At 38.0% G+C, this 115,343-nt stretch carries 99 protein-coding genes (1 of these 99 cut by a window edge); 70 read left to right on the forward strand and 29 right to left on the reverse strand.

All coding sequences use genetic code 11. From position 1 onward, the window contains the following. The 4 genes from ABMA79_RS08510 to ahpF form a co-directional block, all read left to right on the forward strand. The coding region (locus tag ABMA79_RS08510) for a manganese efflux pump (protein ID WP_393091835.1) at positions 1-269 on the forward strand (269 nt) is incomplete at its 5' end. 57 nt (positions 270-326) lie between these two features. Continuing rightward, a complete protein-coding gene (locus ABMA79_RS08515) occupies positions 327-953 on the forward strand; it encodes a carbonic anhydrase (protein ID WP_392859497.1) in 627 nt (208 codons plus the stop codon). 170 nt (positions 954-1,123) lie between these two features. Then, the gene (ahpC, locus tag ABMA79_RS08520) at positions 1,124-1,690 is read left to right on the forward strand and encodes an alkyl hydroperoxide reductase subunit C (protein ID WP_392859499.1); all 567 of its coding nucleotides are present in this window, start codon (positions 1,124-1,126) and stop codon (positions 1,688-1,690) included. Between the two features lie 73 nt (positions 1,691-1,763). After that, positions 1,764-3,314, forward strand: a complete 1,551-nt coding sequence (gene ahpF / locus ABMA79_RS08525; protein WP_393091838.1) for an alkyl hydroperoxide reductase subunit F — start codon at positions 1,764-1,766, stop codon at positions 3,312-3,314. Between the two features lie 99 nt (positions 3,315-3,413). Here the strand turns inward: ahpF and ABMA79_RS08530 are convergent, their stop codons facing one another. After that, positions 3,414-3,941 (reverse strand): hypothetical protein, encoded by a 528-nt coding sequence (locus tag ABMA79_RS08530; protein WP_392859504.1) that lies wholly within the window; start codon positions 3,939-3,941, stop codon positions 3,414-3,416. 235 nt (positions 3,942-4,176) lie between these two features. Between ABMA79_RS08530 and ABMA79_RS08535 the strand changes: the two genes are divergently transcribed. Beyond that, a complete protein-coding gene (locus tag ABMA79_RS08535) occupies positions 4,177-5,139 on the forward strand; it encodes an alpha/beta hydrolase fold domain-containing protein (RefSeq protein ID WP_392859507.1) in 963 nt (320 codons plus the stop codon). Between the two features lie 8 nt (positions 5,140-5,147). Here the strand turns inward: ABMA79_RS08535 and ABMA79_RS08540 are convergent, their stop codons facing one another. After that, positions 5,148-5,333, reverse strand: a complete 186-nt coding sequence (locus ABMA79_RS08540; protein WP_021268045.1) for a hypothetical protein — start codon at positions 5,331-5,333, stop codon at positions 5,148-5,150. 187 nt (positions 5,334-5,520) lie between these two features. Between ABMA79_RS08540 and ABMA79_RS08545 the strand changes: the two genes are divergently transcribed. Further along, positions 5,521-6,297 (forward strand): ZIP family metal transporter, encoded by a 777-nt coding sequence (locus ABMA79_RS08545; RefSeq protein WP_393091840.1) that lies wholly within the window; start codon positions 5,521-5,523, stop codon positions 6,295-6,297. On the opposite strand, the gene hemN is transcribed toward ABMA79_RS08545, so the two are convergent. Next, positions 6,292-7,626: an oxygen-independent coproporphyrinogen III oxidase gene (gene hemN / locus ABMA79_RS08550; RefSeq protein WP_393091843.1), complete on the reverse strand. Its 1,335-nt coding sequence runs from the start codon at positions 7,624-7,626 to the stop codon at positions 6,292-6,294. The genes ABMA79_RS08545 and hemN overlap by 6 nt on opposite strands. Before the next feature lie 220 nt (positions 7,627-7,846). Here hemN and ABMA79_RS08555 point away from each other — a divergent pair, with 220 nt between their 5' ends. Both ABMA79_RS08555 and ABMA79_RS08560 read left to right on the forward strand, forming a co-directional pair. Further along, positions 7,847-8,272, forward strand: coding sequence for an OsmC family protein (locus ABMA79_RS08555; RefSeq protein WP_392859513.1), 426 nt, complete (start codon positions 7,847-7,849; stop codon positions 8,270-8,272). Between the two features lie 137 nt (positions 8,273-8,409). Further along, positions 8,410-9,456 carry a hypothetical protein gene (locus tag ABMA79_RS08560; protein ID WP_393091846.1) on the forward strand — a complete coding sequence of 349 codons (1,047 nt, stop codon included), beginning with the start codon at positions 8,410-8,412 and terminating at the stop codon, positions 9,454-9,456. A 5-nt stretch (positions 9,457-9,461) separates the two neighbouring features. On the opposite strand, the gene ABMA79_RS08565 is transcribed toward ABMA79_RS08560, so the two are convergent. Together ABMA79_RS08565 and ABMA79_RS08570 are read right to left on the reverse strand one after the other, a co-directional pair. Continuing rightward, positions 9,462-10,193, reverse strand: a complete 732-nt coding sequence (locus ABMA79_RS08565) for a hypothetical protein (protein WP_393091848.1) — start codon at positions 10,191-10,193, stop codon at positions 9,462-9,464. Between the two features lie 191 nt (positions 10,194-10,384). Further along, positions 10,385-11,407: a hypothetical protein gene (locus ABMA79_RS08570; protein WP_393091850.1), complete on the reverse strand. Its 1,023-nt coding sequence runs from the start codon at positions 11,405-11,407 to the stop codon at positions 10,385-10,387. Positions 11,408-11,631: 224 nt separating this feature from the next. Between ABMA79_RS08570 and ABMA79_RS08575 the strand changes: the two genes are divergently transcribed. From ABMA79_RS08575 to ABMA79_RS08590, 4 genes are all read left to right on the forward strand, one after another. Further along, positions 11,632-12,927: a sensor histidine kinase gene (locus tag ABMA79_RS08575; RefSeq protein WP_393091852.1), complete on the forward strand. Its 1,296-nt coding sequence runs from the start codon at positions 11,632-11,634 to the stop codon at positions 12,925-12,927. Positions 12,928-12,967: 40 nt separating this feature from the next. Next, the gene (locus ABMA79_RS08580) at positions 12,968-13,429 is read left to right on the forward strand and encodes a DUF4442 domain-containing protein (RefSeq protein ID WP_392859520.1); all 462 of its coding nucleotides are present in this window, start codon (positions 12,968-12,970) and stop codon (positions 13,427-13,429) included. A gap of 15 nt (positions 13,430-13,444) precedes the next feature. Further along, positions 13,445-14,794 (forward strand): NAD(P)H-binding protein, encoded by a 1,350-nt coding sequence (locus tag ABMA79_RS08585; RefSeq protein WP_392859523.1) that lies wholly within the window; start codon positions 13,445-13,447, stop codon positions 14,792-14,794. 126 nt (positions 14,795-14,920) lie between these two features. Then, positions 14,921-15,415, forward strand: coding sequence for an Hsp20/alpha crystallin family protein (locus tag ABMA79_RS08590; RefSeq protein WP_392859529.1), 495 nt, complete (start codon positions 14,921-14,923; stop codon positions 15,413-15,415). Between the two features lie 13 nt (positions 15,416-15,428). On the opposite strand, the gene ABMA79_RS08595 is transcribed toward ABMA79_RS08590, so the two are convergent. Together ABMA79_RS08595 and ABMA79_RS08600 are read right to left on the reverse strand one after the other, a co-directional pair. Next, a complete protein-coding gene (locus tag ABMA79_RS08595) occupies positions 15,429-16,067 on the reverse strand; it encodes a hypothetical protein (protein WP_392859532.1) in 639 nt (212 codons plus the stop codon). A gap of 33 nt (positions 16,068-16,100) precedes the next feature. Continuing rightward, positions 16,101-16,616, reverse strand: a complete 516-nt coding sequence (locus ABMA79_RS08600; RefSeq protein ID WP_392859534.1) for a LuxR C-terminal-related transcriptional regulator — start codon at positions 16,614-16,616, stop codon at positions 16,101-16,103. Between the two features lie 130 nt (positions 16,617-16,746). On the opposite strand from ABMA79_RS08600, the gene ABMA79_RS08605 reads away from it, so the two are divergent. The 6 genes from ABMA79_RS08605 to ABMA79_RS08630 all read left to right on the forward strand — a co-directional run bounded on the left by ABMA79_RS08605 (position 16,747) and on the right by ABMA79_RS08630 (position 25,489). Beyond that, a complete protein-coding gene (locus tag ABMA79_RS08605; protein ID WP_393091855.1) occupies positions 16,747-17,805 on the forward strand; it encodes a type III polyketide synthase in 1,059 nt (352 codons plus the stop codon). Positions 17,806-17,861: 56 nt separating this feature from the next. Continuing rightward, positions 17,862-19,823: a hypothetical protein gene (locus ABMA79_RS08610; RefSeq protein WP_393091858.1), complete on the forward strand. Its 1,962-nt coding sequence runs from the start codon at positions 17,862-17,864 to the stop codon at positions 19,821-19,823. Next, the gene (locus tag ABMA79_RS08615) at positions 19,820-20,980 is read left to right on the forward strand and encodes an NAD(P)/FAD-dependent oxidoreductase (protein WP_393091860.1); all 1,161 of its coding nucleotides are present in this window, start codon (positions 19,820-19,822) and stop codon (positions 20,978-20,980) included. The genes ABMA79_RS08610 and ABMA79_RS08615 overlap by 4 nt, the downstream gene beginning before the upstream one ends. Positions 20,981-20,987: 7 nt before the next feature. Continuing rightward, positions 20,988-21,557 (forward strand): YceI family protein, encoded by a 570-nt coding sequence (locus ABMA79_RS08620; protein WP_393091863.1) that lies wholly within the window; start codon positions 20,988-20,990, stop codon positions 21,555-21,557. Between the two features lie 86 nt (positions 21,558-21,643). Beyond that, on the forward strand, positions 21,644-23,530 hold the full coding sequence (locus ABMA79_RS08625; RefSeq protein ID WP_392859545.1) for an ATP-binding protein: 1,887 nt from the start codon (positions 21,644-21,646) through the stop codon (positions 23,528-23,530). Positions 23,531-23,569: 39 nt separating this feature from the next. Next, positions 23,570-25,489: an ABC transporter substrate binding protein gene (locus tag ABMA79_RS08630; RefSeq protein WP_393091866.1), complete on the forward strand. Its 1,920-nt coding sequence runs from the start codon at positions 23,570-23,572 to the stop codon at positions 25,487-25,489. A gap of 25 nt (positions 25,490-25,514) precedes the next feature. Here the strand turns inward: ABMA79_RS08630 and ABMA79_RS08635 are convergent, their stop codons facing one another. From ABMA79_RS08635 to ABMA79_RS08645, 3 genes are read right to left on the reverse strand one after another with little or no spacing between them, the layout of a single operon-like run. Continuing rightward, entirely contained in the window at positions 25,515-26,030 is a 516-nt protein-coding gene (locus tag ABMA79_RS08635; protein ID WP_393091869.1) for a hypothetical protein, read from the reverse strand. Continuing rightward, complete coding sequence (locus ABMA79_RS08640; protein WP_392859553.1) at positions 26,030-27,394, reverse strand: di-heme oxidoredictase family protein; 1,365 nt, start codon at positions 27,392-27,394, stop codon at positions 26,030-26,032. Before ABMA79_RS08640 ends, ABMA79_RS08635 begins: the two co-directional genes overlap by 1 nt. Next, positions 27,388-28,476, reverse strand: coding sequence for an imelysin family protein (locus tag ABMA79_RS08645; RefSeq protein WP_393091872.1), 1,089 nt, complete (start codon positions 28,474-28,476; stop codon positions 27,388-27,390). Before ABMA79_RS08645 ends, ABMA79_RS08640 begins: the two co-directional genes overlap by 7 nt. Before the next feature lie 137 nt (positions 28,477-28,613). On the opposite strand from ABMA79_RS08645, the gene ABMA79_RS08650 reads away from it, so the two are divergent. From ABMA79_RS08650 to ABMA79_RS08670, 5 genes are all read left to right on the forward strand, one after another. Continuing rightward, positions 28,614-29,768, forward strand: coding sequence for a hypothetical protein (locus ABMA79_RS08650; protein WP_393091875.1), 1,155 nt, complete (start codon positions 28,614-28,616; stop codon positions 29,766-29,768). Positions 29,769-29,840: 72 nt separating this feature from the next. After that, positions 29,841-30,806 (forward strand): deoxyhypusine synthase family protein, encoded by a 966-nt coding sequence (locus ABMA79_RS08655; RefSeq protein WP_393091878.1) that lies wholly within the window; start codon positions 29,841-29,843, stop codon positions 30,804-30,806. Positions 30,807-30,831: 25 nt separating this feature from the next. Next, positions 30,832-31,188 carry a hypothetical protein gene (locus tag ABMA79_RS08660; protein WP_392859563.1) on the forward strand — a complete coding sequence of 119 codons (357 nt, stop codon included), beginning with the start codon at positions 30,832-30,834 and terminating at the stop codon, positions 31,186-31,188. After that, positions 31,185-31,559 (forward strand): hypothetical protein, encoded by a 375-nt coding sequence (locus ABMA79_RS08665; protein WP_392859566.1) that lies wholly within the window; start codon positions 31,185-31,187, stop codon positions 31,557-31,559. The genes ABMA79_RS08660 and ABMA79_RS08665 overlap by 4 nt, the downstream gene beginning before the upstream one ends. 18 nt (positions 31,560-31,577) lie before the next feature. Continuing rightward, entirely contained in the window at positions 31,578-32,084 is a 507-nt protein-coding gene (locus ABMA79_RS08670) for an SRPBCC family protein (RefSeq protein ID WP_392859569.1), read from the forward strand. Here the strand turns inward: ABMA79_RS08670 and ABMA79_RS08675 are convergent. Then, complete coding sequence (locus ABMA79_RS08675; RefSeq protein ID WP_392859572.1) at positions 32,076-32,813, reverse strand: sulfite exporter TauE/SafE family protein; 738 nt, start codon at positions 32,811-32,813, stop codon at positions 32,076-32,078. The genes ABMA79_RS08670 and ABMA79_RS08675 overlap by 9 nt on opposite strands. Positions 32,814-32,919: 106 nt before the next feature. On the opposite strand from ABMA79_RS08675, the gene ABMA79_RS08680 reads away from it, so the two are divergent. Next, positions 32,920-33,786: an MBL fold metallo-hydrolase gene (locus ABMA79_RS08680; RefSeq protein ID WP_392859574.1), complete on the forward strand. Its 867-nt coding sequence runs from the start codon at positions 32,920-32,922 to the stop codon at positions 33,784-33,786. Positions 33,787-33,804: 18 nt separating this feature from the next. Here ABMA79_RS08680 and ABMA79_RS08685 read toward each other — a convergent pair whose 3' ends face one another. After that, on the reverse strand, positions 33,805-34,863 hold the full coding sequence (locus tag ABMA79_RS08685) for a CNNM domain-containing protein (RefSeq protein WP_393057614.1): 1,059 nt from the start codon (positions 34,861-34,863) through the stop codon (positions 33,805-33,807). A gap of 183 nt (positions 34,864-35,046) precedes the next feature. Here ABMA79_RS08685 and ABMA79_RS08690 point away from each other — a divergent pair, with 183 nt between their 5' ends. Beyond that, on the forward strand, positions 35,047-35,496 hold the full coding sequence (locus ABMA79_RS08690) for a CBS domain-containing protein (RefSeq protein ID WP_392859579.1): 450 nt from the start codon (positions 35,047-35,049) through the stop codon (positions 35,494-35,496). 35 nt (positions 35,497-35,531) lie between these two features. On the opposite strand, the gene ABMA79_RS08695 is transcribed toward ABMA79_RS08690, so the two are convergent. Both ABMA79_RS08695 and ABMA79_RS08700 read right to left on the reverse strand, forming a co-directional pair. Continuing rightward, complete coding sequence (locus ABMA79_RS08695; RefSeq protein WP_392859582.1) at positions 35,532-35,891, reverse strand: hypothetical protein; 360 nt, start codon at positions 35,889-35,891, stop codon at positions 35,532-35,534. Positions 35,892-35,924: 33 nt separating this feature from the next. Further along, complete coding sequence (locus tag ABMA79_RS08700; protein ID WP_392909028.1) at positions 35,925-36,311, reverse strand: hypothetical protein; 387 nt, start codon at positions 36,309-36,311, stop codon at positions 35,925-35,927. A 99-nt stretch (positions 36,312-36,410) separates the two neighbouring features. Here ABMA79_RS08700 and ABMA79_RS08705 point away from each other — a divergent pair, with 99 nt between their 5' ends. Continuing rightward, positions 36,411-37,205 carry a hypothetical protein gene (locus ABMA79_RS08705; protein ID WP_392859587.1) on the forward strand — a complete coding sequence of 265 codons (795 nt, stop codon included), beginning with the start codon at positions 36,411-36,413 and terminating at the stop codon, positions 37,203-37,205. Here the strand turns inward: ABMA79_RS08705 and ABMA79_RS08710 are convergent. The 4 genes from ABMA79_RS08710 to ABMA79_RS08725 form a co-directional block, all read right to left on the reverse strand. Further along, positions 37,202-45,175: a tandem-95 repeat protein gene (locus ABMA79_RS08710; RefSeq protein WP_393091881.1), complete on the reverse strand. Its 7,974-nt coding sequence runs from the start codon at positions 45,173-45,175 to the stop codon at positions 37,202-37,204. The genes ABMA79_RS08705 and ABMA79_RS08710 overlap by 4 nt on opposite strands. 221 nt (positions 45,176-45,396) lie before the next feature. After that, positions 45,397-46,449 carry a hypothetical protein gene (locus ABMA79_RS08715; RefSeq protein WP_393091883.1) on the reverse strand — a complete coding sequence of 351 codons (1,053 nt, stop codon included), beginning with the start codon at positions 46,447-46,449 and terminating at the stop codon, positions 45,397-45,399. Positions 46,450-46,516: 67 nt separating this feature from the next. Continuing rightward, the gene (locus tag ABMA79_RS08720; RefSeq protein ID WP_393091886.1) at positions 46,517-47,809 is read right to left on the reverse strand and encodes a Na+/H+ antiporter NhaC family protein; all 1,293 of its coding nucleotides are present in this window, start codon (positions 47,807-47,809) and stop codon (positions 46,517-46,519) included. A gap of 33 nt (positions 47,810-47,842) precedes the next feature. Further along, positions 47,843-48,283 (reverse strand): CBS domain-containing protein, encoded by a 441-nt coding sequence (locus tag ABMA79_RS08725; protein WP_392909036.1) that lies wholly within the window; start codon positions 48,281-48,283, stop codon positions 47,843-47,845. Positions 48,284-48,473: 190 nt separating this feature from the next. Between ABMA79_RS08725 and ABMA79_RS08730 the strand changes: the two genes are divergently transcribed. The 12 genes from ABMA79_RS08730 (at position 48,474) to ABMA79_RS08785 (ending at position 73,881) form a co-directional block, all read left to right on the forward strand. After that, positions 48,474-50,453: a BCCT family transporter gene (locus ABMA79_RS08730; RefSeq protein WP_392860230.1), complete on the forward strand. Its 1,980-nt coding sequence runs from the start codon at positions 48,474-48,476 to the stop codon at positions 50,451-50,453. 129 nt (positions 50,454-50,582) lie between these two features. After that, positions 50,583-52,055, forward strand: a complete 1,473-nt coding sequence (locus ABMA79_RS08735) for a hypothetical protein (protein ID WP_393091888.1) — start codon at positions 50,583-50,585, stop codon at positions 52,053-52,055. Positions 52,056-52,182: 127 nt separating this feature from the next. Then, entirely contained in the window at positions 52,183-57,969 is a 5,787-nt protein-coding gene (locus tag ABMA79_RS08740) for a tail fiber domain-containing protein (RefSeq protein ID WP_393091891.1), read from the forward strand. Positions 57,970-58,118: 149 nt separating this feature from the next. Then, entirely contained in the window at positions 58,119-64,271 is a 6,153-nt protein-coding gene (locus tag ABMA79_RS08745) for a tail fiber domain-containing protein (RefSeq protein ID WP_393091894.1), read from the forward strand. 146 nt (positions 64,272-64,417) lie between these two features. Continuing rightward, entirely contained in the window at positions 64,418-64,834 is a 417-nt protein-coding gene (locus tag ABMA79_RS08750) for a hypothetical protein (RefSeq protein WP_393091897.1), read from the forward strand. A gap of 170 nt (positions 64,835-65,004) precedes the next feature. Next, on the forward strand, positions 65,005-65,229 hold the full coding sequence (locus ABMA79_RS08755; protein WP_392859607.1) for a heavy-metal-associated domain-containing protein: 225 nt from the start codon (positions 65,005-65,007) through the stop codon (positions 65,227-65,229). Between the two features lie 8 nt (positions 65,230-65,237). Then, positions 65,238-67,436: a heavy metal translocating P-type ATPase gene (locus tag ABMA79_RS08760; RefSeq protein WP_393091899.1), complete on the forward strand. Its 2,199-nt coding sequence runs from the start codon at positions 65,238-65,240 to the stop codon at positions 67,434-67,436. Then, complete coding sequence (locus ABMA79_RS08765; protein WP_021267828.1) at positions 67,433-67,714, forward strand: metal-sensitive transcriptional regulator; 282 nt, start codon at positions 67,433-67,435, stop codon at positions 67,712-67,714. The genes ABMA79_RS08760 and ABMA79_RS08765 overlap by 4 nt, the downstream gene beginning before the upstream one ends. 8 nt (positions 67,715-67,722) lie before the next feature. Beyond that, the gene (locus ABMA79_RS08770; protein WP_393091902.1) at positions 67,723-68,931 is read left to right on the forward strand and encodes a TolC family protein; all 1,209 of its coding nucleotides are present in this window, start codon (positions 67,723-67,725) and stop codon (positions 68,929-68,931) included. Further along, positions 68,924-70,303, forward strand: a complete 1,380-nt coding sequence (locus ABMA79_RS08775) for an efflux RND transporter periplasmic adaptor subunit (protein ID WP_393091905.1) — start codon at positions 68,924-68,926, stop codon at positions 70,301-70,303. Before ABMA79_RS08770 ends, ABMA79_RS08775 begins: the two co-directional genes overlap by 8 nt. Further along, entirely contained in the window at positions 70,296-73,412 is a 3,117-nt protein-coding gene (locus ABMA79_RS08780; protein WP_393091908.1) for an efflux RND transporter permease subunit, read from the forward strand. Before ABMA79_RS08775 ends, ABMA79_RS08780 begins: the two co-directional genes overlap by 8 nt. Then, complete coding sequence (locus ABMA79_RS08785) at positions 73,405-73,881, forward strand: hypothetical protein (RefSeq protein ID WP_392859617.1); 477 nt, start codon at positions 73,405-73,407, stop codon at positions 73,879-73,881. Before ABMA79_RS08780 ends, ABMA79_RS08785 begins: the two co-directional genes overlap by 8 nt. Here the strand turns inward: ABMA79_RS08785 and ABMA79_RS08790 are convergent, their stop codons facing one another. Together ABMA79_RS08790 and ABMA79_RS08795 are read right to left on the reverse strand one after the other, a co-directional pair. Continuing rightward, positions 73,882-74,394 carry a DUF2391 family protein gene (locus ABMA79_RS08790; protein WP_392859620.1) on the reverse strand — a complete coding sequence of 171 codons (513 nt, stop codon included), beginning with the start codon at positions 74,392-74,394 and terminating at the stop codon, positions 73,882-73,884. Positions 74,395-74,473: 79 nt separating this feature from the next. Further along, a complete protein-coding gene (locus ABMA79_RS08795) occupies positions 74,474-75,367 on the reverse strand; it encodes a hypothetical protein (RefSeq protein WP_392859621.1) in 894 nt (297 codons plus the stop codon). Positions 75,368-75,607: 240 nt separating this feature from the next. Here ABMA79_RS08795 and ABMA79_RS08800 point away from each other — a divergent pair, with 240 nt between their 5' ends. From ABMA79_RS08800 to ABMA79_RS08840, 9 genes are all read left to right on the forward strand, one after another. After that, complete coding sequence (locus tag ABMA79_RS08800) at positions 75,608-76,069, forward strand: ankyrin repeat domain-containing protein (protein WP_393091911.1); 462 nt, start codon at positions 75,608-75,610, stop codon at positions 76,067-76,069. A gap of 84 nt (positions 76,070-76,153) precedes the next feature. Then, a complete protein-coding gene (locus ABMA79_RS08805) occupies positions 76,154-76,384 on the forward strand; it encodes a hypothetical protein (RefSeq protein ID WP_392859627.1) in 231 nt (76 codons plus the stop codon). A gap of 175 nt (positions 76,385-76,559) precedes the next feature. Next, positions 76,560-77,078: a hypothetical protein gene (locus ABMA79_RS08810; RefSeq protein WP_392859628.1), complete on the forward strand. Its 519-nt coding sequence runs from the start codon at positions 76,560-76,562 to the stop codon at positions 77,076-77,078. Positions 77,079-77,133: 55 nt separating this feature from the next. Next, positions 77,134-78,417: a PepSY-associated TM helix domain-containing protein gene (locus ABMA79_RS08815; protein WP_393091914.1), complete on the forward strand. Its 1,284-nt coding sequence runs from the start codon at positions 77,134-77,136 to the stop codon at positions 78,415-78,417. Then, positions 78,414-79,604: an MFS transporter gene (locus ABMA79_RS08820; RefSeq protein ID WP_393091916.1), complete on the forward strand. Its 1,191-nt coding sequence runs from the start codon at positions 78,414-78,416 to the stop codon at positions 79,602-79,604. The genes ABMA79_RS08815 and ABMA79_RS08820 overlap by 4 nt, the downstream gene beginning before the upstream one ends. Continuing rightward, the gene (locus tag ABMA79_RS08825; RefSeq protein WP_393091919.1) at positions 79,597-81,804 is read left to right on the forward strand and encodes a GNAT family N-acetyltransferase; all 2,208 of its coding nucleotides are present in this window, start codon (positions 79,597-79,599) and stop codon (positions 81,802-81,804) included. The genes ABMA79_RS08820 and ABMA79_RS08825 overlap by 8 nt, the downstream gene beginning before the upstream one ends. Next, on the forward strand, positions 81,801-83,525 hold the full coding sequence (locus ABMA79_RS08830) for an IucA/IucC family protein (protein WP_393091921.1): 1,725 nt from the start codon (positions 81,801-81,803) through the stop codon (positions 83,523-83,525). Before ABMA79_RS08825 ends, ABMA79_RS08830 begins: the two co-directional genes overlap by 4 nt. A gap of 20 nt (positions 83,526-83,545) precedes the next feature. Beyond that, positions 83,546-84,817 (forward strand): lysine N(6)-hydroxylase/L-ornithine N(5)-oxygenase family protein, encoded by a 1,272-nt coding sequence (locus tag ABMA79_RS08835; RefSeq protein WP_393091923.1) that lies wholly within the window; start codon positions 83,546-83,548, stop codon positions 84,815-84,817. A gap of 10 nt (positions 84,818-84,827) precedes the next feature. After that, positions 84,828-85,763 carry a hypothetical protein gene (locus ABMA79_RS08840; RefSeq protein ID WP_393091925.1) on the forward strand — a complete coding sequence of 312 codons (936 nt, stop codon included), beginning with the start codon at positions 84,828-84,830 and terminating at the stop codon, positions 85,761-85,763. A 37-nt stretch (positions 85,764-85,800) separates the two neighbouring features. Here ABMA79_RS08840 and ABMA79_RS08845 read toward each other — a convergent pair whose 3' ends face one another. Both ABMA79_RS08845 and ABMA79_RS08850 read right to left on the reverse strand, forming a co-directional pair. Then, positions 85,801-86,826 carry a succinylglutamate desuccinylase/aspartoacylase family protein gene (locus ABMA79_RS08845; RefSeq protein ID WP_392859642.1) on the reverse strand — a complete coding sequence of 342 codons (1,026 nt, stop codon included), beginning with the start codon at positions 86,824-86,826 and terminating at the stop codon, positions 85,801-85,803. A 13-nt stretch (positions 86,827-86,839) separates the two neighbouring features. Beyond that, positions 86,840-88,276: a hypothetical protein gene (locus ABMA79_RS08850; protein ID WP_392859645.1), complete on the reverse strand. Its 1,437-nt coding sequence runs from the start codon at positions 88,274-88,276 to the stop codon at positions 86,840-86,842. 244 nt (positions 88,277-88,520) lie between these two features. Between ABMA79_RS08850 and proB the strand changes: the two genes are divergently transcribed. The 13 genes from proB (at position 88,521) to ABMA79_RS08915 (ending at position 100,698) form a co-directional block, all read left to right on the forward strand. Then, on the forward strand, positions 88,521-89,666 hold the full coding sequence (gene proB / locus ABMA79_RS08855; RefSeq protein WP_392859648.1) for a glutamate 5-kinase: 1,146 nt from the start codon (positions 88,521-88,523) through the stop codon (positions 89,664-89,666). Beyond that, positions 89,650-90,888: a glutamate-5-semialdehyde dehydrogenase gene (locus tag ABMA79_RS08860; protein WP_392859650.1), complete on the forward strand. Its 1,239-nt coding sequence runs from the start codon at positions 89,650-89,652 to the stop codon at positions 90,886-90,888. Before proB ends, ABMA79_RS08860 begins: the two co-directional genes overlap by 17 nt. A gap of 22 nt (positions 90,889-90,910) precedes the next feature. After that, entirely contained in the window at positions 90,911-91,714 is an 804-nt protein-coding gene (locus ABMA79_RS08865; RefSeq protein WP_393091928.1) for a pyrroline-5-carboxylate reductase family protein, read from the forward strand. 62 nt (positions 91,715-91,776) lie between these two features. Continuing rightward, positions 91,777-91,971 carry a hypothetical protein gene (locus ABMA79_RS08870; RefSeq protein ID WP_392859656.1) on the forward strand — a complete coding sequence of 65 codons (195 nt, stop codon included), beginning with the start codon at positions 91,777-91,779 and terminating at the stop codon, positions 91,969-91,971. 110 nt (positions 91,972-92,081) lie between these two features. Beyond that, positions 92,082-93,557, forward strand: a complete 1,476-nt coding sequence (locus tag ABMA79_RS08875) for a sodium/proline symporter (protein WP_393091931.1) — start codon at positions 92,082-92,084, stop codon at positions 93,555-93,557. A gap of 4 nt (positions 93,558-93,561) precedes the next feature. Then, positions 93,562-94,416 carry a mechanosensitive ion channel family protein gene (locus ABMA79_RS08880; protein ID WP_393091934.1) on the forward strand — a complete coding sequence of 285 codons (855 nt, stop codon included), beginning with the start codon at positions 93,562-93,564 and terminating at the stop codon, positions 94,414-94,416. 211 nt (positions 94,417-94,627) lie between these two features. Continuing rightward, the gene (locus ABMA79_RS08885; protein WP_393091937.1) at positions 94,628-95,587 is read left to right on the forward strand and encodes a LysR family transcriptional regulator; all 960 of its coding nucleotides are present in this window, start codon (positions 94,628-94,630) and stop codon (positions 95,585-95,587) included. Between the two features lie 66 nt (positions 95,588-95,653). Then, positions 95,654-97,078, forward strand: coding sequence for a LysM peptidoglycan-binding domain-containing protein (locus ABMA79_RS08890; protein WP_393091940.1), 1,425 nt, complete (start codon positions 95,654-95,656; stop codon positions 97,076-97,078). A gap of 62 nt (positions 97,079-97,140) precedes the next feature. Further along, positions 97,141-97,431, forward strand: a complete 291-nt coding sequence (locus ABMA79_RS08895; RefSeq protein WP_393091943.1) for a hypothetical protein — start codon at positions 97,141-97,143, stop codon at positions 97,429-97,431. Between the two features lie 60 nt (positions 97,432-97,491). Further along, on the forward strand, positions 97,492-98,547 hold the full coding sequence (locus tag ABMA79_RS08900; protein ID WP_393091946.1) for a hypothetical protein: 1,056 nt from the start codon (positions 97,492-97,494) through the stop codon (positions 98,545-98,547). A 9-nt stretch (positions 98,548-98,556) separates the two neighbouring features. Next, positions 98,557-99,441: a metal ABC transporter substrate-binding protein gene (locus ABMA79_RS08905; RefSeq protein ID WP_393091949.1), complete on the forward strand. Its 885-nt coding sequence runs from the start codon at positions 98,557-98,559 to the stop codon at positions 99,439-99,441. Further along, entirely contained in the window at positions 99,441-100,247 is an 807-nt protein-coding gene (locus ABMA79_RS08910; protein WP_392859674.1) for a metal ABC transporter permease, read from the forward strand. Before ABMA79_RS08905 ends, ABMA79_RS08910 begins: the two co-directional genes overlap by 1 nt. Before the next feature lie 244 nt (positions 100,248-100,491). After that, positions 100,492-100,698, forward strand: coding sequence for a cold-shock protein (locus ABMA79_RS08915; RefSeq protein ID WP_392859677.1), 207 nt, complete (start codon positions 100,492-100,494; stop codon positions 100,696-100,698). Between the two features lie 17 nt (positions 100,699-100,715). On the opposite strand, the gene ABMA79_RS08920 is transcribed toward ABMA79_RS08915, so the two are convergent. Continuing rightward, a complete protein-coding gene (locus ABMA79_RS08920) occupies positions 100,716-101,120 on the reverse strand; it encodes a hypothetical protein (RefSeq protein ID WP_393091952.1) in 405 nt (134 codons plus the stop codon). 108 nt (positions 101,121-101,228) lie between these two features. Here ABMA79_RS08920 and ABMA79_RS08925 point away from each other — a divergent pair, with 108 nt between their 5' ends. Both ABMA79_RS08925 and ABMA79_RS08930 read left to right on the forward strand, forming a co-directional pair. Then, entirely contained in the window at positions 101,229-101,396 is a 168-nt protein-coding gene (locus ABMA79_RS08925) for a hypothetical protein (protein ID WP_393091953.1), read from the forward strand. Positions 101,397-101,403: 7 nt separating this feature from the next. Then, a complete protein-coding gene (locus tag ABMA79_RS08930) occupies positions 101,404-102,855 on the forward strand; it encodes a disulfide bond formation protein B (protein WP_393091956.1) in 1,452 nt (483 codons plus the stop codon). 3 nt (positions 102,856-102,858) lie between these two features. Here the strand turns inward: ABMA79_RS08930 and ABMA79_RS08935 are convergent, their stop codons facing one another. After that, positions 102,859-103,422 (reverse strand): peroxiredoxin family protein, encoded by a 564-nt coding sequence (locus ABMA79_RS08935; RefSeq protein ID WP_392859688.1) that lies wholly within the window; start codon positions 103,420-103,422, stop codon positions 102,859-102,861. A gap of 62 nt (positions 103,423-103,484) precedes the next feature. Between ABMA79_RS08935 and rlmN the strand changes: the two genes are divergently transcribed. The 8 genes from rlmN to ABMA79_RS08975 all read left to right on the forward strand — a co-directional run bounded on the left by rlmN (position 103,485) and on the right by ABMA79_RS08975 (position 110,369). After that, complete coding sequence (rlmN, locus tag ABMA79_RS08940) at positions 103,485-104,519, forward strand: 23S rRNA (adenine(2503)-C(2))-methyltransferase RlmN (RefSeq protein ID WP_393091959.1); 1,035 nt, start codon at positions 103,485-103,487, stop codon at positions 104,517-104,519. A gap of 95 nt (positions 104,520-104,614) precedes the next feature. After that, positions 104,615-105,547: a glutathione S-transferase family protein gene (locus ABMA79_RS08945; protein ID WP_393091962.1), complete on the forward strand. Its 933-nt coding sequence runs from the start codon at positions 104,615-104,617 to the stop codon at positions 105,545-105,547. A gap of 10 nt (positions 105,548-105,557) precedes the next feature. Then, positions 105,558-106,424, forward strand: coding sequence for a pirin family protein (locus ABMA79_RS08950; RefSeq protein ID WP_393091965.1), 867 nt, complete (start codon positions 105,558-105,560; stop codon positions 106,422-106,424). Next, complete coding sequence (locus ABMA79_RS08955; RefSeq protein WP_392859700.1) at positions 106,424-107,626, forward strand: multidrug effflux MFS transporter; 1,203 nt, start codon at positions 106,424-106,426, stop codon at positions 107,624-107,626. Before ABMA79_RS08950 ends, ABMA79_RS08955 begins: the two co-directional genes overlap by 1 nt. A 36-nt stretch (positions 107,627-107,662) precedes the next feature. Then, entirely contained in the window at positions 107,663-108,436 is a 774-nt protein-coding gene (locus tag ABMA79_RS08960; RefSeq protein WP_393091967.1) for a phosphatase PAP2 family protein, read from the forward strand. Next, positions 108,433-109,359, forward strand: coding sequence for a hypothetical protein (locus tag ABMA79_RS08965; RefSeq protein ID WP_392859705.1), 927 nt, complete (start codon positions 108,433-108,435; stop codon positions 109,357-109,359). The genes ABMA79_RS08960 and ABMA79_RS08965 overlap by 4 nt, the downstream gene beginning before the upstream one ends. Positions 109,360-109,419: 60 nt before the next feature. Then, a complete protein-coding gene (locus ABMA79_RS08970; protein WP_393091970.1) occupies positions 109,420-109,596 on the forward strand; it encodes a hypothetical protein in 177 nt (58 codons plus the stop codon). Next, complete coding sequence (locus ABMA79_RS08975; RefSeq protein ID WP_393057661.1) at positions 109,581-110,369, forward strand: hypothetical protein; 789 nt, start codon at positions 109,581-109,583, stop codon at positions 110,367-110,369. The genes ABMA79_RS08970 and ABMA79_RS08975 overlap by 16 nt, the downstream gene beginning before the upstream one ends. On the opposite strand, the gene ABMA79_RS08980 is transcribed toward ABMA79_RS08975, so the two are convergent. The 5 genes from ABMA79_RS08980 to ABMA79_RS09000 form a co-directional block, all read right to left on the reverse strand. Next, entirely contained in the window at positions 110,347-111,156 is an 810-nt protein-coding gene (locus ABMA79_RS08980; RefSeq protein WP_393091973.1) for a hypothetical protein, read from the reverse strand. The genes ABMA79_RS08975 and ABMA79_RS08980 overlap by 23 nt on opposite strands. A 53-nt stretch (positions 111,157-111,209) precedes the next feature. Beyond that, positions 111,210-112,733: a hypothetical protein gene (locus ABMA79_RS08985; RefSeq protein ID WP_393091976.1), complete on the reverse strand. Its 1,524-nt coding sequence runs from the start codon at positions 112,731-112,733 to the stop codon at positions 111,210-111,212. Positions 112,734-112,880: 147 nt separating this feature from the next. Then, positions 112,881-113,468, reverse strand: a complete 588-nt coding sequence (locus ABMA79_RS08990; protein WP_392859719.1) for a hypothetical protein — start codon at positions 113,466-113,468, stop codon at positions 112,881-112,883. A gap of 11 nt (positions 113,469-113,479) precedes the next feature. Beyond that, complete coding sequence (locus tag ABMA79_RS08995) at positions 113,480-114,064, reverse strand: hypothetical protein (RefSeq protein WP_393091978.1); 585 nt, start codon at positions 114,062-114,064, stop codon at positions 113,480-113,482. Positions 114,065-114,079: 15 nt separating this feature from the next. Further along, positions 114,080-115,343, reverse strand: the 3' portion of a protein-coding gene (locus ABMA79_RS09000; protein WP_393091980.1) for a DUF4105 domain-containing protein. Its footprint extends 224 nt past the window's final position; 1,264 of the gene's 1,488 nt are visible here — the last part of the coding sequence; the start codon falls outside the window, past its right edge — the gene reads right to left on this strand; the stop codon is at positions 114,080-114,082.

Here is a 115,343-nt window from a genome sequence, read left to right on the forward strand (position 1 = left end):
TGCCGAAGCAGTTTCATAGCTTATTAAAAGTGATCCTGGTTTCATTTGCCACAAGCCTTGACGCATTTGCTGTTGGTGTGACAATTGGCGCATCGGGTAAAGTGCTGACTCCATACATTACTTCAATTGGTGTTTGGGCGTTTTGTTCGACAATAGTGGGAATGAGCATTGCTAAACGCGCTTCTGATAAGTTAGGACCAGTTTTTAGCATCATTGCCGCGATTATTTTACAAAGCCTTGCGGTGAAATTCCTACTCGAAGGCCTATAATTGGCAAATTCAATTTATTCACTTATGATTTTGCAAAAAATAACATAGGTGAATTATATGGATATCAAAAAGATTTTTGAAAATAACAAAGAATGGGTTGATTCAAAGCTTAAACAAGACGAAAAATACTTCGACAAATTAGGGGCAGGACAAAACCCTAATTTTCTTTATATCGGATGCTCTGACTCTCGTGTTACGGCCGAAGAAGTAATGGGTGCCGGACCAGGTGAGATCTTCGTTCACAGAAATATCGCCAATATGGTTATCAGTATCGACCTAAATGTCATGAGTGTTCTAAACTACGCAGTTGATCACTTAAAAGTCGATCATATTATCGTTTGTGGGCACTACGGGTGTGGTGGTGTTAAGGCCGCAATGGAAAGCCAAGACCTTGGAATTCTAAACCCATGGCTTAGAAATATTCGCGATGTTTATCGTACTCACAAGACAGAACTTAATGCAATTGAAGACGAAGACAAGCGCTATGAGCGACTAGTTGAGTTAAATGTTCAAGAGCAATGTATTAATGCTATTAAGACAGCTGCCGTACAAAAAGCAAATCGTGAAAGAGGCCTAAAAGTTTACGGCTGGGTTTTTGATGTTCACACTGGAGAACTTAAAGATCTCAAGATTGACTTTGAAAAAACTCTAGAAAATATCATGGAAATCTATCATCTCGACTAAATGAATTAAGTTTTCATTAATTACAGTCATATACAAGCCTATGGTGCCTCGCGGTATCATAGGTGACATCTATCAAGCATTAGATAATAAATATTAGATTAAAATCACCTCTGATGGAAGAATCTTATAAGTAGAATATCACTTATTAAAACTTCTAAAGGAGATGAATAGTGCAAACTTTAATCAACACAAAAGTACAAGACTTCAATGTGCAAGCTTATCACAATGAAGAATTCAAAACAGTTACAGCTAATGATCTAGAAGGTAAATGGTCGATCCTTTTCTTCTACCCAGCAGACTTTACATTCGTATGTCCTACTGAACTAGGTGACATGGCAGATAAGTATGAAGAATTCCAAAAAATGGGTGTAGAGGTTTACTCTGTATCAACAGATACTCACTTCACACATAAAGCTTGGCATGACACTTCAGATACAATCAAGAAAATTAAGTACCCTATGCTTGCAGACCCAACAGGTCAACTAACAAGAGCGTTTGGTGTTCATATTGAAGAAGAAGGTCTTGCTTATAGAGGAACTTTCCTAATCAATCCAGCTGGTGAAATTAAACTTGCTGAAATTCACGACAATGGAATCGGACGTAATGCTGATGAACTTATGAGAAAAGTTCAAGCTGCGCAATTCATTGCTGAGCACCCAGACGAAGTATGTCCAGCTAAGTGGAAGCCAGGTGCTGAAACACTTAAGCCAGGTTTAGACCTTGTAGGAAAAATCTAAGATTTATCCTCAACGATATTTTGGGCCCAGGCTTTATCGCTTGGGCCTGTCCTAGAATTTTATTGGAGTAATTATGTTAGATAGTGGAATCATTGAACAATTAAAGTCTGTCTACGCTCAACTGGAGAGTGAGATTGGGCTTGTTTACAATGAATCAAGTCATGCTAAACAACAGGAGCTTGTTGAGATGCTTGAGAGCATCGCGACTACTTCTCCAAAGATTGTGGCAAAGTCTAGCGGACAAAATTACGATTACCCACATTTTGAAATTCATGTAAATGGCAAGGCGAATGGAATCAAATTTTCTGGTATTCCAGGTGGACATGAATTTACATCACTAATTCTTGCTATCCTAAATAGTGATCTTAAAGGGAAGCTTCCTGATGAGATGATTATTAATCGAATTAAAGCTTTAAAAGGTGAGATAGGCCTTAAAACATATATTTCTCTCTCATGTGAGAATTGCCCTGATATCGTACAAGCACTTAATCTCATGGCCATCTTTAAAGACGACTTCACTCACGAAATGGTTGATGGAGAGTTTGATCAAGATGAAATTGCTAGACTTAAGATTCAGGGAGTCCCAAGTGTGATTGATGGTGATGACTTAGTTCACTCTGGAAAGTCTTCACTTGTTGATTTACTAGAAAAGCTAGAAGCACGCTTTGGAAAAGAAGACACACAGTCTTCTGGCGAAGCAAAAGACTTAGGTCTATACGATGTTATCGTTATTGGAGGAGGTCCTGCTGGTGTCTCATCTGCAATCTACACAGCTCGTAAAGGGCTTAAGACAGCTGTAATCACTGATCGCGTCGGCGGTCAGATGCAAGATACTAAGGGCATCGAAAACTTTATCTCGATTCCATATACAGAAGGCCCACACTTATCTGCGGCCCTTAATGAACATATGTCACAGTATGATATTAAAACACTCGAGCATCGTCGTGTTGAAAATATTGAAAACGGTGATGTTAAGACTCTATTTTTAAATAGTGGGGAAACTGTCCAAACAAAAGCTCTCATTATTGCAACAGGAGCAAAATGGCGTGAGCTTGGTGTTGACGGTGAGAAAGAGTATATCGGTCGTGGTGTTGCTTATTGCCCACACTGTGATGGCCCTTATTATAAAGGTAAAGATATTAGTGTTGTTGGTGGTGGAAACTCTGGTGTTGAAGCGGCCATTGACCTTGCTGGTATCGTAAAGTCAGTGACACTCTTTGAGTTTGCACCCGAACTTAAAGCGGACTCTGTTCTTGTTAAGAAGCTTGAGTCTCTACCAAATGTAACTATCGTTAAAAATGCACGAACAGATAAGGTCGTTGGTGACGGCGAAAAAGTTATCGGTCTTGAGTATGAGGATCGTGCAACTGGTGAGATGACGAAAGTCGACCTAGATGGCGTCTTTGTTCAAATCGGACTTGTGCCAAATAGTGGCTTCCTTGGGGAGCTTGTTGAAAAGAATAAATTTGGCGAGATTATTGTGTCGGATAAATGCCGTACAAGTGAGAAGGGAATTTATGCTGCTGGAGACGTAACAATTGTTCCGTATAAGCAGATTATTATAGCAATGGGAGAAGGGGCCAAAGCAGGCCTAACTGCCTTTGAAGATTTAATGCTTGTGTAAACGCAACAACTCTCTCTGCGTTACATAAATAATCTAGAGAAATCTAGGGGCCCCTCATCTTCTACTCATGCGTGAGGGGCTTTTTAAATTTTAGATTCATTAATCGATTGAAGCACTTACGCTATATCTTCCAAGTAACTCGCCGTCCTTATTAAGTAGAAAGTACTTCGTTGTTAGGTGCATATTATCCCATTCTCCACCAGCAGATTCGTATTGAAAAAGGTAGAGGTTTCCAACCTTGTATGCATTTTTAAAACCTGTTGATGATCCGTACTCACCATCTGGTGAAGTGTAGCGTCCACCCATATAATCCTTTGAGCGAAGTGCCTTTGCCAAAGTGAACTTCATATCAAAGCTTGTGTCATCATGGATATTAATAAGCTCAATATCTCCACCTAAGATCTCAGCAACTTTAAATGTTATCTTTGTTACCTTAAACTCGTAGCACTTGTAGGCATCATCTCCTGCATTAATGTCCTGGTTGTCGTAAATGTCATAGAGGTTACAGTCTTTGAAGAGCTTGTAGTCATTTCTTAGATCATTAAAGTAGCTCTTTAGCTCTGGAGCATTTGCGTTAGCAAAAGCAGGAATTAACATTGATAAAACAATTAGCGATAAAGTTTTCATAGATAAGCTCCTAAGTTACTACTCTACATAGTACAGCGGGTTAAAATTGACAAAACATTGTGTTTTGTAAGTTGTGACACTAGATATAATTTACTTAGTTTAAGGACAATATTTTTGAAATATTAGTGTTTTGTGGAGTTCTGTGAATAGTGTTGCATTGAGTCTTAAAACTGGTTAAAAAGAATTTGGCCATTCTTATCTGTGGCCCAGTTCTAAGAGCTCCGATATTAGCTCTATGGGAAATAAAGCACTAAAAAAAGATCGCTATCCAATTGAGACTGAATTTCGTTACAAAGGTGAAGAAAGCTTTGGCTCATTTGTCTCAAAGGGAAGTCTTAGAATTCTACAACTTAGAAAGATCTTTTCTAAGATTGTTGAAAAGAAGAAAGAAGATCCCATTCCAAATGAAACGAGTATACCTCGTGCTTTCTATCATGAATTTGATATTCACTGTATGCAGATACAAAATCGCAACCTCTTCCAATTTAGGCCAATGGGTAAGGAGTGTGCAAAAACAGTTTTTTATATTCACGGCGGAGCATTTATTTATAATATGAATGTTGGCCAATTCCACTTGCTCACACAGTTGATGCGAAATATAGATATCGAAATTATTGTTCCTGACTATCCCTTGGTTCCTCATGGAAGCGTCTTAGATGCTCTTTCGATGATTAGAGAATCTTTTGAGAAGACAGCGCAAAGAGTTGGTGCTGAAAATATCGTTGTCATGGGAGATGCAGCGGGAGGTTGTCTTGCACTTGCGCTTTGTGAGCAAATGAGAAATGAAAAGTATTCACTTCCTTCTTCAATTATACTCCTTTCACCGTGGCTTGATATCACCATGAGTAACCCTGAGATTGAAGACTTTGATGAGCATGAAATGGTTTTGGATCGAAAGGGGATTAGAGAGTTAGGACAAATATTTGCAGATGATTTACCTGGGGATGATTATCGTATAAGTCCATTAAGAGGAGAGCTTGATGATCTTCCTGAGATTAATATCTTTACAGGTACTCACGATATTTTACATCCGGATGCGAAGGAATTAAAAAATCGTTTGAAAGAAGGTAGTAGGCCTTATCGCTACTTTGAATACCCCAAGATGATGCATGGATTTATAGAGATGCCTCATCTTAGGGAATCTAGATTTGCTATTAATCAGATTATCTTTTTACTAAAGAGTGAATTTGATCGTTGAAGATTTCTCTATGAACCACAACCGATGCAGTCGATAAAGCTTTCAGGTGGTTTTACGCCATCAAGTTTCATTTTAATATTGTGAATTCTGCCACGAATATCCATATCTTCCATCATATTTCCAGTAAGTTGCCCTTCTAGAAGTGTGATTTCTGCAAGTAATTCTTCTTTTTGTTGTGGCGTCAATTGACTCATGTATTCTCCCTATATTGTGTGTTGTGTGACTTAAATTATCTATTAGTTTGGAAAAATATGCAAATTATCAAACCTTTATCATTGATAGCTAATACCTATCAGCTCTTATCCTTAATCGAATTTTATCAAATACAGAAGTGGCGTAGAATCTAATTATTCCCTCTAAAAAAGGGGGAGAGGAGAGTCTATGAGCACTAATTACATGGCCATATCTGGGGTTCTTATTGCGGGCCTAGCTACTGGAATTGGAGCATTACCTATTTATTTGAAAAAGCAATATTCAAAAGAGATGCTTGATATTGCAATGGGCTTTAGTGCTGGGATTATGTTAGTTGCATCATTTGTCTCTCTTATCATTCCTGGGATGCAAGAAGCTAAGAGTTTGTATTCGGCCACGATGGCAATGCCTATATTTCTTTTAAGTTTATTCTTAGGTTATGTGTTTATTATTTTTGTTCATGATCTTATTCCTCATAAACATCTTAATAAGAAAAACGATATGGAGCTTGGTGGTCACGAGCGAAAACTAAGTCGGGTTATGTTAATCACTCTGGCCATTGCGTTACATAATATACCTGAGGGCCTAGCTGTTGGTGTGGGATTCGGTGGTGGAAATCATACTGGTGGGATGGCCCTCGCAATTGCGATAGCATTACAAAATATCCCAGAGGGTTTGGTCGTGGCATTTGGAATTTTAAATGAAGGAGCAACTAGGAATCGTGCTTTTTTAATGGCCTTACTTTCTGGCCTTGTTGAACCAATTGCTGCAGGTATCGGATATTTAGCAACTAGTGTATCTGCACAAAGCCTTCCTCTTGCACTGGGGTTTGCTGCAGGAACAATGTTATTTGTAATTTGCCAAGAGATGCTACCCGAGCTTTTTAGGCAAGGGCATGAGAGAAATGCAACTCTTGGCGTAATTATTGGTGTGATGACAATGCTTGCAATAGATTTTTATCTATAGAGCACGTGATCCACTATTTTGCTTTGCCTTCATCAAATGATGATCAAAAATGCTCGCTATATTTCTCATAAATGGCCTGCCTTCTTCTGTGACAATAATCTTATCACTACTTGTAATAAGGCCATCTTCTTCAAGCTCGCAAATCTTATGACTAATAAGTGAAGCATTCTTTAGGCCCTGCCATGCTTTATTTGAAACACTATTTGTCGCAAAGAAATTTTGTAAAATTTCTTCAACGGCGATATCTTCTTGAGAGTGAATATGACCAGCAGTAATAGCAAGTTTCCTATTGCTGATTGATTCATAATACGCTTTCACATCCTTTTCATTTTGCACAAAGCTCTTAGCAGATGATGAAATTGAAGAACAACCTAGGCCGATAATAATCGGAGAGCTCTTATGAGTGTGCCCCATAAAGTTTCGTCTCAGTTTACCTTCTTGTTTTGCTTGGTAGAGTTGTGAATTTGACTTGGCAAAGTGATCGAGGCCAATTTCTTTATATGAATGCTTTTCAAGTAAACTCTTGCCGTGTTCGTATAATGCTCTTTTTTTCGCTCCTTCTGGTAGAGCTTCTTCAGGAATCAGCTTCTGATTTTTTATTTTAGATGGAAGGTGAGCATAGCTGTAGAAAGCAATTTGTAGTGGTTTAAGTGAGATGACCTTTTCTATTGTTTCTTCAACAGACTCTAGTGTTTGAAAAGGCAGCCCATAGATTAAATCAAAATTGATATCATCTATTCCTATTTCTCGACAGTAGTCCACAAGCTCTTTTACATTATCGAAAGGCTGTACGCGGCCGATTGCTTCTTGAACAGTAGGATCAAAATCTTGAATTCCCATTGAGAGACGACTAAATCCCAATTTCTTATAAAGGTCTAATTGTGACTTTGAACAAGTACGAGGATCAATTTCAATTGAACCTTTAAAATCTTTAGAATCAATTGATTCCTTTAGCTTATCTAATAGTGTTGAAAAGGCCTCTTCGTTTAAAAAATTAGGAGTTCCACCACCAAGGTGAATTGATGAGATCTTAATATCTCCCATTTGCTCCCGGTAGAGTTCCCACTCTCTTAGTAAAAAATCAACATATTCAACACCACGATTTTTATTTTTAGAAATAACTCGGTGACAACCGCAGTAGTAACAAAGCTTTTCACAAAAAGGCACGTGGATATAAAGCTCTACACCTTGTGACTTACTATGGCCTTCTTTAAGGTGCTCAAACCACATCTCTTGTGATGGTGCCCCCGTCCAATAGGGAACAGCTGGAAAGCTAGTGTAGCGAGGTACTGGTACATTATATTTTTGAACAAGACTGTCTTTAATCATCTTTTTATCTCCTAAGGGCAATCTTAGAAGAATTGGAGCAAAAAAAAGATGATGTAGCTTAGGTTTTACTTGAATTGCAAGTTGAATCTGTTTTGTGTTCTTTCAAGCTTTAAAGATTATGGCCTTGTTTTAGTTATTAAACAAAAATAAGGATTTCTTTAAAGCTGCTGGACTACAAAAACCCTTAAGATAGCAAAATAACGAGAACATTGGAGTATATATGAGTATCTACAGTACCAACACCCACGGCGAAAGAAATGATGGAAGAATGAAAATTTCTTCTAAAGGAAAACAGAATTTGGAAGCGACGGCACCTCCCGAGTTTAAAGGGCCAGAAGGAGAGTGGTCTCCAGAAGACCTATTCTCAGCTAGTATTTCAAGTTGCTACCTACTTAGCTTCAAGGCATTGGCCCAAGCAAGAAAAATGGATTGGGAAACACTTGATGTTAAAGCAGATGCTAAGCTAGAAAGAAAGGATGGAAAGCTCACTTTTACAACGGTAGAGATTCAACCAAATCTTGTTGTCCATGGTAAGGAGAACGTTGAGGATTATCTAAAATTATTAGAAGAGACTCAACACAAATGCCTGGTTACAAATTCAATGAATTGTAAATTCACGCTAAATCCTAAAATTAAAGTAGCCTAGTTACACCTCATCTATAAGTGGGGGAATACCCCACTTGTAGAATGTCTAATTTATCGACGGCCTTGTAAAAACCACTGTTTAACCCCAGCGATGAGCTTGGGTATGGTTAAATGCATAAAATTTAACAAGGCCAAAAAATGAAGAAATTATTCGATAAGATTGCACTCTCTTGCTTGCTCGTTTCGAGTGCTTTTGCCAGCGATTTAGCGACTGATCTATCGTCAGAGATAAAAGTCTTAAATGCTGAATACGGGAATATAAAAGACTATCCAATTGTTATCTTCGATAAGAGTGAAGTGATCCCTTTGCTTAAAGGCCATAGTGAAGAAGAGCAAATTAAGCTTTTAAGCGTATATATGCTTCAAAAATTTAATATCGAATTAGAGCGAAATGAGGCGATTAATCTCATTCCATATTTTGGTATCTTAAATGGTTCAGCATCGGCCCTTCCTTTCATGAAAGGAGGATGGAGCAATGAATTTAAATTCTGTGCCGTATTTCCAAATGGAGTAGTGAATGATCTACCAAGCGAAGTAAGAAGGGTTCTCGGCCATAGTGATGAAGTTGATGTGTATGAGAACTTTGACTTTTCACAATTTGAAAAAATATTCTCATTAGAGGAGTTACACTACTATTCTCTCTACCATGAATTGTCGCATTGTCTGGACGATATTTATCTTCCTGAGAATTATCAAGCACCACCTAGTGGTCATGGAGTTCATCAATCAGAATCATTTGCTGAGGTGAATGCCTTATTCCTCATGGCACAAAAGAAAGGATTAAAGCGCATAGGGATCAATAGAGCACTTCTTAGAAAGACTTATAGTAAGTATATGGGGCCTTATCTTGCAAGTGATAAAGTGAGTCCGTTTGCCGGTGAAGTCGTCAAGCAAGGGGGAGGTGTCTACTTTCTTTCACCTGTTCTCATTGCTGCTCAAAGAGAAATTGAGAATTACAACAAGGATGTTTTAAAATACGATCTTAATGAAACCCTTAAGTTATCGGCAACTATTGTTGAACATCATTCGATAAACTCACGAAGCTTTCAAGGTTTTGCAAAATACTTCAAAGATGGAAAAGAAGAAACCCTCAAGTATTATAAAGGACTTGCGGATAGAGATCCTGACCTATTCTTGGCCTCATATTATGATTTAGTATATCTGACTTCGATTCTTGAGAATTGAGGTTATTAAAGGACGTCATCGATTGACCTTTCGTGGCTTTTTATGGCCTCGTAAAGGTCGTACATCTTGCTATTTGTTCCGTAATCGACTTCTTTAAAGTCCTGGATATCTTTAATAAAGTGAGTGATCTTGGAGATACGATCGAGATTCTTTTCACAACGATTTAATGTATCGTTATCATAATTTCTCTTTAATCTACTTAAGCACAATTTTGAAACTGTAAGAGGGTTATTTATCTCATGAGATAAGGTGATAATCATTTTTGAAATGGCATCACGTTTTTGAAATCGTTTAAGCTCCTTAGACTTTTCGCGGTCAACGACATGTTTGTAATAGACCACTAAAGAAAAAAGAAAAATGGGAATCCCTTGGTTAACAATAACTTGGAGTTCTTTATCGAGAATTCCAGAAAAGCTATGCCCCATATATGAGTTATAAATTATGGCGATAGAGTTTAGGAGTATTCCTCCAAAACCGACTCGAAATGAAACGGTATATGAGATCAGGGCAAAGATCACGAGCATCCATGGGACTAGTGAGCCAGCATGAGATTGAAGCTCAAAGGCCCTTAAATTGATAATTATATAGCTTAGGCCAAGGATTAGGACCTTAAACAGAAGTGGGTTATCGTACCTCTTATAAAAGAAGAGGGTGTATGATGCAGTTGGGATAAAGATCAAAAAGGGAAGATTGTATTGGCTCGTAATTCCAACATTATAGGAGAAGACACCAATCATTAGAAAGAAAATAAATATTATCGAAACTAACGTAAAAACGATTAAGCGAGCTTCGTAGCGCTTATCAATAGCTTGAAGTTCGTTCTCATCATTTACGGAATTTGGATAAAAGTATTTGAATAAATCGACGCTTATGATTCACCTCTAGTTGACTCAGTCGCTCTCGATTAATTTTAGGTTTTATCTTCTACTCAGTCAACAGAATCAGTTTTGCTAAGATATCGCTGCTTTATCTCCTCAATCAGAGCAGTGTTGCTATGCATAGGAGATGTTTTAAAAGCGGCCTTTCTAATCCTCTTATCCATTTGAGATTCAATTGAGTCCAGGACGATTTTTATTAATTCTTTCTTAAGTTCTTCTTCGTTTTCCTTTTTGAAAATTTTAGGAAGAATCTCTTCTCCAATATATTGGCGAACTAGGGCCAGCTCACCATGTTCTTCATAGAGTCCGCGATTATCATACTTTGTATTTTGATCCTCAAATGACCTGAGTTTAATTAGCTGATAGGCGTCGTCTGTCATCTCGTCATAGTAGAGAGCATTAAAGATGGCATTGCGGTTATTTGTTACAAGAACGGCCATGAGATCAGCAAAGAGCTCGTTATATGAAGATGAAAGATGGTATTTTTCAAGCTCATTATGAGTTTTTATTCTCGCCTCAATGGACTCGATTTGCTTTGTATAGAATTCAACCACATTTCTTGGGTTTCCTTCAGCGTATGCTTTTTGGCGACTAACTTTAAAACGCGATAGCCTTTCTGCTAAGGCCTTAAGCTTCGGATAGAATTGTGTCCCAATTCTCTTTCCAAATATGGCATGAGAGTACTCATGGTAGAGGATTGCATCAGTTCCAATTGTGTATGAGTTAAAGACTTGTCCCCATTGATTGGTAAATGTTAGATGAAGAGGGATACGTACTGTTTCTCCAATATCAAATGACGCTCCATTATCCCTAGCAAGTAATTCCAAGTTAACCATTGGTGCATCAGGCTTAAGATTCGCAACCTTGCTTAGGGCATTTTCGGCCCAATCAACATCGCTGCAGCTAATGGATTCTCTCTTCTTTACTTTAAATACTGAAGCAACGAATTTGTATTCACGACTACATTCTAACTCTTCTTGAATCTGATGAAAGTCTAGCAGTCTGGACTTGATGTCGCTTGCTGAGGTGTTTAAGGCAAATAAAGTAATAAGTAGAGGGGTGATTTTGTTCATATTTATAAATATCACGTGCGTATGGGCCACTCTGGTAAATTGAAAGATTTCCCTAGGCCGTCCAAAGCTAAAACATAATAATCATTTGTTTGAGTTTTTAAGTGCTTGTTTTTACGGGCTTTGCAAGATTGTAAATTTTCACATCACAATTTTTTTCTCGAATCTCTTGGATAAATATAGTAAAGACTAATTGTTTACGTATTTAAAATTTAAAGGATTAACTATTGGAAGCCCTAATCAATTCCTTTGGGGAGTTTAAGTCGCGTACTGAAGAGAGAAATTATCTTCAAACGTCTTGGCCAAAGGATCGAACATATACACTCTTGTCGTATTTAGTCTGCTGTATCCTGCTCTTATTTGCTGGAATACTTGCTGACTATCAACGTGCCTATACTTTTGGATCACCAAATATTCTGACTTTCTTTAGATCTCTACTTGTTGCTTATGGGCTTGGCTTCTTCGTTGCTTTTAGAAAGAGTGATTATAGTGACAAAATTGAAACACACTTATTCTTTATTAAGCTCGTTTCCGTAGTCATTGTTGCACTAATGACATTTATGATTATGGGAACTAGTACGACACTACTTGCTGGTATTATGATCATGACCACTTCATTCTATGTCATGCTACCTGGAAGACTAAATGGCATTATCGTTAACTGTGCACTTCTTTTTGCTCTCTTTATGATTATTCCTATTCTTAACGAGTCTCTTGATCTTAAGAAGCACTTCTATAAAATCTTTATTCTCTTATCGCTAAATATTGTCCTATTTGCCTTCAGGTCAATGTTTAACAGAGCATGGAGGTTATTTTATATTTCTAACCGCCGTCTTGAAGAACTTAATAAAACAAAAGACGATGTTATTTCAACGATTGCTCACGACTTAAAGAGTCCATTACAAGTTATTCTCTCGTCAGCTTCTCTTGTTTCAAAAAGGAATGAAGAGCTGTCAGTTGAGCGTATTAAACTTTACCAAGAGCGCATTATCAAATCGGCGAAGAAAACAGATTCGCTCTTAAAGGATCTTCTTGCTTGGGCGCTAACGAGTAATGAAAGCCTAGGCTATACTCCAAAAGAGCTCAATATAAAGGATACGATAACGAGTGCTGTTGAGTTTGCCTATGAGTTAGCTCAAACCAAGGATCTCGAAATTGAAGTTGATTTAGAGGATTATATCTTCAATCACGATAGTAATATGATTGAAACTTGTGTTCGTAATATTATATCGAATGCTATTAAATTCTCTCCTGAAGGAAAGAAAATTGTTGTCAAGGGCGCTGTCTCAGATGGCTATGCAATTCAAATTTGTGATGAAGGAGAAGGGGTTCCTGATATTGTTATTGATGGGATTCAAAGTGGACAGACATTCCATGTAAAGCAGGGGACAAAGGGAGAGAAAGGAACTGGCATTGGTTTAAAACTCGTTCACTCTTTTCTTAAAAAGCACGGTGCTGCTCTCTTTATCGAAAATATGCCAAATCGTGGCTCTCGCGTGACTTTGAAATTTCCAATGATATAATAAATACTTTATTAATCTTTTGAATCTTAAAGGTTTCGCCATGAGCTTTTGGCAAAGAATACCACCAGAAAAGGCCATTAAATTACTTAAGTTTTGGCCACCTTACCTGGGTGCAGGAATTAAAGTCTTATCTATCAATGATGAACGCACAAAGATCTGTGTGCAAATGAAACAAACATTTCTTAATACTAATTATGTTGGAGTTCACTTTGGGGGCAGCTTATACTCAATGTGTGACCCCTTCTATATGTTACTATTGAGTTTTCATCTTGGAAAAGATCATATCATTTGGGACAAGTCTGCAGAGATCGACTTTTTGAGTCCTGGCAAAGGTGTTGTTAAGGCCGAATTTGAAATTAGCCTGGAAGAAGTCGAGAGAATAAAAAAGCAGGCCAGTGAAGAAAGAAGAGTTCATCCTGTTTTTGAAACTTATATTTATGACAAAGGCGGAAAGCAAGTGGCAAGAGTCAAAAAAACTCTCTACGTTCGTCGAAAGAAATAATTAAAGTTATCTATTATGAAAGTAGCAATTGCTGGTGCCAATGGTTTTATTGGTCGCAACCTCATTCAAAAGATCAAAGGCCAACATCAAGTTAGGGCCCTGGGGCGTAGTGAGTCCTATTCAGATGAGAATATTGAGTTTTCAAAAACAGACCTCTTTTCTTATCACAGCACTAAAGAGGCCTTAAAAGATATTGATATTGCAATTTATCTTGTCCATTCAATGCTACCATCATCACGATTATTTCAAGGAAACTTCCGCGATACAGATCTTCTTTTGGCCGATAACTTTGCAAAAGCATGTCAGCATAATGGTGTAAAACATATTATCTACCTTGGAGGACTTGTTCCGACAGGTGAAAGTAGTGAACACCTAAAAAGCCGACTTGAAGTAGAGGAAGTCTTTAAGTCATCAGGTATTGCTTATACAATTTTACGAGCTGGTATGATTGTAGGAGACGGGGGCTCTTCTTTTGAGATCTTAAAGAATCTCGTTATTAACTTACCAGCAATGATTTTACCTAAGTGGACAAAGAGTCGCACTCAGCTGGTCTATATCGACGACTTATTGCGAGTTCTGTCGCATTTGATTGGTAACGAAAACTTCTTTCATCGTATTATTAATATTGTTAACGGCGAGGATGTTACTTACGAGCAATTGATAAGAAAGACTTCTCGTCGCTTTAGAAAGTTTTGTCCTATGATTCCTGTTCCTATTAATTATTTAAAATTATCAAAGTGGTGGGTGACTATTTTTGGTGAGTCACAAATTGAGTTAGTTTCTCCTTTAGTCGATAGCTTAAAATGTCATCTTCCAAAAGTTGATATCGAAGATGATATTAGAGACCTAATCAAAATTCGATCATATGATGAAATGTTAAATTTGATTAATTTAAGAAAAACTAAAAGAGCTCCTCGGAGAGCAAGGCGTAGAGAAGAGAAAACTGTTCGCTCCATTCAACGCCTTGATAACCCCAACCATCTTGAAATGAAAGAGCTTGCGAGTACTTATATGAAGTGGCTTCCACGCTTTATTCGATTTATTATTCATGTTCATGAAGAAGAGGGAACTATTACTTTCAATATTTTTGGATTTAAAACACCACTACTGATTCTTAGGTATATCGAAAATAAGTCGAATTTAAGAAGGGCGAAGTTTCATATTGTTGGAGGAGTTTTAAGTGCATCTGAAGATACTGGTTGGCTGGAGTTTAGAAGTGTCGCTAATGGAAAATTTACTCTAGTATCAATTAATAATTTTCGGCCATCACTTCCTTGGTATATTTACTGCTATACTCAGGCACCAATACATCTCTTTGTCATGAGATCTTTTAGTTCTTATTTGAAGCATTTAAAAATATCTTAAGTTTATCCGACTCATTCACAATGATAAGATGGCGTTATCTTAATAACAAGAGATAGGTGACGATGTTTATCTATTGGCGTCGTTATGTACTCTCTACAACACACACGTAAGTTAAAGGAGTTTCCCATGATTAGACGTTCAATTGTTCCCCGAAAAAGTTCAGCATTTAATTCAGACTTTTTTGGTTCCGCAAATTTTGATAATGAGTTTAGGGATATTATTACCGGCCTTGAAGACATTTGGCAGGGCAGAGGAAGTGGAAGCAGTAATGCCTTTGGTGAAATGAAGGAAACTGATAATGCTTATCTGCTAAGTATTGATATGCCTGGTGTTAAGAAGGAAGACCTAAATATTCAAGTCGATGATGGGCTTGTCACTATTGAGGCCGAACGCAAAACTCTATTTGAAGATGGAGGCGGGGAGACTCGACGTATCTCACGTAGTCTAACAGTGCCTCATTTCATCAATCGAAATGAAGTTCAGGCCCAAATTCAAGATGGTATTCTCTACTTAGCATTACCTAAGAGTGCAGAGAAGAAGTCTCATAAGATTGAAGTCTCAGACGCTACAGAAAATTTTGTAAAATTATTTGCGGATGAAAAGGATAAATCATCACATTAAAATTTTTGGAACACTAGGCTTGAGGGCCTAGTGTTTCTGAATCTAGTAAGTAGATAAATACAGGTAGCTCAGAATTAATATGTACTTCACCTGAAGCTTTATTTGAAAGGGTCAGGCAGCTAAGAGTTTTTACTTTCTTTTGCGTATTAAGAGGAAAGTCACATGAGCCGCTAATTTTAAGCTCTTGTTTCTCAAGGCTTAAAAGTGAAAATGTACCATTGTGAGTAAATGAGAACTCACCACCAGAGCTTGCAAGAACCTTTCTTTCAAAATTGCATATCGTTTGTAATTTTCTTTCTATTAAAAAATGATGAATTGAGCCGAGAGTAATCATTTGATGATCGAGTCTTCCACCCAAGAAGCCAAATAAGTTAATCTCAGTGATATTATCTGGCACCAGTGTTAAAGCAAAGGTGAGGTCGGAGTAGTCCTTATTTTCATCTAGAATGATATCAAGGCTATCATTTGTTTGATTAGAGTCATCATCGCCAACAGAGAGGTAGGGATGATCATCACTTGGCCTATGGTTGAGCCCACCATCAACATAGATAATAGGAGAGTCAATTATATAAGGGAGGCTTAAGGCCATTGGCCCAATAATTGTGATCTTATTTGTTTTTGTTAGTTCTTGTTTAAAACTTTCTAGCTTCATTAAAAATTGTCTCTTTGTTTCTAATTCAAGCTATTATACCTCATCGATGACTAAAATATCCTCTAAAAAGAATGCCGAAAGTTCACTGCGCCCACTTAGGTTTGATTTACTGTAGATATTAGAGCAATGTTGTTTAATTGTTTTTTCAGCAGTTGACCTAATTTCAGCTATTTCTTTTATGGCCAGCCCTTTTAGAAGAAGTAGGGCGATATCCTTTTCTGACTTTGTTAGCGACCATTCATTTAGCTGATCATTTATTTTCTCTGAAAGTCCTCGAGATAATTCACGGGTTTTTTGTTTATAGTTTTCTAGATCAAACTTTAGCTTTGTAACATCTGAATTAATTCTTAAGTTTTCTTTTTTCGTAAATAGCCACTTGAACCATAGAACTGTAGTTCCGATAAGTCCTATGAGCATAACAATACCTTCCTCGATAACATGCTCATAAGTCGAACCTTCGCTGAGGTCTTCGTAGATGTCAAAAATGAGAAAAATGGATATTAGAAGGAAGAGTATTCCAGAAATTAGGCGTTCACGTTTATTAAGCATAGTTCTAGGACCTTAGTCTTATAAGAGTTGTATCTATTTGATAATACACATTTTATTTGGAATTAGGACTTTCGTCCAGTTACAAAAATTAGAAATTTGAACGATTCTTTCTCTAGGAAAGGAGGAACAAATGACACGTATTGTTCACATGGAAACTTATAAACCAGATTACACGTACAAGACTGAAGAGATTGTTGAAGCAGCACAGCGCCTATGGCTAAAAGATGTTGATGAAACCACAAGACGTAAGGCCCTGAAAATATTCAAGGGCTCCAAAATTGATCAACGTAGTGCAGTTGTTGACCTCGAGACTGTCTTCTCTAACATTAGCTTTGAAGAGAAGAATAATATCTATAAGGCCAAAATGGTTGAGTACGGTAAGAGGTTATTGAAACGAACTTTTGAAAGATCGAATATTGATCCGAGTGAAGTGGATTATATTATCACAACAAGCTGTACAGGATTTATGATTCCATCTGTTGATGCATATCTAGTCAATGAATTTTGTTTAAGAAAGGACGTTGTTCGTCTGCCTGTTACAGAAATGGGATGTGCGGGAGGAACCTCTGCACTGATTTATGCTGATGAATTCTTAAAGGCCAATCCGGATAAAACGGCCCTTGTGCTGACAATGGAAATCCCAAGTATCACATTTCAACTAAATGACCTGGATGCGGCCAACCTTGTTTCAACTGCAATCTTTTCTGATGGCTTTGCTTGTGCTGTTTTAAAAGGTGGGGAGGGAAAAGGGGCCCATATAATTGATACCGATATGTATAACTTCTCTCATGGTGAATATTTGATGGGATTTGAGTTAATTAACTCTGGCCTCAAGATTGTTCTTGATAAAGATGTACCAAGTGCAATTGAGGGTAATTTTGAAAATATCTTTCTCCCATTCCTAGAGCGTAATGGCCTAAAGATCGAAGATATCGATAATTATATGTTTCACCCAGGTGGAAAGAAAATCATTCAAATGGTTGAAGACTATATTGGTGATTACAACAAAGATATTTCAGAGTCTAAATGGGTTCTTGAAAATTGTGGGAATATGTCATCTGCGACAATTCTTCATATCTTTGACAAGGTTACGAGAGAAAGGGTTATCGAAAATGGACAGCGTGGTTACATGCTAGCATTTGGCCCTGGTTTTATGGCCCAAAGTATTCTTCTAGAGTGGAGGTCATAATAAAAGCGATCCTAAGATCTCTATTTATTATTTCCTTTGTCGGCGTCTTTGCTGGAATGCTTTTTTATACCAAGGATATCAAACAAAAAAATCCTGAGTCGATTTTTTTAACTGATGAGGGTATGGATCAATTCAGAGCATTTCAGCAGGACTACCCGGAAGTTGACTCTCTTGTTGTTTACATAAATGAAGCCCCTAGCGAAGAGGCATATTTAAAGCTTGAGAAGTTTGGGAATGAATTGGCGCAGCTATGTGATGATGAGTGCTACTTTGTTTATCCTCATGATCTCGTAAAAGAGCGCACAATTCTAGATAATGAGCTTATTAAAGGGGCAGCTGCTAATGCTGATCTTATCTCGTCTAATCGACTAGGCTTTCTGATATTTAATAATGGAAAGAAAAGTCAGCTTAAAGATGTGATTAGAAAAGTTGAAGAAAATCAAAGCTTCTTCTGTGCCGGCCATGAGTACACAAATTATCATCTTAATCAGTCATCAGCGCTGGTGCAAGAAAAGCTATTTCCAATTCTATTTATCTTTTCATTTATTCTCTTGTTGGCGTTTATAAGAAATTTCTTAGCGACGCTCTTACTTTTTATTCCTTGTCTTTTTAGTGCTCTTTTTTCTCTGTCTGTAATTAAGTTCTATTTTGGAACGATGAATATGGTGACATCAATTGTTCCGCTCATGACCTTTGTAATCGTGCTCTCTCTTGGTCAGCATATCTATTTTACAGCAAGAGAAGAGGGAAGCTTATCACTTGCCCTTAAGAAAAAAATTAAGCCAATTTCTCTTATGCTTGTGACAACTTTCATCGGTTTCTTGTCACTATACGTGAGTGAGATCTATGTGATTCGAGTTTTTGGACTACTCAGTAGTCTTATGATTCTTCTATCTTCATTCGCCTCAATGCTCTGGTTAATAAGTGTAGAGAAAATCTTAAAACTTGAAGAAGCGTCTCGTGTGAAATTATCAACGTATCCAGAACGTAGCTTATCTGGAGCAAGTCTATTTCTTATTTGCAGTATCTCTCTATTTATTGGGATATGGGGATCGATGAATATCAATATCATTACAGATGCGACGAAGTACTTTCCTAAAGAGACGGCCATTGCAAGAAGCTTTAATGAAATCTCTCCAATCGCAGGAGGAGTACCATTGCTCGAAATTGGAATGGGAGAGTTAAGCTACGAAGATTTAAAAAAGATAAGTAATATTGAAGATGAGTTGGGGACTCTTGCTGGGGTGAGTGTAATGTCTCGAAACCATGTGGTGAGAAAGATCAATCAAGCTTATAGTATGCGCTCTTCTCTTCCTGACAATCAATTTGCCTATGCGACTCTCTACTCAAAGGCCGCAGAAGGTATTCGAGAAGCTTATCCAATTGATTCATTCTATAAGATTACTCTTTTAGGGACTCCTTTAAATGTTGATCAATATGAAGCTCTCTTGAAAAAAGTAAGAAATATTCTTGGAGAGAAAACTTATGTACTCGATGGCCTTTATTATAATTTAATGATTTCGCAAAAAGCGATGGTTCATACTCTTTCAAAAAGCTTTCTTTTAAGCTTGTTTATCATGGCGGCCATTGCTGTTATTTCCTTAAGGCAGCTAAAGCTATTTATGATTTTCATTATTGTAAACACTATGCCTCTGGGGTTGTCTCTTGGTTTTCTTAACCTTACAGGGATGTCTCTAAATATTGCAACAGTGATGACTTATAGTGTGGGGCTTGGAATTGTTGTTGATAGCACCTTTCACTTATTACATTTCTTTGATGAAAAAAAAGGTGACTTTTTGACGTATGTTGAAACGATCGTGAAACCAATACTGACAAGTTCACTGACACTCATTATCGCATTTTTACTATTTGGAATTTATGACTTTCTACCAATTAGGGAGTTTGGTGTGAATTTATCCTTCATTTTACTCTGTGGGATGATTTTTGATCTCTTTGTTTTACCAACTCTTTACTTAGGTAGCTCCTCTTTAAAAGAGGTGATGGAGGACTGGGAATGAATATCTATGATGTACTAATTGTTGGCGGTGGTCCCGCGGGGGCACTCTTTGGTCATCTTATGGCCAAGAACAATTCTAAGGTTTTAATCTTAGAAAGAAACAAGGAAGTTGGCCGCAAGGTGTGCGGTGAGTACCTTTGCCCACAGGGAGTAAAGCTATTAGATGAACTTGACTTAAAGTCAGTCTATAAGGACTTCCTTCCTTTGGATGGGATGATTATTCACACTCCAAAGAGAAATAAGGTAAATACAACTTTTCCAAATAGTCATGGTCAGAAGAATTTTGGAGTCAGTGTTAATCGTCAGGTTTTAGATAAGCGTTTGATTAATCTAGCACATGAAAGTGGCGCTCAGGTTCTTCTAGGCAAGAGCGTGGTCAGTATGGAGTACTTAGGCACTTATTGGCGAATTGAAACTTCTGATCAAGATGTCTTTTACTCAAGACTCTTAGTTGGTGCAGATGGAAGAAACTCTCTTGTTGCCCGAGAACTAAATCTTCAGCTACCAAATTCAAAAAAACGCATTGCTTTACATGCTTGGCTTGAAACGAAGAAAACACCTCCACGAAAAGGCCAGATGTTTATTTTTGATAAAGGAAGCTATATCGGTGTCGATCCTATTTCGTCCAAAGAGTTAAATCTCTCCCTCGTGTGTGGGGCCCAAGAGATTAGAAAGTACGGAAATGCGAGAAGTACATTTGAACACTATCTTGGCCAAATCAAAAATGAACTTGGTGTTGAATTAACAGAGGATTCAAAAATACATACGAGCTATCCTATTGAACATAATGTTAAAGATGTTATTGGAAATAATGTTGCCCTCATTGGAGATGCCGCGGGCTTCGTTGATCCCATTACAGGTGAAGGTATCTTTAATGCACTACTTACTGCACGAATGCTCTTTGAAAGTATTAATATCGCTAACACATGTTTTGATTATAATCAGTCTCTATTGATTTACACAGAGAAGAAATCGAAAAGTTTTCGAGAAAAAACTTTTCTTAATATTGGGTTTCAGTGGCTCATTCGTCGCTCGTGGTTAGTTGAGATCATTGCGAAGTTTTTAAATCACAGTCAAAAAAGAAGAGATAACTTTATTGGAATTATTGGAAATATTCATACTCCTATGAAGGGTCTCTTTAGAATTATTTTTTCTTGAGGTATCGATGAAATTTTTTAAGCTACTTACAATTTTACTACTCCTTCAAACTAGTCTCTTTGCTGAATCAAAGCTGATTCTTAAATACGATAGTTATGATAAAGCACTTGAAGCAAAGAATCATATCTTCTTTAATATGTCTTCCACTAAGGCGGGTATCATAACAACGGATTTTAAAGGGGCCGTTAAAGATGCGCAGATAACTTATTCCAAAGACGCAAAAGGTAATTACAAAGATATTTCAATCGTTATTAATGCCAAGCAATTGGATACAGATAATGATGCGCGCAATGATAAGATGTATGAGCAATCTCTTGAGGCAGAAAAATACCCTAAGCTTATTGTTCGCATACCTGGCCCTATAAGACTCGGCGAGTTAAATAAGGGAAGTATTGAGGTAAGAAATAAGAAGCACTCAATTGTTCTCTTTATCGAAAAAGTTGTGAGCGCTGAGGGAGAAGCCTCTTTAGCTGGAAAGTCTGTTCTGTCTCTTAAAAAGCTGGAGATCCCAGATCCATCAATTTGGATCGCAACTGTTCACGATGAAGTTGAGGTAAGATTTAACGTGCTGCCCTAGAGTAATTTCAAGCTATTATGAAGATTTTTTGCTAAATCGATAAATTTTATCAATACTTTTTAGCGATAAAATGATAATTATAAATAGTGAAATGGGCCAGGGTTTTATTCATCACATTCACTCTTTTTGTCATGGCGCTTCCAAGCATCGCTCTAGATAAATATGAAGTTCTTATTCTTCATTCTTACTCGCGCGATAGTATTTGGACGGACCTTATTGATCAATCGATTAAGAAGAATCTTCATAGTGATAAGAATCACTTAGATGTTTATACAGAGTATATGGATTCTAAGCGTTTCTTTGGCCGAGATTATGGTGAGAAATTATATAATCTATTTTCGATTAAATACTCTGACAGAAATATCAAATTAATTATCACTTCTGATGATAACGCTTTTGCCTTTGCGATGAAGTATCGTGAAAAGCTATTTCAGAATAGTCAGATTATTTTCACTGGAGTTAACGGTTATAATAACGAGTTTAAGCAGAAATATCGTAATGAGAATAACTTTACGGGACTCGTTGAAAGCTTCAAGATCAAAGAAATGCTTGAGCTTTCTAAAGACTTACACTCTAAGGCCAAAAAGTTTTATATTATCAATACTATTCATACTCCAACTGGACAGTACCTAAAGAAAGAATTCCAAAAGTCGATTGCTGAATTAAAATTAGAAGACAAGGTTGAATACCTCGAAGATATCAGTGCAAGCGATCTTTATAAAAAAGTCGAAAATTTAGAGAAGGGCTCCTTTGCTCTTTATGGTGGTTTCTCTCGCGACCGTGATGGAAACTTCCTAGACTTTGAGAAGAATCTTAGCGAATTAGCAAAGCACTCGAATGTTCCTATTTACGGCTTCTTAAAATACTATCTTCCATATGGATTGACTGGTGGCTACTTCACTAGTGGTGAGCTATACGGAAAGGAAGCCGCCCTTATTGCAAATAAAGTCATTGCGGGTGAGGATATCAATTCTATTCCAATTGTTGAAAATGTGGATGCTCCGATAATTTTTGATTACTCAAAAATTGTTAAGTATGGCCTAGACTTCCACAAGCTACCCGTTAGTTCTCAGATTATTAATCGCAATAATAAGCTCCTTCGTTTTTATGAAGAATATACCTTTGAATTTTGGTTTATTCTTTTTTCATTTGCGTGCCTATTTATTAGTCTGGTGGTTCTTGCTTATCATTTTGAACAACAAAAGAAGCACAAGAAGGCCGTTCTTCGAATTAACGAACAGCTTGAGGACCGAGTCGAAAAGAGAACAAGACAGTTAATTGAGCAGCAGTCGAAATTGATTAACTCGGCCAAGCTTGCTTCAATAGGTGAGATGGCCAGTGGTATTGCTCACGAAATTAATAACCCTCTGACTATTATTGATTTGAGTGCTTATCGAATTGTTCAAATGGCCGATAATGAAGTCGTTCTTAAGTCTGCTCAAAAGATCAAGCTTACAGTTGATCGTATCTCTAAAATCATTAAGGGGCTTAAGCAGCTGGCCAAGGAAGACGCTAGTCTTTCAAGCGAGCTTGTTAATATTAAGGCCGCTATTGAAGATGTTATTTCAATTTGTAAGGCGAAGTTTAAAGAGAATGAAATTCACTTCAAAATTGATGTTGATGAGAACTTAAAAGTACACGGTGCTCCTGTTCAGATCTCTCAGGTCGTTTTAAATCTCTTAAATAATTCCTTTGATGAATTAGTACAAGGTGACACTGAACGCTGGATTAAGCTTGAAGGAAAGAAAGACAAGGATATCGTTGAGATTTCTGTTACGGATTCTGGTAAGGGGATCTCTGAAGAGATCTTTGAAAAAATCATGGAGCCATTCTTTACAACTAAGGTTGATCAAAGAGGTACTGGCCTTGGTCTAAGTATCTGTAAGAATATTATTGAGCACCACAAGGGCCGCATCTTTGTCGATAAGTCATGTCCGAATACTCGCTTTGTCATTCAACTACCTACCGCGTAAATAAATAATTACATTCTAAGTAATAAGTGATATTTATTTATGATGATTAGTATAAAGGTCATTAGTCGGGCCATTGCATTTTTATTTTTCTTTTTAAGCTCCTTTGTTCAAGCATCAGATGCGTTTGAGATTCTTATGTTGCACTCTTATGAGAAGGGGAATGTTTGGACTGAAGAACTTGATAGCTCCTTTCGTTTTCACGTGCATCGTCGCAGTAATTATTCAATGAAGTTCTATACAGAGTATATGGACTCTAAGAGATTCTTTGGGCGTGAATATGATGAAATCCTAGCGAAACTCTATGCGACAAAATTTAGCTCTCATAAAATTGATTTAATTGTAACAACTGATGATTATGCCTTTGACTTTGCAATCAAGTATCGAAGAGAAATATTCAATGATGCTCCTATCATTTTTAGCGGTGTAAATGGCTACGATAAGTTTAAACGTGATCTCTACCGAACAGAGAAGAACTTCACGGGAGTTGTTGAAACTTTTGATGTTATTCCAACTGTTAGGGGCGCCCTTGATATCAACCCTACGGCCAAAAAGATTTATGTGATAAACACACAATTTACTCCAACTGGCCGCTACCTTAAAAAGCAATTTGAAACTTCATTTGAGAAGATGAAGCTTAAGCAGAAAGTAATCTATATTGAAAATTACAATATGGAAGAAGTCTATGAAATGGCCAAGCACTTTGAAGATGACTCAATTGTTCTCTTTGGAGTTTATGCAAGAGATCGAGACGGGAAGTATTTTGAGTTAGATGAAAATATTAAGAACCTTAGTAAAGTTTCAGCTCAACCTATCTATGGTTTTAATAAGGTCTTTTTAAATAAGGGAATCGTCGGTGGAAATGTTTCTGATGGAACGATTTATGGAAGAGAGATTGCTCGCATGGCAGATGAGTTTCTTTCTGGAAAAAAGAAAATATCAGAGATCCCACTAATTATTGAATCGATTAATGACCTCGTTTTCGATCTGGATCAGCTAAAGAGATATGATATTGATATCAATAAACTGCCAGAAAGATCTAAGGTCATAAGTTATTCATCTAGCTTCTTTCAGTTTTATCATGAGTACAAGTCGGAACTTTTAGTCGTTTTTGCATGCTTTGTTTGCTTGTGTATTTTCTTCTTTATCTTATTATACTTCTTTGAGAAGCAGCGTAGCTATAAGGACTCTCTCATTAAAGTGAATGAGAAACTAGAACGTAATGTCCATGATCGCACGGTACAGCTAGTACAGCAGCAGTCACAAATTATTAACTCTGCTCGTTTAGCGTCAATTGGTGAGATGGCCAGCGGTATTGCTCACGAGATTAATAATCCATTAACAATTATCGACTTGAGTGCCAATCGAATTTCCCAGCGTACCAGCTCTGATAATATCATCAAGAATGCGGGCCGTATTTCAAGTACGACATTTAGAATTTCGAAAATTATTAAAGGTTTAAAACATCTTGCGAAAGATGGAGATAAGTCAAAGTTTGCAAACTTCCACTTGATTGAGGCCGTAGAAGATGTGACATTTCTATGTTATGAAAAATTTAAAGAGAATGATATTGAATTCAATATAAATGTCGATGAATCAATTATTATTCATGGCTCAATTGTTCAAGTCGCTCAAGTTCTTCTTAATCTAATCAATAACTCATTTGATGAGCTTATCAATGTTAAAGGAGAGAGGAAGATTAACTTAAAGGCCGTTCCTATCAAAAAGTATGATCAGGACTACGTGGAAATTTCTATTACTGATACAGGAAGAGGGATTCCTGAAGATATTCGTGGCAAGATTATGGAGCCCTTCTTTACAACGAAGAAAAAGAATAGAGGTACAGGGCTTGGCCTAAGTATTTCTAAGAATAATATTGAAAAGCATGGTGGTGAGTTCTATCTCGATGAAAGCTCGTCCTTAACTCGCTTCGTTTTTACCATTCCACTTAAAGTAGAATAGTGGCACTTGCGTGCCACTACATATATTACTGAGCTCGACGATCAAAAATTAATCTGACGCGATTACCATCGCAAACCTCATTTCCTTCATTTAGGATATCAACTGCAATATAACGAATACCTCTTTTTGAAGCTTCATATGCAGAAGATTGAAGCTTGCTCTTTAATAGCTCTTCATTTTCTAAACATGCTTCTGGTGATCCATTTGTTTGTGATTTTGTATAGTCAAGATCAAGTGTTCTCGTCTCTCTTGCACGATTAAAGAAGAGACCAAAGTGACACGTTTGACCAGATTCTGTGTTCCAAGAGGATTCAATTGAAAATACATTTAAGTCACTATCTGCTGTTAAGAGATCGAATTTAATTCCTTTCTCAGAGAATACCTTTGGTGTTGTTGTGTATTCAACTTTGTAGCGTCTGATGAATTCGCCACAGTCGTATCCTGTTCCCTTAACGAAATATGTTGTTCCAGTTGGTAGTGGCCAAATTTGGGCACTTACTGGATTAGTTAGAAGTGTTACTAATAGAATTAAATTCTTCATTATAGGCTCCTAAGAAATTTAATGAGATCGTCTCGATCTTTCTTTGTTAATTTAATAAATTCATCCTTGGACTTTTGTGCCTCTCCGCCGTGCCATAGGATTGCTTCTTGCAGGTTTCGTGCACGTCCATCATGTAGAAAGCGAGTGTGGCCATTTACGCTCTTTACAAGCCCTAGTCCCCAAAGGGGAGGTGTTCGCCATTCTCTTGTTGTGGCCTTTCCTTCAAATTCATAAGAGCGTGTATCATCGGCCAGCTCATCTCCCATGTCATGTAGGAGCATGTCCGTATATGGATAAATCTTTTGATTATTTAAGACCTGATATTTTGAGTTTGAACCTGTCGTAAAATCTGGCCTATGACAAGCTTGGCAGCTTATTTGATGAAATAGTTTCTTTCCATTCTTAACACTCGGATCATGAATGTCTCTTCTAGCAGGAACAGAGATTAACTGCGTGTATAGCGTTACCTTATCTAAAAGCTCTCTTGAGATATCTTCCTGCGTTTGTTTCTCTAAACAATCAATTTGAACGAGAGTGCATTCTTCTGTAGGAAAGAGGGGACTTGTGATTCCTAGATCACCATTGAATGCGGCAGCATTTTGTTCTAAGAGGTTTGGACGAGAAGCTTTCCAACCAAAGCGTCCAAGAGTTTGTCTTTGTTCAATAACTGAGTAGATATAATTTGCACGGCCTGAAATACCGTCTTTATTTAAATCTTCAGGATCTTCTCCTGCAAGAATATCTTCTTCATTAATATTTTCAAGAAGTCCGAGTCCAATCATTTGTGGACCAACTCGTGGTGAGACAATCGTATTGTCTCCTAAGTTTCCTAACGCTAGTTTTCTAAAGATATAGTTTGGTTTCTTTAGCTCGTAAACTTCACCATCGGCAAAGCTTCCCTTAATTGTTTCAAACTTTACGAAGACTTCTCCTTCTCCCTGGACACCCTCAATACTATGAGGTTGAAATTGATCGCCATAAGTTGGGTGTGGTGAAGTCTCTCCATTTTCAGCCACCTTCTTAAGGCGAAAGAGTAGGGAGATATCAGTTTTGCCGTCACTATCAGGAAGGCCACGTCCGCGTCCATCTAGTAGGTGGCAAGCGGTACAAGAAGTCGCATTAAAAATTGGCCCTAATCCATCTCTTAGGGGAGTGGAAGAAGGGGATGTTACCCATGCTCCTTTAAAGAAGCTATTTCCAACTTGGAACTGTCGTCTAAGCATGCCACGTGTTCCACTCATCGGGTGTGAGAAGGCATTTACGGAAAAGTCCAGTGTAGTCCCGGCACCGGCCGGGAACTTTTCACTGGAATATGTATTAAAACTTAATACTGAAATTAATGTGAGAACAAGAGCTCTTACCATTGTACAGGAGTCTCTAATTCTTCAGAAACTTCAACAAGCTCGATTGCAAGTTGTTCCATCTCTTCGATTGAAGCTAGAATTTCTGGCCTTGCATTCTCATCAAGAATTGCTTGATCAAATGGTACAGGAAGGCCTGCAAGCATTTTGTTAATCTTTGCAACTCTGTTGTCGATTGTTGTCGTAAGAACTGTGTTATCTGTCAGACCTAGGATTCCTGTTGCTTTTAAAATATTTGCAACACCCCAGAAGTTCCACTGAATATCCATGTGAGTCATATCAGAAAAGCATGAGTGCTCATCTTCTTGTCCTTGAGTTTCCCAAGCAACAAACATTCTTTCACCCGAAAGCTCATCTCCTGACATATAGATCATTCCTGAAAGAATATTATTAAGCGCTTCTTTTTGGTCTTTTGCTTCAAAAGCTGCTCTGTAATTTTCCTTATTAGGTGCCCAAGCATCAACAAGCTCAGTTAAGTGATCGATAAGAAGATCAGTTACTGTTGAAAGGTAAACTGCACGTCTCTCAGCGTTTTGCCCTAGACCGATAACGTAATCAGTGTGAGGTCTGTCTCCTGCACCATCAACTGAAAGATCTTGTCCCCAAAGTAGGAATTCAATCGCGTGGTAACCAGTAGAGATATTCTTTTCACCATTAAGTTCATTAAGTGAAGAAAGAACTTCTTTGTTGATAACTGGGTAATCAGCAATGTTATTTACGATACCTGCGTTTGGTGCACCTTCAACATAGTCGATATAGGCTTCATCAAGTGGCCATGCGTTTAGAAGTCCCTCTGGACCTTCGTCACTATCAATTGGCCCATTGTAAAATCTGAAAACTTCTGATTGTCCATAAGGAGCTCTTGCTTGTCTCCAAGATTCTCTTGCCATCTCAAGTGTCATAACACCTGGGTTGGAGATGAAGAATTCAACGTCTTCTTGAAGAGTGATCGCCTTATCAAGAGACTCTGTATAAGTCTTGTAAACAAGGTTCGTGTAACCTTCGATCACTGACTGCGCTGTTGTTGCAGCAGAAGTATTTAAGCCTAAACCTAATGAAATCAGTAAGATAGATCTTTTTAACATATTCTTATCCTTTGTTAAAATTATGATTGCTTGTTGAAACTATGGTTTGATACATCAAACATTAGTTAATATCAACAATTAAGTTCATTTTTTTATAGGAATAGACTTTATTTACTTAGGGTGATTTAATTTTCTGTATGTCTTTATTTCGAATCGTAACCCTAGTTCTATTTTCACTAAGTTTATTTGCATTGCCTATTGGCCATGAGTCAGGCTTTTTGGGAAATACGACATCTCGTCCAGGTGATATTGGTGCTGCCTTGGTGTTTCCATCTGCCACGGCCTATCTAAAGCGTGATGAAATCAAGATCTACTTTGGCCTTATGTACTCGAGGCAAGATATTGATGTTGAGGGAACAGCTGGTAGCGATTTTGAGAGTCAGTTCATTCCTTATTTCACAGGTTTTGCAGGGGACTTCTTTGGCATAACATTCACGAATTTTGTTACCTATAGTGGAACAAATAATGGAACGATCAATTTTAGTACGAATGAATTTAAAGGAAGTGCAGATATTCAGGCCGAAGAGACGGTGCTTGGAATTAGCGCAGCAAAGAAGCTAAATGATAAATTCGCCGTCGGTTTTTCTGGTAGTCTTGATATTCAATCTTCAAAAACATTTGCTACTTTCTATGGGAATATTGCTGGTAGCGAATATCTTGAAACAGTAAATGATCGAACAAAGTATATTATTATTAATACTCTTTTAAGTGCATCTTATATCGAAAGGAAGCACTTTTTGAGTGCTTCGGTTCTCTTTCCTGGGATCAAGTATTCTTCATCAAGTACTCAGGAGAGCTTTTCTCGTGTTGATGCAGATCCGGCCGTATTTAATAGAGTTGTAAGTAAACCGAGTTATAAGAGTAATACGGGATTAAATATTGGCTACAGTTATTTATCTACAGATAGTTGGTCGCCTTCATTTGAAATATTCTATGATATTTCTAAAGATATTATTTCTTTTGATCCGAACCAAGAGCAAAATCGAAATAACTTTTCAGATGATATATGGCTTAAATTTGGATTGAGTACTCCTGAATATACGATGTCTAAACTTTACAAAGGAACAACTTACTCATTTTTATTTGGCCTTCAATACCGTGAAGTCGAAAATAGAGTGGCGCAAGACTTACCTGAAAATATCACTCGTACCTACGAGGCATCCATGGGGTTTAAGCTAACTAACCGAAAGGCCAGCCCTATTTTTGGTCTTTATTACCAGAATCAAGATGGTCCTTCAGACACTAGTGTGATCGGGCTCATGTACTCTTCAAATTATAATATTTTTGACTAATTTATGTAGACTTGGATCTACATTGTGGTGTAATAAGTCTCGTTCTATTTTGGCTATGTCAGGAGATTTATTATGAGTACAATGGCCCAATTCTTTAGTCGCAATTATCGACACTTTAATGCCGCTTCACTTGTTGATGCATCGAAGGCCTATGTCGACCATTTAAATAGTGGGAAGAAGATGATGATCACTCTTGCTGGTGCCATGAGTACGGCAGAGCTTGGGGTTTCACTTGCTGAAATGATTCGTCAGGATAAGGTTCAAATTCTTTCTTGTACAGGTGCAAACCTTGAAGAAGATATTATGAATCTCATCGCATATAACCACTATAAGCGAATTCCAAATTATAGAGACCTCAGTCCAGAGCAAGAAGAAGAGCTTCTTGAGCAAGGCTTTAACCGTGTGACTGATACTTGTATTCCAGAGGAGACTGCCTTTAGAAAACTTCAAAAGTATCTCTTTGAAGAGTGGTCAAATGCTGCCAAAGCAGGGGAGAGACTCTTTCCTCACGAATTTCTTTATCGTATTCTTCGTCGTGAAGACTTTGCAAAAGAATTTGAAACAGATGTGGCAAACTCTTGGGTTATGGCCGCTTGTGAAAAGAACCTTCCTATTATCGTTCCAGGTTGGGAAGATTCAACAACAGCAAATATCTTTGCTTCATACTGCTTAACTGGAGAGCTTGAGCCTTCACTTGTCAAAAACGGAATTGAGTACATGATGTTTCTTGCAAAGTGGTACCCAGAAAATTGTGGTGATGGTGGTATCGGCTTCTTTCAAATTGGTGGTGGAATTGCTGGAGATTTTCCAATTTGTGTTGTTCCAATGCTTAACCAAGATATGGAAGACGATGTTCCTCTATGGTCATACTTCTGCCAAATCTCTGACTCGACAACAAGTTACGGTTCTTATTCAGGAGCTGTTCCAAATGAAAAGATCACTTGGGGGAAACTATCTTCAAAAACTCCAAGGTTCATTATTGAGTCCGATGCAACGATTGTTGCGCCACTTGTTTTCCATTACGTGTTGGAAAACTAAGTTCATTGCTCTAAGATAGAGGGGCATGAGAATACAATTTTTATACAAATTTGGGGCATTCTTTTTAGGATGCCTTTTTTGTTTCATCTTACATTCACAATTCAGCTGGTCTCCAGTCATTGCCTCCGCAACTGTTGGCCTAATCGCTGGTCTCATTCCAATGAGAATGACTCTGCAAGCAGCAGTCTATAGTGGAAGCTTTGCAGGCATGTGCTCTAGTGAGTTGGTCTCAAATTACTGGGAGATTTTAGGAATCTCTCTTATTGGTGCAATTCTATATTTCTATACATTAAGAATCTTTCAAGGCTTTGGCGGAAAGCTTGGAACGATTGCCTTTGTTAGTGTTGCCTTATTCTTCTTTATCAAGGGGAGTATCATATGATTACTGCAATTGGAGTTTCACTCATCGGTGCACTTTCAACTTTTCACCTATCACGCTTTAAGAAGATAGGGGCCATTAGAGCTTCCGGTCTTTTAACTTTAGTTGCTTATGCGATCTTATATTTTACAGTGCCCAATTATGAAATGATGGCCGTGATATTCTTTGGCTCAACTTTTGTGGGAATGAGTTGTCCTACAAAGATGCATAATTATACCATTGTCATCGGTGCAGTTTTCTTTGCTCTTTTCTTTCAATACCTCGTCCCATATCTAAAAGGCTATGGTGGAGCACTTGGAACGAGTGCATTCTTGAGTGTTTTGATCATCCAATTGACTTTATATTTTGGACGTAAACTTGCCAGATCAAATTAAGATTGCCATCATTTTTATATGAAAAATCTTTTACTTCTAATTACGCTACTTATTTCAAATATTACTTTTGCAATTGAGACTGTCCAAGTCACTGGCAGTATCGAAATCGATGCACCAATTGAAGAAGTTTTTGAATTTGTGGCCGACCCAATGAATGATCATCATTGGCGTAGTGAAGTTAATGATATGGCAACGAACTCTCGTACTTTTGAAATCGGGAGCACTTTTAGAGAAGATGCATGGATTGGTATTCGTAAGCACTTTATTACGACAACTGAACTGATTGAATTAAATGCTCCTTATCAGGCTTTATTTGAAACAGTAAGATCAAATCCATATTTCTTAAGAAGTAATCGCATGTTTAAAGAAGGTGAGAATGGAACTCTCTTTACGTATGTGGTGGACTTTGATCGTCGTATGATTAAAGAGACCTTTGGCTTTAATGCAAAGCCAGAGGTCGTGGTAAAATTATACGGTGTTCTTATGAAAAAGTATTTGAAGAAATTAAAGAAGAAATTAGAGTAGTGTTTCTCTAACAATCATAAAAATTCCCATCACAATTAAGAAGTAACCAAAAATCTTTTTAAGTTTTTCTTGCGGTAGCTTATGAGTCAGGGCCGAACCAAATTGTGAACCAACAATGGCCAGAGCTGTAAAGATAGCAATAAATTGATAATCAAGTTCTAGGTTAGGTGAGTTGATAATATTTCCCACAAAACCAATCAGAGAGTTAATCGCTATAATTAGCAGGGAAGTTCCAATCGCCTTCTTCATTGGGACATGAAAGAAGTTTACCAGTGCTGGTACAATGAGGAATCCGCCACCAACTCCAATAAGACCAGTGACAATCCCGACAACACTCGCAGCCCCAAAAATCGTTAGATTTGATGACGATTTAACCTTGATATTCTTACCATTTTTTAGCATCGAAACCGAGGCCAAGAGCATGATTCCTGCAAAGATATAGAGTTGAACCTGTCCACTAATGAAAGAGGCCAGGTAAGTTCCAAGATAAGTTGAAAGCATTGTCATGGCACCAAATTGAAATGCTAATTTCACCATAACATTTCCATTCTTGTGATGTCTTAGTGTCCCCATAAAGCCTGTTAGGCCGACAATTGCTAAACTCATGGTAATGGCAATCTTTGGATCGATTTTGACAATATAAACTAAGATTGGAACGACTAGGATTGAACCGCCTCCGCCTAAGAGCCCAAGAGTTGTTCCCGCGATAAGTGCTAATAGATATGCCATATATATTTCCTCCTGAAATCAGTATAGGGGATTAATTTTTCTTAAACATTGATGGGGGTCAATGTCTTTTCTCATAAATTTATTTACTCTATGATAGGAGGAAATTATGGATAATTTAAATATAAAAACATTCTTTGATGAGCAAACTTACACACTAACTTATGTTGTCTATGATGACGTGACAAAGGATGCTGTGATTATCGACCCAGTTCTTGATTATGATCAAGCATCATCAACAATCACGACAGAGTCAGTTGAAAAAGTTGCTATCTTTGTAAAAGAAGCGGGACTTAAGCCTCACTATATTTTAGAAACTCACGCACACGCTGACCACCTAACAGGGGCCTTAAAACTTAAGGACTTCTTTCCTGGTGTAAAAGTTGCGATCAACGAGAATATTAAAATTGTTCAAGAAGTTTTTGGTGCAAAGTTTAATATTTTAAAAGAGATTAAGCTTGAAGACTTCGATGCTTTTTTAAATGAAGATGAACCACTCGTGGCCGGAACAATTGAAGTAAAAACGATCTTCACTCCTGGGCATACTCCAGCGTGTTCTTCATTTATCATTGGTAATAATGTCTTTACAGGGGACGCTCTCTTTATGCCTGATTATGGTACGGGAAGATGTGATTTTCCTGGTGGAGATGCAAATGCACTTTATGACTCAATTACAAAGAAGCTTTATACGTTACCAGATGAGACAAATGTTTACACTGGTCATGACTATCAGCCAGGCGGTAGAGAGCTAAAGTACAAGAGTACTATTGGTGAGAATAAGAAGAGTAATGTACATCTTAGAGCAGATACGAGTCGTGAAGAGTATGTACAATTTCGCACAAGTCGCGATAAGACACTTGCTGCACCAAAGCTTCTGCTACCAAGTATTCAGGTAAATATTCGTGGAGGGCATATGCCAGCGCCACAAGATAATGGCGTGAGATACCTTCAAATGCCATTAACATTTAAAGATTAAAAAACTAATAAGAGAGTGCTACAGGTGCTCTCTTTTTTTTTCTTCAGCTAAGATCTCATCCTTGGCCTGACTTTGTAGATCTTCAACTTCATCAAACTCATCCATAATTTCAATTCCAAAGAATGTCTCAACAATATCTTCAAGTGTAATCACTCCTAGAATTGTTCCGTAGTCATCACTCACCATGGCGATATGTTCCTTTTCTCGAATAAAGCGCTTAAAGAGATTTCGAAGTGGGGTTTGGCGATTGACAATAGCAATAGGCCTTATGATATCTAATTCATAAAGCTTTTTGTCTTTATTGTTTTCAATAATTGATTTTGCAATATCTTCTTTATGGATATAGCCGTTAATTTCATTAACACTCTCTCCATAACATGGGATGCGTGTTACTGGAGCTTTTAGGTCATAGACAGATGCAATTGTATCCTCGATATGTACCATAAAGACCTTGCGTGCAGGAGTCATGACTTCTTCAATGACTTTTCGAGATGCCAAGAGAGACTCTTTTAAGAATTCCCCCTCATCTTTTGCTAGGGCCTTTGTTTGAACACCTAATTCAATCATTGATTCAACTTCTTCTCGGCTCATCTTATGTTCGGCCTCTGTCTTTAATAACCTCATCAATGTCATTGATATAAAGAGGATTGGCTTTAAAATAAAGATCAATGGAGGAAGAATCTTTAATAGGGAAGGAGTTAAGCTCTTCCAATAATGATGCCCAAGAGACTTCGGAATGATTTCTGATAAGTAGAGGATTGCCAAAGTTAAAATGATGGAAACAGCTGATAGGTAGTACTCTAAATTAGCACCACTGATTCCCATGTCCTTAAACATTTGGATGGACTCAGACCCAACACCAGCAGCACCAAGGGTGTGAGCAAATGTATTTAGGGTAAGGATTGCAGAAATGGACTCGTCTTTATTTGAAGCATACTTTTTCAGTGCCGTTGCATAGCTACGATTTTGGCGCTGGGAGGCCAAAATAAAGCTCGGAGTTATGGAGAGCAGGACAGCTTCCATTATGGAGCAAAGAAAAGAGACGCCAATCGAGATGACTATATAAACAATTAGCATTACTATACTTTAATTTGGCCTTAATTTTGTGTCAAATTAAGTAACGGCCAAAAATGATGCATAATATATATTGGATTTAAGTACTTTATCGTTATAGTCGGTTTTAGGCACATGTTCATAATGATAGCTAAGGGGCCAAGTTTAAGTTAAAATAGACGGGATTAATAGAAAATTGAGGTTTATATGAAAGTAACTGAATTTATGACTAAAGATGTAACAACTTGTCGCGATACTCAAACTGTTGCAGATGCTGCAAAATCGATGCTTGATCTAGGTGTGAGTGTTATGCCAATTTTAGATAGCAGTGATAAGCTTGTTGGAATTGTAACTCAATCTGACTTTATCGGTAGAGAAGTTGAGATTCCACATGCACTAGCTTCTATCAAGAGACTATTTGGAATGGATTATAATCTTGGTGATGTTGAAGATATTTACAAGAAAGCAAAGAGTAAGCCACTATCTGAGATTATGACAAAGAATGTAACGACTGTTACTTCAGATTACTCTCTAACTGCTGTTGTTGAGCTTATGATGAAAAAACAACTTAAGAGAATTCCTGTATGTGACGGGGATAAGCTAGTTGGAATCATTACAAGAAAAGATATTTTAAAAGCTTTTGAAAGCGTAAAATAAAAAAGGCCTCTAATGAGGCCTTTCTTTTTTTCTTTTTATTGCATTTCTGCAGTCATTTCACAATTTACTGATTCTACATTGTACCAGTTAGCTTCTTGAGTTGTGTGGTCATAACCATCAAATAGCCAAGATTCTACTGTAATTTCATAGTGATCAAACATATTTTGATCGTATCTTTGCTTTCCTGTGAAAGTTGATACGAATTTATAGTCTACGATCCCTTGGTCAACAACAACTTTTACTTTCTCTGTTGAAACAAGAGTAAGGTCTTTCATTACGTTACACTCGTTGATGATAGCGTCAACGATTTTGTCATTGTGACGTGCTTCAAAAGTTGAGTTGATGATTGAAGCTGATGCCGAAAGAGTCATAAGTGCTACTAGAATAAATTTCATTTTTTTCTCCGTTGTTAGTAAGTGTATTATTAATTAAAGATTACAATTTCCTTTCACATCAGATAGCAATTGAATCGATAGCTTCTCTTCGTAACGGCGCCAGTTACTATAATCAGCATCTTCAATTTCAATCTTGATGTCATTTAGATTATTTCCAATATTATCTAAGTGGGTAAGTTCAATTTTGTAGTAGTAGTCAGTGATCCCTTGATCAACTCGATCCTCAGAAATTGCGATATTTCTGATATCAAATCTCTCTTGAGAAAGTCCTAGAGAACACTTCGTTAACTCTTTTGAAAGATAATTTCTAATCTCTTTTTGAATTTTAAATTGTCCCGTTAAGATTACTCTTCCGCGCTCAACACCGTTTCCAGCATAAGTCGTAAGGCAAATTAGTAGCAGAGCAATTAGCTTTTTCATTTATTATTATCTCCAAATTTTATTAATGAATGAGTTCTATAATTCCGATAATTCATTGAAAAGTATTCTATTAGGCGATAATCGCCTGTCAGGAGATTTATGGATCACTTTGGTCAAGATTTGGTTAAGATTAGAAAGGCAAACGGTTATAAGAGTGCGAAATCATTCTATGAAGTATTGGCAAAGAAAGGTTTGGACTGCAATTATCAATATTTCGTTAAGATTGAAAAAGGGGATGCTTTTCCTTCTTCTGCCATCGTTAATCAAATTGCTAAGTGTCTTAAGACGAAGGATGCCAATATTCTTATTTTAAGCTTTTGTCGCAATCAATTCTCTTCTTTTGATTACTTATTTAAAGAGGATAATCAGAGTGATGAGAAGGTCATAGAAGTCGCTGCAAAGGCCAATCAAGGACAACGCTACCTCTCTGTCATGCAGATTAATACACTTGCTCAAACGAAGTCTCATTACTTTCTCTTTCTTATTTTGACTCTTTCAAGAAGTGCCTTAAAGATTAGCGAACTTAAAACTTATGCCATTAAAAAGAGTGTTGTTAACGATCTTATCAAGGCCGAGATAGCCTTTGAACAAGATGGATTGATCTATGCAAGATCAACTGAGTTTAGGTTTCCAAAAGAGGAGAGTGAGGCGATTAAGAAGGCCTACGGTAAGTTTGACGATTGGGATATGGAGTTTGGCCGAAACTTTAAGTTTCAAAATCTCGTCAATAAGATGATGATTCGAAGAATCTCCCCAAGATATCTTTCTCTTATCAAAAATCAGATTGATTCAATTTCAGATATTGTGCGCTTATCAGACGAGTCGGATAATCGCTACAATAACGAAGTTCTTCATCTTCATATCTCTCTTAACCGAGGACAATTACCTGGTTAATTAAGAAAGTACTCTGCAATACCATGTAGCCCATTTTGATGGAATGGGAAAACAAGTCGATTAGGCTTCCCATTAGCTGCTGGTTTGTAGAGTATGCGGTAGCCGTGACATGCGGCCGTTCCTGGTATTGGAAGAACAGTTCTTGTATCGGAAATCGTATCCCACTTAACTAGCTCATACTCTTCTGTACAGCCGTAAATAAGGGTTCCAACCTTAACAATTGAGCTAAAGCTTGTTTCACCATAGTTAAATGCCGAGAAAGAAGTATTATTATTTGATAAATGTCTAAATGTCTTTGCGCCACTTCTATCGTATTCCATTTCAAATAGGATTTTTCCTGCGCTACTGTCCCAAGTTGAAGCGTTCCAGTGTTGTCTTACATTTCTTAAGACACAATTTTCTCCTGGCCCAACTGGACAGCTTCCTGAGCCAGCATGAACACCGCCACCTGTTCCTGCGATGAATTGGGACATTCCATTTGTCGTTGTAAATCTGAAAATAGAATTATTGTGTGCCGTTCCCGACCACGAGTAGTGTCCAGTTAGAATACCGCCGTTATAGAAGCCATTAACAGAAGGTGCATAATTACCCATATCAATTGTAAGCCCATCTACTGTCGCAGTTGTCGTCCAGCTTCCTCCGCCATTTTGTCCCATAAAGTGTGACCATTGATTAGTTGCTCTTGAAAGGCGACAGACATTATCCCAACGGCATGGGAAATAAATATCGCCATTGGCCGGATTTGTCGCCATTGAATAATTTTGTGACCAGTTAGCAGTATCTAACATTTGCGAACGCGGGTCTGCACTAATACTAAACGAACCACGTGCTAGAACTCCATTTCCTGCAACTCGAATAACCTGATTAACAGATTCATTCGGTTGAACCTCGCGAATAATTCTTTCTTGTGAATCAACTAGGACAACATTGTCTCCAACCCCGTGATCGATAAATTGAATATTTCCAAAGCGCGCATCCTGACCGAGGCCATTATCTCCAAATGCTTGTGTTTGCCCATATAGTGTTTGCACTTTTCCTTGGGCATCAATTACTCTAATCGTATTTGCATCAACAAAGAAGAAGACTCCATCTTTGTTTACAAAGAAATCCTGTAGTCTAATTGGACAACTTGTTGCAAGTGTTCCGTCTGGACAAGTCCCATGAATCCCATTTCCTAGCTTTGTCGCTTCATAGGAATTTGTTGTAGGGTTATAACGATTTACACGAGTCGCATAACCGATATGATAACTCCATCCCCATGAACTTCCATCATTCGTAGACCTTCCATAAGCATCAACACAAGTTGTATCGTGGCTTGGAATCGCAACACCTGTTGCAACAAATGTAGAAGGGTCAATCTCTTCTCGCATGTAGTATGAACAACCATTTAGGCCACGGTAGTATTTTGCAAAAAGAGAAGTAACTTCACTTGTGTTTACATCAAAGCCAATCTGATAAGCCGCAATTGATTCTTTATCCATCTCGGCACTTGCAGATGTATTTCCACTAATAGCCGATGTTGGTGGAGCACTTCCACCAATACCTGAAATTCGTCTCGATTCAATTCGTGGTGAAGAAAGAGATCCCTTATAGATTCTAATTAAATTATTACTATTCACACTATTAGATTGATCATTGAACCAGATATCTCCATTTGGTAGGGGCTGGAACATCGAATAAGAATTACCGTGATTTAAATTGAAATCTCTTGGATCAAGAATAATATCACTACGGTTTGTTCCAATAGTCCCGTCTGCTTTCATTCCGATAATCGTTTCAATTGTCATCGGAACGACTGTTGTATCAACTCGACGAATTGAATTCTCATCCCAAATGAGTAGGCGATCTTGGAAGTCCATTGTGATTTTTCGTACATTCATAACTGTCGCTTGATCAACTGTTACACCATCACCAATTTCCTCTTCACCAATTGGAATAAGTTGTTCGAGAACATTGGTAAATGGATTGATATAGAGAACACCACGAACCTTATCATTAAAGAAAATCTTACCATCACTTGTTACCGCAAGAGAGTACGGTGCTTGTGTTGCCTTAGGGAAGAGTTGTGCAGATTTTGCTGATGAGCCTGTCCCCGGATCAACATTACCAGCAAGGATTTTAAACTTAGTAGAGTTAAGTGCTACTGATGTTGCAGAAGTGTCTTGGTTGGCACTGTCTGCGGCAGTTACACTTAGCCTAAAATACTGCCCATCTGTAAGTGGGAATGTCCATTGGTAACAGGCCGTCGCATTGTCATCGAGTGTGTTTGTTGCAGAATTCACCTGTGGACAATTATTTGCTCCGTTATCGAGATTTTGTGCAGCCGCGATTGGGTGAAATTCGATATCATCAGTTGTATAAAAGAGCTTTGTTGTTCCATTTGGAATTGTTTTATTATCGACTGTTCTCCAAGAAATATAGACAGTGTCACCATTATTAAATGTTAAGTCGATATCTTCAACAGGATTACTTGGTGAGTCTGAATTGGTCACAAAGAATTCCGAGATAACTGGAGCCTGGTCAGGAGTGTAGTTCATTGTAACGAAGTCTTTCCCGAGTGTTGCATCTGGGTTAGATGAAATATTGCCTGCAAGGTCTTTTACCCAAACAGATACCTTGAAATTAGATGGAGCAAAACCAAGAAGGAAGCTGTAGTCACGTACTTCCATAAATGTATTTAAGCTCAGTCCTGGAGAAGGTGCATCCATTGCCTTCCAGCAGTCATCATTAGCGTTTGGTTGAGTTGTATCATTTCCTTTAAGGCAGAAATGAGTGATTACTGTATCAAGGTCTTCAGCATCGAATTCAACGCTTACATACTTAACTGCCGTAGGAGTCGGCGTTGTCGATCCATTAATTTTGAAAGTTGCTGTGTGAATGAATGGGGCACCTAAGTCCTCAACGATCCTAAATGAGTTAGAGATCGCTTCGCCTGTCATACCATTATCATCCGTAAGAGTTACCTTAAAGCGAACATCATTATATAGTGTTCCTGAAGGAACAGTGTAATTATAGCTATATGGTGTATCAGAGTGAGGGCCATCTGTCGCTACAGATGTAAGCCCAAGCTGTGTCCATGTAGAACCACCGTTATATGAGACTGAAAAAGTATGATTCTTTGTTGCACTGACAGTAGCCTCTGTTGTTTTCCATTTTATTGCGTAGTTTATTCCCCAAGGAAGTGTCGGAACATCATCAAAAGATAGTGACGGAGCAAGGGAGTCATATATGAAGTCAATACTGTCGTAAGCTGAAATATTACCCACAGGATCTTTCCCGTAGATACGCAGAGTACGGTACCCTTGTGTATTAAGAATACTTGGATCATATGATATTGCTGCGACTGTTGTCGAACATGCTTGCCAAGAAGGATCAGAAGAGAGTGGTGTTGTCGTTGACTCACTTATTAAGACTTCTGAAATATCATCACAGCTTGCTGCCGTAAGAGTCATAGGATTTGAACTTGTCGATGTTCCAGCTATGAAGTTAACTGGTGTAAGACTTGGTGTTGTTGAAGTTTCATCATTAATTGTTATGGTTAATGTTGTTTCTGTACTTGATTCTAGTTGGCCATCATATACGACGTATTTAATTGTAACAGTTGTGTTTGTATTTACTGGTGCAATATAATCACAAATAAGATCACTTCCGTAACTTATCTGATCAATACAGTTTGAGAGTGTCCCAACGGACGGAGCTTGAGTGATCTTATACTGTAGAGATCCAGTTGCGGTCTCAACGTCACTTCCCGGGTCTAGATTTATTGTATATAAAGTATTATCTCTAAATGTTAATGAGCTATCTGCTGCTGCGACAGGAGCATCATTTAATGCGTTAATAGTAATATTAACTGTCGCTGTAGTAGAATTATATTCTCCATCACTTACTTGATAAGTGAAATCATCAGATCCATTAAAGTTAGCAGAAGGAGTGTAAGTACAAGATCGACTTGTCCCTTCGTCGCAAGATAAAAATCCATTTCCTGTTGAAAGAGTAATCGTGTAATTTAAGGTATCACCGTCCACATCAACACCAGCATTAAGATCGAATGTGATTGGAGTATCTTCATCTGTTGTTATAGATTGTGTCGCAGCTAGTGTAGGCGCATCATTGACAGCAGTAATATTAATCGTAACCGTTGTTACTGACGCTGCATCAGCTGTCCCATCGTTAGCACGATATGTAAAAGTATCCACTCCATTGTAATTTAAGTTAGGAGAGTAATCACAATTAAGATCACCATCAGCGGCCATGCAATTTGTTAGTAGGCCATTTGATGGTGGAGTTATAATTGTGTATGTCAGAGTGTCTGGATCAACATCACTTGCCGCTGCCACATTAAAGTTAATTGGAGTATCTTCCGGTGTTGTAATACTAAAGTCCGCTGCCATAACTGGTAAGTCGTTTACAGCATTGACTGTGATTGTAACAGTTGAAGTTGATGAATTAATCGTTCCATCATTTACATAGTAAGTGAATGTATCTGTTCCATTAAAATTTAAATTCGGAGTGTAAGTACAACTTCGACTTGTCCCTCCCGTACAAGAGATTCCTCCATTACTTGGAGTGGTGGCAATGTGGTAAGTCAATGTGTCACCATCAATATCAGAGCCAAGGTTTAGATCAAAGGTAATAGGAGTGTCTTCATTTGTTGCAAGCGATTGTGTTGCTGGAATTGTAGGGGTGTCATTTACTGGCGTGATATTAATTGTAACAGTCGTAACAGTTGCTGCGTCGGCCGTCCCATCATATGCACGATATGTAAAAGTATCCACTCCATTGTAATTTAAGTTAGGAGAGTAATCACAATTAAGATCACCATCAGCGGCCATGCAATTTGTTAGTAGGCCATTTGATGGAGGAGTTATGATTGTATAAGTTAGCGTGTCTAGATCAACATCACTTGCCGCTGCCACATTAAAGTTAATTGGAGCATCTTCCGGTGTTGTAATACTAAAGTCTGCTGCCATAACTGGTAAATCGTTTACAGCATTGACTGTGATTGTAACAGCTGAAGTTGATGAATTAATCGTTCCATCATTTACATAATAAGTGAATGTATCTGTTCCATTAAAATTTAAATTCGGCGTGTAAGTACAACTTCGACTTGTCCCTCCCGTACAAGAGATTCCTCCATTACTTGGAGTGGTGGCAATGTGGTAAGTCAATGTGTCACCATCAATATCAGAGCCTAAGTTTAGATCAAAGGTAATAGGAGTGTCTTCATTTGTTGCAACGGCTTGAGTGGCTGGTATCGTTGGAGTGTCGTTAATTGAGTTTACCGTTATTGTAACAGTCGTTATTCCTGCAGAGTCTGCTGTTCCATCATTTGTCTTATATGTAAAACTATCTGTTCCAAAATAATTAGAGTTTGGCGTATAGTCACAATTTAGATCATTATTATTTGCTAAACAATTAGTAAGGATACCATTGGCAGGAGGTGTAATAACCGTATAAGTTAATGGGTCTGCATCTGTATCTGTTGATGCATTTACATTGAAGTTTATAGGTGTATCTTCATCTGTTGTAATTGAAAGGTCACTGGCCGTTGTTGGAATCACATTTTCTGAAATATAGCTTAAATTTACTGATGTAATATCCGTATCGCATGCCCATGTTAGTGTCGCTGACTTTGGACCTTTTGTTGTAGGTATGGCCTGTACTCCATATGTACAGCTTTGATTAACCATTAAGTTATTTGATCCACAGCTATCATTAAGTATTTGAAATTCACTAGCGTTTGTTCCTGAAAGTTGTGGAGGTGTACAGTTCTTTGTTATTCCAGTTCCCGAATTCGTAATAGTAAAGGACTGAGCACTAGAAATTGAATTATTTGGTACTCCACTAAAGTCATAAGACGAAGGAGATGTTGAAAGGAGCGCCTTTTGTAATTCAAATATATTAGACTCTGCAGTTGATGTGTTTCCTAGTGCATCAGATAGAGAAATTCTAATTTTTGTATTTGTTTGTGCACGATCTGGTAGTGTGAAACCGTAGTTAAAAGCATTATTAAGGAGTACTCCATCAGCAGACGGTGTTGACGTAGATAAAGTTGTCCAGCTCGTTCCGTTAGTGTCTTGAATCTCAATTGTATGAGGAAGAATTGCTAGGCCATGTTGCTCTGATACATTCCAAGCTAGGTTAAAATAAGTATCGGCCCTTAGAGCTGCTATGGCCGGGATATTAATTTGTGGAGGGGTCTGATCAATAACAAAGTCAATTTCTCTAGGAGAGCTTATTTTAGAGTTATGATCAATTGCCCATAGGTAGAGCTTTCTCGCTCCATCACCGGCCGTGACAATCTTTATAATATTTTGAAGATTTTCATCAGTACAATTTATGTTAAACTCTGCAGGAGTAGGAGCTGCCGAGCTTTCTGTGATGGCCAGTAGTGAAAGGGTCTCACAATTTGTCATTATGCCAGGTGATTGCTCTGGACCAGTAAGTACTTCAAGGTTAATCGCTAAGTTATTAGTAGGATTATTTTGTGAAGGCGCAAGTTGAATTGTTGGTGCTGTAACAGGGTAGGAATCTGTAAATGATGTACCAATCGTTTCATCAGGATATTTCCATGAAAACTCATGATATGGTATATCAGTGTCTCCACGGATAACATTTCCAGAACCATCACTCTTTCCTACAACTAAAGAAATAATAAATTCATCGCTATGGTTTGCTGAAGGAGTATATGACCAATTAGCTGAATTAGACATTAGTACTGGTGGCGTAGGTGATTTGAGATCTTCCATATACCATTCATAAGCAATTTCATAATTTACTGACCAGTGATCATAAGCTTGGATAGAGAAGATGTAGTTTGTCTTCTCGATAAGAGATTTTGGAACTGATATTTCCTTAATATCTGGTAATGAGTTTTCTAGTATAGTATGTGCATCACTAAACGAATTATCAAATGTATCGCTTATGGTTGTACTATTTTGTAACTTTAAATAGGTTTCACTAAGGTCTTCATCTGTACTTATCTGTCGTTCTAGCTCTGTAATCATTGATGAGACAGTGTGGCCATTAATTGTATTTACTTCTTCTTTTAGCTTCGTCTTAACGACCTGTGAAATAAGAGTTGAAGCCTGTGTGATATCTTGAGGATTTGTAAAGCTCGTTACAATTCTTTCAAATACATGGTTACAACCTGAGGTTCTAAGAAAGTACTTTGTAGGAGCTTGCATATCTAGGCTTAGACCAAAAGGATCAAATTCAAAAAATGTTTCCTCCTCAACAGCATTTCCAGAAAGAGGGTTATCTGCAAGAGGAGTCATCGTCGCTAGATCAAAAAGTTCAACCTTCGCTTCGCTACAGTCAATATCGAGGGGTGCCGCATAGGCTTTTGTTATTAGTGATACTGAAGTCGTTTTAAAATATTCCTTAAGGGGTGGAATGACTCCGTAAATATTAGGTCTTATGGGTATATATGAATTTCCATTTCCTTTTTTACTCTCAGAACCCTCTTCTTTTGGATCTTCTACTTTTTCTACCTTTAGTCCACCAATCGTTTCGATACTCTTATTTTCTATTTGTTTATCGCTAGGGTTTTCTGATTTAGGGGCATCTGCTAGCTCAATAGCATTTTCAAAGCTTGATGAATGATCATAATAATCAGGAGAGCTGATTAATGGAGAGGCTACAGGTTTTTTTGCGAAGTCCTCTGGTACATTTGAAGATAGATCTGATGATTGGGGATTTTTGCCATAGCTATCCGGATAATCTGTTGATCTGTCTTCGGAAGAAATTCCTCTTCTAAAACGACTTTTGTACTTCGTAGAAGTTGTGTTTACTGAACTCGTTGGGATACCAACTTTCTTATAGTTTTTTATTAAGTCTTTATTTGAAATTTTTTTACTTGAAGATTCTTTTTTTTGATTTCCTGAAAAAATAAGGGCGTAACATACTACAATTGTAAGTGAAAAAAATAATACCTTTGGTGTGAATATTAGTTGTCTTAATTTTTTCATATCACTTTTCTGGGTTCCCCTTGTAAAGTAATTGCTTTTAGACTCACTAAAATTTATCGGTTATTGTGAACTTTTTATTAAGTTATCATGAGTTTGATACACCTTATCTGTTAAATATAAGTTATTGAAAAAAGGTTGAAGGATACTTGTGACTAATTTAGTAAGTGATAATAAAAGTTTGCGATGGGCCTCAAATAAGGCCCAAGTTGCCAATTAAGTTCTTATAAGAAGTTTGTTAGAAAATTATCTTTTGCCTTTAAAAAGTGTGGATACTTGTTATCCTGGGTGATTTTCTTTTTTATTTTCTCTATTGAGCACGCTTGAGTTTTACACTTCAGCTTTGCTTCTTTAATAATTGTTTTTAAGTATTCTGCTACGGGAAGGTTATTGCATTTACTCGAGTGCAGATACTCTTGCCCTAAGAAGATATAGTCACGAATAAAGGCGTACTTCTTTGGTGACACTTTCTTTAAATGAGTCGGGTTTAAACGGTAGGCCGCGATACTTTCTGCTGCATCTTCGCTTGGATTTGTTTGCCCGTATTTTGAAACCATTTCATCGCGGTTATAGCGCCACCCCATTGGGTGATCGATCCATCCAGACATATCCCACCAAAAAGATGAGTAGTTTAAGTTATAGAAGTAGGCGAGGTTATGTCCAAGTTCATGAAAGAGGCTATAGGCCTTACCATCTTCATCAAGCTCGCGATCCCAAGGAGCGTAAAGCTCAATTGAAGCATTCGCAAAGATCATTCCACGATGGCCGTAACCGATATCTTTCTTAATATGGCGAACCAGTCTTTTACTAACCCATAACTTTGGAAGGTGAGTTGGAAGAAGATTTACACCTTTGATAATGGCATCCATTTGTTCAAGATCAAGTAAGGCCGCATCCTTATTTGCATAAGGAGAAGTATTAAGGCCGTACTTAAAAAGTAAGAAGATTGATTTCTCGATGAGTTCATCACTTTCAAATAACTCTTTAAGCTTACAAGATTTTGTGTGACATTTATTGGCCGCTGCTATTTTAGTTTTAAAATCTGCTTTGTCTTTTAAACCATTATAGACGTAAGTCTTAACAAGTAGTGAATAGGCTTCATCAATTTTTGTATTGAGATAAGGCCTTGCATATTGAGTGATTTGCCAATTACTTGGAACCTTTGTGCTACATTTCGCGCTATTTACTGTCTCAAAACTAGCGGCATATTCACTAAGTGCATATGCTTGAATGGATAATGAGATAAATAATAAATACTTAATGAAGGAATTTTGCATGAGTCTTTATGACAAAAATCCCTGCTCATCTCAATGGAAATAGGTGAAATCGCAATAATTATACGGTCTAACGCCTTGTAAAGATGAAGCCTAGGGCGATAAACGGTAGAATCATACAGTAGTAAGAGTTTGTGACAACTTCCCAAGGAGAGATCTTAAAGGTCACACCTAGAAGTAATGCTTGGGCGCCATAAGGAAGTAGGCCTTGAACTACACAGCTAAAAATATCAATGAGAGAAGCACTTCTCTTAGGTGAGATATTTCCCTGCACAGCAAGCTTCTTTGCAATAGGGCCAACGATAATAATAGAAACCGTATTATTTGCGACACACATATTTGTCAGAGCAGATAAGAGTCCAATACCAATTTGGTCAGCAGCATTCTTATTTAAGTGTGCAAGCTTAGAAATCAGTCTTTGAATCTTATGAGAGATATAGTCTAGTCCACCTTCTGATCTAATGAACTCACTAAGCCCACCGATTAAAAGGGAGAGTAGGAAGATCTCTTGCATATTACTGAAGCCTCGGTAAGTCAGCCCTATAATTGTCGAGAAATCAAATCCATTAAATAACGCAACGATACCAGCAAGGATAATTCCTCCTGACAAGACAACAAAGACATTCACTCCTAAGATAGCAAGTAAGAGAATGAATAAGTATGGTAGACCTAAAAATAAATTTGTTGGTTTATCAACTGCTACATCGGGAGCTGAAATAAGAAAGAAGTAAACAACAATAGCTATCAGGGCCGCAAATGATGCAATTTTAAAGTTCTCTTGAAACTTATCTCGCATATTACAACCCTGTGTTCTTGTGGCCGCAATGGTCGTATCAGAAATTACAGATAGGTTATCACCAAACATCGCACCAGACATCACGGCCCCTGCTAGGACTCCTAGGTTGATATCTGTTTTGGTTGCCATTGAAAGGGCGATTGGGCCGATCGCACCGATTGTTCCCATTGATGTTCCCATGGCCGTCGAAACAAGGGCAGAGATAACAAAGACTCCCGGAAGAATGAGGGAGTTTGGAATGATTGATAGGCCTAGGTTAACGATAGCATCAACTCCACCTGTTTCTGTTGCAATCGTTGAAAATGCTCCAGCAAGAAGATAGATAAGACACATGGTAATGATATCAGGATGTCCAATTCCTTTTACAAATTTAGAAACATTATTATTGAAAGTATCTTTTGTAATAAAGAAGGCAAGGAGGATTGCTGGTAGTATTGCAATCGGTGCCGGCACTTGATAGAAGGCGTGTTTAACACCTTTCATCTGGAAATAGATCCCAGAGCCTAAGTAGATAACGACAAATAATAATAGCGGTAAAAGTGAAATCTTTTGCTTAATATGAGACATGAAAGCACCTTACCATATCGCTATAAATTGAGTCTAGAGAAATGACTTAATGATATCTTTTCGAGTGACGATACCAACAAGCTTATTATCTTTGATCACAGGTACTCGCTTGATATGCTTTTCAATCATAAATTGTATATAGCCTTCAAGGTCAGTCTCTTCTGTTAGGGACTTCACGTTTCTTGTCATGACTTCACCAACTCTTACTTCTTTAATAAGCTCGTATGTCTTTTCAAGTTGAGTAAAGTTTAAGTTATGCCCAAAGGCCTGCTTAAGCTTGACCATAGCGTGGGGAACTTCGACTTCTTTACCAACAAAATCAGACTCCGTAATGATCCCAACGACATCACCATCTTTGTTTAGAACAGGTAGTGCACTAATTCGCTTATCACACATTAACTTCGCAGCGTCTTTTACTGTCTTATCTTCTGTGATAGTAATAGGCTTCTTTGTCATTATCTTCGTAATTTCCATATTTACCTCGTTGTTGTAACAGAAGCTATAACGGTGGGATTCATAATTGGTGTGAGTAATTAATTTGTTAAATTAAATCAAAGAAATTTAACTTTAAAATTCTTGGCCAAGATGTCGATAAGAATGCATTGGTTTTTATACGTTATTTTGTGTTGGTCCCGGTACGGGTCCAATTAAAGGGGAGTTTGTTATCAATAAAGAATCGAAATCGACGGAAGTCGTCGAATCAACAATCAACAAAAATGTTTTCTTTACCTCAGCTTTCTTTATTCTCTTAATCACTGCAGTTGGCTCTTTTTGGCCAGGACATTTAAGTCAGTTCTTTAAGGGGATACAAGCTTGGTTAATTGCTAAGGCCAGTTGGGTCTATGTTTTAGCAATGGGAATCATTTTATTCACATCACTTTGGCTAATGGTAAGTCGCCTTGGTGATATCAAACTTGGCCCAGATCACTCAGAGCCTAGCTATACAAACTTATCTTGGTTTGCCATGCTCTTTTCTGCAGGGATGGGAATTGGTCTACTTTTCTTTGGAGTTGCTGAGCCAATCATGCACTTCAATTCTCCTCCTGTAGGGGACCCGCAGACTATCGAGAGTGCTCGGGAGGCAATGAAAATTACCTTCTTTCACTGGGGCCTACATGCCTGGGGAGCCTATGCTCTTTTGGCCGTCTGCCTTGCTTATTTCTGTTATCGAAAAGGTCTACCACTTCTTCCAAGATCGGCCTTCTATCCAATCTTAGGAGAGAAAGTTCATGGCCCTCTTGGTGACATCGTCGATACCTTTGCCGTAATTGGAACAATGTTTGGTGTTGCGACATCTTTAGGTTTTGGGGTTGCTCAGGTAAATGCAGGACTTCATTACCTAATCGGTATTCCACAATCAGAAACGATTCAAGTGGGACTCATTGCAATCATTACGGCAATGGCAACAGTCTCTGTTGTTCTGGGATTAGATGGTGGTATTAAGAAGCTATCAAATATTAATCTTGCAGTTGCTGTTTTACTTCTCGTTGCAGTCATGGTCTTAGGAGATACTGTCCACTTATTTCAACAATATGTTCAAAATACTGGATCGTACCTTTCAGACATTATCTACAAAACTTTCAATCTTTATGCTTATGAGAAGAAAGAAGAGTGGATCGGTGGTTGGACACTACTATACTGGGGTTGGTGGATTTCATGGTCACCATTTGTAGGGATGTTTATTGCTCGTATTTCAAGAGGGCGTACCATTCGTGAATTTATGATTGGAGTCCTATTTGTTCCTGCAGGTTTCACATTCCTTTGGATGACTGTATTTGGAAACTCTGCGATCTCAATTGCACTTAAAGATACAACGGGGGAATTTGTTGCAGCTGTTACAGGTAATGTTCCTGTTGCGCTATTTCGCTTCTTTGAGTTCTTTCCATTCTCAAGTGCACTTTCAATCTTAGGAGTCATCCTAGTTATTACTTTCTTTGTAAGTTCATCTGACTCAGGATCACTCGTTATTGATACTCTTGCCTCTGGTGGGAAGCAAGAGCCGCCTGTTTGGCAAAGAGTTTTCTGGGCCGTAACAGAAGGTGTTGTCGCAGCTGTACTTCTACACTCTGGGGGTCTTGAGGCCCTGCAAACAATGACGATTGCCTCGGCATTTCCGATGATCTTCTTATTGTTAATTGCAGTTTATTGTTTAATAAAGTCCTTACGTAGTGATTATCTCTTACGAAATCAGGTTCTAAATCATACAAGCTCTGTTCAATATGAGAAGGCGAGTATGACTTGGAAGGAGCACTTAAACGCTCTCTTAAGTCATCCTAAGCACAAAGTTGCAGAGGAGTTTCTGGCCGATGTCGTTGAGCCTGGACTCAAAGAATTACAGCAAGAGTTTATCAAAAATGGACTAGAAGCGGTTATTCGCTATGGTAAAGATGATGCAATCTCTCTTGTTATTGAAAAGGAAGGAGTTGAGGACTTTAAGTATGAGGTTTATCTAAGGTCTTTTGAAGTTCCTGATTTCTTACCTGGTAACCAAGAGAAGTATTATCGTGCAGAAGTTTTCCTACTAAGTGGGGGACAAGAGTACGATATCTATGGTTATTCAAAAGAACAAATTGTTGCTGATGCTGTTACTCAATATGAAAAGCATTATCAGTATCTGCATTTAACGAACTCGGAGCTGGTTTAGCTCTGACACGAATACTTGGCAAATAATTTTGGTTATTTACTAATATTGGCGCCTTTTCCTACTCAATTATTGATATTTTTAAAGATATATTAAAATTAACCGATAAGAAGAGTAGGGGAAGGTGTTACTTTGAGTTCAGAATTTCGCTCACTTTTAAGAAATATATTTGGTGCTGGAGCTTTAGCTGCAGTTGTTTCTTATTTTAGCTTCCTCGCTCCTGAATCATCAACTTCTCCAGAAGATAAAATGCTTTCTGAGTCTCTTGATGCACAAGAGAGAATCGAAGGGCAAGAGGTCGATGAATTTGGGCGACCTAAGCGTAGACCTTCTTCATTTGAAGAAGAGATCAGTCGACAATTTCCTACACGAAAAAGAAAGAATGAAGAATCACGTGTGAATGTAGGCGGAAAGGTTGTGAGAGACCCTGCCTATGAAGCTCAGCAATTAGATGGCTCAAGTTACGAAGGAAATTTAGGTGGTGGTAGTGGCCGTGGAAGTATTTCTGCTGGTGGCTCATATGCTGGCCCTTCTGGTAGTGGTGGAGATGCTGGCGGCCCTGGTGGCGATAGCTCTGGGACAAATAATTTCTCTTCTGATAGTGGTTCTGGTGATGGATCAACGACTTCTAATTCCGTTGCTTCAATATCAAATGATGACCTTGGTGTTAAGAGTGGCTCATCGACGACAACAACTGAAAATTCGGATGACTCAAATTCATCATCAACAACAACTCCAAGTGGAAGCGGAAGCTCAAATGATCCAGTGATTACTCCTGTGACATGTTCTGTGGATCGTGCTGAAGGGATGTATTCATCTACAATTAATGTAACAATCACTTGTAGTGAGAACTCTAGGATTTCATATTGTTTACAATCAGGTGGGGGATTTTGTGATCCTGTCTCATCTCCAACAATTTACTCTGGGCCTATTGCTGTCGGTACAGTGGATGGAGAGTATGGCCTATCATACTTTGCTGAATCGATGAGTACGACAAGCTCAACTGAAGTGGCCGAGTTTACTTATCATATTGACTCAACTCCGCCAGACTTAATGGTGACCTTTCCAAAGGTCTACGCGCAGACAACGTTTAACTCTGTCTCGAATTACACTCAGTCCGCTGACTTTGGGAAATCAAATTACTTCTATCATCAGATTAATTTTAAAGGCACAAATCCTGGAGCAGGTGGCCTTAACTGGACATGTGATCAGATTTATCATGATTATAACGTTTCAGGTTTTTCATCAATTGCGACAGATGTTGATGTATCAGGACTAGATCCTGCAACCCAACAGATTGATCAATTAATAGGAATTACAGATTTTGTTATAGGAGATAACTTTATTGCAACAGTTATCGAAGATCGCAATCTAGGAATCGTTTCATGCCAGGTGCAAAATGTTGTTGTTAAGGATTTTGCCATTGCTGCCTTTACGGGGACGGGAGCAACTTCTGTTATTTCTGGAGTTCGCACAACTTACGGTGGCTTTGTTGGCTATGGACACTTTCAGGCTACTCCAAATACTTCTAATTCAGGTCAGCTAAGCAATGAGCAAGGGATTACCTCAAATAAACAAGGTCTCTATACTTTAACACATCAATAAGTAACTCAAATTATTGGCGGCTTTCTTAAGCTTACGCAAATTCTTCCTCTCTAAGTCATTAAATTTCTTTCATTTAATCAATTGGACTAAAATGTCGATATGCCACTGTATTAACAGAGGAAGTTAGTTGTACGTTAGTCGAAAATTAACATTTATTTTAGCTCTAAGCTTAAGTCTATTCTTAAGCACTGGAATATTTGCGTCGACGACTAAGCTAGGCTACTCTGGCCGTCTTGTGCAAACAAATGGCACACCGGTAACAGGAACTCCTGATCTTAAATTTGACCTCTATTACTCTGGCTCGATTGGAGTTAATAGGGGAACTGAGACAATCAATGCAGTTCCACTTTCAAATGGAATCTACACTGTCGAGCTAGACTTTACAGGTATTGCAGCAGTGATTGATGCTATTCCAGCTTCTGAGACTCTCGTTATTCAAGTAACAGATATAACTGATGTGGGAAATCCAGTTGTCTATGACTTTCAAAATATCTTAGCAACTCCAATTGCGGTTTATGCCAACCACGCGGCCCTTGCCGAGACTATTGCAAATGATGCGATCACTCCTGATAGCGTTGATTTTACTGGCGCTTGTTCGACTGGACAGGTCGTTTCTATAAATGCATCAAATGAATTTGAATGCGTGGATCAAACCGCAGCAGTAGCTGTTGATTCAACTCTTGTTAATAATGCGGGTGTCATAGGATTACCAAGTCTTGTGACTGATAATACAACTTACTATTCTGTTGTTGTGGATGCGCAGGGACGTGTGAAGAGTGGTAATACAACACCACCTTCAACAACAGCAAATGATATTCAAGATAATTTAATTGTTGATGCTGATATCAATACGAGTGCAGCAATTGCGTGGTCTAAGATTGATAAGACTGGGGCAACTCCAAGTGATGTTGGTCTAACTGTTAATAGTGCTGGCCCTCTCGGAACGACTTCTGCTATTGCAACTGAGAATGTTGTTAAAACTTATGTTGATACAACGGCAACGGCAATTGCTGATGCAAAAGTCATTAACGATATGAGTGGCGTGCAGACAACAATTGCACCTTCTGTTGATTCAGTAAAAAATTATGTAACAGCTCAAACAGGTGCTATTACATCTTCTCAATGGACAGATTCAGGACTCGACATTTATTTTAATACTGGGCATGTTGGGATCGGAACAAATTCTCCAACAGGACCGCTACATATCACTGGAGGAGCAAACGACGTCAACACAATGCGCTTTGGTGCGACTGATGCTGATGTTGCCGCTATTACAGATTATGCAAATATGGCAGGTCTTCTCATTGCTTCTGAAGGTGTTTCAAATAGCTATCATAGCTTTAGAATTGTAAGTGATATTGATGGAACAGATATTGAAAGTCTTGCTGTAACTAATGCTGGACGAGTAGGGGTTGGTGTTTTAGTACCAACTCAAAAATTAGATGTAGCAGGTTATGTTAAAGGGACAGGGCTTTGTATTGGGGCCGACTGTCGAACTTCTTGGCCAACTGGAAATGCTGGAACTGTGACGTCAGTAACTGGTGGAGCAGGCCTTACAGGTGGAACGATCACTTCTTCGGGAACTCTTGCAGTTGATGTGGGGACAACGAATGGCAAGATTGCTCAAGTTGGAGCTGGGGATAAATTAGCTGATTCAATTATTAACTATAATCCGGCCCTTGATGTTGCCTTAACTGGTTACACAACGGGAGCCGCTTCAAGCGTTGTTGCTACTGATACAATTTTGCAGGCCTTTGGAAAAATCCAGGGACAACTTGATGCTCATGCTACTTCCATTGCAGCTGCAGTAACTTCTGTTACTGGTGGAACAGGTCTGACAGGTGGAACGATTACATCAACTGGAACTCTTGCGGTTGACGTGGGAACGACAAATGGCAAGATTGCTCAAGTTGGAGCAGGTGATAAGTTAGCAGATTCAATTATTAATTATAATCCTGCCATTGATGTTGCACTAACAGGCTTCTCTACTGGAACAGCTTCAACAGTTGCAGCGACTGATACTGTGTTAGAGGCCTTTGGAAAAGTGCAAGCACAACTTAATTCTCAAGCAACTTCAATTGCTGCTAACTCAACACAATGGACAACGTCGGCAAGTGATATTTATTATTCAACAGGTATGGTGGGGATTGGAACAGCTTCTCCACGCACGAAGTTACATGTAACAGATACACTGACAAATAACGCAAATGTCGATGAGTCGGGACTTTATTCTCAGACTGTTCATTCGATTGATACGAATGGAGCTTACTCTTCTCGTGGAGCTTATGTTATTAATACGACTCAAATTGATTCCGGAGTGACTTCTTCAGGTATGCAAGTAGGACAATTGACTCAGGCCCTAAGAAACGCAGGTGTAAGCGGAGATAATGGAACTTTAGCTGTGCAAACAGCATCTAACGTTGCTTACGGACATCATAGCTTTGATGGTACAGCAAACCCGGTTACAACTGATGCATATGGGATCAAGGTCACAAATTATAATCGTTCAGGTACAGTGACAAATGCTTATGATCTTCATATTGGTAACGATAGTGGAGCAGGTGGAACTGTGACCAATCGTTTTGGACTTTACCAAGTTGGAGCAGCTTATAAGAACTACTTCCAAGGTAGTGTGGGGATTGGGACTAATTCTCCAACAACAGAATTAGAGGTGAGTGGAATTGTTTCGGCCAATAATATTGGATTGAGTCTTCCGGCCTCAAACTCTCTTGATAGCAATGCTCTTCCTGCTGGTTTATATCGTGCCAATACTTCAACAACTGGTTCTCCAACTCCTGGAGAAAGTGGTGCGACACTTAATATGCAAAGTGGTGTTGCAAGTGGTGCTGTTGCTCAGCTTCACATAAAGGCAAATAATACAGAAGATCCTCGTGCCTTTATTCGTCACAGTGATAACACTGGAGACTTTAAAGATTGGCAAGAGATTGTGACTGCTGATGCTACAGGTAATGTTGGTATCGGAACAACTGCAACGCAGAAGCTAACTGTTGATGGAAGTATCAATGTGACGGCAACGAATGATATTTGTATTGATGGAGCTGGTTGTTTGGCCGCTGCTATCTCTGGTGCTGGTGAAGTTAATACTGCATCTAGTGCAGGAGGAACTTCTCTTTATAAAACAAAGACAGGAACAGACTTAGTCTTTAAAGGTCTAACAAGTTCAAGTGATATTACACTTACGGCAAATGCCAATGATGTTGGCCTTGCTATCAATACCGCAAATGGAGCCAATGAATTATTAAGACTAGATGCAAGTGGGCGTGTGCCAGCTTCTAATGTTATGGGCACTCCTCTTACTGGTTATACTGTAGGGACAAATTCAGTTCTTGCACCAACCGATTCAATTGTTGATGCTTATGGAAAGATCCAAGCACAACTGAATGCTCAATTTACTTCAATTACAGGTCTGGACACAGATGATGTGGCCGAAGCTGGTAACTTATATTTTACGGATGTGCGTGCTCAAACTGCGGCCGTTGTTAACTCGACGGCCGGTAGTGAAACAACTCAGGCACCTTCTGTAAGTGCTGTTAAAAATTATGTGGATGCAAGAGCGACTCAATGGTCGACTTCGGGAAGTGATATTTACTATAACACTGGAAAAGTTGGGATTGGAACAGCATCTCCGATTGATAAATTTGAAGTAAATGGAAGTATGACTTTAAAAGGTGGATACCTTACTTTACAAAGACCTGTAACGGCAGGTAGTTGGGCCCGTGGTATGCACTATACACCAGATGGAAGTGTCGATGCCACTAGTAATGGTCTTGCAGGTTTTGGGCTACTGGGTAGTTCAACAACTCAACAGAAACTTTATATGACATTTGGGACTGCTCCTTGGAATAGTACAACTGGATTAATTGTTGAAAATACCGGGCGAGTAGGTATCGGGACGAATGCACCTCAAGGTCAGATTCATACATTCGGAACAGAGCCTGTCTTCTTTGACCGCGTTTCTGGTAATCCTTCTCACTTACTCTTACGTGGTGCTAAGGGAAGTATTGGTGCAGAGGTTGCTCCTTCAGATAATGAGGAAGTAGGACGAATTTCTTTTACTGGCTATGATGGATCAAGTTGGGCCACAACTGCGCTTGCGGGAATTTCTGGGCGAGCTTCAGAAAACTGGACTCCAACGACAAGAGGGACGGATCTTGATTTTAAAACCGTAACAAATGGCTCTCTTTCAGAACAAACAAGAATGATCATTGCAAATGATGGTAAGATTGGTGTTGGTTCGTCTGAACCAATTTCAAAACTTACGGTAAGAGGAGCTGATCATGTCACTAATGGGCCAACTCTAACTCTTGCTGGAGATGTGAGTAATCAATTTGAAGCTGGTCGTATTCGCTTTGCTGAGCCTAATAATACTTTCCAAGGTGGATATATTCACTATGATGGAACGGGGCCAGATTATCTTCACATTGGTGTTCATGAGACGGCCGACCTTTTAACAGCAAGTGATACCAATGCTATCAGCATAAGTCGTCAAACGGCGAATGTAGGGGTAGGGACAAGCACTCCATCATCGCGCCTACATGTTTATGAAAATGGTAAGCATTACCACGTTAATCGCAAGATTGACGGATACTCGCAAACAGAAAACTCAACAGGGATAAATTATATTCTTCTTCACCGTGCCTATGATGGAGCTCTCTTAGACGAGCACTATGTAAATGGTGAGATTAATTTAAGACGAGGTGGAACGGCTGCATGGAATCGAAAAGTTTCAGCACAAGTTAATACGGCCTGTGCTTATGATAGCTGTCGAGGAAATATTATCAATTACGGTGAATATACATACCTTGCTTATGTTACTTATAGTGGCGTGAAGTATGTTGCTCTTGCTATTCCAGATAACTCAACAATGTATAATGCGACCTTTACTGGTTACGCATACAACGCAACGGGTGTCGAGCAGTTAAGATTAGTTTATGATACAGATGTCACAAATGTTACAACATTTTCACAAAACGCTATACATACTAATGCAATAAATGTCGCTGCTGGAAATATATCAACAGCGTCTGGTTACGCTCTTGGATATAATCTTACTTCAACTACTGATAAATATGCACTCTACCCATATCTTTTAGGTCAAAAATCGAAAACAGGTTTAGGTCCATCTCTTCCTTATGATAATGCCATGAGTATTGAGTCTGATGCTCTCATAACATTTGTAGAAACAGATGCTGACAAGGTATCTGGTTATATGGATGTGAATACGAATACATTTGTGTGGGATGGAAATGTAGGGATTGGAATGACGGCCCCTACAAATGCACTTCATGTTACTGGGAATATTGGAGCGACTGGTTGGGTAGGTGCAGGCTGTGAAGGCTCTTGTTCTTCTGATGCCTATGCTATTAATTACGCTGATGGACGTATTAGAACATATTCTGGGACTGGATCAGCTTGTGAAAAGGCCGGAGGTTCTGCAACTTTCACATGTTCTTCAGACCGAAGACTTAAGCATGATATTGAAGATTTCAAAGATGGTATTGATGTGATCATGAAACTTCGTCCACGTACTTATGTTTGGAATGCGGATGAAAGCGAAAAGATTAATTACGGATTTATTGCACAAGAAGTACAAGAGGCAATTCCTCATGCAGTAACTGTAGATAAGCATAGAGAGGATGGGGAATACTTAACTCTTAATCAAGGAGAATTTACTCCTTATATTATCAATGCACTTCAAGATCTAAATCATATGATTGAAGATAATAAGAAGATGTTTAACTTCATGAGTAGTGGAATTGAAACAAAAGTAGATGAAAATAGTCGAGAAATCGCAAGCCTTAAAGAAGAGAATGCTGAGATTAAGGCCGAAAATAAGATGCTTAAAGATTATCTATGTTCAAAAGACCCTGAAGCTCCTTTCTGTGGACAGTAATAATTATTTGATTGGCCCAAAATCAAGGCGAATTTAGGCTACTTAGAATCACCACCGGCAGATAAGTCCTCTAAATGACATTTAATTATTGATCTTAACGAAACCATTCTATACTGACGATAAGCCACTGTATTAACAGGGGATCTTGGTTGTACGTTAGTCGAAAATTAACATTTATTTTAGCAATTTGTTTAGGGATATTCTTAAACCTAAGTGCTATTGCATCGACGACTAAGCTTGGTTACTCTGGCCGTCTTGTGCAAACAAATGGCACACCGGTAACAGGAACTCCTGATCTTAAATTTGATCTCTATTACTCTGGCTCGATTGGAGTTAATAGGGGAACTGAGACAATCAATGCGGTTCCACTTTCAAACGGAATCTATACTGTCGAGTTAGACTTTTCAGGTATTGCTACAGTGATCGATGGTATCCCAACAAATGAAACTTTAGTGATTCAGGTAACAGACATAACGGATGCAATGAATCCAGTTGTCTATGACTTTCAAAATATTCTAGCGACTCCAATTTCTGTTTACGCCAATCACGCAGCGGTGGCAGAAAATTTAGTTGTCGCAGCTACTTGCTCTCCTGGACAAGTTGTATCAGTAAATGCTTCAAATGAACTTGAGTGTGTGGATCAAACAGCAGCAGTTGCTGTTGACTCAACTCTTGTGAATAATGCGGGAGTGATTGGTCTACCAACTGTTGTGACAGGGGATACATATTATTCTGTAACTGTTGACGACTATGGACGAGTAACTGGAGGAACAACGACTCCTCCTTCAACAACGGCAAGTGATATTCAAGATAATTTAATTGTGGATGCTGATATCAATACGAACGCAGCGATTTCTTGGTCAAAGATTAACAAGACAGGGGCAACTCCAAATGATGTTGGCCTAACTGTTAATAGTGCTGGCCCTCTTGGAACGACTTCTGCTGTTGCAGCAGAGAATATTGTTAAGACTTATGTTGATACAACGGCCGGGGCAATTGCAGATGCGAAAGTAATTGATGATATGAGTGGGGTGCAAACGACAATTGCTCCTTCTGTAAATGCTGTTAAAACTTATGTGACTTCACAGACTGGAGGGATCACATCTTCGCAGTGGACAGATTCTGGACTGGATATTTATTTTAACACTGGCTATGTTGGTGTTGGAACAAATACTCCGATGGGTCCATTACATGTTGTGGGTTCTGCCAATGACTTAAGTGTCATGCGCTTTGGTGCAACTGATGCTGATATCTCAAGTCTTACAAATCTTTCTAATATGTCGGGTCTTCTCATTGCAAACGAAGGTGTTAATAATGCCTATCACTCACTAAGAATTGTAAGTGATGTGGATGCAACTCAAATTGAAAGTTTAGCAGTAACAAATGCTGGGCGAGTAGGTATTGGTGTTTTAGCGCCAACGCAAAAATTAGAAGTTGATGGCAATATCAAAGCAACAGGAGTTTGTATTGGGGCCGACTGTCGTACAGCTTGGCCAACAGGAAATGCAGGAACCGTTACATCTGTCACTGGTGGCACGGGGCTTACTGGTGGAACTATTACTTCTTCAGGAACTCTTGCTGTTGATGTGGGAACAACAAATGGCAAGATTGCTCAAGTTGGAGCAGGGGATAAGCTAGCGGATTCAATTATTAATTATAATCCTGCACTTGATGTTGCCTTGACTGGATATGCAACAGGAGCTGCTTCTAGTGTCGTGGCAACAGATACGATTTTAGAAGCCTTTGGGAAAATTCAGGGTCAGTTAGATGCTCATGCTACTTCTATTGCTGGGAATTCTACTTTAGTTATTAACTCGACGGCAGGAAATGAAACTGGACAAGCTGCTTCAGTGGATGCCATGAAAAATTATGTCACAACTGAAATTGCTGGTGTTAATCAATCTCAGTGGACAAATTCTGCAAGTGATATCTACTTTGATAGCGGACGAGTTGGTATTGGAACAACTTCGCCAATAACAGCACTTGAAGTTGATGGACAAATCACTGGTGGTTTTGGTGCAAGAACGACTTCTGGAGTTCTTGACTGGGATGATGCTAGTAATGCAAGGCCAGGAAGTGGTTACACCCTTTTAATGGGGGATGCGCCAAATGGGCCAGGGCCTTCATACTACTTCCACCCATTCTCATATGAGTATAATTCTAAAAATGGTAATGGGAATATGACCCAATATGCGATTCCTTATAATGGAACGGATATGTACTTACGTTATCGCTATAGTGGTGTTTGGTCTGGATGGAGTAAAGTTCTAACGACAAACTCTAATGGACGTGTCGGTATTGGAACAACAAACCCATCTGAAATGCTTGAAGTTGTCGGAAGAGTAAAAGGGACAGAGCTTTGTATTGGTGGTGATTGTCGTACATCATGGCCTACTGGAAGTGGAGGAACGGTAACTTCTGTTGCTGGTGGAACAGGTCTTACTGGTGGAACCATTACTTCAACTGGAACTCTTGCGGTTGATGTGGGGACAACAAACGGCAAGATTGCTCAAGTTGGAGCAGGAGATAAGCTTGCTGATTCAATTATTAATTATAACCCTGCAGTTGATGTTGCTCTAACTGGCTTCTCAACTGGTGCCGCTTCAAGTGTTGCGGCAACTGATACAATCTTAGAAGCATTTGGAAAAGTTCAAGGGCAATTAAATGCTCATTCGACTTCCATTGCTGCAAATTCAAATCTTGTTATCAATTCAATGGCCGGAACAGAAACGGGTCAAGCGCCATCGGTTAGTTCGATAAAGACTTATGTTGATGATCGCGCGACTCAGTGGGCGACTAGTGGAAGTGATATTTCATACACTGGTGGCAATGTTGGAATTGGTACAGCATCTCCTACAAGAAAACTTCATGTTGTTGCTGATGATGCAGTCGACGGAAATGATTTTATCGCTTTATTTCAAGAACCTGGAATTACGCCTGAAGCCTCGGCGACTGTTGGTATTGCCGCTGATCGAATGGTTATGGTGCAAGGAAGTGGTGGAGCATTCTATGGTGGTCGAGATGTAGCAAATGATATCGAATTTGCAATGGGAACAAGCATCGCAGGAGAAGCTTTCTCTGGTGCCATGACTAATCATAAGTATGGACTAAGAACAAATAATATTACGAGAATGACAATTGATGAAACCGGAAATGTCGGAATTGGTCTAACTGCACCAACTGCAAAATTATCAGTTGATGGTGATGCAGAGTTTTCTGGTTTTTATACAAGTGAGCAGGTCACTTACGCTAATTACAATTATACTAATCTTTCGTACTTCTTACTTGCTAAGTCATCTAGTGAAGACAAAGTCTATGGACGTATCTACGGACATCGTGGGAGTGCGACGGCCATCCCTCGTCCTTACTTTGTTGATGTTGTGATTGATACATCTTCTGTTTATACAGATGTAGGAGAGATCACAAATGCTTATCGTGTCGATGCAAAGATTGCTTTGGCCGAAATTACTTATAAGGGTGAAACATGGTGGGCGCTACGCTACGATGCGGACAGTACCTTTCATGCTAACAATATTGGATTCCAAGGTTTTCGATCTCAAGCAGATGCTGATGCCTTTAAGTTTATTAATGAAGACGATGCTGATTTAACAGCTGTTTTAAATGTTAAAGAGTATTCTCGAATTCGTGGAAGCCTTTATTATACAAAAGCAGGCAACCTCGGTCTTGGAACAACGACTCCAAGTGAAAAATTAGAAGTTAGTGGAAACGTAAAGGCCACGGCATTTATTGGTGATGGTTCTAGCTTAACGGGAGTTAACTCGTCATCATCTTCTAATATTGCAGATAATACAATCTCTGCTGATACTGATGTCAACGGAACTGGAGCTATTAATTTTGAAACTGGTGGTACAACTAAGATGACAGTTGATAACTCAGGTAATGTTGGTATCGGAACAGCTACTCCTGGTTCACTATTAAATGTCGCTTCAACTGCTCCAACATTTAGATTAACGGATACAGATCAAGGTGGAACTAATGAGCATCTTGTTATTGGAATTGATGGTGGGAATGCTACATTTGATGTTTCTGATGCTGGTGCAGGAAGTTCGATGATTTTACAAGGTGATGGTGATGTCATCCTTGCAGAGAGTGTTGGGAAGGTAGGGATTGGAACAACAACACCAACTACGACATTAGATGTCGTGGGAACAATTAAGGGAACAAGTGTCCAATCAGTTGACCCAATGTTTCTTGTTGCAGCTAGTGAGTGGAGTAATACGACTTACGACTTTTCTGCTGGTGCTTCGGCCACTGGGATTAATATTACATTTGATTTTGATAGTACGGGCTCTGATCCATTTCAATTTGGTTTAGACAGCAATAATTACTACCGTGTTTCACATGAAAGTGATAATGAGCAGACGATTAGAAAGACAATCGCTGGTGCTTCAACTGTCCTTGGAAATGTTGGACATACCTATGTTTCAGGCCAGAAGGGTCTAAAAGGTCATGTGAATATTACTAATAATATTATCACGTGGAAGATAACAAAGCCTAATGGTGCTTTTACCCAATCAAGCGGTGCTGTGGATACAGGAAGCTTACCGCTTTCAAATTTTAAAATTAGAGCAAATGCAAATCTAAGAAATGTAAAAATATTTACGGGGCAAAAAGAAGATCTTGCGGGTAGTAAGAGTCTTGTTGTGGATCATGCATCAGGAAAGATTGGTATGGGAACGACTGCTCCTTCTGCTCGTCTTTCAATTCAGCAAAGTGGAGTCGCTGATAATTATGAAGGTATTCGACTAATTGCTGATAAGAATAGTGATGGGACAAATGATGAGTACCTTGATGTTTATATCGATTCTGCCGGAAAGAAGATTATTCAAACTCAATCTTCAGGGGCAGCAGTACACGATCTTCTTTTAAATCCGGCCATTGGTAATGTTGGGATTGGAACGACAGCTCCAACTGATAAGTTACATGTTGCGGGTGACTTAAGAGTTGATGGCCAAATCTTAGGTAAGCAGCGCTATGTTGAAACAATAACTTTTTCAGACGGATGGGCCGAAGGTGATTATATCGAAGTCGTTCAAGCCGCTCCTATTGCAGCAGGTGCTGCGACTGGATGGTCGGTTAACATTTCTGGAACTCGTGGGAATTGGACGGAAAGTCATCTTTATGAATTTGCGACAGGGCATTCAGATGATTCGCCTTGGCAAGAAATTCTTCATCGTTCCGAAGCAGGGTATGGTAGTAATGGCAAGTGTTTTACTCTCGACGTAAATGGTAATGGTAACAGTCCGCAATTTAGAGTACGTGCCATAAAGCCTTCTGCCTCTTGTGGAATGCCAGCGTCCCTAAGTTTAGTTGTTGTCATTGAAGCAAAGACTAATATTAACTCTTGGACGAATTTATCATCAACAGGAAATGACTTAACTGTAACAGAGCTTCAATCTCACGCATTAAGCTTCAATGTTGTTACAGGACGTCCTGAAGATACAGCAGGAAAAATTGCCATTCACGCAAACGAGCAGGGTTATGTTGGAGTCGGAACAAAGTCTGCTGATGCACCATTAAGAGTACATGGCCAATCAACTTCGACAACATGGCCAACTGATACAACTCATGGTGACGTTGTCGCAAAATTTACTAATCATAATAATGGTTTAGAAATAGGAGTCGCTGGTACCCTTAATGCAAGACGTTCTTGGATTCTTGCTAGACATTCATCAGTAGACGTCTATGGGACAAATTTTTCAACACTCCATCTTCAACCAGATATTGGGACTGATACAAATTATCGTGGGGTAGGTATTGGACTTGATCCAGGTACTCATCTTGCTCTTAATGGAGAAAGACTTGTGGTTAACGGAACGGCCGCAAAACCAGGTGGTGGTTCTTGGGCAACTTATTCAGATGCTCGTCTAAAAGATTTAACAGGTGAATTCACTTATGGCCTAGATGCTATTATGGCCATTGATACAATTAAGTATCGTTATAAAGATAATAACGCTCTTGGTATTCTCAATGAAAGAGAACACTCTGGTTTTATCGCTCAGGATATTCAAAAAGTGATTCCAGAAGCTGTTAGAAAAACAACTGATGATTATCTAACTGTCGATAACGATCCAATCTTCTTGGCACTTATTAATGCGACAAAAGAGCAGCAAAATCAGATTGAAGAAAATAAGCGTATGCTTAGTCTTATGCAAGAAGGGATTTCTCGTCGAGTAGCATCCTTAGAAGAGCAAGTTGAAACACTTAAAGAAGAGAATGAGATTCTCAAGGCCTACCTCTGTCAGAAAGATCCTGATATGCCACTTTGCCCGAAAAACTAGTCAAAAATTATTGTTAACATGTTAACGTTAGTATTGAGATTTCAGTAAGTTAGAATCTTATCTTATTGATTTTCAAAAGAAGGCTACAATATAGATTATTGATCATCTTGCTAACTTTATTAGTAGTACGTTGGCCAGGAGGGAGCATGATCTTGTTAAAATTCGCAATTCTCTATTTTGCACTAATATATTCAACAATTGGCTTCGCCCAAGGTTCTCAACTTGATAGCTTATTACGTTGTAGCGAAGTTGCACAGGTTCGCTGCTTAGAAGTTCAGGAGTATGGCCAAGACTTTGTGGGTCCCATTCAGGAGGAAACCGTTATCCAAGCTAAAATAAGTGAAGTTATTTCCCCTAGTATTAGGGAGCTTATCTGTTGTGAGGATGATGAAAAGCTGAGAAAGTCTATTGTTGGCCATATCTTTGACCAAATGAAGCCTGATGATATGATCGTGGCCCTAATAGCACATAAGAGCGTGGAAGAGGTACGCGGCCCTTCAAGTGTTGATATGGTCTATAACGATGACCGCTTTGTTGGGCCAAAGCTGCCAAATAAGAAATAAATATCTCTCCATTAATTAATTCAGATACTTAGGGGCCCTCTTCTTAGGGCCTTTGTCATTTCTATGTCAATTAACAAATCTTTAATTGCTTTATTTTTAGGAGGAGCGTAATATTCTAGTATACCCTATAGGGGTATATGGTTTTGTTGTTCATAGAGAGGAGAGATGAAGTGAAAACAGTTAAATTTGTTGTCAGTGGAATTAAGTGTGGAGGATGTGTAGGTAAGGTTGAAAAGCAACTAAAGGATCTTTCAGGAGTGACAAATATAAATGTTGATATCGAAAACCAAGAAGTTCTTGTTAGTGGAGAGCAAGGTTTTTCAAATATGCAAATCAAGTCAATGCTAGGGGAAATCGGATTCCCTGTAACAAGCATGAAAAAACTTGAGGCTTAGGAGACTGAGTGGAAACACAAAATAGTGTAAACCTAAAAATTTCAGGTATGAGCTGCGCTAGTTGTGCAGCTTCAATTGAAAATGAAGTTTCAAAAATTGATGGTGTTAAACTTTCAAGTGTAAATTATGCAATTGAAAGTGGACACTTTGAATTTGAGAATAAGAGTGTCTTAGATGATATTGAAAATAAAATCGTTGAACTTGGTTATACAATCCAATCTGAAGAGGAAGAACTAAGTGATTCAGAACCGGCCAAATCTATTGAAAAGGATAATTTTCATAAGTTTGTTATCGGAATGAGTCTTGCGATTGCGGTCTTTATGTTTGAGATGGGACCTCTTAAGGGATGGCCTTCAAAGAAGGCCAATTGGTATATTCAGTTAGTTTTAACGACACCTATTTGGGCATGGATTGGTTTAAAGTTCCAACGCTCACTTCTACAATTTCTAAGAAGTGGTCGTTCCAATATGAATACTCTTATTGGGCTTGGGACAACTGCAGCATTCCTTTATAGTGTTTTTATCACTCTTTTTACAGATCTAAGTCGTGATCTTGGATTGACGACGAGAGTGTATTTTGAGGCCGTTGGTTTCATTACTTCTTTTGTCTTCCTTGGACAGTATTTTGAAGAAAGAGCGAAGAAGAAAACAAAAGAAGCTCTAAATGATCTCTTTAAATTATCGGCAAAGAAAGCAACGATTCTAAAGGGGGACTCATTTGTTGAAGTTGCCATTAGTGAAGTAGAGGCCGGTGATACTCTTAGAGTTCGTCCTGGTGAAAAATTTGCAGTTGATGGAAAGATTATCAAAGGTAGTAGTGCCATTGATGAATCAATGATCTCAGGAGAACCTCTACCTGTTAAGAAAGGTGAAGGAGAGCAAGTCTTTGCTGGAACAATCAATGGAGATCACGTTATTGATTATAAGGCCACAAAAGTTGGTAGCGATACTTTCCTTTCACAAATTATTAAGTTCGTTGAAGAGGCCCAGTCTTCTAAACCAAATATTCAAAAATATGCAGATAAAATTAGTGGAGTCTTCACTCCTGTGGTTATTGTTATCGCTGTTATAACTTTTCTTGCTTGGTACTTCTATGGAGGAGAACCAAGGTGGGGGAACTCGATTTCGAACTTTATTGCAGTACTTGTTATTGCTTGTCCTTGTGCTCTTGGGCTTGCGACTCCAACGGCAGTTGTTGTTTCAACAGGTCGAGCATCTTTAAAAGGTCTCCTTATTGGTGGTGGTGAAGTTATTGAAAAAGCGGTTGAAATTGACACGGTGATTTTTGATAAAACAGGAACGATTACTTTTGGCCGTCCTTCAGTAATCGATTCTCTTTATAAAGAGGGTGAAGATAGTAAGATGGTACTTACTCATCTTGCATCAATTGAACAATTCTCTGAACACCCACTCGCAAAAGCAGTTCTTAATTATGCAAATGAAGAGGGTGCTGAGTTAAGCGAACCAGATAGCTTTGAAGTTATTAAGGGGAAAGGAATTATCGCTGAGATTGATGATCTTGAATATCATATTGGAAATGAATCCTTATTAGATGACTTACGTATCAAAAGAGATATTGATTTAGAGTCAGAGAAAGTAGGAAGTTATATTTTTGTTGCTCGAAATAAAGAGCATGTCGCAACTCTTATTGTTGGTGATGAGATTAAACCTAGTGCAAAAGAGGCAATTGATCACTTTAAGTCACTGGGAATTGAGACTTGGATGATTACAGGTGACAATGAAATTGTCGCTAAGAGTGTAAGCGAAGAGGTTGGTGTCGACCACTTTATCGCGAGAGCCCTTCCTCTTGGGAAGGCATCACAAATTGAGCGCTTACAAAAAGAAGGCCGAAAAGTCGCCATGATTGGTGATGGAATTAACGATGCTCCTGCGCTTGCTAAAGCAGACTTGTCAATGGCGATGGGAACAGGAACAGATGTTGCGATTAGTGCATCAGATGTGACAATTGTTAAAGGGGATATCGCAAAGGCCGTAGAATTCATTGAACTTGCTAAAGGGACAATGAAGATCATCAAGCAAAACCTCTTTTTATCAATGATTTATAACACTCTACTTATACCTGTTGCGGCCGGTGTCCTTGTTATTTTTGGAGGTCCAACAATGCCTCCAGTTCTTGCAAGTGTGGCCATGGGGTTAAGTAGTATTTCAGTCGTTTCAAATAGTTTAAGAATAAGGAAGTTAATATGAGTAAACACCCAGATCACAAAGCTACTCTAACAAGAGTCAATCGCATTGAAGGGCAAGTACGTGGCATTAAGAATATGATTGAAGATGGCAAGTACTGTGTGGATATTCTGACTCAGATCAAGTCGATTAGAAGTGCTCTTAAAGGCCTTGAACACGTGATTCTAGAATCTCACCTAAATAGCTGTGTCATGAAGGCCATAAAGTCTGGCTCAGAAAAAGATTCTGAAGAGAAAATCAGTGAGATTATGGAACTTTTAAAAAAATCAGCAAAGTCGTAGGTTTTATTATGCTTAAATTAGCTTTAGTTACTTTCATTTCCACATGCTCAATGGCCTTTTCTTTTAAACAGGCAGTAGGGCAGTTGAGTAAACATAATAGTGTTGAAGCAATTAAAGGGAGTGCTAAGTCTCTTGTTGAATCTTCAAAACAGAAAAGCTCTTGGGGTGACCCAATGTTTAAAGTTGCTGCAAAGAACTTTCCTGTTGAAACATTGGATTATAACCAAACTCCAATGACGGGGCTAGAGCTTGGAATTTCTCAAAAGATTGCCCTTTCAAATAAGTATGGAAAGGCATCTGAAAGCGTCAATGCTCAAGCAAGAGCGATGAATTATTCGGCACTAGATTATGAGCAGGCATTGGTTAAGGCGTTGTGGGGAAATGTCATTGGAAATCGAAAAATTGAAAATGAACTCTTTATCCTTAAAGAAAACCTTGCTTGGATTAATAATATCCTAAAGGTAAGTAAGAAGCTTTACTCTAATGGACGAATCACTCAACAGGCCCTACTTGATATTCAAATTAGAAAGTCAGAAATTGAAAGTGAGTTTAGTAATAAAACATTTGAGCTAAAACAGAATAAGGCCCAGCTTGAATACTTACTAGGTGATCAAGCAGCACGCTTCGATTACAAAAGCGTTCCTTGGCGTTTATTAGAAAAAACCAAGAATGAAGAAGTGATTAAGGATAACCGTTTAAAGGCACTTGAAGAAGGAAAGATCGCTGGAGAGTTTGCTGTCGAACAAGCAAGTCTTGCTTATATCCCAGATATCACTGTTTCTCTTGGTTATACATTTCGATCAGATGAAATCGACAATAATGGTGACTTTATCGGTGCTCAGATTACGTTTCCAATCCCTGTCTCAGATGACAAGAGAGGCGCTAAGGGAGCGGCCGTGGCCAATCGCTATGCTGCGACTAAAAAGCTTGAGGATTATAAACTTAAAAAGAGTCGTGATTTAAATATCATTCAAGATAATATCGAAAAATTAAAATCTGAATTAGAAATCATTACGAAAAAATCTGTGAATTTTGCAAAGAACTCACGTTCGATTACTTCAAAATCATATGGCCGTGGGAATAGTTCTTACGTTGAACTCTTACAAAGTGAATTAAGACTACAAACAATATTATTAAAAAAGGTGATGTTAGAAGCTCAATTAGCAACTTCTAAGGTTGATTATAAATATACTCTTGGAGAGTCTCTCTATGAATAAGTTACTTAAAATTATTGCATTCTCAACTCTTCTTGGGTTTGTTGCGTGCTCACCAAAGGAAGATGTGAGTACACAAAGCGAATCTAAGGTGAAAACATACTATACATGCTCGATGCACCCTCAAATTAAAGAGGATAAGCCTGGGAAATGTCCAATCTGTCATATGAACCTGACAAAGGTTGAAGTCGAGGATGACCATGATCACTCGACAATGACACAAACAGAGCCAGAGAAGGAGCTTTGGCGTTGTGCAGATTTTCCAGATGTAACAAGTGAAAAAGAAGACGTATGTCCAATGGATGGAACTCCAATGGTTAAAGTTAACACACGAAAAGAAAATGCTGCCAAGGTTGTCGCTAGTGTGAAGCTTAGAAAGTCTCAGTTAAAACATTTTTCACCTTCATACTTTCCTGTAACGACGATGAAGATGACAAAGAAGATTAGACTTCTTGGTCAAGTCCTTCAGTCTGAAGAGAAAGAGAGTAATATCCCTGCTCGTATCGATGGACGAGTGGAAAAAGTCTATGTCAAATCAACAGGGAGTTTTGTGAAAACTGGTGATCCTGTTGTTGATATCTATAGTCCAAAATTAATTACTGCTGGTGAGGAATATATTCTTGCTCGTAAGACTTACCTGAAAAATAGAGGACGTGAATTTCGTGATCTTTATAAGCAAAGTCAGGAGAGGCTAGAACTTTGGGGAATCAAGAAAGAACAATACGAAGCTTGGGCCAAGAAAGGTGCGGTTCCAAATAAGATCACAATCTTTTCACCTGCAACAGGTATTGTACAAAAGAGAAGTGCAACTGTTGGTACATACTTTAAAGAAGGGCAAAACTTCTTTGAACTCTCAAATTTAAGTGATGTCTGGGTAGAGCTAGATGTATACGAACAAGACTCTGCTCTTGTGCAGCTAGGACAAAAAGTTGAACTAGAATTTATTGCAATACCTGGGAAAACAACAACAGGTGAGATTGATTTTGTGAGCCCTGTCCTAGATCAACAATCACGTACATTAAAAGTACGTGCGACGATCAAAAATGAAGAAGGCAAGCTTAAGCCTGGTATGGTTGCAAACGCTCAAATCACATTTGAGCTCGAGGGAATGCCTCTTGTTATTCCTCGCTCTGCTGTGATCGACACAGGTAAGAGAAAGGTTGCTTGGGTTAAGGTGAGTGATAAAGAATTTAAGTCTATCGTTATTAAGACTGGTCACGAGTCGGAAGGTTATGTTGAAGTTGAAGCAGGTCTTAAGGATGGTGATCAAGTTGTTATTGAGGGGAATTTCCTTCTTGATGCACAAGCACAACTCTTTGGTGGATATGAGGATATGAATACATCTGATCCTCATCAAGGGCATACTAATGATTAAGAATATTATTGAATTATCTATTCGAAATCGCGTAACAGTAGTTTTACTCTTTACCTTAGTTGCTCTACTTTCAGTCTTCAGTCTATCGACTGCTCGAATTGATGCGATCCCTGATATTGGTGAAAACCAGCAAATCGTTTTTACTAATTGGGCAGGTCGTTCTCCAAAAGATATTGAAGAGCAAATTACCTATCCATTGAGTGTCATGCTACAGGGAATTCCAGGTGTTAAGAATATTCGCGGAACGTCTGCTTTCGGCTTTTCTACAATATATGTAATCTTCAATGATGAAGTTGATTTCTATTGGTCAAGATCACGTGTTTTGGAAAAGCTTACAAGTGCTAAGAATGAACTACCTGATGGTGTAAATCCGGCCATGGGCCCTGATGCAACAGGACTTGGACAAGTGTATATGTATACTCTTGATAATGCTCCTGATAGCGACAAACCACTTTCATTAGAAGAGCTAAGAACTCTTCAGGACTTCTATGTTCGCTATCTTCTGCAAAGTGTTGAGGGTGTTAGTGAAGTTGCTAGTATTGGTGGTTTCGTTAAAGAGTATCAAATTGATGTCGACCCTAATAAACTTATTGCCTACGATATTCACTTAACGGCAATCATTCAAGCTATTCAAGATAGTAATATCGATGTCGGGGCCGAAGTTATTGAAGATGGTGACCGTGAATTCATTGTACGTGGGAAAGGATTCTTTAAATCTCTGGCCGATATTGAAAATGTTGTTGTGGCCGTTAAGAATAAGACTCCAATTCGTATCAAAGATATGGCAAGTGTTGGGACAGGGCCAGCATTTCGTCGTGGGGCCCTTGATAAGGATGGAACAGAGGCCGTTGGTGGAATTGTTACCATGCGCTTTGGTGAAAACCCTAAAGAAGTTATTGATAATGTAAAAGAAAAAATTGATATTGTTAAGGCAGGACTTCCAAAAGGGGTTGAGTTCAGTCCTTTCTATGACCGAACTGAAGTTATTGAGAGAACGATTGGAACAGTTTACTCCGCTCTTGCACAAGAGATCTTTATCACTGTTATTGTGATCCTTCTCTTCTTGCTACACTTTAAGTCGTCGATTCTTGTTTCGTTAACACTTCCGTTTGGTGTTGGGATAAGTTTTATTCTTATGAAATTCATTGGCATTGATTCTAATGTTATGAGTTTATCAGGTCTTGTTATTGCCATCGGCTCTATGGTCGATATGGGTATTATCATGACTGAGAATATCTACTCTAGTCTTGCTAATGAAGATCGTGATCTCTCAAAGTCTGAACGTGTTGAGATCGTTGTGAAGGCGGCCCGAGAGGTTGGACCTGCGATTTTAACAGCAGTTGCAACGACGATTGTGACATTCCTTCCTGTTTTTGGACTCGAGGGAAGTGAAGGGAAGCTCTTTGGACCACTTGCTTGGGCAAAGACCTTGGCAATGTTTGGTTCTGTTGTCGTAGCGATTATTCTTGTTCCGGCCTTAAGTGTTTTCTTTTTAAAAGGAAAGTTGAAACCAATTGAGAAGAATCCTGTAAGTTTAAAAATTGTAAATACTTATCAGCCAGTTCTAAGATGGATGCTTGAAAATCGTAAGATCTTTGCGATCTTCCCAACTCTCATTTTTATTCTTGGTGGTATTGCATACTCTCAACTTGGTAAGGAATTTATGCCTTCTTTAAATGAGGGGGAAATTCTTTATATGCCTGTAACAACAGCAGATGTCGGGATGACAAAGGCACGTGAATTATTGGCGTATACTGATAAGGAACTCGTTAAGCATCCACTTGTGGCAAGTGCTATTGGTAAACTGGGACGAGCTGAAACTGCATTAGACCCAGCACCTGTTGCCATGTTTGAAACAGTGATTAAGCTTGTTCCGCAAGATGAATGGCCTAGTGGAACTTCTATTTATGATATCATGGCCGAGCTTGATCAACAGCTTCAAGTACCTGGACTCGTTAATGCATGGCTATTTCCAATTGAAAATCGTATCGCCATGATTTCGACTGGGATCAAAACACAAATTGGTGTAAAGGTCTTTGGTGATAATCTTGAGAAGCTAGAAAAGATAGGCCAAGAGATCGGTCACGTTCTCGAGGGAATAAAAGGCGCAAGTGGTGTCTATGCTCAGCAAATCACTGGTAAGCCTTATATTGAATTTGATATTGATCGTGTAGCCGCGAGTCGTTACGGAATTAATACGGGAACGATTAATAAGATTCTTCAAACTGCGGTTGGGGGAATGACAATTGGTCAATTCTACGACGGGAGACAGCGTTTTCCAATACGTGTTCGTTATAAGAAAGAGCTAAGAGACCGTGTTGATGAGCTTAAAAAAGTTCTTGTGCCAAGTCCTCTTGGACAACATATTCCATTAGAGCAACTTGCAAAGATCGAAGTTGTGACAGGCCCTGCAATGATTCAGTCTGAGGATGGGATGTTACGCTCACTTGTTCTTTTAAATGTTCAAGATCGTGACCTTATTGGCTTTGTTGAAGAAGCTAAGAAGGCCGTCGAAGAAAAGGTTGACTTACCTAAGGGATACTCTCTTGTCTGGGCCGGACAATATGAAAATCAGGTTCGCTCAAATAATCGCCTAATGCTTCTTGTGCCATTAGCACTCGTTATTAATTTAATCATTATCTACTTTGGTATTAAAAACCTTCGCAATGCGGCCATTGTCTTCAGTGCTGTTCCAATTGCATTTGCAGGTGGTCTAATCCTTTTATGGATTGGAGGATTCAATACTTCAGTTGCCGTATGGGTTGGTTTCATTGCTCTATTCGGTATCGCTGTTGATGATGGGGTCGTGATGATGACTTATCTGCAAGAGGAGTTTAAATCAATTAAGCCAAGTAATTGGGGGGAACTCAAGGAAGTTATTGTCAATGCTGGTTCAAGACGTATTAGACCGCTTGTTATGACGACTACGACAACAGTAGTGGCCTTAGTTCCAATTATGTGGTCGACAAGTACAGGAAGTGAAGTGATGAAACCAATGGCGATTCCTACGCTTGGAGGGATGCTCGTCGAATTAATTACACTATTTGTTGTGCCTATTACATATTCATATTTTGAACAAAAGAACCTTAAAGGAGAAACACATGAATAAATTTATTATTGTAAGTATGATTGCTTTTAATTTATTTGCCGCTGGACGTATTGAGATGGCACAAAACACTAAGAAAGAAGTTGTAAAAGTTCTTGAGCTAAATGAGGGCCTTCATGCAAGCTTCTTTGATTACGATGGTGCAAAGGTTGAGAAAGCTGCAAAAGATCTTGCCAATGCAATTGATAAGATTAGCGATGAAAAAATTAAAAAACTTTTAACTTTCTCAAAAACTAAGCTTTCTGAGATTAAGGCATCAAATTCAACTGCTGATAATAACCAGAACTATCACCTTGTTTCAATGGCCCTTATTCATATCATTAATACGTATGATGTAGGGGAGAAGTATAACGCTTACTCATGTCCAATGGTAAAGAAGAAGTGGGTACAAAACTCGTCAAAACAGGACAAGGTTCACAATCCATATGCTTCAAATATGCCTCACTGCGGACAAAAAGATACTAAGTTCTAATTACTTTAAATAATCTGTGATGGCCGCTCCAAAGATGCTTGGAAATGCAATAATGACTGTGCGTTTAAAAGCAAGTACTGGGTCGGTCATGACAGGGAATTTATCAATCAAGAATAGAATGAAAACAACACTCGAAGTTGTGATTAAGTAAATCGCAATAATCCTCTTAACGAATTCAGCAATATTCCCCTTAAGCTTAAAACGATAGAAGTTAAAGTAGACAAAACACGTCACGATAACAATTGAAGATGCTAGTAGATAGTAGATATTATCAAATTTAAGAGAAACACTTAGATTCCAGACTTCTTCAGTAAAGCACAGTGGCGAAGCGACAAGAAAGGCCCCCACAAATATCTGTGAAACATCGCGTAATCGAAGCTCAACCATAAGAGGGTTGATAACATGGCCAATGGGTTTTCCAGTATCATCTAAGAAGGTAACGACTTCTTTCAGATAACCATTGATTCGTTTGATCTCAGTATGTGTATTCTTTAAACCTTTAAAAACATCCATACTGAAATTATAGTGAGGTTTTGAATTTTAAGCAAAAAAAAAGGCCCGAATAATCGGGCCTAAGTATACTTTAAATTTATTAAAGAATATTGATATCTGCAGAGATTGCAAAATTTGTCTTATCTGAATCAATATCATCAGCAAGGAATTGTACGTTTGGATAAACGTAGATATCTCTTGTTACAGAAATACCAACACCAACTGATTGGTATTCGTATGCTCTAAGAAGTTTAGAATCTTCACCTCTAGACTTTTGGTAGTTAAAGTAACCAAATACAGTTCTAAATGAGAATGTATCGTTGAATACGTACTCTAGTTGTGGGTAGAAACCAACTGCAAGTTCTGTCATTGCATCTTTAGATACCGCAACTTCTGGCTCTGAACCGTAGAAGTATGCACTTAGAGAAACTGAAGCACCTAGCGTTAGGTTTGTTCCTTCAAAACGCTTCATCATGTTGTGAGATGCACTAACAACTTGCTTAAGGTCTACAGCTTTATATGATTCTGCTGTACCAAAAGTGATATCTGCTGAAGTTGAAGTTTGGAAGTCACCAATTTTGTAAATTCTTGAGTAACCAACGTATGGGTTATCAACGTTACCTTCTGAGTGTCCCCATGGGTTTAGTACAGAAAAACCTGCACCAACTGTCATACTGTCATTTTTGTTGAAACGGTATCTACCTGCGAAGCTACCACCAAAAGATGTCTTCGTTTCTGTTTCTGGATCACCATAGATATCTGGTCTTTCTTCACCAAAAATATCATCTAGTGTACCACCATTGTAACCTAGTGAAAGACTTAAGCTGTAGTCAGATTTTGAACCAGACTGTGCTCTTAGTCTTGCGTTTGTAATTTCACTGTCGATGTCTCCATCTTTTTTACTTTTTGCTTCTTCTTGAGCATGAGTTTGAACCGTCATAGCAGCTGCTAGAATTAGCATAAGTAACTTTGAACTTTTAACAATTGTTCTCATAATCACTCCATGTGTATGTTTTTTTATAGACTAATATTGTCTAAAGACTGATGTGAAAGATCAATGGATTTCTTAATAAAATCTTAATAAACAACAAGAAAGATTTTTGCATGTAGCGCCAATATAGCTTAAATCAACAAATAATACCCAAATAACCATTAAGGGAGTTAATTAAATTTATCTCTTCTTCACTTTTTAGAAGAGATGACTTCTCCGTAGAATTGTCTATTAGGAGAAGTTATGTCTAAGATTTTTGATTGGGCCAAGAATGGTGATGTTGGTGAGTTAAGTATTTTCTTACTAACGAATGAAGAGTGCAACTTAGAGGTTACTAATGAGAAAGGATATACGCCTCTTCTTGAGGCTACCCAATATGGACACTTTGACTTCTGTCACACTTTATTGAGTGCAGGGGCCAATCCCAAGGCAACAGACGGCCTAGGTAATAATGCTCTTATGTTTGCTTCACTAAAGGGTAACTTAAGAATCGTAAAATTACTCATTCAATATGGTGCAAAGCTTGGTGAATTAAATGACTCCGGGATGAGTGCTCATGACTGGGCCATGGCCTTTAATCGTAAACAAGTTATTTCTTTTATTGGTGAAAAACACAAGTTTCAAAACAATCGTATTAAGAGCTACCTTGGCCTTGTTAAAAATGGAATGAAGTCTATTTCATGGCCTAATAGGAAATCTCTATGATGTCATAAAGACTCGATATTTTATTTCGCTCCCATTTGTTGCGATGATGAATTAACAGATAATCAATCATCAAAGGAGATGGATATGAAAGTTCACACATTATTTACGACACTAATTATTGGTGCGAGTATGATGAGTTTTTCAGCATCAGCAGAGTCCCTTTGTGAACATAAGTATAATTCACAAGAGGTGAGCTCACATCAAAATCTAGAGAATGAAATGGTTCATTCTACTAATTCCCTCAAGTCAAAGTATAAGAAATCTGGCGAAACTCGTATCCTTAGTAAGATCGAAGGACGCGATCCAATCCGCTAAATCTTATAATAGGCTCTATTTAAGTCTCCAAATAGGGCCTATTTACACCAGATTTCATGTATTTATTACAAAAAATGTCGCTATCAACAATCAGTTGTTTAAATGTGTAGATAATAGTTTGACATGCCAAACTCGTTCAGATATTTATTCTTCATAAACTTAAAGGAGAATAAACATGATGAAAAAATCACTTATAGCTTTATTATCACTACTATCAGTTTCAGCTATCGCAAATTCTGACCTAATTCTTGAAGGTGAGAGATGGGTTGCAAAGCATAAAGGTTACGTATGTGCAGCATTTACTGACTACACAAACGCACCAGCTACTCACAACAACATGAATGTTAAATTTGAAAAGCTTTCTACTGATTACACGCTTGATAATATTCTAATTAAGGCAACTTTCGAAAATGTAGATGGTGTTGAGTGTTCTTACTCTTCAATTCTATTTGCTGACAATGCTGCTTCGACGATCGAACTTGTTGATTCAAGAGCTTTCTCAAAAGTAAATGCTTCTGCTGACTGCTCTGAAGGAAAGGCAATCCTTGATGCTCAACTTGCAGACAATGACTATCTTTACTGGGGGCACCCTCACCACGCAACGATCATGGTTCCAGCTACTGGTGCCGCTGATGTTTGTGGAGCAGAGGCAACACATATTGGTATCGATTTTATGGTTTATAAGAAACTATAAAAAATCCTTGATATTAAGCAGGGGAGTATAAACTTCCCTGCTTTTTTTAGTTTTTATGAGTACATTAGTAAGAAAATTATTAAAAATTCATCGCATTCTAGGTTTAGTCCTAGCGGTCAACTTCCTTGTTCTTGGGCTAACTGGAGTCGTTCTCGTTTGGCGCCATGAGCTTTCTCCTGTTCAAACAGTTGAGCAAAAGAGTGTCTTTATTTCAGAGGAATCGTCACTTTCAAAAATCGAAAATTACTTATCTGAAAATGAAAGTTACAAAGATAAAAAAGTACTTTCAATTTTTAAAGGTGATGACGGAGATATCCAAGCACGTGTTACAGAACTAGGTATTGAAAAGTTCAAGGGTGCAATGAGGTTAAAATTTGACCTTGCTGGAAATGTACTATCTTCAAATCAAGTCAAGCCTACTGCCTTCATTGACTTTATTTTAAAGCTTCATCGAGAGTTACTCTTAGGAGGAAAGGGGAAGATTCTAATTGGGCTTATGGGCCTCTTCTTTCTTATTGCTCTGTTAAGTGGTGCTCTTATTGCTAATAAATTCTACCGTAATGTAAAGACGATGAATTCTCGTATCCTGCTAGGGCGTCTTCATAAGATTATTGGAGTCAAGACGTTAGCATGGCTTTTAATCGTCACATTCACGGGAGCAATTCTAGCATTTAATAGCACATTAATTGGTCTCTTTCTAAGAGATAACGTAAGGGCACATCAAGCAAATGCTATCGTTATAGAAAATGCAAAATATGTCTCAGTAACGACAGTTCTAAAAGAACTTGAAACAAAGCTTCCACATTTAGAATACGACTTTATTTCTTTTCCTGATAATGAGTTCTCTGTTCCCAACCAATTTGTTGTTCTAATGGAGAATGAAGAACATCATCATGAAATCGCATATGTCGATGGCATAACAGGCAAGCTAAATCGTACAGTATCTCTTCCATGGTACTTAGAGCTTCTTATTCTTTCAGAGCCACTACACTTTGGTGACTACGGCGGAGTTATCTTAAAGATTATTTGGAGTGTTCTGGGGCTAATTTCTTCTTTTATTCCAATAAGTGGAATCTATATCTTTTTGTTTAGAAGGAAACACCTTGCTGTGAAAGCAGGGTTATATGATGGCCGTCTTTTAAACGATACGAATGTATCAACTCTAGAAGTTTTACTTCCAACGATGTTTGTCTTTGTGATCTTCTTTATTACATCAGATTTTAAATGGATCTTAAGTGCACTCTTTCTTATTTATTTAATCTTCTCTTGGCGAGATCTTGTGCTTTTTCTTATCTCTTTTAGGAATAAAGCGAGGAGACCAAAGGAGAGAGTTTCTTGAGTTCTCAATTAAAAATTAATAATTTTACTAAGGCCATCTCATGCCTTTGTTTTGTTTTTGGTGCGGCCCAAACAATACTTCTTGGTCTTATACCGAAAATTGCCATGGTAACAAATCTGGATATCACTTCAGTTCTAATTATTTATGGTATTTCAATCTTCTTCTTTCTTTTTATGACAAAGGAGTGGGCCGCACTTTTTTCAAGAATCCAGCCTAAGAATATTTACCGAATTGGGCTTTATGGACTTCTTTTATCAACACTTGCTCTACTAGCAACTTTCACTTGTGGCAATGTTGAGTTATCTCTAGCATGTTTCATTCTTTCTCGAGTTATCTACGCGATGACTGCAAGTTCTATTCTTCCGTTCTCTCAGGTCGTTAAAATTACGCGCTTTAAAGATGCACAAAGAGGTGTCTTAGAAACCACTGTTTTCTTAAATATAGGAAGACTTATTGGATTAATTTTAGGAGGACTTTTAGCATTTAACCTAAATATGGGACTTGTTATCCTGGCAGGACTAATCCTTCTCTCAATATTACTTAGTTTTGAAAGAGGGCAAAGTGAAATCGAGATGATCTCAGCAAGGCAGGATCAGAACTTAAGACAAATAATTCTACCGCTACTTTTAATCCCACTGGCCTATACATTTATGACTTCTTTCTTTCATATGAGTATGACAGATATTGTGGGTGATCTTTTCATAGGGCAAATTAAGCAATCTGCTACGATTTACTGGACTCTAACTATTGCATCACTTGTTATTATTGTGACTCAGTTGATCCTAAAGAAAATGAATCTTATTAATTCTAAATTTGTCACAATATTAGCAATCATTGCTCTTTTAACTAGCTTTTATTCATTTTATCGAATTGATGATTTAAGAACATTGTACGGTTTTATCATTTTGTTCTCATTTGGAGCAGCGATAGTTCCAATTCTTTATATGGGACAAATCTATAAGCTCAATCCTGCTACTCCTAAACAGGTTGTGGCCAGTGAAATCAGCTTTTATCAAACTCTTGGAAATGCTCTTGGCTCACTTTCTTCAGGGGTGATTATTAAACTTCAATTGATTAATTATATGCTTGTTTTCTTTGTTGCTCTGGTTATTGCCGCAATTTTCATAAGCTTAAAATATAACACTTTCTATACAGAAGAAGGTTTTGGTGGAGTGACAAATGGTTAGTGAAAACACTAGGCAACTTGCTGATAAGTATAGTCTTCGATCACTCATTAACTCGATGGCAAGAGATTACGTGCAAGATAAACTTGTTGAAGTTGATCGTGAAAATGGCCATGTGAGAATAGGAGATCTTTCATTTGAGATTGATTCATTTTCTCCATTAGGTGGCCATCGTTATACGGGAAAAATTTATTTAAATGGAGCTTCTATTGACTTCGATCAAATGCTTCCTGAATTGATAAGTCACCTTCCTGATGCAGACCCAACCTTTATTGAAAATATTATTAATTCGAGAAATAATATTGAACTTATCCTAAGTCATAATTCAGATGTAAAGATTGATAGCTATCTTAGCAGTGAACAAAAGTTGCTTCTTGGTCATCCATTTCATCCTTATCCGAAATGCAAGAAAGGAATGAATGAAGAGGATTTATTTCAATATTCTCCAGAACTATCAAATGGCTTCAAGTTAACTTGGATTAAGTGTCAAAAGGATATGATTCAATCAAATGGGACACTTGATGATGTTGTTAGCGCACTAAATAAGCTGGCAATATTCGACTTAGAGGAAGTTGATAATTCCTTTGTCTATATTCCGATGCATCCATGGCAATGGCGTCGTTTGAGTAGTTTTAAAGAAAGACAAGACATCTGTAAGGTTATTGAAGTATCAAGTGGAAAAAATAACTGGTTTGCTCTTTCTTCTCTTAGATCTCTTTATAACCCCGACGCGCCATACTTAGTTAAGTATTCAATGGATGTGAAGCTTACAAATTCGATAAGACATCTTCAACCAGAGGAGGCCATCCGCGGAATGCAGATGGAGACAGTTTTTAAAAACGAAGGAGTCTCAAAATTTAGCGATAAGTTTCATATTCTTTATGAACCTTTCTATGTTGCCTTAAGAGGTGAAGATGGAAGTCCTATTATTGAATCGACTCTTCAATTACGTGAAAACTTCGTTTCAGATAATTGTCTCTTACTTGGCACTTTGGCCGAGGAGAATCCTTTTACCGGTAAGTCTCACTTATTAAGTCTAGTCGAAGATAATGCTCAAAGAGCGTGTGGAAATATTTTTCTTGCAAGAAAGTATTGGTTTGAAGCTTTTCTTGAAAATGTAGTCGGAGAGTTCATTACTCTGTCTGAAGATCACGGAATTCTTCTTGGTGCCCATATGCAAAATATCATTCTTAAAATGAATGATGGACTTCCTGTTGGAACAATTTATCGTGATTGTCAGGGTACTGGCTTCACTGCTAAAAGTGTTGAACGATTTGGTACTAAGTATGAATTCATCAGTGAGTCTAAGGGGAATATTTTATCTCCCGAGGATGTTAATAAAGTTTATACTTACTATCTCATTATAAATTCAGTGTTTAATACAATCATTTCCCTTGCAAATGGTGATGCTAAGGCCGAGTTATTTCACTTAACACAATTTAGGAATTTTATTTATAAGAATCACTCTCGTTCTTCATTTTTGAGCTACTTAATTGAAAGTGATTTTCTCTACCAAAAGGGAAATTTCAGGTGTTGTGTCTCTAATATCAACGAAAATACAATTAAAAACCCATGGGATATTTATAATAGAATCTCGAATCCAATCAAGGCCCTTTTAAGAAGACCACGTGTTTATGAAGGAGAATTATATCAAGCTACTTCAAAGCACAATCATGAAATAGTTCTTCGTGCTTTTGATATGGATAAGGATCTTTTGATATTTCATGAATGGCATAATAAGAAATATGTCTACGAGTTTTGGGAAATGAATAAGCCTCTTGAGGAACTCAGAGAATATGTACAAGGGCTCAAGGATTCTCCTTATCAACTGCCAATTATTGTTGATATCGATGGTGAGCAGGCCGGATACTTCGAAGTCTATTGGGGATTTGATGATAGGATTGCTCCTTACTGTAACGCCTCTTTATATGATCGTGGAATCCATATTCTCATTGGTGAGGAAAAATTTCTTGGAACGCGTGCTGTTTTTGATTCAATCTTTCACTTAACAAAATTTCTTTTTGAAGATGATAGTAGGACTCAAAAGGTGTGGGGAGAACCACGAGTCGATAATAAGAAGGTTTTAACTCTCGCAAGACTACTTCCTGGATGGGAACACAAGGGAGTCTTTAGTTTTCCTCATAAGACCTCTAATCTTTTAGAAGCCGATCGTACAAGGTTTTTTAGTGAGATGAAGTCATGATGAATACAAGAAAGTTCTTTGAGCTTCATAAAAATCTTATCATTAAAGCAATTGAAGAACTTCAATTTGAAGAGCTCTTTGATGTTGAGTATTGCCACGATCGTTTCTTTTTTAGAATTTCTGATGAGACCTACTATAGTTTTCAAGGCCGTATTAGTGTTTGGGGAAATCTACAAATAGAAAATGATAGCTTTAAAAAGTATAGTGCTGGAAAAATTATCGATGAGTATACTCTTGCGGACTTCTTCTTTGAGGTACAAGATACTTGTAAGATGAGTGATGAAACACTTGCTCAGTTTATTGAAGAAGGCAATCAGACAATTTATGGTGATATCATTCAAGCGACTTCATTAGAAGATATTACCATTGAAGAGATATCTAAGTTTAATTTTAAAAAAGTTGACCAGATTTTATCAGGACACCCAAAAATCATCATGAATAAAGGGCGTCTCGGTTGGGGAAGTGATGAGCTTTTATTATATGCTCCAGAATCGAGAAGTAGTTATAAGCTTCATTGGTGTGCGATTAAGCGAGATTGCCTAGAATGGGGGATGAATCTCGATCAATTAAAAATTGAAGACCTGTATTCCGACTCCCTTACTGATGCTGAAGTGGATTTTGCAAAAAGGAAAGTTCAAGAAGTCTCAGGGAGCTTTGATGACTATATTCTTATTCCGGTTCATCCTTGGCAGTGGAGTAAGTATATAAGTGTTCAATTTAATCACTTAGTCTTTCAAAGACGAATTATTTCTCTTGGAAAGATGGGCAATGAATACACACCACAAGTATCGATTAGAACTTTATCCTCTAATTCAGATACAAGTAAGTATGATGTAAAAGTGGCCATCTCTATCTTAAATACTTCATGTGTAAGAGGAATTCCTCAAAAATATATTAAGAAGGGTTATCTCTTATCTGAAAAGATTGAGAAGATTATTGATTCAGATAAATTTCTTAAGAATAAGGTCGATGTGCTAAAGGAAGTTGCAGCAGTAAGCTGTCCTTTACCAGAGTTTAATCGTATTGAAGGTGGATCATATCGCTATAAAGAACTACTGGGGTGTGTTTGGCGTGAAAGCGTAGAGAATAAAATCTCCAACGATGAAATTGCCATTCCAACAGCAGCACTTATCTTTACTAAAGATCGCAATGCACTGGTTGCTGAGTATATTAAGTCATCTGGTTTAAGTATTTCAGAATGGATCAATGAGTACTTCAGTGTTGTTGTTATTCCTCTTTACCACCTACAAGTTGAGCACGGTCTAGGCCTAGTCGCTCATGGGCAAAATACCATTCTCGTTCTGAAAGAGGGAAGGCCACAAAGATTAATTATAAAGGACTTTCATGGTGATTTTAGAATGGCCTCAAACTCAAAGCATATTGATGCTGACTTTGGAGTTGTGCTTGATCAGTTACCAGCAGAGTACTTGATTCACGATCTTATCACAGGTCACTTTGTTACAGTACTACGTTATTTTTCAAGAGTAGTAGAAGAGTCTCTCGAATTTAAAGAAAGAGACTTCTATCACTTACTTGGTGAAGTTATTTCTGACTACCAAGGTGATCGTAAGGTTGCGGATAAGGTTAATTTATTAAGAAAAGAATTTGAGAAAGTATTGGTTAATACTGTTCGTTTTGTCGCTGGTTATAGCGAAACAGGGGAGCGTTTAAAGCCAATGCTAGGAAGTAATATTAAAAATCCTCTTGTTAGAAATAGTTAGGGTTGAGTTGAGGAAGTTATATGCACAATATTTATGACATTGTTGGAATTGGCCTTGGGCCATTTAATCTAAGCTTAGCGGCACTTTTGAATCCACTAAGTAATATTAATACTAAGTTCTTAGATAATAAGCCGGAGTTTAGTTGGCATCCTGAACTAATGTTTGGGGACGCCATGATGCAAACATCTTTCTTAAAAGATCTTGTGACACCGGTTGACCCTAAAAGTTCATTTAGTTTCTTGAGTTATCTTGTTGAAAATGGACAATTCTATCACTTTTTAAATACAGACAGAAAATCAATAAATCGATACGAGTTTCAAGACTATTGTAAATGGGTTTCAAAACAACTTTGTCATGACATTGATTTTGATTCTAAAGTAATCGACATCAAACACGATGGTGAGAAATTTGAAGTCATTAAAGAGGGAGGCAGCTACTTCACAAAAAATATTTGTGTTGCATCTGGGCCAACTAAGAATATTCCTGACTGTGCGAGGCCATTTCTTTCAAATACGTTATTTCATGCAAAGTCTAAGCAAATGAAGACTCTCGATTTAAAAGGTAAGAAAGTTGTTGTTGTCGGCGGAGGACAAACAGGTGTTGAAACATTTAGAAATGCTCTCAATGGCATGTGGGGGAGAGTTGAAAAGGTAACTCTTTTAAGTGGCCGAAATAATTTACAGCCTCTTGATGAAGCGCCATTTACTAATGAGATCTTCACTCCTGAATTTGTTTTAAATTTCCATTCCTTATCTCAGGAACAAAAAGATTCATATACACAAAGTCAACTTCTAGCTAGTGATGGAAATACTCCCCAGTACCTACAGGAGATGTATAACGAGTTATATCTTGATCGTTTCTACTTAAAGAAGCTTCCTGATTACACGATTTCACCTATGCGTTGGCTTAATGAAATTGAAAAGGAAGGTGAGTCTTATAAGCTTAAGGTTGATAATCTTCTTAATCAAAACAAAGAAATCATTGAAGCTGATATTGTTATTTTAGCAACTGGCTTCAAGAGTGTTCTACCAAGCTTCTTGGAGGGGCTGTCAGATAAAATTGCCAAGGATTCTCAAGGACGAATTATTGTAGGGCAGGACTATAGTATTCAAACAACGATTGAGAATGGAAAAATTTATTCGATGAACTTTAGTCGTCACGGCCATGGGGTTGCTGATCCTCAGACTAGTTTGATGTCTTGGCGATCGGCCATGATCGCAAACGACCTCGTGGGTGAAACTAAGTATAAAACAACAAATAATAGTGAAAGCTTTTTGAGCTTTTTTAATTAATGGAGAGAAAATGAAGTTATTAATAATTATGCTAATTTCAACTTTTACCTTCGCGGCACCTGCTGCTAAGTCTGAAGGAGAGGCCAAAACAAAGAGCTTCAACACGAAGGAAGAAGTATTAGATAACCCGACACTGAAGACATTATCAGGATCGCTAAAGAGATGGTCTTTTTATTCTTCATTCAAATACAATGCTGGTGCTCTTGATAACCTCAATGACGCTGAAAGGCCTAATATTAGAAATGCAGGAAATACAACTTCACTAACAAATTTTACGGGTAATTTTGGTGTGAAGTATCGTCTTTCAAAAACAGATAACCTATCTCTACAAGTGGGGATCGAAAAGAAGGCCCCTTTTCATGGAAGTGTTGATTCAGAAAATCCAATGGTTCAGTATGAACTTGATACTTACGGTGATAGCTTAAATATTGATAACCCAGTTCTAAGTTACTTTAAAACTTACTACCTTTTTGGCATTCAAAATGTAACGTTTCTACAATACCAATATGCTACGTGGGACTACTATAAGGACCTCGGTATTAACTCTGTTTTTAATGTTAGCCATTCTTTGGCCTATAAAGTATGGAAGGCCGCTTATATTGCTCTTTCTGGGAATGCGACACAGTACTTCTATGATAAGAGTACAATTTCATTTAATGGGATGGAGATTGCAGGTAAAGACAGGCAAGTAAACCGTTCATTCTCATTAAGCCTTGCTGGTGAGCTTTACTTTTCTCGCTCTCTTTCTCTAAGGCTAATTACTGACCTTTACTCGGCCGATCATTTTAGGAGTGAGCGTATTAACGAAAAAGTTCTTCAGCAAACGATAGCGATGACTTATTTCTTTACTCGTGATATTTCAATCTCACCAAATATGCGCTTTATTGCGGAAGATATTAGAGCTGATAGAACAAATGTTGGCCTAACAATGAATGTAAATTTATAAAAAAAAAAAGGGGGATCTAAATCCCCCTTTCTTATTCTTATTTTTCAGATATTTCAAAATCATCGTGGCCAGGAATTTCTTCAGGAAGTGCTTCCTTAAGATCAACTCCTAGGTGCAGGATTCTTTGTCCTGCTTCACAATTAGGTCTTACGTTTTTACCAATAACAACACCTGAACGGTCTGCACAGATAACTTCTTTTACTTGTCCAAAGACATCGTAAACTTTTGCAATAACTTCGCCTTTCTTTACTCGATGTGTGAGTTTTGGAAGAACATCAACAATTCCACCTTTTGTCGAGTAGATCCAATAAGAGTGGTCACAGATTGTGGCATCTGTAATCATATCTTGAACATCTCCTTCGATCATTGAGAAGTAGCGAAGAGTATTCTTTATACCATCGAGGGTTTCATCAATAAGAGCATGTTGAAAAGCATTTGGGTTACCAATTTCAACGGTAATTGCATGGATTCCTTGCTCATTGGCCCAAGCTCTTAGTGTTCCTTCTTCATCATATTTTTGAACAATAATTTGTGGATTCTGTAGGAAGGCGAGGGTTCTTGTTTCCTCGTTCTCTAAGTCAGCTCTAAGGTAGAGACTGTTTACACGGCCATGACTTGCTGTATGTAGATCAAGAAGGTAGTTGAATTTAGAAACGATCTTTTGCGTAAAGTAATGTGCGTAGAGATTACTTGGATTTCCAGTAAGTTTTCCAGGCATAATTCTATTTAAATCAATATTATCAATAAATCGACGTTGATTTGTTAAGTAGCCCGGAACGTTACTAATTGGAACCATAACGATTGTTCCTTTTAGCTTTTTAGGATCGACTTCTTCAATCAGTTTGAAAATTGTTGAGATACCATTGAGCTCATTCCCGTGTACTGCTGCTGTAATACCAAGTACTGGGCCGTCCTCAACACCTTTCATAATGATAATTGGTACACGCCAAGGCACACCGAGAGCATTATCTGAGAGATGTATTTGTAAGCGGTGAATTTCACCATGCGCAAATGAATTTAAATCGATTTCTTCAGTTGTCTTAATGACTTGTATTGCACCCATAATACTTCCTATGCTATGAGATCATAATCTCGTTAAAGAGTGACTTATCATTATCTAAACTTCTAAAGAGTTTCGTTCTGAAAGTCCCTTTCTTACTAATAAGTTGTTCTGCCATTTTATCAATCGCAACAACTGTAAGAATTGTTTGAATATATGCTTCGATCAAGTCATCAGTACCAATACCAAGAGAGTTGAAATCTTTTTGATCCATAAGCATCAGTCTTGATGTATCTGAATCCCATTGGTTTTCACCTGTTTTAACTGATAGGTTTGTTCCTAGAACTTCCCAGCTATCCTCAGGGTAGCTTGCTTCAAGAGGCTTTCTCGCACGTCGTGCATAGACTGCACAAGGCATGAAACCTTTTGGTGATGAGTAAACCATAAGCCTTAAGTCAGCAATATAAATATTTCCTTTCTTATTCGGTACTGTACCGATGTGAAAGAATTTACCATGCTCACTTGTGGAACTCCATTCGTAGTGACCAATTAAACTTTGGACAATGAATTGATCATATGGGTAATCCATTTGCATAAAGGCATCAAGCTCATCTTGATTCGTAATTGTAAAAACACCTTGTCCTGCATTTGAGTAAGGGATCTTAATAACGGCCTTACCACCAAATTTTTGAACCCAAAGAGGAATTTCTAACTTATTAACATCTTTAATCGTCTCAGGCATATTAATCTTTAAGCCTGATTCAGCAATCTCTGAGTTATAAAGCTCATAGGCCTTATTTGCTAGAAGTTTATTGCGTCCACCAGAAAGGCAAACGAGAGTTGAGTTAAAGATGAATGTTTTTGAAGTTGTTGGAATGCGATTCCATGGCTTCTGTGTAACATAACGGAATGCCGCTCTAATAGGAATTCTTTCTCCAGTCTCAAGAGTGATATGTAGAACACCATTTTCAAAATCGGCCATTTGTTCTTCACCATTAAAGTGTGGAACGAGGTAAACATCTTCACCTGTTAGATCTGCTATTGTTGAAGCATAGCCAGATGTCTCCATGTAGTTCTTATCATAGATGACAGCAAGTGCACCTTGTGGAAGTCTCTTCTTTCTCTTTTTAAGTGCAGGAAGAAAAGAGTTCTCAATTAAGAATTTATATCCTCTATGTTCATCCGCATCGGTTCTTGGTGGCATTGACTTTTGACCTGAAGGACAAGAGTTTGTTTCAAGAACAACCATGCGTCTATTTCCAGCTTGTGTTGTAACATAGAATAAGTCAGATCCACCCCAGAAGAAGTGCTTACACTCATATGAGAGAATATCCCTTAAGGTATCAGTACAAATTTGTGGGTTAAGATGACTATATCTTTTAATAATTCTTTCGTGATCCAAATTAAAAAAATGGCTCACTAAAGGGTGTAGTTGTGCGTTTAGTACCTTAGGATAAAAGTGATTTTCTTGTTCAAAATTATCAGGCTTAATAACTTCAATTCTTCTTTTCAAGTTCTCTCCAAATTGTATTTTTAAAGCATAAGTTAATGGAAATATTATAATCTCAAACCCTTCTCATGTAGCGAATATTTTGTGATTTTTATTAAAATTTTAAGGCCTATCAATATTTTTTGAGCATATGTTGATTGTTTTGCTCGGAATTTGTCTTGTTTGGCATTCCCTAATTTGCGTCCGACTCGCTTTTGGTTTTTTGGAATTTATGTCATGTTGTTTTTTAACAAGATAAGGGGAAAGAATGAGACTTCGTAAAGAACTACAGGGAGTAAAACGCCTTGTTGTAAAGGTTGGAAGTAATGTTATTACAAAAGGAAGTGGCAAGTTAGATACTAGAAAGGTGCGAAAAATTGTAGAGGATATCTGTGAGCTCATTGATGAGGGGATTGAAGTTGTCCTTGTCAGCTCAGGTGCCGTAAGTGTTGGGAAGTCATTTTTAAAAGAGCACTTACCAAGAAGAGGTCAGTTAGATCTTCAGCATTCAGCTAGTGCAGTCGGACAGCCAAAGCTTCTAAATACATACTCTCGACTATTTGAAGAGAATCAAAAGATTTGTTCACAAATTCTTCTAACACATGATGATTTTAGAAATAGAAAACGAAACCTGCATGCCAAGCAAAGTATCAACGTTCTCTTAAAGAATAATATTACACCGATCTTAAATGAGAATGACACAATCTCTTTTACTGAGATTGCACTGGGTGACAATGATCACTTGGCCGCACAAACAGCGCAAATGATTAATGCTGACGCACTTCTTATGATTACTTCAACTAATGGCCTCTATGATAAGGACCCGGCGTATGAAGATGCTAAGAGAATTGAAACGGTGCCATTTGGTAGTGATGTCTTAGAAGATGTGAATTATCAGGGAAAGACAGCAGTGGGAAAAGGTGGAATGGAATCTAAGGTTCACGCCATCACAAAAATTACACCAATTGGTATTAAGGCCGTTATTAGCTCGATGGATAATGAGCGACTTATCTTGGATCCCCTGACAAAGGAGCTAGGAACTTATTTTGCTCCTAAGAACGCTTATGACCCAGAAGAGCGAAAGGCATGGCTACTTTCAATGAAGAAGCCTAATTGCTATATCGAAGTTGATAGAGGTGCATTTGATGCCCTTAATGAAAGTAAATCACTTCTTCCAAAAGGCATCGTTGATGTTTACGGCCAATTTTACAAAGGGGACTGCGTTGACATCATTTGTGACGGTGAAGTCTTTGCTTCTGGTGTTTGTGAATATGGACATTGTGAAGTTGAACAAATTATGGGACGTCACAGTGATGAAATTGAAGACCTGATTGGTTTTAGAACATCAATTGAAGTCGTCCATACAATTAACTTAATTTTAGAAAAGGATATAATCGATGAAAAAATTAGCTAGTACAGTAAGAAAAGCATCAAAAGAACTTTTGAAGCTAAATAAAGAAACTAAGGACCTAATCTTTGATGATTTAGTAAAGGCCTTAGATGAAAATCGCGAGCTTATCTTAGAAAAGAACCAACTCGACCTAGATGCTGCATTTAAGAATGATCTTTCGAAGGCAATGGTTGACCGCTTAAAACTTACTAATGAAAGAATAGACGACATTATTTCAGGAGTTAAGACGATTAAGGATCAACCTGAAATCGTAGGATCTTTCTATAATGAATTTACAAATGATCTAGGTTTAAAGATCAAGCGTCAAAGAGTCCCTCTAGGGGTTATTCTTATGATCTTTGAGAGTCGTCCTAATGTTGTTGTGGATTGTGCAGCTCTTGCGCTTAAGTCCTCAAATGCCATTATTTTAAAAGGTGGAAAAGAGGCCAAGCACTCAAATGAAGTTCTTGGAAAAATCATTCAGGATGCGATCTCTAAATATGTGAATAAGAATGTTGTAGAAGTTCTAGCATCTGATAATCGTGAAGTTTTAAATGACCTACTAAACCTTAAGGATGATATCGATGTTGTTATTCCTCGTGGTGGTCACGGTTTAATCAATCATGTTTTTGAAAATGCAAAGATGCCAGTGATTGCTCACTATCAAGGGCTTTGTCATATGTATATTGATAGTGAAGCGGATATTGAAAAGGCCGTAACACTTGTTGAAAATGCAAAGACTCAAAGAACAGGTGTTTGTAACGCAATTGAAACGCTACTTATTCATAAAGATATTTTACCAAAGGTAAATGACAAGATTTCCAAGAGGCTCCTTGCAAAGGGGTGTGAGTTAAGAGTTGATGAAGAGTTTGCAAATCAAACAAAAGGTAGCTTTGTTAAGGCGACACCAGAGGATTGGTCAACAGAATACTTGGACAATATCCTTTCAATCAAAACAGTTTCTTCTCTTGATGAGGCCATAGATCATATTGGTGAATACGGTAGTAATCACTCAGAGTGTATTGTTTCTAATAATGAAGAGAATTGTCAGAAGTTCTTACAAAGTGTTGATGCAAGTTGTGTCATGGTAAATGCTTCAACTCGTTTCAACGACGGAGGACAGTTAGGTCTTGGAGCTGAGCTTGGAATTTCGACAACAAAATTACATGCCTATGGGCCAATGGGGGTTGAGCAAATGACGACCTCACGCTACGTCGTTGTTGGTGATGGGCAGATTAGATCTTAGTTAAAATAATAGGAGAGTTATCATGAAGAAAATTGCGGTTATAGGTTGTGGAAATATGGCCGGTGCAGTTGTTCGTTCAATGTATAAGGGCCAAAAAATTAAGAACAAATATCTCACATATACGCCGAGTCGCACACGAGCAATTGAACTTGCTAAAGAGGTTGAAGGTGAGGCCATTGTTGAATTAAATGAAGCGGCCGATGCAGACTACTTCTTAATTGGTTGTAAGCCACAACAATTCACAGAGCTATCAGAAATGCTTAAAGGCATCGACCTTTCAAATAAAGTTGTTATTTCGATCATGGCCGGAATCGATCAAGAAAGAATTAGCAATTTATTAGGTACATCAAAAGTAATTAGGCTAATGCCTAGCTTACCAATGGAGTACGGAGAAGGAATCTGTCTGTTAAGTACCACTGAGCAAGTTGAAGAAAGTGAAATTGAGTTCTTAAAAGATCTTCTTGGTGAAAGTTCGATGATCTTAAAAATGAAGACAGAGGAACTCTTTGACAAAGTGACTGTCGTCTCTGCATCTGGGCCTGCATTTATTTATTATTTTATGAATGCATTAGAAGATTCTCTAAAGGAGTGGGGCCTTGGTGCTATCGAATCACGTGCAATAACGAGTCAGCTCTTTAGGGGAAGTGCAAAGAGTGCACTAATAAATTGTGAGACAGAGCTTGATGATTTAATCGCCAAGGTGACTTCTAAGAAGGGAGTCACAATTGAGGCCATTGATAGTTTTAGAAGCAGTGGGATTGATGCCTTTGTGAAAATGGGCGTGGATAAAGCGGTTCATCGCTCAAGTGAATTACGAAGAGGTTAGGGATAACCTAATTAGTAAATTAATCAATTCTTAATGAATATATAGAATGTTAAGGTAATTAAATGAACAATAAGAAATCTGAAAAGTTAGTACAGTTAGTAAGTTATAGCGTCGTTGATAAGAAGCAGTCCCGCACATCTAAAGTACAAAAAAAGACTTCTATTTGTGAAGAGGGGCACGGTAAGGCGTTAAGAGAGACATCTTTTCTTCGTCGAAGCCTAATTGAAGATGAAGAGAATTGCCTCTCAATACTCTAAATAATAAGTTTTTAAATTAGTATTTTATTAATTAGCAAGAGCTATCTTGTTCGCTACCGCTTTGTGTTTTTTTAGTGGATGGATAGCTATGCCAAAAAAAGGATTGTTAAATGATTGTTTACAGTTTCCTCTTTTTTTTACTCCTCTTCGTTTTGATTGGAGTTTCTTCAAGTTTAAAAAGTAAGAAAAATAATTCTGACTACCTGCTTGCAGGTCATAGTACTCCGCCATGGTTAGCGGCCCTGTCTGCTGTTGCCACTAATAACAGTGGTTATATGTTTATTGGACTTATTGGTTATACCTACACCAGTGGACTTCAGTCATCATGGGTTATGATAGGTTGGATTGTTGGTGATATTGTCATGAGTTTCTTTGTTCATAAGAAATTGAGACAGGTTACAGAAAAAGAAAATCTGCTAAGTTTTGGAGGTGTCCTTTCGAGATGGCAAAGAGGGACAAGCTTTAAAAAGTTAAGACTTCTTGTCGGAATTATTACAATTTTATTCCTAGGTGTTTATGCTGCTGCTCAGTTTAAGGCCGGATCTAAAGCATTACACGTTCTTTTTGGATGGGATTATAGTACTGGTGCAATTATTGGTGCTGTCATCGTTTTTGCATACTGTTTATCAGGTGGAATTAGAGCATCGATTTGGACAGATGCTGCCCAGTCATTTGTTATGATTATTGCAATGGGGATCTTATTCTTCGTTGGTATTAACGAAGTAGGTGGTTATGATGCTTATGTTTCTAAGCTAAGTGCTGTGTCTCCTGGCTTCTTAAGTTTTACACCAACAGGACTTAATGTTCCTGGAGGAACGGGGATTTCACTATTTATTCTTGGTTGGGTCTTTGCAGGTTTTGGTGTTGTTGGCCAACCGCATATCATGATTCGTTTTATGACAATTGATGATACTAAGAATATGAATAAGACGAGAATTTATTATTATGCGTGGTTCATCGCCTTTACTATTATGACTATTGGAGTAGGGCTTACTGCAAGACTTCTACTTCCAAATTCTGCAAATTTTGATGCCGAACTAGCACTACCTCTAATGAGTCAAAAGCTACTTCCTGAAATTCTTATTGGTGTTGTTCTAGCGGGAATCTTTGCCGCGACAATGTCGACAGCAGATTCTCAAGTACTAAGTTGTTCAGCAGCTTTTACAAGAGATATCCTGCCGAAGAAATCAGATAATATTTATCTGACAAAAGTTGCAACTGCTGGGACGACTGTTATCGCCTTGGCCGTGGCCCTCTATGGAAGTAAGAACGTATTTGAGCTCGTCCTATTGTCATGGTCGATACTAGCAGCTTGCTTTGGTCCATTAATTTTTATCTATGCAATTGGTAAGAAGGTATCTGAAATTACGGCCATCTCGATGGTTCTCATTGGTGGAATTGTTACTGTTGTTTGGATGAACCTTGGTTACGGTGCAACGATTTATGAAGTTGCTCCAGGAATCATGGCCGGTTTAATTACATATTTTGTTCTATCTCATACGCCATTAAACGATATCGTTCCTGGTAATAAGGTTGTTGATAATAGAATGAAGAATTCAAAGCTTATAAATGAAGCCAATAGCTAACTCCTTGGTAGACTATTTATACCCGATTACCATTACCCTCCTATTCTTAGGGGGGTATTTTCTTGCTCTCTTAAATATTAGAAGAGTTCAAAAGAGAAAGCTTAAGAATATCCGTAAGAGAGATATTAGCGATGCTGTTGAAACAGACTCACCAGTTGATGATCAAGAAAAAGAGCTAAAGTCACACGGGGTAGAAGGAATTGAAGGTCGTTTCTCATTTATGATGAGAGCTCTTCCTGTTCTCTTTTTTATTCTTTGGTCGCTCTTTGTTTCCATTCCTTATTTAGGAAAAATCCCAACTGTTTATGTTTCAATCATTGCTGCCATTGTTTCGGTAATTGCTGGTTTCTCCCTAAGGCCTTTTCTAGAGAATCTTTTTGCGGGTGTGATTATTTCTTTTTTTAGATCAATTAAGATCGGGGATACCGTCACTATTGATGGCCACTACGGCCTAATTGAAGAGATTGGGCTGACCTATTCAGTTGTAAAGAAGTGGAATTGGGTAAGGCTTGTTATCCCAAATTCTAAGTTACTTCAAAAAGAGATACAAAACTTCACCATGAATGATCACTTTGTATGGACCCATATTGAGTTCTATGTTGCGCCAAACTCAGATCTCAAGTTAGTTCGTGAAATTGCACATCGAGTGGCAAAGAAGTCTGATTATTTTTGTGATGTTGAAGAGCCAACAATGTGGGTGATGAAATTAGAAAAGGACGCCATTGAGTGCTGGTTGGCCGCTTGGGCAGAAAACCCTAGTGATGCATGGGAGCTTCGAAATGATATGCGTACTCAGCTCTATATCGAGTTGCAAAGTGCACAGATTGAATTTCATAAGCTCAATATTACTCAATATTAAAAGTTAAAAACGACAAGAGGTTGATATGATGAATTTAATTAATAAGATTTTTGAACACGTTATAAAAATGATCCTTTTCATTTTAAATCAGTTTTTTCCACTTTCTTCCGAGTCTTAAGCAGTTATGCGCCTTAAGGGATATTCGGTTTTTGCTAATTGGTGATGGACTTGTTAAGGTAAGGAGCAAAGTTAAATGAATCGAGGAATATGCTTGGAAAAACTAAAAGATATCAATTGGAATCATCTCTACTGTTTTTATGAAGTGGCCAAAGTTCAATCACTTAAAAAGGGTGCTGAAATTATCGGTACATCTTCACCAACTCTTAGTGAGCAACTTAAGCGTCTTGAAAATAAATTCAATATGAAGCTCTTTAATCGTAGTTCAAAAGGTCTATCTTTGACTCCTGAGGGGCAGCAATTATTTGAGAGAACTAAAGGTATCTTTGAAGAGGGAAGTAAACTTCTTGAGCACTTCTCTGAAGATGTTGTGGGTGGCTATCCTGTATCAATTGGAATTGAAGAGACGATCTCTTATGATCTTGCAACTGAATTTGCTTCCCAGTACTGGGACCTTTATACAAAGTATGGAACAGTAAATACCATCCGTCAGGGCGATCACGAAGTACTTGTGGATAATATTCTTCACGGAAATATCGACTGGGGGATCTCTCTTAGAAAGCCCAAGAGAAAGAGTTTAAATGTTGCTGAAATTGGCTCTTTTGAAATTGTCTTTTGTTGCTCAACAGAACTCTATGATAAATTTAGAGATGAAAAAGACTTACTGGTAAATATTCCATTTGCAGAAAGTAATTGGGATAAGAACCTTAATCGCATCATCTATCAGCACTTAAGAAAAAATGGTGTGATACCAAAAGAGAAAGTTTATAGCGATCATATCGACTTTGTTCATAAACTTTGTCTTCGAGGCCGCTGTGTCATGTTCTTACCAAAGAATCCATTAGAAGAATATTTGGGATTAAAAACTTTCCATTTAGGTGAACCAATTCGTATGTCACTCTATGCTATATGGAAGAAGTCTGATGAAGGACTGATTTCTATCCGTAAGCTGCAAGAACTCTTTCAGTCAAAGCTGTCAAATGTGCCGGATCGTTATGAAGATGTGGATCTACAGATCGAAGTTTCTGATGTTTCCGATGACTTACTAAACTAGATTCGGAAAATTCTAATTTGATTCAGAGTGTATTTAAAATCATACAAATTCCCGTAGAATTTTCGTATGAAAAAAATTAACTCTCTGAATTCAATTAAGTACTTATCAATTATAACTCTTTCAATAACTCTTCTCTCATGTGCTTCACCTGAGAAGGAGAGTGTTGGTCAGGCCCCTGCTGGTAGTAACACCATTTCATATCAAGATGAAGATAGCATCAAGCATGAAATGGAGCTCTATCAAAATGAGCGAGTCCAAAAATGGATCAATTACTTTGCTGTCAAAGACCGTGTTCGATTTGAGCAATTCATTAAAAAAGGAATGTATTACAAAGAAGTTATACAAACAGTTCTTGAAGAAGAGGAACTTCCTTATCAACTCTATTATCTACCATTAATTGAAAGTGGTTATAATAAAACCGCCCTTTCACATGCTGGTGCTGTAGGGCCTTGGCAATTTATTAAAGCAACTGGAAAGCGTTATGGGCTTGCTGTAAACCGAGTGGTCGATGAGAGGCGAGACCCTGTCCACAGTACAGAGGCCGCAACAAAGTATCTAAAGGATCTCTATACTGTTTTTAATTCGTGGGAACTTGCTATTGCTGCCTATAATTGTGGTGAGCTGAGAGTTCTACGTGCCATTATGAAGGGAAGAACTCGTGACTTTTGGGAGTTAGCTGATCGTAAACTACTTCCTAGAGAGACAAGAAACTATGTTCCTAAGTTCTTGGCAGCGGCCTATGTCGGAGAAAACTTAGCAAAGTTTGGCTTTGATGAAGAGATCATTGCAGAGTCACCAACTTATCCTGATTTAAAATTAGTCGAAGTTCCTGGTGGAGTTCATATTAAAGATGTTGCAAAACATTTTAATATTGAGAGAGAGGAGATTGAAAAAATCAATCCTGCTCTAAAGTATAAGCGTACGCCAAATTGGATTAAACAGTATGCGATTTGGCTTCCAAGAAAAGATTATCAAAATATTGAAGAGATTCAAAATAAACTTGCCAGTAGTCGTCAGTGGGGAAAGCTTAACTCATTTCCAACTCATTACCGTGTGAGAAGAGGAGACTCTCTAACAAAGATTTCTCGTCGCTACAAAGTCTCACTTAATCGTCTAAAGCGTATTAATAATTTAAAAAGTAGTCGAATCTATCCAGGTCAAAGATTGGCCCTTCGAGCTAATGAGTATAAGGGTGTTGTTGGAAAGAAGTTCTACTTTGTTAAAAAGAATGATTTCCTAGGGCGAGTTGCAAGACGTTATGGCCTAAGTGTTTCTTACTTGCGAAGGCTAAATGGAATTCATGGCAATAATATTTACGTTGGTCAAAAGCTTGATGTGACTAAGGGCGTGAGAGTTTTTCACTATCGTGTTAAGAAGGGAGATAACCTAACACGTATTGCCAAGCTCTATAATACAACGACCTTCCAAATTAGAAAGAGGAACTCGTTAAGGTCTAGTAATCTATATATTGGGCAGATGCTAAGTATCTAAATAGATTGTTTTGTTAAAAAAAAACAAGACATTCTAAATTTAGTCTTGCTAGTATTGAGTTAATGCAGAGATTTTTTAGATTCATATTTGCGGCAACTTTTCTTGTAAGCTTTCTTACAGCGAGCCTGCATTTTCATGAAAATGAGCATGAGACTAGTAGGTTAGACCAAGCTTGCCATTTCTGTATTAAAGTTTCTCAATTCAAATATGATGATAGTAACTCTGATTTAACTGAAGAACTCGAAGCAAGTTTTCTTTTTCTTGTTACTGATCGTTATCAGACCCTAGTTGGTCACACATTACAATCTCTATTTATTCAAACAGCTCCTCGTGGGCCGCCGTCTCATTGTTAATTTAATTACATTCACATTTTATTTTTAAATTTAATTAATTAATTTTCAATGAGGTTTATTTTGAAAAACTTATTCTATATTTCTGCTTTATTACTAAGCTCTAATACTTTTGCACAATCATTATCTGATAACTCTAGAGGAAATGGCTTCAATCCTGCCATTGGCCTTAATGCCCTAACTATCTATAAGAACTCTTCTCGTGATAATGATCACGATGGATTCTCTCTACAAGAGGCCGAGCTTCAATTTAGCGCCGATGTGGACGCGTACTTTAGAGCAGAAGCTACATTTGCTGTACACAAGGAACACCATGAAGAAGGTGGGGAAGAAGAACACGGGTATGCATTTGAGCCTGAAGAAGTATTTGCTGAAACAATCTCAATTCCTGATGTCACAGTAAAACTTGGTAAGTTCTATGCTCAATTTGGTAAGTACAATATGGTGCATACGCATGCTCAACCATTTATTTACCGTAGTCTCGTTCAAGAATATATGTTTGGAGAAGAAGGGCTGAATGAAGTTGGTGTTGGCGTTTCATACCTCGCACCTCTACCTTGGTACTCTGACTTAACAGTTCAATTCCTTCAGCCAACAAATGAAGAGCTATTTGTTGAGGATCCACATTCGATTGCAACAGTAGCGAATTTAAAGAACCTTTGGGACTTATCTGAGTCACTAACTCTTGAGTGGGGACTTTCTGGTTTATACTTTAAAGAACAGGCCGAAAAGTCGACAGTTTTAGGAACTGACTTAACTCTAAAGTGGCGTCCAGTTAAAAAAGGTAAGTATTCATCATTTGTTTGGTCAACTGAGTTTATCCACAAAGACGTTCAGGGAACAAACGAAGTTAAAAATGGCGGTTATTCGACGTTCTTACGTTATCAATTTGCACCACGTTGGTTTGCTCAAGCACAATATGAATTTCTTGGTGTAGCAAAAGATGAGTCAATTGCAGATCAAAATGCATACACTGCACTTTTAGCATTTGTACCGACTGAATTTTCTGCAGTAAGAATGCAATATGATGAAATTCATGACGGTGAAGATCGCCCAGAGAAAAGACTAAGTCTTCAGTTGAGTTTCAGTATCGGTGCCCACCCGGCACACCAGTACTAGGTCGCTAAAATGAAGACATTTCTTATAGGATTGTTACTTGTTCTAAGTATGAGCTCTCACGCTCAATTGAATATTGTAACAACGACGACAAATTTGGCCGATATCGCAAAGAAAATTGGTGGAGAGAGTGTTAATGTTCACTCTCTCGCTAAAGGAACTCAGGATCCACACTTTCTTGAGGCCAAACCTAGTTACACTTTCAAAATTGCCCGTGCCGATCTATTAATTAGTATTGGAGCAGGGCTTGAAGTTGGCTGGCTTCCGCTCGTTGTCAGAGGCGGCCGTAATCCAAGGCTTAGAATTGGACAAGATGGAAGATTAGAAGCTTATACTCTTGTTTCACTTACTGATGAAGTTAAAGGTAAGCTTACTCGTGCTCATGGAGATGTTCACCCAGAAGGGAATCCACACTTTATGCTGTCTCCAAGTAAGGCCCTAAAAGTTGCTCAAGGGGTACGCGATCGACTAATTAAACTCGATAGTGAGAATAAGCAAAACTATGAGTCTAATTACAAAGCGTATGAAAAACGTACTCAAGAGGTGATTAAAGAGCTAAGAGCAAGAATAAAGAAAGGTGTTAAGATCATTACTTTTCATCGTACACTTACTTATTTCTTAGATGAGTTTGATATTCATGTACAAAATGTTCTTGAGCCTAAGCCAGGAATACCTCCTACGGCATCTCATATAATCACTGTTATTAAAGAGATGAAGAAGGAAGGGATTCGTCACATTTTAGTGGAAAACTATTTTGATGATAGTGTGGCAAAGAGAATTCGTACAACGATCAAAGATGTAAAGATTAGAAATGTTCCTGTTGCAGTCGATGGTAGCTCTGAGGCCCGTGATATTTTCTCTCTTTATAATATTCTCGCTAAAGCACTGGAGGATTAGTGGAAGTAATTTCTTTTTTAGCTGCACCGTTTGTCATGTGTTTAATTTTAGTGGGAATTCACTGCTACTTAGGACTTCATGTTCTAAGAAGGGGTGTGATCTTTGTCGATCTCTCACTTGCACAAGTTGCAAGCCTTGGTTCAACGGTCGCCTTACTCCTGCATCTTGATCACCATAGTGGGCTTAATTACTTTGTTTCATTAGGCTTCACTTTTGTGGCCGCAGCGTACTTTGCTTGGGCCAAGAAGTTTGAAAAGTATATATCACAGGAAGTCTTAATTGCTTTAGTTTATGCTTTCGCTTCTTCTGCTGTCATACTTGTCGTAAACATGATGGCCCATGGTGCAGAACATATTAAAGAAATACTTATTGGAAAAATATTATGGGTAACTTGGGCCGATGTTATTAAAACCGGTGTTATTTATAGTATTGTTGCTACAATTCACTATATATTCAGAAAACAGATCCTAAGATCTACGCTTGATAAAAATAATAGCTCTGCTTTTTGGGACTTTATTTTCTTTTCTCTTTTTGGTGTTGTCATAACATCATCTGTTGGTATTGCAGGAATATTACTTGTGTTTTCATTCTTGGTCGTACCGGCCCTTATTAGTACTTTACTCTCTCATAGTATTAGATCTCAACTTTTAATTGGTTGGGGTATAGGGTTAGTTTTAAGCTTATTGGGAATGGCATTGAGTTATTTCTACGATCTTCCAGCTGGTGCAATTATTGTGGTAGTCTTTACGATTGTTCCAATTGTACTGCTACCACTTCTTGTTAAAATAAAAATGAGTCGCACTTAATAGGGTGCGACTTCTTTAAATTTGTCTTGTCTTGTCTTGTCTTGTCTTGTCTTGGGTCAAGTCAATTCTTATTAAAATCGAAAACAATCTTGTCCTATAAGTGGGGAAGGTGTTTAAAAGTCTTTCAATTTGAAAATCTTAACTTATTTTAAATTCTCAAATCTCGTTGTATTGGCGATAACTTTTCTATTGTTAATTTAGTTCCCGGCAACTGATTGTCGGTATTGGAAAAATAGGGAAGATTATGAATACAGAGCAAACAGGTAAAGTTAAATTTTTTAATGAAACAAAGGGTTTTGGGTTTATTAAACCAGATAGTGGAGAAGGTGATTTATTTGTCCATATCTCAGCTATTGAAAGTGGCAATAAGTTAAATAATAACGATAAAGTAACTTATATGCTTGGGGAAGGTAAGCGTGGACCTTGTGCAACTCAAGTTAAAAAAGTTTAATTTTTTGAGAGGGACATTTATTGTCCCTCTACTACCTTACATGACCAGTCAAATGAATGAACTCCATAGTCTGGAATCCTAACGAATGCCCAAATATTTCCGTCAATTCCACCAACCACATGATCAAGTCTGATTCTAAAACTTCCAGTGGTAAATGATTCAACTTTTGCATCATATTTTGGAATATAATTTACCTTTTTACGGTAAGAAAACTCTCTGTTTTGATTTACATCTTCAACAAATACCTCAATCTCATGAAAGAGTGGCCCTCGTCCAAATTGAGACTGATGAATAATTGCATCTGTCACAACAGAGCTCTCGTCGTAGTTTACACAGTGATATAGTGGTTGTGATTTAGCACCAAATTTTGCAAGTGATACAGTTGAAATAAGCATTAGAAAAATTAGCTTAGTACTTCTCATTACTACTCCTTTAGTCATCTCTTTATTTTACTTCATGACCAAATTTAAGGGAATTTAACTTAGCTAAGTTTTTATTAATTCCGAATCGAGCTTATAGAAGGAGATTTCATGGAATTTTTAGAAATAATACTGTTAATAATTGCCGGTTTTATCGTGTGGAAAAGACCGCAAAACCAGAAACAAGCAGAAAAGTTTCTCTATAGTGCGACTTTTTTAATGTTACTTGTTTGGTTTGTTGCAACTAAGTCGATGATTCTTCCACCAGGGAATTATTGAGATGCCTATGACTGATAAATCTGAGCGCTTTTACAATGTCGTTGCCTTAGCATCGATGGCCCTGATTCTCTTGCCCGTTGGAATTGCCTGTGTGATATTAGGTTTTGGCCTCGGAGATAATCCCTGCATTCTATGCTGGCAGGAGAGGGCCGCTCTTATGTTTGTTACATTAACAACTCTCTTTATTATGCGCTACGGACTCAGACCAAAATATCTTGGACTTTTGATATTTTATTCAACGATTGGCATTTTTATGGCCCTAAGGCATACGGGAGGACATTTCTTACGGGATATAGGTCAAGGCTTCGCACTTGAAATCTTTGGATTACACACTTACACTTGGGGTGTTGTTATCTTTTGGTCAATTCTTCTCATCCTCTCCATCGTTCTTTTCTTCTTTGGTAATAACCTTGTCGATAATGAAGATGGTGAAGTTCGCTACCTCAGTAGGTTTCAATCGTTGGCCTTCGTTTCTTTCTTTGTCATCTTATTTTTTAATTCGATTCAAGCGTTTACTCAAGTCGGGCCACCTCCTTTCATCGGACATAGTGATCCTGTGAGGTTTTCATGGACTCCAAAGAACTGGGATTGGTCGACTAAGAATTGGAATGGGCTTCTTAAGCCTTTTAGTCTGAGAGGAAATTACTCTGTTGAAAAGCCTTATTTTAAACATGATGTAAGAAGAAAAATTGCCATGTTTCAAAGTGGGGATGATTTAGTTAAGGTTAAGGATATCACTCTTCCAAGTAATATTAGGGGAGAGGTTAGAGATATCGACTATCATGCTGAATCTAAGCTTTTTGCTGTTGTAACGGATAAGTTTTATCTGTACCTGTTAGATGAGAAATTAGAAAATATTCTCTATTATGTTCGTATTGATCCACTCTATAGTATCGATATTAAATCTCTTGTGGGTGTAAGTTTTATCAGTCCAAGACGAATCATGCTAATAGGTTTTAATAAATCTTTCGTTATTATTCGAATAAATGACAGGGCCAAAATTGTGGATCAGTATGCGGGGTTCTTAGAAGGAAGCAGTGGTATTGAAGAAAAGAGTCGCGGACGTTTATCAAGCGTTCGTTCAAAATACGCTTATATCAGATGCCTTGCCTATGATAAGAAAACTCAAGAATTAGTGATTCTCTCAATCCCAAATGAAAAAAATAATAGAGTTATTGCCACAAGATTTTCAACAACCGATTTTCTTTTAAATAGTGAAAGAGAGATCTTTATTGATGATAATGACTTAGGTCCAGTTGTCTCAAGCCTCAAGGTTATCGATTCTATCTTATTTGGATTGGATCCAAATAGTAATGAAATACTTATTCTTGATAATGAGTTTGCAGCTTTCTCTGGTGCCATAAAATTACCAAAAGGAAACTTTCAGGCACTGGCCGTTTATAAAAATGATCAGTTCGTTCTAGTGGAAGGAAGAATCGCAACTTTCTTTTCAAAATAGGACTTACTCAAGTGCTGCCAAAATATCATCATTCTTCGTTCGATCTTTATATTCTTTATGGATATCTTGATAAGTGATTTTTGCATTCTTGATAACAAAGACTGCTGGATGAGCGACCATATGATGAGTTTGACCTGAATCTCCTTCAATATCAATTTTGTATGATTGCTTATACTTTTTAACAAGTTTATCATCGAGTTTATTGACGATATTAAAGGCCAAAAGTAACTCCGCCTTAGGGTCTGAGACGATATCAAAAGTGTATTGATATTTCTTTTGCATTTTCTTTGCGATGATTTTTTGATCAACACTAATGGCAACTACTTTAGAGTTTTTATCGAGTTTTGGCATAATCTCTTTCTGAATACTTTGAAGCTGCTTCATACAATATGGACACCAAGAGCCACGGTAGAATATGAGAACTGTTTTCTTATCCATATCATCGAGAATGATTTCTTTGCCTTCGATATTTTTAATTTCGATATTAGGGGACTTCATACCTACGCCAAGGCCTAGTTCTTGGGCTAAAGTAAGAATTGAAAATAAACTAATTAATAAAACTTTCATTATTGACCCCTTTTGCCTCTTTGGCATGGACTATATGTGTTAATTCTTATAATGTGAGGTTTGTGAAGCAGTCATTTTTTCAACTTACATTCAATGAGTTACAACAGTTATTGGAACAAAACGGCCTCAATGTCTCGGCCGCTAATCTTCTTTATAATTGGTATTATAAAAGAAAAAATGAATACAGCAATTCCATTACTGATATTGCCAAGGGTACTCTTTCTTTTATCGAAGATAACTTCAACTTTATTTTACCAAAGGCCGTAAAAGTTCAGCAGGCCGATGATAAGACGGTAAAATTTCTATTTGAATTATCTGATGGTTCTAAAGTTGAAAGTGTTCTAATTCCATTTAATAAGAAATACTCAATCTGCCTTTCTTCGCAAGTTGGCTGTGCCATGAAGTGCTCTTTTTGTTTTACTGGAACACAGGGGCTAAAGAGAAATCTCTCGGCAGCAGAAATCATTGGGCAATTTTTAGGGGCCTGGCATTGGCTAAGAGAGAATCGTCCGGGTGAAGAGAGAATTCTTAATATTGTTTTTATGGGACAAGGTGAGCCTCTTCATAATTTCGATGAAGTAAAGAAGGCATGTGATATTTTTACATCTCAATATGGAACTTCTATTGGCCATCAAAAAATCACAATATCGACGAGTGGCTATATCCCAGGGTTAAAAAGATGGAAGGATGAAATTCCTGGAGTTAACTTGGCCCTATCGCTGCACTCGCCATTTGATGAGATCAGAAATGAACTAATTCCAATCAATAGAAAGTATCCATTAGAAGAAGTTCTCGACTATATCGATGGAATACCTCTACGTCATAAACAATTTGTGACTTATGAGTATCTCATTATTAAGGACTTAAATGATCGCCAAGAAGATGCTGTGGCCTTAGGGCAACTACTTAAGGATCGACGTGCATTAATCAACCTTATCCCATTTAATGAATTTCCAGGAACCCAGTATAAGAGGCCAGCGCTAGAAAGTGTTAATGAATTCAAGCTGGTTTTAGAAGAGTATAAGATACCAACAATGGTACGTACCACTAAGGGTGACGATGTTCTTGCGGCCTGCGGTCAGCTTAATACTAAATGATCTATAAATAGTACATCTCGATCAGGTAAATGATCTTTTAATCGATCTATTTGTTCGTTATTCTGTACCCGTATTAATCAAACAAAGGATTAAGTATGGGACGTTTAGTCGATGGAAAGTGGATCAATTCTTCAGTCATTACGAGTGACGAAAGTGGGGCCTATGATCGTGTACCTCGATCATTTAGAGAGACAATAAGTAGTAACCACCCAAAGTTCCAACCTGAAAGTGGACGCTACCACCTCTATGTTAGCTATGCTTGTCCATGGGCACACCGTACACTTATCTACCGCAAGTTAAAGTCACTCGAGTCTCATATTGGAGTCAGCGTTGTTTCTCCTGATATGTTAGAGATGGGCTGGAGCTTTGATAAGTCATATGAAGGTGCAACGGGTGATGAGTTATATGGACTAAATCACTTGCAAGAACTCTACTTAAAGGCCGACCCTAAGGTTAGCACAACTGTTACAGTACCAGTGCTTTGGGATAAGAAAACTCAGTCAATTGTTAATAATGAGTCATCTGAAATTATTCGAATTTTTAATAATGAGTTTAATGATCTTACAGGAAACCTTGATGACTTTTACCCAAAAGAGTTAGCGAACAAAATCGACGAGCTAAATGATTTTATTTATCCCGATATCAATAATGGTGTTTATCGAAGTGGCTTTGCAAAAACTCAAGAAGCATATGAAGTAGCAGTAAAAAAACTATTCTCATCTCTAGATCGTGTGGAAGAAATTCTTGAAGGTCAAAAATTCTTATTAGGGGATAGGTTAACTGAAGCAGACTTAAGACTAATTCCTACTTTACTAAGATTTGATTGTGTTTATGTGACCCATTTTAAATGTAATCTTAAGCGCATTAAGGATTATAAGAATCTCTCTCGCTATGTAAGAGATCTTTATTCAATTGATGCAATTAAAGAGACGACAAATATTGATCATATTAAAAGACACTATTTCTATAGTCATGATGATTTAAATCCATATCGTATTGTTGCCCTAGGGCCGAGCGAAATTTTTTAAGGATAAATAAATGAAAGAAAAAGCAATAAAGTATATTTTAAACCCACCTGAAAAACATTGGGTAGGAAATGGTTTTCACGTCCATACAATGTTTCATCCAGGTTATGATATCTATTACTACACGACTCCGTTTTTAATGATGGACTTTGCAGCTCCAAAGAAGTTTTCTTCAACCCAAACAAAGAGAGGTGTAGGAGAGCATCCTCACCGTGGATTTGAGACTGTCACTTTTGCCTTTGAAGGTGAAATTGAGCATCGTGACTCTGCTGGCGGTGGAGGCATTATTGGTAGCGGTGATGTTCAATGGATGACGGCCGCAAGCGGTGTTGTTCACGAGGAATTTCATTCTCAGAAATTTGCTCAGGAAGGTGGTCTTTTTGAAATGGTGCAATTGTGGGTAAACCTACCTAAGAAAGACAAGATGACAGCTCCTCGCTATCAGGGAATAAAAGGAGAGCTTTTTCCAGTGATTAACCCAACGAATGATGTTGAACTGAAATTAGTTGCAGGAAAATATGCAGGTAAAGTTGGGCCTTGTCAGACCTATACACCAATAAATCTTATTCAAGCAAAAATGCAAAAGAATTCTAACTTCCTACTTTCATTAGAGGATAAAACAAACTTACTTGTTCTCGTACGAAAAGGAAGTGTTGCAGTAAATGGTAATCAAGTTAACGAACACCAATTAGTGATCTTTGAAAGGGATGGCCAAGAGGTTGAGTTATCAAGTAATGTAGGCGCAGAGCTGTTGATCTTAAATGGTGAGCCTATTGATGAGCCAGTCTTTTCACATGGCCCTTTTGTGATGAATACAAGAGATGAGATCGTACAAGCTTTTGAAGATTATCAATCAGGAAAAATGGGACATTTAAGCTAGTGGATTTATCAGTAGAAGAAGTTGAAAAAAAAATAGGCCGTCGTGAATTTATCACTCTTATGGCCGCTCTTATGTCATTTGCTGCGTTATCAATTGATGCAATGTTGCCGGCACTTAATTTAATTGGTCAAAGTTTAGGAGTACAAAATCCTAATGATAACCAGATGATTATTTCTTTTATTTTCTTAGGGATGGGAGTCGGACAACTCTTCTTTGGCCCAATCTCTGATGCAATAGGAAGAAAGCCTGCCATGTATATTGGGATTGCTATTTTCTTTATTGGCGGACTTATTTCTTTAAACGCACATACTTTTACAATGATGTTAGTTGGCCGCTTTACGCAAGGTCTAGGAGCTGCATCGGCAAAGATTATTTCAACAGCAATGGTTAGAGATCGTTTTAGCGGTAAGCTCATGGCCAAGACGATGTCTTTAATTATGATCATCTTCGTCCTCGTTCCCGCTCTTGCTCCGACTATTGGGCAAGTGATTCTTAGCTTTGGGGGATGGCGCGATATCTTTCTAATTATGCTTGTTATTGCTGTTATCTGTCTTACTTGGTTTACGCTAAGACAAGAAGAGACACTACATGAAGAGTATCGCAGGCCTCTTTCATATAAGAAGATTAAGGATGCTGCAATTGAGACCCTTAGTCATCCTGTTACAATTAGCTACACACTTGCTTCAGGATTAGTATTTGGAGCATTTATTGGTTATTTAAATACTTCTCAACAAATTCTACAAATTAAGTACGGACTAGGAGAGGACTTTCCTTTGGCCTTTGGTGTGCTTGCTTCATTTATTGGACTGTCATCATTCTTAAACTCTAGACTTGTTGAAGAGTTTGGCATGAAGAAATTATGTCGTCTTGCTTTAACGACAATTTCTTTAATCGCCATTACATTTAATATCATTCTATTCTTTACTGGAGGACTACCTCCATTCTTTCTCTTTTATGGCTTTCTACTTCTGAGCCTTTTTAGCTTTGGTCTTCTCTTTGGAAATTTCATTGCACTGGCATTAGAGCCAATGGGCCATATTGCAGGAACTGCAAACTCTGTCGTTAGCTCTGTTCAGATTATCATTTCTGCGACAATTGGTGGGCTAATCGGACAATTGTATAGCGGTGATGTGACGCCAATTGCATTGGGCTTTTTGATTTGTAGTACTCTTTCTTTATTTATTGTCCTTAAAGTAAAATAAATAGACGAATTAGGTGAATTTTGTTTTCATTAATAGATGTTAAAAGCATTTATTACTTTTCTATTTCTTACCTTAAGTACCCAGGCCTTTGTTGCTCCTTCTGAGCATATTAGAAAGTCTAAATGGGATATTTCTCCCATTCAAATTCAATTCATGTCGGCCTTCTTTACTCTAGAGCTAATTACTTATTCGATTATTTCACCTTCCTTTGTTAAGACAGACTTTGAAGGGGGAGATTATGATTATAATGAAGATGACCTCTCTGTGCCGAAGTGGTTATATGAGTTGGGAAATCATGGCCCTGAGCTACTAACTGCCGGAATGTATGGTTACTATCTATTTGGTCGTGATGAGTTTGCCCTTGAAAAAGCATTTGTTTTTACTGAGTCGATGCTTATTTCCCAAGGGATAACATTTGGTATTAAGTATACTGCCAACAAAGAAAGGCCAGATAGCTCAAATTATCTTTCATTTCCAAGCGGTCACACAACTCATGCCTTCGCTGTAGGGATGTGGATGAGTAAGGATATCTTTAATAGTAAAAGATTTCATCGCAACTACTTAGTTGCCTCACTCCCTCTCGTTTACGCAACTTATATTGGGTGGAGTCGAATCGATGCAAAGAAACACAGCTTTCGAGATGTTTCTATGGGGGCATTTATAGGTGGTCTAACTAGTTATCTCATGTATGACTTTCACTTTGATGATAAAGGGCAATACCGCTTTAATAGTAAGAGCAATATTGTCGTTGCTCCTTCTGTGGATATTATCAATGAGCGCTATGCTCTAAGCTTTGGGATGATGTTATGAAGTATTTATTAGTTTATTTAATAGCATTCTCTGCTTTTGCGGTTAACCGCTTAGATTATTTGTATCGTTTCCCAAATAAGGGCAAGAGTGTTCTAACGTATTCGCTCTATTGGTCACTTGATGAAATGGAGTTTGATAATAGAAGTGCTGGGCTTGAAGAGTTCTTTGAGGTGGATCGCTCGGTTCTCGTTGCGGGCCTTGAATACCGCTATGCTTTCTCTGATAAATTCTTAGCGGCCTTTAGTACACATGCAGAAATAGCTGACTTTGAAACTCATCTTGAAAACGAACTGGATGAAGAGACTCCAGAGGAGAGTCCTTTTGGAATTTATGATCCTGCAATTGAGTTAAGATATCGCTTTATCGATAAGGATGAAGTGTTCTTTGATGTCAGCACAAAAGTTGTTTGGGGGGCGACAAACTCCGGGAAAACACCATTAAGTAGGACTGTTAGCCCATTTGATGGCCAGGACTATTATCAGATTAATGCGATAGCAGGTATTGATTTTAATACTTTCTACTTAATGAGCTATGTTGGTGCATTTTTTTATAATGGTGGTATTAATCAATTTGAATTTGGTAATGAAAATCTAAAGGCCGAGGATAGTCATCAAGTTGTCATTGGATTTCAAGGACAAATTGATCTTTCTCAATACTTCAAAGCAAGCTTAGGGATGTCGTTCTTATCTGCGGATACTTTCACTCTAACTGGGCAGTCGCAAAGAGTTAATGTTGAGAAATCAACTCAACAAAACTTTTTTCTTAAGTTTGATTATCTGAAATATGAAGATAGAATTGGAATACTAACTTTTAAAGTTAATCAAAGAATTGATCGCTACGACTTACAAGTTGATAATAGTGATCTCTATGTGGCGGATAATTCTTATTTAGATTTTATTTTTCAAGTGGAGAAGTGGTTTTAAATGAAATTCTTGCTTTGTTTTCTATTCTCCTTTCTATTTCTTTTGGGTTGTTCTGAATTTGTGATTCGAAGAAAACCGAATACTTGTCTGACGAGTAAAAAGTATCCCGAAGTTTACCAAGTTATGCGACAATGGGGATGGGATGTATGGCTAAAAGAAACTGGGATTGAAAATGCACCTACATTTCGCTACACAAACGATTCTAAGTGGAAGGAAGTTGAGTGTCCAAAAGAATAACTATTATCTCTCTTTTTTTATCATTATTCTTTCTTGCCAGTTGTAGCTACCGTGAAGTTATACTCAAGAAAGCACCGGATTTCTTAAGTGAAAAGATTGATGATTACCTTTCCCTTGATGACGAACAAGAAAAAGAATTACGTATCAAGGTAACAAATGCTTTCTTTGAGCATCACAAGGAAGTCCTTGAGTTAAAGAACCTCGTTGAAAATTATCAGGTTGAGAAAGACTCTCTTAAAGAAGCAATCGTTAAGGGATATCCTCCTTATGCCCGAATTATGAAGAAGGTTAATAAAATATCGATTGAAGTCTTATCAAACCTTAACTTTGAACAAAGGCAGAAGCTTGTAAAGAAGCGCATCGATGATCGTAAGGAATATGAAGAAAGCTATGAACAAAGAGGCGTCAAGCGTCTTGAGAATGTCTTTGGGAAGCTCTCTAGTAATCAAGTTAAGCTAGTTAATGACTTTGCAAAGGAGTATAAGAGTACTCGAGTGGAAGGTAGCAGCTGGCATCAGGACTTTATTAAGGCCTTGAATCTAAAAGAACAAAAAGCTTATCAAAACTTTTTAAAAAAGAATTTCCAAGATATTGTTTCTCTAAATGAAGTCTTAAAGCAAAATAAGACATTCTTTAAATTCTTTGATAAATTTTCAAAGACATTGAGTAAGGAGCAAATTACTCAATTCAATAAAAAGAGAAGGGACTTGCTAAATTGGATTGATCTTTATTTGAAAATCTATCAAGCACCTATAATTCGTAGCGCACCCTAGCCACTAGCGAGTTATTTCCAAAATTTAATTCTCCTCCAACTTCAGCATCAAATACATCTGATGTTTCCTCCATATCAACTTTTAACTTAAAGGCTTCAAAGCCAAGGCCAACTGAAAATCTCTTATAGAATTGATAATCAATAAATAGATTTGTTGCGATAATGCTTCCGGTATAATCTCCGATTTGAATATAGAAGATATTAAACTCATTTGAGAGAGTCCACTTTGGTGTAATCTTAACTTCTGATTTTAGCTGAAAAGTTGGCAGGGGTGCAATGAAATCACTTTGAGTTTTGGTTTTTCCTGTTTCTCCAATTGCAAATTTTAGAGGCATTATATAGAAACCAATACCGGTTGAGATATTGACCCTCTCATCTAGAAAGAAGGAATAAGAGTAGGCAAGTCGGATTATATCAAAGTTTAGGAGTGTATCGACAGATGTCCCAGCATTAATAATGATTTCATTATTATCTTTGTCCACATATTTTATGTCTTGATCGAGAACTCTTCGCGCACTTCTGTGCTGACTATACCAACCTGTTGATAAGGCGTGCCTCTTGTTCTTACTAAAGCGCCATTCATAACTTAAACGTACTGAAGATTGTGTATCATCAAGTCCAAGAGTGTCTTCGGTGCTTAAAATAAACGCCCCTAAGGATTTCTTTCCAACCTGTATTGTTGTGTCGTGATAGGTATAACCAAGTCCAAGAGAGAAGCGGTGAGTACTCCATTCTCCATAAGAAAATAGAGGGATAAATAAGAGGATGATTACTAAGGTTTTATACATAAAAACTCCTAAACTCTATCTTCTCAAGATAGAAGTTTAGGAGAAAGTTAATTTTAATCTATTCTGTATAGGATTTCGCTAATTTGTTTTTGATCTTCTTCTTTCGTAGGAGCATTATCTAAAATCGATTTAGCTTCTTCAAGCTGCTCCGCTGAAGCGTTAGGGTTCTCGAGTGTTTTACGAGCATTATCCTCTCTTTCAAGTCTTAGCAGACGCTCTTCCTTGAAGTCGATAATCTTCTTTCCTTCAGATAGGACTTCGTCATAAGAGATCCCTCCAGTCGGTCTTTGAGAAGGGGTTTGTGGTAAGAAAATATAATCTGTTCTTTTAAGCTTTAGTCTTTTACTTTGATAAACCATTGCCTTAGCAAAGGACTCAAATGCTTTTCGTGGAACGTAGTGCTCAGTATCTCTTTTTAAGATATAACGTAGTTGAGAGAGAGTTGAAGCATTTGTCCCATCTTTTGGAGCTTTGGAACTCATTGGTAAGTATGTTTGGTAATCAAAGATATTGCTAATTGCAAATTCATGGGCCCCTTTTATACCAATTGTTCTCATCGTATCATTTGATGTCGTTGTACAATTATAAAATGGCGTAATCTCAAGCCCTGCTTCGGTGCGTACACGGTGTAGTTGATCTTCAAAAATATCTCTTACTTTAAGCATATCTTCTTTTGAACGTGCATAACCAATTAGGGTATAAGTCGGCCTATAGTTAACCTGTCCTTGAATGAGGTGGCCATAGTAGCTCACAAGGTCTGTGTTACTAGCTAGAACTTCTTTTTCACCTTTAAAATAAAAGTTAAAAGTTTCACCCTTTATCGAGAGGTCATTTTGAACTTCTCCCATACCGATAGCAAAGTGTCCTGCAGCTGCCCCTGGCTCATCCCCTTGGCGGCCACTTAAAGTTACGATAAAGACATGGTCTCCTGGAGTTGCCTCATAATTATCACGATGTCTAATTGTTCCTCGAAATGGTTCTAGCGACTGTGAGTTCTTATTCTTTGGCATCTCTTTTAAGATATACTTCAGTGGATTCTTATTAAATTTTTCATTTGCTGGATATGGATTTTCTCCCACCGTAAAAAGGTCTGCAGGAATGATAGCATTGATGATAAAAGTATCATCTTGCATATGTCCTTGAGTATGAACTTTCTTATTTTCAAAGTAGTGGCGAGAAATGTAATCGAATTCACTTCCATAGATTTTTTTCGAACGGCCAAATTCCACGAGTTGATCATCAATATAATAGCGCCCATCTTTTGCTCTTGCGAGTGTTCCGATTCGGTCCTCAAGGTCGGCCACAACTCTTGGCATTTTATCGATTGCTAGTTTATCTCCTGATACCTCACCGTCAAATTCAAAGACGTAGGCCGGAGAGTTCTTTAGAACTTTATCCATGTACTTGTGATAACGTTTATCAAATTTAAGAGATAGGTCTTGCTCTTGTCCATCTACTTTAACAATAGCTCTTGCTTGTCCATCTTTATCATAGAGCTTACCGCGAAAGCTTTCGGCCTTAACGTTTGTGCTTAGAATTAGAGTGGCAAGAAGTCCCAAGCAGTAGACATTTTTCATTTCTCTCTCCTAATTTAGTTTTCGATACCTATATTAAGGAGCAATGATGGTGCCAATTAAGTGATGTGATTTAAGGGCCTTGGAAGAGGGAAGTGTCTAGAAATTAAACAATAGGCCCCTTGATAGGGCCTATTATTTAAACACTTATTAAAGTTGGTTGTTGATGTAGTTACGGATCTCTGACATCGACATCATATCATCCGCATCCATACAGAACTCACCACGTGCATCAGCTACGCGGATTTCATCTGCAACTTGCTCAACAGAAACCTTGTTTCCTGAAGATCTTCTATCGTTTAGGTCTTCAGTAAATTCTGCAAGAGTTGATCCTGTTACTTTTGGTGAAAGCTGAGCGTCTTGAATTAACTCAATCTGTCCTCTGAAGTTTCTCTTACTATCGTCAATTACACCTGTTGCAGCTAGTGTACTAGAAGAACCGTGGTAGACAGCGTGAGTTGATGATGAAAGGCCATCTTCAATGATATCAAGAGCGATTAAGTCGATAATGATATTATCAGAGTCTTCAAGTAGAGCAGTACCGGCAGCAATTGTTGTTGATGCAAGTTCAACACCACCATAAATTACTGCTACACCTGTTGTACTAAGTGCTGCTCCTGTTGCAAGAGCACTGTCTGAAGGTGCATTATTTCTTTCTTTGTATAGCTCAAGGCATGATGCTTGTGTTGAAGCTGCTAGTGAGCAAAGTAGCCCTAGGGCAATTAATGATTTTTTCATTGTTCTCTCCTTTATAGTTGTTCTTCGATATATTTTTGAATTTCATCTACTGTCATAAGATTTTCGCCATCAAGACAGAATTCCATTCTTTCATTTGCTAATTGAATTTCACTGGCAACTTCGTTTACAGAAACTCTCTTATCCACTGGACGATTATCATTGATCTTTCCTGTCATCTCGATAATGTCACCACTGATAAGTTTAGGTGCTAGCTCAGATGCTTGGATAAGCTTCAGTTGTTTTCTATAGTCACGATCTTTGATGATTCCCATTGCTGCAGATGTACTAGATGCTCCGTAGTAAAGAGAGTCAACTGTCGATGAGACACCACCTTTAATTGATTTAGAAATCGTCAGTTCGCTAAGAGCACTATCTGGATGAAGGATTCCAACGGCACTTGTTGTTGATAGGCCTAGGGCAAATTCTCCTCCTGCTACAGTAACTCCTGAAATTGTTGAAGAAATACCGGCCATCGCTCCAATATCTTGATAGTCTGGTGCTCGATGATTTTCTTTATAAACTTCAAGGCATGATGCTTTAGCACTAATACCCATTAGAATTGATATAAGACATGTTAAAAGCATAATCTTTTTCATGATTTCTCCTATTTCTTACCATCTCGAATCGAGGAGGTAGAATCTCTTTTGATGATCTAATATTTTCTTATTAACTAATAAACCTCTGTAAGGGCGAGTGATGACCTTCTTTCTTCTCTTTGTGCTGTGGTCATGTCTCCACTTCGTGATGGCCTTGAGTGACTTTTCCTTGTTGATTTCTTTGATTTTAGAAAAGGCACCTTTTCCGTAAAACTCTTCAAGGCCTTTAATGATATCTTGTTCACACTTTGAATTATTACAAATTTCATAAAGAGCATCTGGTGCCTTTGTAATTCCGTGAAGCTCATCAAAGGAGACGGCCTTTGTTTCTTGAATCTGAGATGCATAGTATTTAAAAGCATCAAGATCTAGAGTTGCAATTTCATTAAGCTTTCTAAACTCATTTAAGCTAAGTGCTTTTTGAAGCTTCTTAACTTGATCTGTGTTGATATCGTATTGCAGATAAGTTTCATCTTTTAATTCGAGAATACTTGCTGCTTTATCCTTAAGTTCTCTTAGCGAGTGAATCTTAATAATAGGGTATGGGTTAATAAGTGCTCTTTGTAGGTAGTCTGGAAGAGCAAGTGGAATACGTCCTTTAAAACCCATCTTCTTGTGATATGGGTAGCCAACTTGTTTTAAGAAGTTAACAAGTGCACCAGCACAATTATTAGAGAAGAATGTGTAATCTCCTAATTCGCTACTTTCAGGTAGTTCATATTTAACAGGAAAGACTTCTTCAACAGTTGTCTTAAAATTTGATGTTAAGTTATTTGGAACGGGAGTAAGTGCAAAGACCGATCCAGTACCAGAGCGCAGAGGAAGGATGCCGTAATTGCCTTCTCCATACTTCTGTGTTGAAAACTGGTTGAGCTCTTCAAGAGTTTCTTGTAGAACAGACTTCTGTGTTTCGACACGATGGTTAGTAACTTGTTCCCACTGATTTCTTAGTTGGTTAATTATATTCTTTCTAATTTCTTCATTTGAAATAATGATATAGCGATCAAGGTCACGTCTTTGTTTATTATTGTATTCATCCATAAACATACGTAGACTTTTTACTTGAGGAAAAACAGGGTAGCCGCCAAAGATTCCCTTAAAGTAGTTAAGCTTTAGGGTGTCGACATTTGCAACAAAGCTTAGAACCACGTCATCAGCTTCTGTTCCTACATTGTCCACAAAACGTAGCATGGTGTGGCCAAAACCACTTTCAATATTTGACCAAGAACTAGAAGCAATCACAAGCTCTAGGCCTATGATATTTCCATTCTCATAACGT

Source organism: Halobacteriovorax sp. HFRX-2_2 (assembly GCF_043196705.1).
GTDB lineage: Bacteria > Bdellovibrionota > Bacteriovoracia > Bacteriovoracales > Bacteriovoracaceae > Halobacteriovorax_A.

Bases quoted from the DNA above. Each gene is read 5' to 3' on its own strand.
- ABMA79_RS08515 (WP_392859497.1), top strand. From the start codon at position 327: ATGGATATCAAAAAGATTTTTGAAAATAACAAAGAATGGGTTGATTCA.
- ahpF (WP_393091838.1), top strand. From the start codon at position 1,764: ATGTTAGATAGTGGAATCATTGAACAATTAAAGTCTGTCTACGCTCAA.
- ABMA79_RS08530 (WP_392859504.1), bottom strand. From the start codon at position 3,941: ATGAAAACTTTATCGCTAATTGTTTTATCAATGTTAATTCCTGCTTTT.
- ABMA79_RS08535 (WP_392859507.1), top strand. From the start codon at position 4,177: ATGGGAAATAAAGCACTAAAAAAAGATCGCTATCCAATTGAGACTGAA.
- ABMA79_RS08540 (WP_021268045.1), bottom strand. From the start codon at position 5,333: ATGAGTCAATTGACGCCACAACAAAAAGAAGAATTACTTGCAGAAATC.
- ABMA79_RS08545 (WP_393091840.1), top strand. From the start codon at position 5,521: ATGAGCACTAATTACATGGCCATATCTGGGGTTCTTATTGCGGGCCTA.
- hemN (WP_393091843.1), bottom strand. From the start codon at position 7,626: ATGATTAAAGACAGTCTTGTTCAAAAATATAATGTACCAGTACCTCGC.
- ABMA79_RS08555 (WP_392859513.1), top strand. From the start codon at position 7,847: ATGAGTATCTACAGTACCAACACCCACGGCGAAAGAAATGATGGAAGA.
- ABMA79_RS08560 (WP_393091846.1), top strand. From the start codon at position 8,410: ATGAAGAAATTATTCGATAAGATTGCACTCTCTTGCTTGCTCGTTTCG.
- ABMA79_RS08565 (WP_393091848.1), bottom strand. From the start codon at position 10,193: ATGATTGGTGTCTTCTCCTATAATGTTGGAATTACGAGCCAATACAAT.
- ABMA79_RS08570 (WP_393091850.1), bottom strand. From the start codon at position 11,407: ATGAACAAAATCACCCCTCTACTTATTACTTTATTTGCCTTAAACACC.
- ABMA79_RS08580 (WP_392859520.1), top strand. From the start codon at position 12,968: ATGAGCTTTTGGCAAAGAATACCACCAGAAAAGGCCATTAAATTACTT.
- ABMA79_RS08585 (WP_392859523.1), top strand. From the start codon at position 13,445: ATGAAAGTAGCAATTGCTGGTGCCAATGGTTTTATTGGTCGCAACCTC.
- ABMA79_RS08590 (WP_392859529.1), top strand. From the start codon at position 14,921: ATGATTAGACGTTCAATTGTTCCCCGAAAAAGTTCAGCATTTAATTCA.
- ABMA79_RS08595 (WP_392859532.1), bottom strand. From the start codon at position 16,067: ATGAAGCTAGAAAGTTTTAAACAAGAACTAACAAAAACAAATAAGATC.
- ABMA79_RS08600 (WP_392859534.1), bottom strand. From the start codon at position 16,616: ATGCTTAATAAACGTGAACGCCTAATTTCTGGAATACTCTTCCTTCTA.
- ABMA79_RS08605 (WP_393091855.1), top strand. From the start codon at position 16,747: ATGACACGTATTGTTCACATGGAAACTTATAAACCAGATTACACGTAC.
- ABMA79_RS08610 (WP_393091858.1), top strand. From the start codon at position 17,862: ATGCTTTTTTATACCAAGGATATCAAACAAAAAAATCCTGAGTCGATT.
- ABMA79_RS08615 (WP_393091860.1), top strand. From the start codon at position 19,820: ATGAATATCTATGATGTACTAATTGTTGGCGGTGGTCCCGCGGGGGCA.
- ABMA79_RS08620 (WP_393091863.1), top strand. From the start codon at position 20,988: ATGAAATTTTTTAAGCTACTTACAATTTTACTACTCCTTCAAACTAGT.
- ABMA79_RS08630 (WP_393091866.1), top strand. From the start codon at position 23,570: ATGATGATTAGTATAAAGGTCATTAGTCGGGCCATTGCATTTTTATTT.
- ABMA79_RS08635 (WP_393091869.1), bottom strand. From the start codon at position 26,030: ATGAAGAATTTAATTCTATTAGTAACACTTCTAACTAATCCAGTAAGT.
- ABMA79_RS08640 (WP_392859553.1), bottom strand. From the start codon at position 27,394: ATGGTAAGAGCTCTTGTTCTCACATTAATTTCAGTATTAAGTTTTAAT.
- ABMA79_RS08645 (WP_393091872.1), bottom strand. From the start codon at position 28,476: ATGTTAAAAAGATCTATCTTACTGATTTCATTAGGTTTAGGCTTAAAT.
- ABMA79_RS08650 (WP_393091875.1), top strand. From the start codon at position 28,614: ATGTCTTTATTTCGAATCGTAACCCTAGTTCTATTTTCACTAAGTTTA.
- ABMA79_RS08655 (WP_393091878.1), top strand. From the start codon at position 29,841: ATGAGTACAATGGCCCAATTCTTTAGTCGCAATTATCGACACTTTAAT.
- ABMA79_RS08660 (WP_392859563.1), top strand. From the start codon at position 30,832: ATGAGAATACAATTTTTATACAAATTTGGGGCATTCTTTTTAGGATGC.
- ABMA79_RS08665 (WP_392859566.1), top strand. From the start codon at position 31,185: ATGATTACTGCAATTGGAGTTTCACTCATCGGTGCACTTTCAACTTTT.
- ABMA79_RS08670 (WP_392859569.1), top strand. From the start codon at position 31,578: ATGAAAAATCTTTTACTTCTAATTACGCTACTTATTTCAAATATTACT.
- ABMA79_RS08675 (WP_392859572.1), bottom strand. From the start codon at position 32,813: ATGGCATATCTATTAGCACTTATCGCGGGAACAACTCTTGGGCTCTTA.
- ABMA79_RS08680 (WP_392859574.1), top strand. From the start codon at position 32,920: ATGGATAATTTAAATATAAAAACATTCTTTGATGAGCAAACTTACACA.
- ABMA79_RS08685 (WP_393057614.1), bottom strand. From the start codon at position 34,863: ATGCTAATTGTTTATATAGTCATCTCGATTGGCGTCTCTTTTCTTTGC.
- ABMA79_RS08690 (WP_392859579.1), top strand. From the start codon at position 35,047: ATGAAAGTAACTGAATTTATGACTAAAGATGTAACAACTTGTCGCGAT.
- ABMA79_RS08695 (WP_392859582.1), bottom strand. From the start codon at position 35,891: ATGAAATTTATTCTAGTAGCACTTATGACTCTTTCGGCATCAGCTTCA.
- ABMA79_RS08700 (WP_392909028.1), bottom strand. From the start codon at position 36,311: ATGAAAAAGCTAATTGCTCTGCTACTAATTTGCCTTACGACTTATGCT.
- ABMA79_RS08705 (WP_392859587.1), top strand. From the start codon at position 36,411: ATGGATCACTTTGGTCAAGATTTGGTTAAGATTAGAAAGGCAAACGGT.
- ABMA79_RS08710 (WP_393091881.1), bottom strand. From the start codon at position 45,175: ATGAAAAAATTAAGACAACTAATATTCACACCAAAGGTATTATTTTTT.
- ABMA79_RS08715 (WP_393091883.1), bottom strand. From the start codon at position 46,449: ATGCAAAATTCCTTCATTAAGTATTTATTATTTATCTCATTATCCATT.
- ABMA79_RS08720 (WP_393091886.1), bottom strand. From the start codon at position 47,809: ATGTCTCATATTAAGCAAAAGATTTCACTTTTACCGCTATTATTATTT.
- ABMA79_RS08725 (WP_392909036.1), bottom strand. From the start codon at position 48,283: ATGGAAATTACGAAGATAATGACAAAGAAGCCTATTACTATCACAGAA.
- ABMA79_RS08750 (WP_393091897.1), top strand. From the start codon at position 64,418: ATGATCTTGTTAAAATTCGCAATTCTCTATTTTGCACTAATATATTCA.
- ABMA79_RS08765 (WP_021267828.1), top strand. From the start codon at position 67,433: ATGAGTAAACACCCAGATCACAAAGCTACTCTAACAAGAGTCAATCGC.
- ABMA79_RS08770 (WP_393091902.1), top strand. From the start codon at position 67,723: ATGCTTAAATTAGCTTTAGTTACTTTCATTTCCACATGCTCAATGGCC.
- ABMA79_RS08775 (WP_393091905.1), top strand. From the start codon at position 68,924: ATGAATAAGTTACTTAAAATTATTGCATTCTCAACTCTTCTTGGGTTT.
- ABMA79_RS08780 (WP_393091908.1), top strand. From the start codon at position 70,296: ATGATTAAGAATATTATTGAATTATCTATTCGAAATCGCGTAACAGTA.
- ABMA79_RS08785 (WP_392859617.1), top strand. From the start codon at position 73,405: ATGAATAAATTTATTATTGTAAGTATGATTGCTTTTAATTTATTTGCC.
- ABMA79_RS08790 (WP_392859620.1), bottom strand. From the start codon at position 74,394: ATGGATGTTTTTAAAGGTTTAAAGAATACACATACTGAGATCAAACGA.
- ABMA79_RS08795 (WP_392859621.1), bottom strand. From the start codon at position 75,367: ATGAGAACAATTGTTAAAAGTTCAAAGTTACTTATGCTAATTCTAGCA.
- ABMA79_RS08800 (WP_393091911.1), top strand. From the start codon at position 75,608: ATGTCTAAGATTTTTGATTGGGCCAAGAATGGTGATGTTGGTGAGTTA.
- ABMA79_RS08805 (WP_392859627.1), top strand. From the start codon at position 76,154: ATGAAAGTTCACACATTATTTACGACACTAATTATTGGTGCGAGTATG.
- ABMA79_RS08810 (WP_392859628.1), top strand. From the start codon at position 76,560: ATGATGAAAAAATCACTTATAGCTTTATTATCACTACTATCAGTTTCA.
- ABMA79_RS08815 (WP_393091914.1), top strand. From the start codon at position 77,134: ATGAGTACATTAGTAAGAAAATTATTAAAAATTCATCGCATTCTAGGT.
- ABMA79_RS08825 (WP_393091919.1), top strand. From the start codon at position 79,597: ATGGTTAGTGAAAACACTAGGCAACTTGCTGATAAGTATAGTCTTCGA.
- ABMA79_RS08830 (WP_393091921.1), top strand. From the start codon at position 81,801: ATGATGAATACAAGAAAGTTCTTTGAGCTTCATAAAAATCTTATCATT.
- ABMA79_RS08835 (WP_393091923.1), top strand. From the start codon at position 83,546: ATGCACAATATTTATGACATTGTTGGAATTGGCCTTGGGCCATTTAAT.
- ABMA79_RS08840 (WP_393091925.1), top strand. From the start codon at position 84,828: ATGAAGTTATTAATAATTATGCTAATTTCAACTTTTACCTTCGCGGCA.
- ABMA79_RS08845 (WP_392859642.1), bottom strand. From the start codon at position 86,826: ATGGGTGCAATACAAGTCATTAAGACAACTGAAGAAATCGATTTAAAT.
- proB (WP_392859648.1), top strand. From the start codon at position 88,521: ATGAGACTTCGTAAAGAACTACAGGGAGTAAAACGCCTTGTTGTAAAG.
- ABMA79_RS08860 (WP_392859650.1), top strand. From the start codon at position 89,650: ATGAAAAAATTAGCTAGTACAGTAAGAAAAGCATCAAAAGAACTTTTG.
- ABMA79_RS08865 (WP_393091928.1), top strand. From the start codon at position 90,911: ATGAAGAAAATTGCGGTTATAGGTTGTGGAAATATGGCCGGTGCAGTT.
- ABMA79_RS08870 (WP_392859656.1), top strand. From the start codon at position 91,777: ATGAACAATAAGAAATCTGAAAAGTTAGTACAGTTAGTAAGTTATAGC.
- ABMA79_RS08875 (WP_393091931.1), top strand. From the start codon at position 92,082: ATGATTGTTTACAGTTTCCTCTTTTTTTTACTCCTCTTCGTTTTGATT.
- ABMA79_RS08890 (WP_393091940.1), top strand. From the start codon at position 95,654: ATGAAAAAAATTAACTCTCTGAATTCAATTAAGTACTTATCAATTATA.
- ABMA79_RS08895 (WP_393091943.1), top strand. From the start codon at position 97,141: ATGCAGAGATTTTTTAGATTCATATTTGCGGCAACTTTTCTTGTAAGC.
- ABMA79_RS08905 (WP_393091949.1), top strand. From the start codon at position 98,557: ATGAAGACATTTCTTATAGGATTGTTACTTGTTCTAAGTATGAGCTCT.
- ABMA79_RS08915 (WP_392859677.1), top strand. From the start codon at position 100,492: ATGAATACAGAGCAAACAGGTAAAGTTAAATTTTTTAATGAAACAAAG.
- ABMA79_RS08920 (WP_393091952.1), bottom strand. From the start codon at position 101,120: ATGAGAAGTACTAAGCTAATTTTTCTAATGCTTATTTCAACTGTATCA.
- ABMA79_RS08925 (WP_393091953.1), top strand. From the start codon at position 101,229: ATGGAATTTTTAGAAATAATACTGTTAATAATTGCCGGTTTTATCGTG.
- ABMA79_RS08930 (WP_393091956.1), top strand. From the start codon at position 101,404: ATGACTGATAAATCTGAGCGCTTTTACAATGTCGTTGCCTTAGCATCG.
- ABMA79_RS08935 (WP_392859688.1), bottom strand. From the start codon at position 103,422: ATGAAAGTTTTATTAATTAGTTTATTTTCAATTCTTACTTTAGCCCAA.
- ABMA79_RS08945 (WP_393091962.1), top strand. From the start codon at position 104,615: ATGGGACGTTTAGTCGATGGAAAGTGGATCAATTCTTCAGTCATTACG.
- ABMA79_RS08950 (WP_393091965.1), top strand. From the start codon at position 105,558: ATGAAAGAAAAAGCAATAAAGTATATTTTAAACCCACCTGAAAAACAT.
- ABMA79_RS08960 (WP_393091967.1), top strand. From the start codon at position 107,663: ATGTTAAAAGCATTTATTACTTTTCTATTTCTTACCTTAAGTACCCAG.
- ABMA79_RS08965 (WP_392859705.1), top strand. From the start codon at position 108,433: ATGAAGTATTTATTAGTTTATTTAATAGCATTCTCTGCTTTTGCGGTT.
- ABMA79_RS08980 (WP_393091973.1), bottom strand. From the start codon at position 111,156: ATGTATAAAACCTTAGTAATCATCCTCTTATTTATCCCTCTATTTTCT.
- ABMA79_RS08985 (WP_393091976.1), bottom strand. From the start codon at position 112,733: ATGAAAAATGTCTACTGCTTGGGACTTCTTGCCACTCTAATTCTAAGC.
- ABMA79_RS08990 (WP_392859719.1), bottom strand. From the start codon at position 113,468: ATGAAAAAATCATTAATTGCCCTAGGGCTACTTTGCTCACTAGCAGCT.
- ABMA79_RS08995 (WP_393091978.1), bottom strand. From the start codon at position 114,064: ATGAAAAAGATTATGCTTTTAACATGTCTTATATCAATTCTAATGGGT.